Annotated in this window: 100 protein-coding genes, 3 pseudogenes and 1 riboswitch (2 of these 104 cut by a window edge); of the genes and pseudogenes, 53 read left to right on the top strand and 50 right to left on the bottom strand. The window is 44.9% G+C overall.

Annotation, left to right across the window (positions count from 1 at the left end; genetic code table 11):
• From LMH68_RS20145 to LMH68_RS20125, 5 genes and pseudogenes are all read left to right on the top strand, one after another.
• Positions 1-2842, top strand: the 3' portion of a protein-coding gene (locus LMH68_RS20145; RefSeq protein WP_229648368.1) for a response regulator. Its footprint begins 362 nt before the window's first position; only the last 2842 of its 3204 coding nucleotides appear in the window; the start codon falls outside the window, past its left edge; the stop codon is at positions 2840-2842.
• 10 nt (positions 2843-2852) lie between these two features.
• Entirely contained in the window at positions 2853-3329 is a 477-nt protein-coding gene (locus tag LMH68_RS20140; protein ID WP_017060466.1) for a hypothetical protein, read from the top strand.
• 1 nt (position 3330) lies between these two features.
• Positions 3331-4422: a sulfate ABC transporter permease gene (locus LMH68_RS20135; protein WP_229648367.1), complete on the top strand. Its 1092-nt coding sequence runs from the start codon at positions 3331-3333 to the stop codon at positions 4420-4422.
• Between the two features lie 46 nt (positions 4423-4468).
• Complete coding sequence (locus LMH68_RS20130; RefSeq protein ID WP_029222748.1) at positions 4469-4651, top strand: gamma-glutamyltransferase; 183 nt, start codon at positions 4469-4471, stop codon at positions 4649-4651.
• Positions 4641-4853 (top strand): annotated as a pseudogene (locus tag LMH68_RS20125) (gamma-glutamyltransferase); the annotation flags it as partial. The gene LMH68_RS20130 and the pseudogene LMH68_RS20125, both read left to right, overlap by 11 nt.
• A 147-nt stretch (positions 4854-5000) precedes the next feature.
• Here the strand turns inward: LMH68_RS20125 and LMH68_RS20120 are convergent.
• Both LMH68_RS20120 and LMH68_RS20115 read right to left on the bottom strand, forming a co-directional pair.
• Positions 5001-6059, bottom strand: a complete 1059-nt coding sequence (locus tag LMH68_RS20120) for a HEAT repeat domain-containing protein (RefSeq protein ID WP_229648366.1) — start codon at positions 6057-6059, stop codon at positions 5001-5003.
• A gap of 87 nt (positions 6060-6146) precedes the next feature.
• Positions 6147-7478, bottom strand: coding sequence for an anaerobic sulfatase maturase (locus LMH68_RS20115; protein ID WP_136979495.1), 1332 nt, complete (start codon positions 7476-7478; stop codon positions 6147-6149).
• A 137-nt stretch (positions 7479-7615) separates the two neighbouring features.
• On the opposite strand from LMH68_RS20115, the gene LMH68_RS20110 reads away from it, so the two are divergent.
• The 4 genes from LMH68_RS20110 (at position 7616) to LMH68_RS20095 (ending at position 13468) form a co-directional block, all read left to right on the top strand.
• Positions 7616-8404, top strand: a complete 789-nt coding sequence (locus LMH68_RS20110; RefSeq protein WP_017060470.1) for a formylglycine-generating enzyme family protein — start codon at positions 7616-7618, stop codon at positions 8402-8404.
• Between the two features lie 165 nt (positions 8405-8569).
• On the top strand, positions 8570-10252 hold the full coding sequence (locus LMH68_RS20105; protein ID WP_108099174.1) for an alkaline phosphatase family protein: 1683 nt from the start codon (positions 8570-8572) through the stop codon (positions 10250-10252).
• A gap of 195 nt (positions 10253-10447) precedes the next feature.
• Positions 10448-11710 carry an ISL3 family transposase gene (locus tag LMH68_RS20100; protein ID WP_413755809.1) on the top strand — a complete coding sequence of 421 codons (1263 nt, stop codon included), beginning with the start codon at positions 10448-10450 and terminating at the stop codon, positions 11708-11710.
• A gap of 582 nt (positions 11711-12292) precedes the next feature.
• Positions 12293-13468 carry a threonine/serine exporter family protein gene (locus tag LMH68_RS20095; protein ID WP_229648124.1) on the top strand — a complete coding sequence of 392 codons (1176 nt, stop codon included), beginning with the start codon at positions 12293-12295 and terminating at the stop codon, positions 13466-13468.
• A gap of 312 nt (positions 13469-13780) precedes the next feature.
• Here LMH68_RS20095 and LMH68_RS20090 read toward each other — a convergent pair whose 3' ends face one another.
• From LMH68_RS20090 to LMH68_RS20015, 16 genes and pseudogenes are all read right to left on the bottom strand, one after another.
• Complete coding sequence (locus tag LMH68_RS20090) at positions 13781-14764, bottom strand: CobW family GTP-binding protein (protein ID WP_108202790.1); 984 nt, start codon at positions 14762-14764, stop codon at positions 13781-13783.
• A 92-nt stretch (positions 14765-14856) separates the two neighbouring features.
• On the bottom strand, positions 14857-16533 hold the full coding sequence (locus tag LMH68_RS20085) for an amidohydrolase family protein (protein ID WP_017062008.1): 1677 nt from the start codon (positions 16531-16533) through the stop codon (positions 14857-14859).
• Positions 16534-16642: 109 nt separating this feature from the next.
• Positions 16643-16996, bottom strand: a complete 354-nt coding sequence (locus LMH68_RS20080; RefSeq protein WP_229648125.1) for a hypothetical protein — start codon at positions 16994-16996, stop codon at positions 16643-16645.
• On the bottom strand, positions 16959-17360 hold the full coding sequence (locus tag LMH68_RS20075; RefSeq protein ID WP_229648126.1) for a carboxylesterase family protein: 402 nt from the start codon (positions 17358-17360) through the stop codon (positions 16959-16961). The genes LMH68_RS20080 and LMH68_RS20075 overlap by 38 nt, the downstream gene beginning before the upstream one ends.
• A 44-nt stretch (positions 17361-17404) precedes the next feature.
• Positions 17405-17689, bottom strand: a complete 285-nt coding sequence (locus tag LMH68_RS20070) for a hypothetical protein (RefSeq protein ID WP_017062010.1) — start codon at positions 17687-17689, stop codon at positions 17405-17407.
• Between the two features lie 377 nt (positions 17690-18066).
• Positions 18067-19026 (bottom strand): annotated as a pseudogene (gene tnpC, locus LMH68_RS20065) (IS66 family transposase); the annotation flags it as partial.
• A complete protein-coding gene (gene yegS, locus LMH68_RS20060; protein WP_108111935.1) occupies positions 18927-19667 on the bottom strand; it encodes a lipid kinase YegS in 741 nt (246 codons plus the stop codon). The gene yegS and the pseudogene tnpC, both read right to left, overlap by 100 nt.
• A 19-nt stretch (positions 19668-19686) precedes the next feature.
• On the bottom strand, positions 19687-20592 hold the full coding sequence (locus LMH68_RS20055; protein WP_017059228.1) for a LysR family transcriptional regulator: 906 nt from the start codon (positions 20590-20592) through the stop codon (positions 19687-19689).
• A 78-nt stretch (positions 20593-20670) separates the two neighbouring features.
• Positions 20671-22065 carry a BatD family protein gene (locus tag LMH68_RS20050; protein ID WP_229648127.1) on the bottom strand — a complete coding sequence of 465 codons (1395 nt, stop codon included), beginning with the start codon at positions 22063-22065 and terminating at the stop codon, positions 20671-20673.
• On the bottom strand, positions 22062-23786 hold the full coding sequence (locus LMH68_RS20045; protein ID WP_229648128.1) for a VWA domain-containing protein: 1725 nt from the start codon (positions 23784-23786) through the stop codon (positions 22062-22064). Before LMH68_RS20045 ends, LMH68_RS20050 begins: the two co-directional genes overlap by 4 nt.
• Complete coding sequence (locus LMH68_RS20040; protein ID WP_229648129.1) at positions 23779-24858, bottom strand: vWA domain-containing protein; 1080 nt, start codon at positions 24856-24858, stop codon at positions 23779-23781. The genes LMH68_RS20045 and LMH68_RS20040 overlap by 8 nt, the downstream gene beginning before the upstream one ends.
• Positions 24851-25393 (bottom strand): DUF4381 domain-containing protein, encoded by a 543-nt coding sequence (locus LMH68_RS20035; RefSeq protein ID WP_229648130.1) that lies wholly within the window; start codon positions 25391-25393, stop codon positions 24851-24853. The genes LMH68_RS20040 and LMH68_RS20035 overlap by 8 nt, the downstream gene beginning before the upstream one ends.
• Positions 25394-26356 (bottom strand): DUF58 domain-containing protein, encoded by a 963-nt coding sequence (locus tag LMH68_RS20030; protein WP_017066900.1) that lies wholly within the window; start codon positions 26354-26356, stop codon positions 25394-25396.
• A 12-nt stretch (positions 26357-26368) separates the two neighbouring features.
• Positions 26369-27352, bottom strand: coding sequence for an AAA family ATPase (locus LMH68_RS20025; RefSeq protein WP_017060007.1), 984 nt, complete (start codon positions 27350-27352; stop codon positions 26369-26371).
• A gap of 130 nt (positions 27353-27482) precedes the next feature.
• Entirely contained in the window at positions 27483-29891 is a 2409-nt protein-coding gene (locus LMH68_RS20020; RefSeq protein WP_065584632.1) for a tetratricopeptide repeat protein, read from the bottom strand.
• 192 nt (positions 29892-30083) lie between these two features.
• Positions 30084-31631: an arylsulfatase gene (locus LMH68_RS20015; protein WP_017060009.1), complete on the bottom strand. Its 1548-nt coding sequence runs from the start codon at positions 31629-31631 to the stop codon at positions 30084-30086.
• Positions 31632-31977: 346 nt separating this feature from the next.
• Here LMH68_RS20015 and LMH68_RS20010 point away from each other — a divergent pair, with 346 nt between their 5' ends.
• From LMH68_RS20010 to LMH68_RS19990, 5 genes and pseudogenes are all read left to right on the top strand, one after another.
• Positions 31978-33540 (top strand): arylsulfatase, encoded by a 1563-nt coding sequence (locus LMH68_RS20010; RefSeq protein WP_017064704.1) that lies wholly within the window; start codon positions 31978-31980, stop codon positions 33538-33540.
• 361 nt (positions 33541-33901) lie between these two features.
• Positions 33902-34996, top strand: coding sequence for a cytochrome-c peroxidase (locus tag LMH68_RS20005; RefSeq protein WP_102332867.1), 1095 nt, complete (start codon positions 33902-33904; stop codon positions 34994-34996).
• Positions 34989-37375, top strand: a pseudogene (locus LMH68_RS20000) (ATP-binding protein). Before LMH68_RS20005 ends, LMH68_RS20000 begins: the two are co-directional and overlap by 8 nt.
• A gap of 13 nt (positions 37376-37388) precedes the next feature.
• The gene (locus tag LMH68_RS19995; protein ID WP_102332869.1) at positions 37389-37817 is read left to right on the top strand and encodes a hypothetical protein; all 429 of its coding nucleotides are present in this window, start codon (positions 37389-37391) and stop codon (positions 37815-37817) included.
• A 106-nt stretch (positions 37818-37923) separates the two neighbouring features.
• Positions 37924-38589 (top strand): DUF2057 family protein, encoded by a 666-nt coding sequence (locus LMH68_RS19990; RefSeq protein WP_102332870.1) that lies wholly within the window; start codon positions 37924-37926, stop codon positions 38587-38589.
• Positions 38590-38768: 179 nt separating this feature from the next.
• Here LMH68_RS19990 and LMH68_RS19985 read toward each other — a convergent pair whose 3' ends face one another.
• The 3 genes from LMH68_RS19985 to LMH68_RS19975 all read right to left on the bottom strand — a co-directional run bounded on the left by LMH68_RS19985 (position 38769) and on the right by LMH68_RS19975 (position 41701).
• Entirely contained in the window at positions 38769-39791 is a 1023-nt protein-coding gene (locus tag LMH68_RS19985) for an adenosine deaminase (RefSeq protein WP_136979512.1), read from the bottom strand.
• Between the two features lie 90 nt (positions 39792-39881).
• Positions 39882-39981: riboswitch (purine riboswitch) on the bottom strand.
• A gap of 75 nt (positions 39982-40056) precedes the next feature.
• Positions 40057-40551, bottom strand: coding sequence for a GNAT family N-acetyltransferase (locus LMH68_RS19980; RefSeq protein WP_017066469.1), 495 nt, complete (start codon positions 40549-40551; stop codon positions 40057-40059).
• Between the two features lie 166 nt (positions 40552-40717).
• Positions 40718-41701, bottom strand: a complete 984-nt coding sequence (locus LMH68_RS19975) for a DUF2860 family protein (protein WP_102332872.1) — start codon at positions 41699-41701, stop codon at positions 40718-40720.
• Between the two features lie 255 nt (positions 41702-41956).
• Between LMH68_RS19975 and LMH68_RS19970 the strand changes: the two genes are divergently transcribed.
• Positions 41957-42454: a fasciclin domain-containing protein gene (locus tag LMH68_RS19970; RefSeq protein WP_017064709.1), complete on the top strand. Its 498-nt coding sequence runs from the start codon at positions 41957-41959 to the stop codon at positions 42452-42454.
• 127 nt (positions 42455-42581) lie between these two features.
• Here LMH68_RS19970 and LMH68_RS19965 read toward each other — a convergent pair whose 3' ends face one another.
• From LMH68_RS19965 to LMH68_RS19940, 6 genes are all read right to left on the bottom strand, one after another.
• The gene (locus tag LMH68_RS19965; RefSeq protein WP_017060019.1) at positions 42582-42878 is read right to left on the bottom strand and encodes a hypothetical protein; all 297 of its coding nucleotides are present in this window, start codon (positions 42876-42878) and stop codon (positions 42582-42584) included.
• Positions 42879-43009: 131 nt separating this feature from the next.
• Complete coding sequence (locus LMH68_RS19960) at positions 43010-43267, bottom strand: hypothetical protein (RefSeq protein ID WP_017060020.1); 258 nt, start codon at positions 43265-43267, stop codon at positions 43010-43012.
• Positions 43268-43432: 165 nt separating this feature from the next.
• On the bottom strand, positions 43433-43915 hold the full coding sequence (locus tag LMH68_RS19955) for a GNAT family N-acetyltransferase (RefSeq protein WP_229648131.1): 483 nt from the start codon (positions 43913-43915) through the stop codon (positions 43433-43435).
• A 98-nt stretch (positions 43916-44013) separates the two neighbouring features.
• Entirely contained in the window at positions 44014-44328 is a 315-nt protein-coding gene (locus LMH68_RS19950) for a cupin domain-containing protein (protein WP_102332873.1), read from the bottom strand.
• Between the two features lie 60 nt (positions 44329-44388).
• A complete protein-coding gene (locus LMH68_RS19945; protein ID WP_017060023.1) occupies positions 44389-44892 on the bottom strand; it encodes a YgjV family protein in 504 nt (167 codons plus the stop codon).
• A 123-nt stretch (positions 44893-45015) separates the two neighbouring features.
• Positions 45016-45816: a PhzF family phenazine biosynthesis protein gene (locus LMH68_RS19940; RefSeq protein WP_065584627.1), complete on the bottom strand. Its 801-nt coding sequence runs from the start codon at positions 45814-45816 to the stop codon at positions 45016-45018.
• A 575-nt stretch (positions 45817-46391) separates the two neighbouring features.
• Here LMH68_RS19940 and LMH68_RS19935 point away from each other — a divergent pair.
• Positions 46392-47423, top strand: a complete 1032-nt coding sequence (locus LMH68_RS19935; protein WP_017060025.1) for an ABC transporter substrate-binding protein — start codon at positions 46392-46394, stop codon at positions 47421-47423.
• 3 nt (positions 47424-47426) lie between these two features.
• Positions 47427-49859, top strand: a complete 2433-nt coding sequence (locus LMH68_RS19930) for a putative bifunctional diguanylate cyclase/phosphodiesterase (protein ID WP_229648132.1) — start codon at positions 47427-47429, stop codon at positions 49857-49859.
• A gap of 224 nt (positions 49860-50083) precedes the next feature.
• On the opposite strand, the gene LMH68_RS19925 is transcribed toward LMH68_RS19930, so the two are convergent.
• Positions 50084-51109 carry a GGDEF domain-containing protein gene (locus LMH68_RS19925; protein WP_017060027.1) on the bottom strand — a complete coding sequence of 342 codons (1026 nt, stop codon included), beginning with the start codon at positions 51107-51109 and terminating at the stop codon, positions 50084-50086.
• Positions 51110-51118: 9 nt separating this feature from the next.
• Positions 51119-51574: a hypothetical protein gene (locus LMH68_RS19920; RefSeq protein WP_229648133.1), complete on the bottom strand. Its 456-nt coding sequence runs from the start codon at positions 51572-51574 to the stop codon at positions 51119-51121.
• A gap of 461 nt (positions 51575-52035) precedes the next feature.
• On the opposite strand from LMH68_RS19920, the gene LMH68_RS19915 reads away from it, so the two are divergent.
• The 6 genes from LMH68_RS19915 (at position 52036) to LMH68_RS19890 (ending at position 57600) form a co-directional block, all read left to right on the top strand.
• Positions 52036-52410 (top strand): c-type cytochrome, encoded by a 375-nt coding sequence (locus tag LMH68_RS19915; protein WP_029235248.1) that lies wholly within the window; start codon positions 52036-52038, stop codon positions 52408-52410.
• A 37-nt stretch (positions 52411-52447) separates the two neighbouring features.
• Positions 52448-53872, top strand: coding sequence for a cytochrome-c oxidase, cbb3-type subunit I (gene ccoN, locus LMH68_RS19910; protein WP_065584625.1), 1425 nt, complete (start codon positions 52448-52450; stop codon positions 53870-53872).
• Complete coding sequence (locus LMH68_RS19905) at positions 53873-54487, top strand: cbb3-type cytochrome c oxidase subunit II (protein ID WP_017064719.1); 615 nt, start codon at positions 53873-53875, stop codon at positions 54485-54487.
• Positions 54484-56640 carry a cytochrome c gene (locus tag LMH68_RS19900; protein ID WP_229648134.1) on the top strand — a complete coding sequence of 719 codons (2157 nt, stop codon included), beginning with the start codon at positions 54484-54486 and terminating at the stop codon, positions 56638-56640. Before LMH68_RS19905 ends, LMH68_RS19900 begins: the two co-directional genes overlap by 4 nt.
• 267 nt (positions 56641-56907) lie before the next feature.
• A complete protein-coding gene (locus LMH68_RS19895) occupies positions 56908-57135 on the top strand; it encodes a PAS factor family protein (protein ID WP_004730426.1) in 228 nt (75 codons plus the stop codon).
• A 282-nt stretch (positions 57136-57417) separates the two neighbouring features.
• On the top strand, positions 57418-57600 hold the full coding sequence (locus tag LMH68_RS19890; RefSeq protein ID WP_004730424.1) for a hypothetical protein: 183 nt from the start codon (positions 57418-57420) through the stop codon (positions 57598-57600).
• A 168-nt stretch (positions 57601-57768) separates the two neighbouring features.
• On the opposite strand, the gene LMH68_RS19885 is transcribed toward LMH68_RS19890, so the two are convergent.
• The 7 genes from LMH68_RS19885 to LMH68_RS19855 form a co-directional block, all read right to left on the bottom strand.
• Positions 57769-59061 (bottom strand): alpha/beta fold hydrolase, encoded by a 1293-nt coding sequence (locus LMH68_RS19885; protein ID WP_102332879.1) that lies wholly within the window; start codon positions 59059-59061, stop codon positions 57769-57771.
• 396 nt (positions 59062-59457) lie between these two features.
• On the bottom strand, positions 59458-60195 hold the full coding sequence (locus LMH68_RS19880; RefSeq protein ID WP_017064722.1) for a DUF3726 domain-containing protein: 738 nt from the start codon (positions 60193-60195) through the stop codon (positions 59458-59460).
• A complete protein-coding gene (locus tag LMH68_RS19875; RefSeq protein ID WP_229648135.1) occupies positions 60192-62003 on the bottom strand; it encodes a hypothetical protein in 1812 nt (603 codons plus the stop codon). The genes LMH68_RS19880 and LMH68_RS19875 overlap by 4 nt, the downstream gene beginning before the upstream one ends.
• A gap of 263 nt (positions 62004-62266) precedes the next feature.
• Positions 62267-63874 carry a BCCT family transporter gene (locus LMH68_RS19870; RefSeq protein WP_017066850.1) on the bottom strand — a complete coding sequence of 536 codons (1608 nt, stop codon included), beginning with the start codon at positions 63872-63874 and terminating at the stop codon, positions 62267-62269.
• A gap of 230 nt (positions 63875-64104) precedes the next feature.
• The gene (locus tag LMH68_RS19865) at positions 64105-65100 is read right to left on the bottom strand and encodes a membrane dipeptidase (protein ID WP_017060833.1); all 996 of its coding nucleotides are present in this window, start codon (positions 65098-65100) and stop codon (positions 64105-64107) included.
• Between the two features lie 206 nt (positions 65101-65306).
• Positions 65307-66767, bottom strand: coding sequence for an aldehyde dehydrogenase family protein (locus tag LMH68_RS19860; protein WP_017064725.1), 1461 nt, complete (start codon positions 66765-66767; stop codon positions 65307-65309).
• A gap of 187 nt (positions 66768-66954) precedes the next feature.
• Positions 66955-67353, bottom strand: a complete 399-nt coding sequence (locus LMH68_RS19855; protein ID WP_017060835.1) for a RidA family protein — start codon at positions 67351-67353, stop codon at positions 66955-66957.
• 157 nt (positions 67354-67510) lie between these two features.
• On the opposite strand from LMH68_RS19855, the gene LMH68_RS19850 reads away from it, so the two are divergent.
• From LMH68_RS19850 to LMH68_RS19805, 10 genes are all read left to right on the top strand, one after another.
• A complete protein-coding gene (locus LMH68_RS19850; protein WP_017060836.1) occupies positions 67511-68395 on the top strand; it encodes a LysR family transcriptional regulator in 885 nt (294 codons plus the stop codon).
• Positions 68396-69112: 717 nt separating this feature from the next.
• Positions 69113-69514 carry a hypothetical protein gene (locus tag LMH68_RS19845; protein ID WP_017060837.1) on the top strand — a complete coding sequence of 134 codons (402 nt, stop codon included), beginning with the start codon at positions 69113-69115 and terminating at the stop codon, positions 69512-69514.
• Between the two features lies 1 nt (position 69515).
• Complete coding sequence (atpB, locus tag LMH68_RS19840) at positions 69516-70286, top strand: F0F1 ATP synthase subunit A (protein WP_017060838.1); 771 nt, start codon at positions 69516-69518, stop codon at positions 70284-70286.
• Between the two features lie 47 nt (positions 70287-70333).
• Complete coding sequence (gene atpE / locus LMH68_RS19835; RefSeq protein WP_004730405.1) at positions 70334-70570, top strand: F0F1 ATP synthase subunit C; 237 nt, start codon at positions 70334-70336, stop codon at positions 70568-70570.
• Positions 70571-70624: 54 nt separating this feature from the next.
• On the top strand, positions 70625-71095 hold the full coding sequence (locus tag LMH68_RS19830; RefSeq protein ID WP_017060839.1) for a F0F1 ATP synthase subunit B: 471 nt from the start codon (positions 70625-70627) through the stop codon (positions 71093-71095).
• An 11-nt stretch (positions 71096-71106) separates the two neighbouring features.
• Complete coding sequence (locus tag LMH68_RS19825; RefSeq protein ID WP_017060840.1) at positions 71107-71658, top strand: F0F1 ATP synthase subunit delta; 552 nt, start codon at positions 71107-71109, stop codon at positions 71656-71658.
• 9 nt (positions 71659-71667) lie between these two features.
• Positions 71668-73209, top strand: coding sequence for a F0F1 ATP synthase subunit alpha (gene atpA / locus LMH68_RS19820; protein ID WP_229648136.1), 1542 nt, complete (start codon positions 71668-71670; stop codon positions 73207-73209).
• 46 nt (positions 73210-73255) lie between these two features.
• A complete protein-coding gene (atpG, locus tag LMH68_RS19815) occupies positions 73256-74125 on the top strand; it encodes a F0F1 ATP synthase subunit gamma (protein WP_229648137.1) in 870 nt (289 codons plus the stop codon).
• 44 nt (positions 74126-74169) lie between these two features.
• The gene (gene atpD, locus LMH68_RS19810; RefSeq protein ID WP_229648138.1) at positions 74170-75555 is read left to right on the top strand and encodes a F0F1 ATP synthase subunit beta; all 1386 of its coding nucleotides are present in this window, start codon (positions 74170-74172) and stop codon (positions 75553-75555) included.
• A 14-nt stretch (positions 75556-75569) separates the two neighbouring features.
• Positions 75570-76013: a F0F1 ATP synthase subunit epsilon gene (locus tag LMH68_RS19805; protein ID WP_004730391.1), complete on the top strand. Its 444-nt coding sequence runs from the start codon at positions 75570-75572 to the stop codon at positions 76011-76013.
• A gap of 184 nt (positions 76014-76197) precedes the next feature.
• Here LMH68_RS19805 and LMH68_RS19800 read toward each other — a convergent pair whose 3' ends face one another.
• From LMH68_RS19800 to LMH68_RS19780, 5 genes are all read right to left on the bottom strand, one after another.
• Positions 76198-76746 carry an RNA-binding S4 domain-containing protein gene (locus LMH68_RS19800; protein WP_102315037.1) on the bottom strand — a complete coding sequence of 183 codons (549 nt, stop codon included), beginning with the start codon at positions 76744-76746 and terminating at the stop codon, positions 76198-76200.
• Between the two features lie 116 nt (positions 76747-76862).
• The gene (yejF, locus tag LMH68_RS19795; RefSeq protein ID WP_229648139.1) at positions 76863-78485 is read right to left on the bottom strand and encodes a microcin C ABC transporter ATP-binding protein YejF; all 1623 of its coding nucleotides are present in this window, start codon (positions 78483-78485) and stop codon (positions 76863-76865) included.
• Positions 78486-78494: 9 nt separating this feature from the next.
• Positions 78495-79517, bottom strand: a complete 1023-nt coding sequence (locus tag LMH68_RS19790) for an ABC transporter permease (RefSeq protein ID WP_017060847.1) — start codon at positions 79515-79517, stop codon at positions 78495-78497.
• A 31-nt stretch (positions 79518-79548) separates the two neighbouring features.
• On the bottom strand, positions 79549-80637 hold the full coding sequence (locus LMH68_RS19785; protein WP_004730359.1) for a microcin C ABC transporter permease YejB: 1089 nt from the start codon (positions 80635-80637) through the stop codon (positions 79549-79551).
• 12 nt (positions 80638-80649) lie between these two features.
• The gene (locus LMH68_RS19780) at positions 80650-82545 is read right to left on the bottom strand and encodes an extracellular solute-binding protein (protein ID WP_017068488.1); all 1896 of its coding nucleotides are present in this window, start codon (positions 82543-82545) and stop codon (positions 80650-80652) included.
• Between the two features lie 336 nt (positions 82546-82881).
• Here LMH68_RS19780 and LMH68_RS19775 point away from each other — a divergent pair, with 336 nt between their 5' ends.
• Positions 82882-83925, top strand: coding sequence for an endonuclease/exonuclease/phosphatase family protein (locus LMH68_RS19775; protein WP_102320980.1), 1044 nt, complete (start codon positions 82882-82884; stop codon positions 83923-83925).
• Between the two features lie 115 nt (positions 83926-84040).
• Here the strand turns inward: LMH68_RS19775 and LMH68_RS19770 are convergent, their stop codons facing one another.
• A complete protein-coding gene (locus tag LMH68_RS19770; RefSeq protein ID WP_017071351.1) occupies positions 84041-84553 on the bottom strand; it encodes an outer membrane beta-barrel protein in 513 nt (170 codons plus the stop codon).
• Positions 84554-84638: 85 nt separating this feature from the next.
• Here LMH68_RS19770 and LMH68_RS19765 point away from each other — a divergent pair, with 85 nt between their 5' ends.
• From LMH68_RS19765 to LMH68_RS19735, 7 genes are all read left to right on the top strand, one after another.
• Positions 84639-84953 (top strand): winged helix-turn-helix domain-containing protein, encoded by a 315-nt coding sequence (locus LMH68_RS19765; protein ID WP_017060852.1) that lies wholly within the window; start codon positions 84639-84641, stop codon positions 84951-84953.
• A gap of 200 nt (positions 84954-85153) precedes the next feature.
• Positions 85154-85573, top strand: a complete 420-nt coding sequence (gene rbsD, locus LMH68_RS19760) for a D-ribose pyranase (protein WP_017060853.1) — start codon at positions 85154-85156, stop codon at positions 85571-85573.
• Between the two features lie 100 nt (positions 85574-85673).
• Positions 85674-87179, top strand: coding sequence for a ribose ABC transporter ATP-binding protein RbsA (rbsA, locus tag LMH68_RS19755; protein ID WP_017068491.1), 1506 nt, complete (start codon positions 85674-85676; stop codon positions 87177-87179).
• Positions 87176-88162 (top strand): ribose ABC transporter permease, encoded by a 987-nt coding sequence (rbsC, locus tag LMH68_RS19750; protein ID WP_229648140.1) that lies wholly within the window; start codon positions 87176-87178, stop codon positions 88160-88162. Before rbsA ends, rbsC begins: the two co-directional genes overlap by 4 nt.
• 127 nt (positions 88163-88289) lie before the next feature.
• Positions 88290-89168 carry a ribose ABC transporter substrate-binding protein RbsB gene (gene rbsB / locus LMH68_RS19745; protein WP_017060856.1) on the top strand — a complete coding sequence of 293 codons (879 nt, stop codon included), beginning with the start codon at positions 88290-88292 and terminating at the stop codon, positions 89166-89168.
• A gap of 191 nt (positions 89169-89359) precedes the next feature.
• Positions 89360-90304, top strand: a complete 945-nt coding sequence (rbsK, locus tag LMH68_RS19740) for a ribokinase (protein WP_017064747.1) — start codon at positions 89360-89362, stop codon at positions 90302-90304.
• 152 nt (positions 90305-90456) lie between these two features.
• Positions 90457-91458, top strand: coding sequence for a substrate-binding domain-containing protein (locus LMH68_RS19735; protein WP_017067711.1), 1002 nt, complete (start codon positions 90457-90459; stop codon positions 91456-91458).
• Between the two features lie 84 nt (positions 91459-91542).
• Here LMH68_RS19735 and LMH68_RS19730 read toward each other — a convergent pair whose 3' ends face one another.
• Positions 91543-92334 carry a carbon-nitrogen hydrolase family protein gene (locus LMH68_RS19730; protein WP_229648141.1) on the bottom strand — a complete coding sequence of 264 codons (792 nt, stop codon included), beginning with the start codon at positions 92332-92334 and terminating at the stop codon, positions 91543-91545.
• A gap of 167 nt (positions 92335-92501) precedes the next feature.
• Positions 92502-92912 (bottom strand): lysozyme inhibitor LprI family protein, encoded by a 411-nt coding sequence (locus LMH68_RS19725; RefSeq protein WP_229648142.1) that lies wholly within the window; start codon positions 92910-92912, stop codon positions 92502-92504.
• 363 nt (positions 92913-93275) lie between these two features.
• On the opposite strand from LMH68_RS19725, the gene LMH68_RS19720 reads away from it, so the two are divergent.
• Together LMH68_RS19720 and LMH68_RS19715 are read left to right on the top strand one after the other, a co-directional pair.
• Complete coding sequence (locus tag LMH68_RS19720; RefSeq protein WP_229648143.1) at positions 93276-94847, top strand: EAL domain-containing protein; 1572 nt, start codon at positions 93276-93278, stop codon at positions 94845-94847.
• A gap of 96 nt (positions 94848-94943) precedes the next feature.
• Positions 94944-95342: a hypothetical protein gene (locus LMH68_RS19715; protein WP_102332896.1), complete on the top strand. Its 399-nt coding sequence runs from the start codon at positions 94944-94946 to the stop codon at positions 95340-95342.
• A 61-nt stretch (positions 95343-95403) separates the two neighbouring features.
• On the opposite strand, the gene LMH68_RS19710 is transcribed toward LMH68_RS19715, so the two are convergent.
• Positions 95404-95904, bottom strand: a complete 501-nt coding sequence (locus LMH68_RS19710) for a hypothetical protein (protein WP_104216111.1) — start codon at positions 95902-95904, stop codon at positions 95404-95406.
• 204 nt (positions 95905-96108) lie between these two features.
• Between LMH68_RS19710 and LMH68_RS19705 the strand changes: the two genes are divergently transcribed.
• From LMH68_RS19705 to LMH68_RS19695, 3 genes are all read left to right on the top strand, one after another.
• Positions 96109-96357 (top strand): type II toxin-antitoxin system Phd/YefM family antitoxin, encoded by a 249-nt coding sequence (locus LMH68_RS19705; RefSeq protein WP_229648144.1) that lies wholly within the window; start codon positions 96109-96111, stop codon positions 96355-96357.
• Complete coding sequence (locus LMH68_RS19700) at positions 96347-96637, top strand: type II toxin-antitoxin system RelE family toxin (protein WP_005377002.1); 291 nt, start codon at positions 96347-96349, stop codon at positions 96635-96637. Before LMH68_RS19705 ends, LMH68_RS19700 begins: the two co-directional genes overlap by 11 nt.
• A gap of 82 nt (positions 96638-96719) precedes the next feature.
• Entirely contained in the window at positions 96720-97745 is a 1026-nt protein-coding gene (locus tag LMH68_RS19695; protein ID WP_372172344.1) for an IS110-like element ISVisp6 family transposase, read from the top strand.
• A gap of 361 nt (positions 97746-98106) precedes the next feature.
• Here LMH68_RS19695 and LMH68_RS19690 read toward each other — a convergent pair whose 3' ends face one another.
• Together LMH68_RS19690 and LMH68_RS19685 are read right to left on the bottom strand one after the other, a co-directional pair.
• Positions 98107-98610: a hypothetical protein gene (locus LMH68_RS19690; RefSeq protein ID WP_017064753.1), complete on the bottom strand. Its 504-nt coding sequence runs from the start codon at positions 98608-98610 to the stop codon at positions 98107-98109.
• Between the two features lie 408 nt (positions 98611-99018).
• Positions 99019-101616, bottom strand: a complete 2598-nt coding sequence (locus LMH68_RS19685; protein ID WP_229647766.1) for a molybdopterin oxidoreductase family protein — start codon at positions 101614-101616, stop codon at positions 99019-99021.
• A 472-nt stretch (positions 101617-102088) separates the two neighbouring features.
• On the opposite strand from LMH68_RS19685, the gene nirB reads away from it, so the two are divergent.
• From nirB to LMH68_RS19665, 4 genes are all read left to right on the top strand, one after another.
• Positions 102089-104671: a nitrite reductase large subunit NirB gene (nirB, locus tag LMH68_RS19680; protein ID WP_229647765.1), complete on the top strand. Its 2583-nt coding sequence runs from the start codon at positions 102089-102091 to the stop codon at positions 104669-104671.
• A gap of 58 nt (positions 104672-104729) precedes the next feature.
• Positions 104730-105074, top strand: coding sequence for a nitrite reductase small subunit NirD (nirD, locus tag LMH68_RS19675; protein WP_012600889.1), 345 nt, complete (start codon positions 104730-104732; stop codon positions 105072-105074).
• Positions 105075-105217: 143 nt separating this feature from the next.
• The gene (locus tag LMH68_RS19670; RefSeq protein WP_229647764.1) at positions 105218-106687 is read left to right on the top strand and encodes a NarK family nitrate/nitrite MFS transporter; all 1470 of its coding nucleotides are present in this window, start codon (positions 105218-105220) and stop codon (positions 106685-106687) included.
• A 168-nt stretch (positions 106688-106855) separates the two neighbouring features.
• Positions 106856-108646, top strand: a complete 1791-nt coding sequence (locus LMH68_RS19665) for a bifunctional protein-serine/threonine kinase/phosphatase (protein ID WP_229647763.1) — start codon at positions 106856-106858, stop codon at positions 108644-108646.
• A 33-nt stretch (positions 108647-108679) separates the two neighbouring features.
• Here LMH68_RS19665 and cra read toward each other — a convergent pair whose 3' ends face one another.
• Positions 108680-109684, bottom strand: a complete 1005-nt coding sequence (gene cra / locus LMH68_RS19660; protein ID WP_229647762.1) for a catabolite repressor/activator — start codon at positions 109682-109684, stop codon at positions 108680-108682.
• A 384-nt stretch (positions 109685-110068) separates the two neighbouring features.
• On the opposite strand from cra, the gene fruB reads away from it, so the two are divergent.
• From fruB to fruA, 3 genes are read left to right on the top strand one after another with little or no spacing between them, the layout of a single operon-like run.
• Entirely contained in the window at positions 110069-111202 is a 1134-nt protein-coding gene (gene fruB, locus LMH68_RS19655) for a fused PTS fructose transporter subunit IIA/HPr protein (protein ID WP_171733640.1), read from the top strand.
• Between the two features lie 9 nt (positions 111203-111211).
• Positions 111212-112189, top strand: coding sequence for a 1-phosphofructokinase (gene pfkB / locus LMH68_RS19650; protein ID WP_017090852.1), 978 nt, complete (start codon positions 111212-111214; stop codon positions 112187-112189).
• Positions 112190-112204: 15 nt separating this feature from the next.
• Positions 112205-113947, top strand: a complete 1743-nt coding sequence (gene fruA / locus LMH68_RS19645; RefSeq protein WP_229647761.1) for a PTS fructose transporter subunit IIBC — start codon at positions 112205-112207, stop codon at positions 113945-113947.
• Positions 113948-114112: 165 nt separating this feature from the next.
• Here fruA and LMH68_RS19640 read toward each other — a convergent pair whose 3' ends face one another.
• Together LMH68_RS19640 and LMH68_RS19635 are read right to left on the bottom strand one after the other, a co-directional pair.
• Positions 114113-114436: a DOPA 4,5-dioxygenase family protein gene (locus tag LMH68_RS19640; RefSeq protein WP_017060873.1), complete on the bottom strand. Its 324-nt coding sequence runs from the start codon at positions 114434-114436 to the stop codon at positions 114113-114115.
• A 204-nt stretch (positions 114437-114640) separates the two neighbouring features.
• A protein-coding gene (locus LMH68_RS19635) for an SslE/AcfD family lipoprotein zinc metalloprotease (protein ID WP_229647760.1) crosses the window boundary here: on the bottom strand, positions 114641-115343 show its 3' end. It continues 3785 nt past the right edge of the window; the window shows 703 of its 4488 coding nt (coding positions 3786-4488); its start codon lies beyond the right edge, outside the window; its stop codon occupies positions 114641-114643.

Below are 115343 nucleotides of genomic sequence, written 5' to 3'. Positions count from 1 at the left end.
ATTGGATGCCCTCGAATGGCAGAGCGATTTATACAAGCAACTGTTACTTGAAGTAGAGAAAGTCCCTTTTGAAAACACTAAACGTGAAATTCAACAGCACCTCACTGCCCTTCAACAACTTGAGTGGTTGATGTTTTGGTCGAACGAAGAGTTCAAGCTTGGTAGTTCACTGATTGAGATCTTCCAAATCAGCCAAGAGTACGACCCAGAACTCGCCGAACAGATCAAAACCTTGAGTGAAAGACAGCAATTGTTCTTAGAGCGCTTTGTTTCATTGAACGCCAACGAACATCAAGTTTCTTTGATGGTTGAAGTGTTTCGAAATGATGTGTTTGCTCAAAGCCAAGAGATAAGAAGCGCGCTACTCGACCTAAATACAATCAGCCAACTGACGCCACAAGAAGTGTCTGTCGGCTTAGAAGCGATGAGCGCACGGCTCAACTTATTACAAAGCCTTGGCGGCGTAATCAAGCAAGAGTTTCAACAAGAAGTTGAGCAAGCCATCTATGACGCGCAAATACAACGAACCCTGTTTATTTCAATCGTCGCTTTGCTGGCAGCGATTGTTATGGGTTTAACTCTTAGCTTGGCGAGACAAGTCACTAACAACCTTAATTTGGTGTTAGCTTTCTTAAAAAGCGAAAATGATGACACGCGCCCTTCTTTAGATAAATTAATCCAAGGTAAAGATGAACTCAGTCTGTTTGCTCAGCAAGTTGAACGATTGACCATCGAACGAGAGCTCGCGAAAGAGAGATTGACGGTAGCAAAAGAAGACGCAGAGAGAGCCAAAGAGGATGCCGAACACGCGAAAGACAACGCAATACAAGCCAGCAAAGCAAAAAGTAGCTTCTTGGCCAACATGTCTCATGAAATTCGCACCCCGCTCAATGGTGTTATTGGTATTTCGGAAATCCTCGCAGATACGCCGCTTACACCGACACAACGTGACTATGTTGATACGATCGAAACTTCATCCCAACTGCTCCTTAGCTTAATCAACGATATCTTAGACTTCTCTAAAATTGAGTCTGGCATGCTATTAATCAGCCCGCATTCTGCATCGATTAGAGAGTCGATATACGACATCGCCTCTATTGTGGCACCAAAAGCGAAAGAACAAAGAATATCGATTAACGTTGATATCAGCCCAGATACACCAGCACGCGTGATGATAGACGATCACCGTTTAAGACAGATCTTGATGAACTTTATGTCGAATGCGGTGAAGTTTACGGCTGAAGGTGGCGTCACATTATCAATTCAAACGCTCAACAAAGCAGATAACAATGCCACCATTCGATTTGCTGTACGAGATACGGGTATTGGTATCGATTCACTGCAACAAAAACAGATATTTGAACCGTTCGCTCAAGAAGACGATTCAACCACACGTCAATTTGGTGGTACTGGTCTTGGTCTAGCCATCAGTACACAGTTGGTAGAGCTGATGGGTGGTCAAATTCAACTCGACTCCGTCAAAGGTGAAGGAAGCTGTTTCTACTTCGACTTGGTATTGCCTGTTGACTTGATACTGCCAAAACCAAGTACAGCAACGGCTGATATTTATGTGCTGGGTAACGAAAACATGCTCTCCGAGCGAATCGAGTCCGACCTTAACCTTTATGGTTTGAAGGTTACCGATAAAACGAATGATATAACGGCAATTACAGAGCAGCTCTCCACTCAAAAACACACTAAACCTATTACTGTTGTTTTCGCCGAAGATGACGCATTCCTAGCTAATACCCACGCAGATAACTTAGAAAAGCTGCACCAAAACGGCATCACTATCTGTTTGATACGTTCCTTCTTAAGTGAGCCAGCGAATCTTGGTGACAGCGTTACTGCACAAGTCGCACAGCCCCTACTCGGCTTGCGTTTAATTAAAGCTATTGAGCTTTGTGATACACGAGGTTTGGCGGAACTATCAGAAGCAAGCCAGACATCAGTCGAGATCCAACACAAAATCCTCATCGTTGAAGACAACAAGATCAACCAAAAAATTGCTGGTCTTCATGTCGGTAAAAGTGGTTTTGAATTCGAGTTCGCTAATAATGGTCAAGAAGCTGTGGACATGTTCACCGCTAATCCTCATTACGCGGTGATACTCATGGACTGCATGATGCCGGTTATGGATGGCTTTGATGCAACAAGCAACATCCGAAGAATTGAAAAAGAAACAGAAGCGACGCGACGCATCCCTATCATTGCATTGACCGCCAGTGTCATCGATGACGATATTCAGAGGTGTTTCGACGTTGGTATGGATGACTATGTACCAAAACCATTCAAGTTCGAAATGCTTAAAGAGAAAGTACTCACCGCGGTAGAAGCTATGCCACTACCAGCTTCCTATAAAGCTCAACCTAAGAAACAACCTGCAACTGTCACTCCAATTATCAACGGGGCTGCGACCAAACGTACTTTGCCTGAAGAAGCGGAACAAAACGCAATTCCGAGCAAATCAGAGAGAATCTTGCTAGTCGAAGACAACCGCGTCAATCAAAAAGTAGCTTCTATCATGCTGAAGAAGGCCGGATATGCCTTTGAAATTGCAGACAACGGACAAATTGCCGTTGATATGTACCAGAACGACAGTAGCTTCGACATTATTTTGATGGATTGCATGATGCCTGTTATGGACGGTTTCACGGCAACTAAGGAGATTCGAGAACACGAGAAAAACCAAGGCTTAAGCAAAACTCCTATTATCGCGTTAACCGCTAGTGTTATCGATGATGATATTCAAAAGTGCTTTGATTCCGGAATGGATGGATACGTAGCGAAGCCCGTAAGAAAAGAAAAGCTATTCCATCAAATAGAAAGTGCGACTTGTTAGGAGATACCTCATGGATTGGATTAGAACAATAAAAACACTTCCCCGCAGAGTCATGTTGCCAGTCGCGGTAGGGCTATTAGGAAGCTTGCTTTTTCTAAGCCCTGCTCACGCCGCTGAAGATTATGCCATATTTTCTTTAGACTCCGGATTTGAAGAGATATCAATAAACAAAGCGCGAAAGCTCTATAGAGGGAAAACTAAGCATCTCAATGGCAAACGTGTTGAACTGTCTGATTGGCCTGAGAACAGTGCCGAAAGAGAGGACTTTTATCAGCTTTTGCTTGGAAAAAATGCCGCTCAAATGAATGCACACTGGGCTGGTTTATCTTTTTCAGGAAAAGCGCGTTATCCAAGAGAAATCAAAACGGCGTCAACCGACAGCTTAGTCGACTGGCTTGATGACAAACCAAACCGTATTGGTTACTCCCCACTCTCTTCGGTTCCTCAAAATGCCAACGTTCTCTACGTTATAAGTTCGGAGAAATAATATGAAAAGAATAATTACGTCAGTGTTATGTGCCTCAATGGCCTCTCCGGCTTTTGCGAATATCGAACTTACCGATAATTTATCCTTGAGTGGCTTTGGCTCAACGTCTTGGGCAACATCGGATAACGATAATCCATTAATCATCAACCGCGGTTTTACTGATGAGAGCTGTTACGACTGTGATACCACATTTGGTGTTCAACTCGATTACTTCTACAACTCATTCAAAGCTTCCGTGCAAGTTGTCAAGCCACCCCAATATGATTGGAGTGAGCCGCAGCTAGAGTGGGCTTACTTAGGTTATGAATTTAATGACTTTGATGTCAGCATTGGTCGATTACGACTGCCACTGTTCCTTGCCTCTGAGTACTACTATGTAGGCCAAGCCTATATGACCGCGAGGCCACCTACAGAGGTGTATAACAGCGTTCTCGGAATCACAGCTTTCAATGGCATAAAAGTGAGCTGGACTCACGATGTCAGTGACGAAGCTACTCTTTTACTTACTCCGTTTATCGGCATAAAAGATAAAAATGACGTAGATTTCAACTCGACTACAAAACTGGAATTTGAAACCAACCGAATGTTCGGTGCCAATCTTCAATTGAGCGGTGAAAACTATCGTTGGAACTTGTCATTCCTCGACTCCAATTTTGATCAAACCGTTTCTGGCACGATTACAATCCCTGGGACTTCGATAACAGCTCCATTCAGTAGCAAACAAGGCAACCAACACATTCAACTTTGGTCGTTAGGTGTTGAGTATGAATTAGGTCAAGCGGTGCTTGCAAGTGAAGGACAAATCAGTAACATCTCGTCCTCGATGTACGCTAGTTTGGGCTACAGACTAGATTTATTCACTCCATACGTCGTTTACGGAGCAGAGTTTGATTCTCACGAACACCTAACAGGAAACAGCTACCTAATTGGTGTGGATTACGATGTGTTACCTAACGTCTCCATCAATGGCGAAGTGCAATATTTTGAGGCTCGTAAAGCAAACGGTGCCTTTGTTGAGAATTTCAACGCACTTACTGGTTTTGATGACAAAGATGCCGTCCTTTATACCATCATGTTGAGTTTCGTCTTCTAACCCAAATCCTTTTCCAATTACGCCAGACGAAACTGGCGAAGAGTTTATGGTAAGTGCAACGAATCCATATGTAAGCAGCACTGGGTATTCGGTACTCAAGCAAGGAGGTAATGCAGTCGATGCAATGGTGGCGATGCAGATGACAATGTCGGTGGTTGAACCGGATATGACTGGGATTGGCGGCGGTACTTTTGCGCTGTTTTACCAAAAAGACAAAGACCAAGATTGATCGCACCAAACCTTACGACCCAACGGGTTTGCTCGTCGAAAAGAAAACCTACGCCGAAATGTTAGTACCAGAGTTCATGCAGCTCGGTTATCCGGTGCATGTCATTCCAGTCGTCAGTGGCTTGAATGCCATTGAAGTCAAAGATGGCAAGATCTATGGCGCGACCGACAGACGCCGTGCATCAAGCTCTATGGGTGAATAATAAAACGAAATGGGCAAGTAACAGGCTTGCCCTTATTTTGTCTTTAGTTGCTTGAACCTCGTCTAAGCAGTTCATGGATGCGAAAAAGCCAGTCGAACGTGTCGACTGGCTTTTCATTATAGGCTTCGCTAATTACTCATTAGGATATTATGAGCTTGGCGCTACTCGTTTATCTTTCAACTGATCAATAACATAGTCAGTAGCTACTTTACCTAGCTCACCTAAGCAATCATCGGTCTTTTCATTTCCGTAGCGCACATAGATATCGCATACCGCGTATAGCTGCTCTGGAGAACCAGAGATCAAATATGCTTTCTCGAACGATTTCGTCGACTTGTCGATATCCAACTCTTCTTGTAATACCCCATTTAGGTACCAGTAGTAGCTGTTATCTTTCGCTAGCTTCGCAGCCACTTCAATCTCTTTGGCTGCCGCAGTTTTGTCTTCAAGGCGAACCAGAGTCAACGATTTCGAATAATGCAGAGCGGCGTTGTTTGGCACGCTCTCCAAACCACGATCTAATACTTCGACTGCTTGCTTATCTTTGTTCTGAGCTCGAAAATTATCTGCGTAGCTCAACCAAACTTGCGCTTCTTTTGGATGCGTATTGATCAGCTCTAGATAAACCGTTTCCGCCTTATCCCAGTCATTGTGCCAACGAAGCACATCAGCAAACAGTAATTGGTACTTTTCAGATTCTTGCGTTTCCAAGAAGCTAATAAGCTCTATGACTGGTGGTTCAATTTGTGCTTTCTGCTCGTCATCCAATGCATTGAAGTCACGGACTAGGTTTGACGTTGCCGTATGGCGAACCATGGTATCGCTGTCTTTTAGCAAGGGTGAAACTAACGCCCAGCGATGTTCAAGTTGGTAAGGTTCAGAACCGATAACCGCCGCTTCACGAACTTCAGGGTTTTGATCTTTTAAGCCTCTTGCCACCGCCACCAGCGCATTTTGGCTTGGATATGAAGCAAGCTCTTGCAGTGCACCAGTACGATTTTCAACAGATTGATTCTGATCTTGTGCCATGTAAGACAACTGTTGAATGCGGGTTTGAGTGTCCGTCATTTCAAGCACTTGATTGATATTTTGTGCTGGCGCGTCAACCGTTTGTTGAACGCTATTCGCAGCCATCGCAGACGTTGAAATTAATGCGGACGTTGAAATCAATAAAGCAACAGCCGTCGCTAAACTCTTCTTCATCATAGTATTACCTTAAACTGGAGAACTTAGCCTGTCCTTAGACTCGTATCTGATTAAATTTTTCTTGGACCTGTTGATCCAAAGAACGAGTTAAAACTTGGTCTCGAACGTAGCTTGTTGCGCCTGTTTTGCTCGATGCGCCATCAATACTGAGTCGCTGAATTTACCATGAGCAACCGGATGCCCCATCGCGCGAGCGATGTACGCCATCGACTTATCGACATGAGAAAAGAACTTATGCCAACCAGCACATAAGTAGTTCAAACCCGGTTCACCTACACGAGTTTTGATAAAGCGGTTCTTAGGGCACTCACCATGACAAGCGAACTTGTAATCACACTGCTGACATTGACTGGTCAGTGTACGGGATTTAGCAAAACCAAACTTTTGCTGTGGTGCGCTGTACGCCAAATCATCAAGTTTCTCGTGATGAATATTGCCAATCTTGTATTCAGGGTAAACATAATGGTCGCATGAAAATACGTCGCCATTTGGCTCCATTGCCAAGCCCTTTCCGCATATCTCATTCAAGGTACACAGTGGGTTCGGACGCCCAATCCATGTTTCTACGCTCGCTTCAAAATACTGAACAAACACCTTGCCGATGTCGTTCTTGGCCCACTCGTCAAACACAGAAATCAAGAAGTTACCCCAAGCCAAGTCCGACACACACCACGATTCCATGATTGAATCTTTATGGCCGGGGATCAGGCGTTTGTCGCCTTGTTTAAGCTGCTCGCTTACTTGGGATGTTTGTGGTGCAACCGTTCTAAAGGTTTTTTGCTCAACGATAGGGATAAACTGCATTTGTGGCGACTTCACCACATCACGTAAGAATCGGTACACTTCTAGTGCATTTTGACTGGTCAGGTTGTTCACGCAGGTTAACGTCGCGAATTTCACTTGGTGCTTGTGCAACAGCTCAACAGCCGCCATCACTTGTTTGAACGTACCACGACCGGCTCGGTTAGTACGGTAGGCGTTATGCAGCATCTCTGGGCCATCAATACTTAAGCCGACCAAGAAGTTATTCTTTGCTAAGAACTGTCCCCAATCGTCATTCAGTAACGTGCCATTGGTTTGTAAGTCGTTTGAAATCAATACACCTTCAGGTTGGTACTTCTTCTGTAGTTCAACCACACGTTCAAAATAGGCCAAACCAAGCATGGTAGGTTCACCACCCTGCCATGAGAAGATAATTTCTGGCGTGTTTTGACCTTCGATGTATTGTCGGATGTAGGTTTCTAACGTCTCATCATCCATTCTTGGAGAACTGCCTTTCTTGTACTCCAACAAATCTTGCTTACTTAGGTAGTAACAATATTTACAGTCAATGTTGCATGCTGCGCCAATCGGCTTAGCCATGACATGCAAGCGCTTAGACGCTTTACCGTTATATTGTGGACCTTGAGTAATATGCATGATTTACCTACCTATTTTAGTATTCTGGACCCATCATAATTCCTATTCGATCAGGTGACATGTTATACCCTTTATAACCAATAGGAATGACCTTAAACGTTAGAATTAGACCCTATTTCGAACATCTGAGGCACGTGATGAAATTTCTTAATTACAAACAGTTAGCAACAATTAGCAGCGTCACCATGACTATCCTTCTGAGTGGCTGTGCAAGCGTGCCTACACACCCCATCGCCCAACAAATTGACCAAGAGATGGTGTTGGTTGAAGGCGGCACATTCACCATGGGGTCGAACGGTCCAGAAGCGACCAAAGCAGAGCGTCCTGCACGTAATGTAACTGTAGATAGTTTCTATATTGCGAAGTTTGAGGTGACTCAAGAATTGTTCGAATCGGTGATGGGTTCATCTCTCAGTTATTTCCAAAACCCACAAGTTCCGGTCAATAACCTTAGTTGGCAGCAAGCAAACTATTTTGTTGAGCAGTTGAATGAATTAACGGGTGAAGAATACCGTCTGCCTACTGAAGCTGAATGGGAATTTGCAGCCAAAGGTGGCAATAAAAGTAAAGGCTATACTTATAGTGGTTCCAATAACTTAGATGATGTTGCGTGGTACTCAGCAAATTCTAAAAATAGCGCACATCCAGTCGGGCTAAAGAAACCAAATGAACTAGGCTTATATGACATGACAGGAAACGTGGGCGAGTTTGTTATCGATGCCTTCGATGACACCTTCTACCGATTCGGTCCAACAGACAACCCTAACAACGCAAAACACAGCGACGTCGGTTTATCACACAAATCGGTTCGCGGTGGCAGCTTTGCTTATGACGAAAATGAATCTGAAAGTTACCGTCGTGACTTCGCAAGCCAATCGATCACTATGTCAGATATGGGGCTGCGTTTAGTTAAGGATGTGAACTAGCTAACGAAGCGAACTAACTAAAGATGCCGAAGGTTATGGTTCACTAATCGTCACCAACAATACTAAAAATACGATTCGCACTGCACACACGTTACAAATCTGGCCAAACGTTGGAAACCTGACCAAACATTAGAACTCAGCGGCAACAGTGAATAAGGAAACTCTATGCAATACACCAAGCTTTCAGGACTAACCCTCGCGTTACTCTGCGCTCTCCCAGCTTCAGCTGAGGAAAAGCCAAATCTAGTCCTTCAAATCACGGTAGATGGCCTGCGCGCAGATCTAATCGAACGATATAAGCACAACTTCGGTGAAGGCGGTTTCCGGTACTTAATGGATGATGGTACCTACTACACCAACGCAAACTACCAACATGGCAACACGGAAACGATCGTGGGCCATGTGTCGCTTGCAACAGGTGCTCCACCGAGCGTACACGGCATGGTAGGTAATGTTTGGTATGACCGTAGCGAAGAACGTTTGGTGTATAACGTAGAAGACGGTAACTACCAAATGCTGACCTCTGGTGCAGGTGTCGATAAAGCAACAGAGATCGACCCAACGCAGAAGACAGCACAAGGCGATGGCCGCTCTCCAGAGCCAATACTCTCCACCACGTTTGGTGACGAACTGACGATTTCCAATAGTGGCAAATCAAAAGTATTCGGTTTATCAGTGAAAGACCGCGGCGCAATCTCATTGGCAGGACACAGTGGTAAAGCCTTCTGGTTCTCCAAAGCACAATCGGAGTTTGTCACCAGTAACTATTACTATGACGAGTATCCAGATTGGGTATCACGCTGGAACGAGAAAGCGATTGCTGCTCAGTATTCCAAACAGAAATGGGAGCTCTCATTACCGCGTGATAAGTACACGTTGCAAGAACACGATACCGAACACAAAGTGAAACTCGGTGACTTCCAACGCACCTTCCCTCATCCTTATGGCCCGGCAAGTTACAAGTACTACAGCACAACGCTAACCGTCAGCCCTGCTGGTGACGAAATCACGGAAAACTTCGCTAGCACCTTGTTGATGCAAGAGAAGCTTGGCCAAGGCGACGTGACCGATTATCTGTCAGTGAGTTTCTCATCAAATGACTACGTGGTGCACCTTTACGGCCCTGAAAGCCTAGAAACAGAAGACAACCTTATCCGACTTGATAAGACTCTCGCTAAGCTTTTCAAAACCGTGGATAACCAAGTCGGGCTAGAAAACACATTGATTGTGCTGTCTGCCGACCACGGTGTACCTGAATCTTCACCTGCGGCAAATGCGCTTGGTTTCAATCAAGCTCAATACTTCAATAAAGACACACTACTCTCGAGTGGTGTTGAGAAACGATTGAAGGATGAATTTGGTTTAACCAAAGACGCGATTCGCTTGTACGCACAACCTTACATCTATCTGAATCATGATCTGATCGCTGAGAAGAAGCTTGATCTGGCTAAGGTCCAAGAAGCTATTGCGGATGAAATTGCAAAAGTGAAAGGTGTTGCGTTTGCTGTATCAAGTAGTGACATTGCGGCTAACCGAGTACCGGATACGCATGTGATGCAGCTAATTAAAAACAACTACCACCCTGCTCGTTCTGGCGACGTGTACGTAGTATTTGCACCGCGCAGCTACATTAACGACATGGAAGGCCTCCAAATTGCCTCTACACATGGTTCTCCGTGGAAATACGACACTCATGTGCCTGTGATCTTTGCAGGCTACGACGTTGAAGCTAAGAAGGTATCGCGAGCAGTGACGCCATATGACATTGCGCCAACGCTTTCGAACAAACTGGGTATCACCCAACCAAGCGGGTCAATCGGAGAAGTGCTGCAAGAGATCACTGAGTAGACTCAATCTCTAAGGTTTCGTGAGCTAGATTTCGAATCCAGCACCCACTCAATAAAAGAGCCGTTTATCTGTTTCTGACTCACTAGGTCGAAACAAATAAGGTTCATCGCGCATTAGCGGGAACTAAAAACAAAAACGGTAGTAAGTGACATGGTTTAGTCGCCAAACAAAAATCATACACAAACTACCGTTTTCATGCCGAATCATACTTTCCTATCTTCATTCTGGGAAGGCTTTCAAATAGTAAAGTCTCACCAGACAGCATCACTTATTACCCTGACTCTTAAACCTAACTCTGAGGCTAAGTGCCTTTGTGGTCTCGAGGCCGAGGCTATTCATGAGTATCAATGGCGTCATGTAAAAGAGGCCATGTTGCTCGGTGTTCCTGTTGAACTTTCCGTTCAAACACGAAGAATCAAGTGTCGTGACTGCGGCATAAAAACAGAGTCTCTATCTTGGTTAGAGCCTTATGCTCGTATAACGAAGCGCTTAAAAAGTTATATAGAACAACTGCTGCCTCTTCTTCCCATTAAGCATATCTCCCAGTTAACAAGCGTACATTGGCACACCATTAAAGAGATAGATAAACGCCGACTTCGCCAAGTGGTACCGTCAGTGAAATGGGAGGGGCTAAGGCAACTCGTCATGGATGAGTTCGCTATCTTTAAAGGACATCGGTATGCCACGGTCATTGCTGACGCTAAGACTCACCAAGTCATTTGGATAGGGTTAGGCCGTAGCCGCAAGGACATACGACCGTTCTTCGAGCTGTTAGGCAAGCATGGCAATAATATCGAAGCGGTCGCGATGGACATGAATACGGCTTTTGACCTTGAAGTTCAAGCGCACTGCCCGAACGCAAAAATCGTTTACGACTTATTCCATGTTGTTGCTAAGTTCGGTCGTGAGGTAATGGATAGAGTCAGAGTCGACCAAGCCAACAAACTCAAGCAAGATAAAAAAGCGAGGCAATGGGTCAAGCCCTCACGCTGGGTGTTGTTGAAAAATAGAGGCAACTTAAATCCACGGCAAGACAGCTATCTTACAGAAATATTGAATATCAATAAGGACTTAATGACCACTTATATACTCGGGGCACAACTCAAAGAGCTTTGGTATTGTGAATCAGAAGCACATGCTAAAGGGCTCTGGGAGGCGTGGTGGGCACAAGTACAAGAGAGTGGAATTAAGCCATTGAAAGAGTTCGCACGAAAACTGAGTCCTTATCTTCACGGTATTATCGCATCGGCAAGTTATCCGCTAAACACCTGCACCCTAGAAGGGATAAACAACAAGATAAAACTAATCAAGCGAATGGGGTATGGGTATCGAGATACCGACTACTTCTTGGAAAGCCGCGATGAACCACAAATAAGCGGCTCTTTTTTAGCCCAACTTTCTGCTCTTAAACCTTATCGACTGTATCCGCCCCATGAACCCACGGGACGATATTGTTAATACGTGAGCGCCGCAATCACACTGTTAGCGCTAAGGAACCTTTGAAACCGTCATCAAAGCTCACTCATAATAAGCTATTATTTACAGTAGATTTCGGTTAATTTTCCAAAGGCCATTATGAAAAACAAACTGAGTTTAGCAATTCAAGCATACTGCAACTGGATTGATTCAAACATTATTGAAATTGCTTATGTCGGTTCCATTCTAGTTGTGATTCTAACGCTCATCATCAATCTTATTTAGGCTTCCATTTCCTAAATATTAGTTTCCTTTACTCATTACCGAGCTTTTCTAAAAGCCTCAGAGTTAAATCAATCACCTCATGGATTTGGAGTTTTACGCCTTCAAATAGCTGCGTGAGCGGATCTATTTTTGAGGTTGCAGCTTCAACAATGACTGATTTACCTCAACGATAAACTGATAACCTCTCATTCAATGAATCCTATCTTTTTAACCATTGCCTTGTTCGTTTGTAGGGGCCCGTCCTCTATACACGACTATTGGTTACGCTTGAATGAGGATACTATTGAATTAGAATGCCCCTCAAACATATATCGCCTTGGTGATTGAGAAACAAACAGAATGAAACAAACAAATCATATCGAACAATGCCAGCAAGAAATTTTGAGCTTTTCGGACCGATTACATCAATCTGGTTGTGCGCCTTACTCGGTAGCTCAATACACTCAAGCTTATGCAAAACGCCAGAACATTGATGTCTCTATTGATGTGACCCCGACAAAAGTCATCACTATTTTTGAGCAACCCACGCAAAAAGTCGTGATGGAAAACAAAAAACCACCCTCGGTTAACTTACGTGATTTAGTCGCAACGCTTAAAGGGTTTTCGACTCATTCCCATTACGAAGGTTCAGAAACCTACTCGAATCGTACCTTGTGCTTTGCCAATTTATTGCTTCCGCCATGTTATTTAATGTTAGTTGGCAGTACTTATCTGGCGGTCGGTTTATCCATTATTCTGGGCGCTATAGCCTGGCTAGCACAAATTTTCCTGACTGGGCCAAGAAGCATTCTTGTCGAGTTCTTTGTCGCCTTAGTAGCCAGTTTTTTAACCGGTATGATAGCGGCACAGATTCCCGGCTTACCAACATTGGCACTGTGCATTTCTTCCATTGTCCTTTTTATTCCTGGGTTAACCGTCACCAACGGTTTAGCCAGTCTTGCTCTCAATGACTTTCGGTCAGGTATCGAACTGCTTGCACAAAGCGCACTCATAGTAATGAAAATATTCATCGGCATTGTTATGGGGTTAGGCTTAGCCAACATAATCAATCAACCATTATCGGTACCGGTATTTATTGATGAAATCCCATTCGTTCTTCATGTCACCGCACTGATCGGGATTTCTGTCGCTATTGGCCTTATTTTCAACGCAAGTATGACAGAAATTCTCTTAGGCCTTCCTGTCGCGGCAATTGGCATGTGGGGGCCACATTGGTTTACTTCCGATTGGGTTGTAGGTACATGGGTAAGCACAATACTCATTACGCTTTACGGGTTGGGGATGGGAAAATTGCGTCACGTTCCACCACTCATATACATTATTCAAGGGATCATCATTCTTGTCCCCGGTAGTCGAATCATTGTCGGAGCAAGTGAGTCCTTCTTTGCGACCTCCATTTTACCCATTCCGAATATTGGTCTGTCCGCCTTGCTGATGTTTGGCGCGATTATGGCGGGACAAATCATGGTTTATTCTATATTTAGTCGTCATTTTGATTCCATCATTGAGGACTAACCATCGAGCTAACAATCGCTGATCAACACGCCCCAATAACCCACGATTGAGTCTTTATCTGCTTTTTGACGTTAACCGATTCTGAGAAGGTACTGATGAACAGAGTCTCGAAAATCGATAAGACTATTTTGTTTCAGATGGCGAGGGGAATGAGCAATATGGATTTGGAAAAACCGAATAGAATCGAAAGTAGCCAATAATTCAATAAGATAAGGATGCTTAGGATGAGTCAATGCAAAGTAGGCAGAGGTAAGCTAGGTATAGGCAAGCGCTAGGTTGATAGGCTTGCCATCTACTCCATTTCCGTTCTAACTACGCCACCAGTGCGTTCAGTTTTTTACGCATACTCTCTTTATCAAGGCCACCTTTAGGTCCAATGAAGACTAACCGTGACGAACGAGATTCATCATCTTCCCATGCATCTCCAACCGTCACATTGGCTCGCTGGCCCGTGCACTGAAATACACAGCGATGATCAGGACGATCGGTTAAATTTAAAATACCTTTCATGCGATAAGCATCAATTGAAAACTGTTGCAGTAGAGGATACAAACTTTGTAGATTAAGCGGTTGATCAGTTTCAAAGCTGAATGTTTCGAAATCATGGTTCACGTGATGACAGTGCTCATCATGACAATCATGGTGCTGGCATTCCCTTTGATCACCCGCTATTTTGTTAGTGACAAAGCGCGTACTTTCAGGGGCATCAAATAAGATAGGTAAATCCACTTCGCCGAATGAAATATCAATCAATTTAGCAAACGGAGCTTGTACTCGGCACCATGCTTTGACTTGCTCTAGTTTATCAGCATCGACTAGGTCAACTTTATTAACCAGAACAATGTCAGCCACTTGAATTTGCTGCTTCGACAACGTCTCCATTGGGCCTTCTAGCCCTAAAATGTTTTCCGCATCGATCGTCGTCACGATTGCATTTAAAGGTGCGTGTGCTTGCAGTTCCGGATCTTCAAATTGAAGTGCCACTTCTTTGGGTTCTGCGATACCTGAAGTTTCAACAATAATATGGTCTGGGCGTTCCTCTAATGCGAGTAAACGCATTACCGAAACGACTAGTCCTTCTGCAAGGTTACAACAGATACAGCCATTCTCTAGGCTGATCATATTTTCACTTTCAGATTTAACTAACTCCGCATCAACATTGATTGATCCAAAATCATTGACGATCACAGCCATGCGCATTCCATTTGCATTGGTTAATATATGGTTTAGTAGGGTCGTTTTCCCTGCTCCTAAAAATCCGGCTAAAATTGTTACTGGAATAGGCTTCTTGCTCATAGCATGCTCTCTTTCGATTTTCGTTGTCTATATTTACTCGGTAAGCAATAAAAAAGGTTGAGCTAATGCCCAACCTTTTAAGTCAGGATAACTTAGCCAGTAACTTTGTTGCGAACCGCTTCACCTGGGTTTGAATCTAACAACATTTCACCAGCTTCAATGATAGGTGTCCCGTTTACAAGTACGTATTTCATGCCTGTAGAAAGGGCATTTGGTTTATCAAATGTTGCAACGGCTTTTACTTCATCAAGTTTGAAAATAGCTAAATCAGCATCTTTACCTACTTGAATACGACCTTTATTTGCCATTTGTGGCACAGCATCCTCAAGAATACGACATGCGTTTAAGCTAGTTCTTTCCATCGCTTCTACTAGTGTTACCGCTTTGTATTCCTCGACATATTTTTCAATAAAACGAGAGAAACAAGCAAGTGAGCGAGGGTGAGCTATTGCGTTGCTTGGAAGTGGCCATACATCACCTTCAATTAATACGCCTTTATCATCCATCCAAGGCATTGCATCTGAAGCGATAGCTGCACCTGGGAACAATACTGAACGGTCCATTTTAGCGCGATCTTCTTTGTTCTCATCGGGTTTTAAGAAGTGCATGACAACCACGGTACCGGGCGCTGATGCTTGTAGTTCAGTGACTTTTTCTTGGTTTAGTGCTTTACCATTCGCTTCCATGTAGCTAGCGCTTGGTACACCCCAACGTTGTAACCAATCGTCACCACGGAAAACTTCTGCGCCAATAACGGAAGAGCCAGCACCATAAGGATAAGCTTCAGTAGTAACGGCTAAACCTTGATCAATGGCGGATTGAACTAAATCGGCACAATCTTCGATATCTTGTACTGACGTGCTGTTGAGGTGACAAATGTGCATGTGTGCACCCGTTGTCGCCGACAGGCTAATGAGTTCTTGGTATGCTTCAAAGCTTGATTGTGGCTCTGCGCTGTTTAGGTAACGAACGTGAGTGTAGGTTGGTACTTCATAGCGTTTTGCTAGTTTAGCAAGATCATAGTACTCTTTGTGGCCATAACCTGGTGCGTAACCCGCGTTAATACCAATGCCTAAGCCCCCCTCTTTAAGACCTTGCTCAACCGAGCCCAGAATTTGTTTTAATTCATCTGGGGTTGCTAGGGTATTTTGCCAATTGTTTTTAGAAAAAGCTTTCTGGAACCAAACAATCGTACCATCAGGAGCAGGCATCGTAGGTTCTTTTGCTTGAATACGAGCGTAAGTCCATGCTACAGAAGCGCCGTAATTTATCGGGCGACCTTCAGCAGCAGTAATATCGTAGTACGTTCCGATTGGGAATAGACCAGATTCCATCTCAAGAGCGGTGGTTACGCCATCGAATGCTTGAGCACGGGCAGCAGGAAGTTGTTGTCCGTGAGCGTGCATATCGATAAAGCCAGGTGCAACCACGAGACCTTCAGCATCGATGATTGTTTTGCCTTGCAGCTTTTTGTCTGAGATTGCAGCAATACGCTTACCTTTAATACCGACGTGACGAATTGCGTCGAGTCCAGTTTCAGGATCAACAACACGGCCATTTTCGATAACGATATCAAATGGCCCTTTCTCGTTAGGCATCAGTTTGATGTTTTGGCCAACCAGTTTTTCAGGGGCTGCATGTAAAACAGAGGCAAAAGGCAGTGCCGCAGCCCCAACCGCTAACTTAGTCAAAGTCGAACGTTTATCTGTATCGACACCATCAAGTAATACTTGCGTAGCGTCCAATTCATTTGGGTCGTAATTTTTCATATTGATACCTGTTATGTTTGTTGTAAAAAAATACTAGTTCATGATTGCTATGAAAACTATGCTGCATGTAGAAAAATCAATCGATTGACTAACACCCACCTTTCCATCATTAGAATCCACTGCCAACCGTTATATAAAACGCGCTGTCAACGTCACTAAAAGCGAGGTCTACCCCCATGTGTAACCCATATCGGCAAGCTATCTGATAGCGAAATCCAGCACCATACGCATCGACACTTTCATCGTCTGACAGACTGCCCTCTACTGTCGCTTTACCCAGGCCATAAAACGCAGAAACGGTCCAACGATTATCAATCGCATTATCGTATTCCGCGACAACACCCAGCCCAGAGGTCACCGAGCTTTCGCCCATAAAATATTGAATAACGCCATTGATAGCGTTATTCACATCTTCATTACTGGTCTCAAACTCTACCGAGCTCTGGCCAATAATCTGTTTCACACCCAGCATCAATGGTGTGTTTGCCACTCGAAACTGGAGCTGCTGAAGCGCAGCGACTCCCGAGTTTTTTGTGCCGAATTGAATCGTTTTGTTGTACGACGCACCTATACTGAACTCTTTGAAAATATCGAGGTTCGCCTTTCCAGCGCCAACGCCACCCGTATATCGAATGGTATCTTTTATCTACGACGGTATCACCGTTAATGTCGGTATCAGAACCTGCGCCATATTCAAAGTCCCCACCATGAATAAAGACATACACGGGTAATGACTCTGAACCATTGATCTCCGAAGGACGCCAAATATTAAGATTCAAGCAATCTTCAGATTGCTCTTGCTGGGTTATTTTAAGCTGTGGGCACACGACGCCAAATTGTGTCGCATCTATAGCGCTATCAGCATTGTCTTCTAATTGACGGAGTGACTGTGCTGAAAACGTTGTTGATCGGCGTAAGTGATTCCTTTAAACGCTTCAATGGATACGCGTTGCTCGTCACCTGCTAAGGTATTGATCACAACAGACTCTCTATTTGCGAAAAGAGTCGCGTCCCCGATGGATACTGAAACCTGCTCTGTTGGTAATGTCTGAAGCGGTTCTGGCTTAATAGGACGTGAGCTGGTTTCATCACTACCCCACGCAGAAAGAGCAACAGTGATAGCGATAACCATGAGTGAGCGATGCGTTAAATTCATGGTTGTACCCATAAATGTGTTCGGCCATCTGACCTGATATTGGTATCATCAAACCTGAGAATCCCTATGCTCAGCCATGCTCATTTCTGGAGTATTTGAAGTATTTTTTCTTTATGGTGCGATATTAATTCACTCTTTAAATTTGAATAAATCGCTTATGCAGGACGTGACCCTACATATATTCACTACCGTGAGTGGATGTCGCTTTTTATTTATCACAAAGACTTCTTGTTGTACCTTATTTGGCTGACTATCTAGGGTTGATTAAATTTCAACGGGTTCTTGAAACAGCTCTATAGGGGGTTGCTGTGACTCTCCTTCTGAAGCTTCAAACTCATCAAAGAACCCAAATATGTTATTAGAGTCTGATGGCATAGCTAGCACCAAACGTAAGTTTCGAGGCCAAAGCCAATATTGTTGAGGTCTGTTTTGACTTGACCCGAAGAGGTCCAAGGTAGAAGTGCGTCGATATCAGGCTCTGCTTTCGCCAGCTCTTTCATGCACTTGACCATGTAGTCTTAGAGGATAAGACCGTTGGCTTTCGCGGTCTCGATGATGCTGTAAAGCATCGCGCTCGCCTCAGCACCGTTTGGTGTGTTGGAGAATAGCCAATTTTTCCTGCCAATAACCAGCGGCTTAATTGCGCGTTCAGCGCGATTATTATCGATAGATAAGTGACCATCGTCGATATAACGAATGAGTTTAGGCCATTGCCCGAGCTAGTACTTTATTGCTTTGCCTAGTGGGCTAGAGCCTATCACCTTCTGGGTTGTCATCCATTGGTAAAGCTCATCCAGTATCGGCTTGGCATACGCTTAACGCTCTGCTTTGCGTTCTTCGGCAGGCGCACCTTTTAAGCGTGATTCTATCCCGTAGAGCTTTTGGGGTTTAGCCAGCACTTTATCAGCCTTGCCCGATTTACCTTCCCCTTGAAGCTTCTTCGCGTCCATGAACTTGCGTTAAGCACCCCACATTAGTGACGTGATGCAGACCATGATAAGCCGTGTAGCCATCGGTTTGTAGATAACCGTTGTAGTCACCTAAAAAGTCCACGGGGCACACCCTCGCGCGACTGTTTTGATAGTCGTACAAGGCGATTTTTTCACATTCGGCAGTGCCGCTTCGGGCGAGTCAGCGCCTGAGCAGTAAAGCCACATATAACACTGCTTCTCTTCTTTGAGCACATTGAGCGGCGTTTCATCCGCCTGAACCACCACTTGTTGAAGTAGGTTCTCCTTCAAGGCCACATACAGCGGGGCGAACTTCTCACTGACTTGGATAACCCACCTTGCCATGGTGGCGCGTGATAGCTCGATACCCGACTGGGTAAACAGCGATCATCAATCAATGCATTGGGTGCTAACTCTTGTCCTCCACCCGCTAAGCGACCATTACAAAAAGCACCAACAAGGATCTCGCCGGTAAAGCTGCCTTTGTCTATGGGCAACGTGCCACTGTAGGGCTTAAAGCCAAGTGCTTTCACCACACCTGTTAGTGTATACGCACCGCCACCGAGAAAATCTTTAAGCTCGACTGGCGTTTCAGCTGTGACTTCAGCACCAAAACCCGCCGCAGCGACATTCATAAAATAGCGGTCATTCGCACGCGCGCTATCCACCGCAAACGCCTTGCCTTCCAGCGCTAGTTCAAAAGCACCCGAAATATCGTTAGGTATTCCCGTTGCGGTAGCAAAATCATTCGCAGTGCCCATTGGGATAAGCGCCAGTTGTGGTCTTTCACTGGCACGGAACTGGTTGAGCGCGTTAACGGCTTCATTCACCGTTCCATCGCCACCGACAACAATCAGACGCTTAACACCATCGCATATTGCCTCGCTTACCAAACGAAACATGTCCGACGATTCCCAAGTCACTCTAACTTGCAGGTCAATATCATTGTCCCTCGCCGCAAAGATGGCTTGCCTTAATTCCGGGATATTGGCTTTCTTTCCGTTTAAAATCACGCGAATGCTGTCCATGGCTATGTCCTTGTATAGGCTAACTTGATAACTCTTTTGCTGCCGCTTTGATCTTAGCTCGTAACCACTTATGGCTTGGTTCATTAGTACGGCTTGGATGCCAAATCATACACATATCGAGGTCTTCCAACTCGAAGGGCAATGGCAGTGTTTTTACCGCGTACTTTTCAGCAAAACAATGCACTGATGAAATAGGCATTACTCCGATGTACTCAGAGCCTTCGATAACAGGAAGCATCTCTACAACGCCCGCTGCGCGATACACGATTCTACGTTTCTCAAGGTCACTATAGTGCTCAGAGCTTAATAAGCTTTTGCGCGCATGCCACCTAGAGACCACCACATGCTCGAGTGCTAAGAACTGTTCCATATCGATGGTATCGCCAACCGTAGGATGATCACTACTACACACCACCACCAGCTCTTCTGTAGAAATCACCTCGTGCTTAAGCATGGTTCTTCCTTTAGGCGTCATATCAACAATCACGTCGTGTCTTTGCAGCCTTAAATCAGACTCATAGTCTTCGGTAAACAGAGGATGAACCTCTAACGCGATACCTGGTGCGACTTGGCTGATTAACCGCATGACTTTTGGCATCATTTCGTAGCTCGCCGCCGAGACGCAGGCAATGGAAAACACGCGGCCTGAGGTTTTAGGATCGAAGTCTCTTGATGCGGATAAGGTAGAAGTAAAGTTTTTAAGTGCAGCGGCCATTGCAGGATAGATATCAATAGCGAATGTGGTTGGCTCTACGCCTGATGTGGTGCGATGAAACAGTGGCTCATCATAGATATCTCTCAACCTTGCAAGTGCTTTACTCACTGCTGGTTGGCTTATATCCATGCGATTAGCAGCTCTAGATAAGTTCTGCTCTTCATAGATAGCAACAAATATAGGAATTAGATTTAGTTCGGTACTTTTCATACAGTTCCATATTAAAGAAGCAGGTTCCCCATAGTAGAGAACCTGCCGATTATGTTCGATGCGAATAACTAAAGTTTGCTACTTAGTTCTATCTTTTAAGTTTGGCAAGGCTTTAGGGATTTTCAAGCGAGCGGCAATTGAACGAGAATTGCTTGAGTTTGATGTGTCACTGGGCAAGTTACGTAACCCTTTCCATAAACGAGTGAATACGTTTTTATCTTCACATCCTTGTTGAAGGGCTTCGCTATCTTCTAGCCAACGCTTTTGTCCATTTGATTTACCATGTTGCGCTTTATCCAGTTGCACTTTATTCAGTTCTAACTGAGAGGTTTGGTTTCGCAATTGACGGTAGATAAAGGTTCTTAATGCAGCCCAATTACCTTGCTTAACTAAACGACGTAGTACCAGCCAACTCAGTGTTGGGCGGTTTGCGTAGTAACGCTTAACCGAAACAATAAACGCAATGCAGACTAACAACACCAAACCAACACTAATAAACACCGACATGTAGGCCTTGATGAAAGATTGGACTGTGTGTTTGGCTTCAAACACTTCGCCTTTTATCACCACGTTTTCAAGGCGTTGATTTTTGCTGTCCCACCACTGAAATGAAAACTCTGGCAGCGTAAACTCACCACCCTGCTGAATCACATATACAGTCTGTTCAACTCGGCTTGAGCGATAATCGCCACGTTCTTGAGTGTCATCCAAACGATTGGGCTGTGGGTAAGCTTGGAACTGCTTAGTGGACTTATTGGTTAGCACATCTGGCAGCAACACAGAAAAGCTGTCTTTTGCCTTAATCGTGATAGTTCGAGTAATAGCATCGCCAACTTTTAGCTCTTCACTTGAGCGTTGCCATTGCTGCTCTATATCTACCTCTGTCGCAGAAAACCAAGGCGTTTCATTATCGAGTAAACCTGAAGGCAACGAAGCTTCAAACTTAATCGGCTGCGTGTAAAGCGTACCGCCCACGTTTGAACCATCAGGAGCAGAAACTTGGATACGAACCGGTACGGTTGGAATAACAAACTCACCGGAAGTCATCGGATAAAGCGTCACTTCCCAACGCTGACGTGACCATGTAGTACCACCGACTCTTTCTGTGTAGTTCGTCGCGAGTTGGTTACGCTGCTTAGCGATAACGTTAGGGATTTCGATACTGCCGATTCGAGTGCCGCCCGTTAACCAGCGCGGTGTCGCCACCTCAATGTTCAGAATGACCTGCTCATTTACGCTCACTTTAGTCGGCGTTATCTTATCGCCTGACTTTGGCTTTTCCCCTACCCAAGCGATAAGCTCAACGTCACCACTTTTTTGGAGATCGAAGATATCTGCAGCAGAAACAAAAGTAGGGAAAACAGTGCTAATCAATAGAACCATCGACACAAGCAAGGTCTTGGTTGGTTTAAAGGACTCTGAGCGCCCTACCTTTACTTGAATCGATTCAAGAGCTAAATCATATCGACTCATTGCGTTTGCTCCTGTTTTGATGCCTGTTCCTGTTTTGGTGTCTGTTCGATAGAAGGCGCAGGATCTCTTAACTGAATTTGGAATTTGGATTTCAAGAAGAACTTAGGATCGGCTTCTACTCGCTTTAACCACTTGTCGGCAAGCTCTTGGCTGCCCAAGATTTCATTGGCGTTAAGTGTTTCCTTAAGCATCAATTCCGCTACCGTTTCTTCTTCAGCGCCATCACCCGTTCGCGGCTGATCGTCTTCGAGTTCTAAAGATTCTTCAGGGCCATCTGTGGTTCCAGACTGGCTTTCACTGGTTCGGTTTACCTCTTCGACAATTCCACTAAGCACAGCAAGATTGTTCTCCACATCCGTTCTTAGTTCTGGTGACAGATCCTCTTTCTCGCTTAATGATTTCAAAAGGTCTCGTGCGGCAAGGTATTCACGCTGCCTGGCTAACGCGCTCGCCGCGTTGTATAAACCAAGATCAGTTTTGGTTTGCAGGAATGCGCTGTGAGCGAGCTTAAAATCACGAGCATAGTAGTAAGCCGCGCCCTTTCTCATTGGGTCAGTAAAATGTTTTGCCGCTTCAAGGTATTCTTTCTGATTCAACAGGCGTTGACCTTGCTGGTCGGGCGTTAACCATAAGTCCCACCACCATTGAGCTGTTTTGTCCCAAGCCGTAACCGACTCCACCACAACGGGTTTCTCAGCCGTTAAGTTGACTGTTTTCGCCAAAATGCTTGGTGAATACATGCTGCTTGTGATCATCAAACCAACGACACACCACTGCACCAGCCAGCCTTTTCTGAACCATAGCAACATAATGAAAGCCATTGGAATAAGCAGTCCATAGCCCATGTCTTTCCAAGGCATTGAAGATTCGCCGTTGAGCTGCATGTTTCTTTCAACCGCTCTGTTCAGTTGTTGGATATCCGAATCATCAACGGTCACCTCAACCACTCGTCCGCCCGTCTTGCTCGCTAAGCTACGCAATGAATCGAGATCGACTGGATTATCACTCACCACATTGCTATTTCCTGCGGCTAGAATGAGCAACTGATACGGATTGTCGTTAAAGAAACTCTCGTACGCCCTAATGGTGCTTGGGTTTACACCATCTGATACCAACAGTACAGAAGAGCCTAACTCACCAGACAGTTGCTGATTAATCAATGGCAGTGCTTCTTCTGCTGACTTACCTGATACCGGCATGATATCGGGTGTGATAGCCGCTAGAAACGGTTCGAATACCTTGCTGTCTTGAGTGACGGGCATCGCGACGTGTGCGCTGCCTGCATAAACCACTAAGCCCGTATTACCGCCTTTCCGAGCTGCCAATAAGTCTCTAATTTTCTGCTTAGATCGTTCCAAGCGACTCGGTGGTAAGTCTTTAGCGAGCATGGATTCACTGTTATCAAGCACAACCAACATCGACGCTTTGTCTTCACCAAAAGGCGAAGCCTCACGCTGCCATGTTGGGCCAGAACAGATAATGATGGCGATAGTTACAATCACCACCAATAGCTTCAATGGCAGCTGCTTACGCCAGCCTGTTTCGCCAATGGTCAATGCATCACGTAAGTGTGCAGGTAGAATGTCTTTCCACGTTGGTTTGGTCTCTTCTCTCCAACGAACCCATAGCAGGAAGAACATCGGAATAAAGGCCAACAACCACAAAGGTCGGATAAAATGAAACTGGGTAAAGACCTGTTGCAGAGTGAGAGAATCAGGCATCATCCTCTCCTTTCAATTTTTTAGTTTTAGAAGCCAAAAGCGATCTTCTACGTAAAGTCGCCAGACTAAAGGCAGTCAGATACATCACAACAACAATCGCCATTAAGTAATGGTGCAGCCCCTGTTTAGGACGATAAGTGGTACTTTCATATAACTGAGGTTCTAATTCACCGATCTGAGCATAAGCTTTGGTCAGTTCGTCGCGGTTAAGCGCCTCAAAAGCTTCGCCACCAGACTCTTGAGCCACACGCTTGATGGTTTCCATATCCAGAGCAACCTCTCCAACGGTTTGCGGATCGCCCATCGCAATAACATGAATACGAACGCCTTTCGCCTTCGCCACTTTGGCGGCATCAATCGGTTCAGCAAAGCTTCCCGTATCATTACCGTCGGTTAATACGATCACGACCTTCTCTTTTTCGTTGGCATCAACACTTGAATCTTGAACGGCAGCACTCTGCTTTTCGCTTTGTTCAAACACCTTAATCGCCAAGCCAATTGCATCACCTAAGTGCGTGCTTTGCCCTGCCATCGCGACATCGGTTTGATTAAGCAGTTCAAGCCACACATCTTGGTCAGCTGTAAACGGTGTTTGTACAAACGCTGCATCACCAAAAAGAATCAAACCGAGTCGATCCCCTTTTCGGGTAGTCGCAAAATCAGCCAGCACTTCTTTGGTCGCGTCCAAACGAGATATTTTATCCCCTTGTTGAGAAGTAAAATCTTGTTCAGCCATTGAGCCAGACAAATCGACCACTACCATCACGTCACGACCTAATTGTTCGCGAACTTGCGGCTCACCAAGAATGGTTGGTTTAGCGAGCGCGCACACCACTAATACCCAAGTAATAATGAGCGTGGTTCGTTGCCACCAGCTTGGTGTTAGCTGGCTTGCCCCTTCAGACGGCGCTTCACCAATAGCTTCAACCAATTCACTGAAAAATGGCACCTTGATAGCCATTTGCTTGGTTCGATAAGCTGGCACTGCAAAGTAGACCAACAAAGGCAGAGGTAACGCGATAAACCACAGCGGATACGCAAATTCAAAGCTGGAAGATAAAACATCAAACATTGTCTTGCCCCTCAACCGTTACCTGTACATTCGGCTTATGAAGTTTTAGCCACATCATCGCGGTTTGAATCACCTCTAAACGCTGTTCAAAGCTCAAACGCACATTAGGGTCAATTAGGCTTTGCATCCATAATTTCGAAACTTCATCGGCAAAGGACGCATTGCTGTTTTCACTTGTGTTTGCGCTACCAGGCAGATAAGCGTTTAGACGGTTTACATAGGCTTGTCCAAACAGCTTTGCATTACTGCTGTCTAGGTAACGAAGCACCACTTTGAGGACTTTAAAGGTTCGCTCGGTTGAGTTCTTGTCTCGTGCATCCAATAGCACGAGCTCTTGAAGCGCTTCTTTACGATAACGGTTATTCCACCATTTCTGCGCCAAACGATAAGCCAGATAGATAGCGACCAATAACAGAATAACGCCAAGGATCTTCCAGCCGATCGTTTGAGGAGCCCAGCTCACACTGTCAGGAATCGCTACATCGTGCAGTTCGCGGAGGATATAGGTACTTGGAGGAGTATGTTCAACAGCCATTTAGCGCCCTCCCACTAGTTTCTGCAGCTGTGATATGTGATTGCCCGACGTGTCTAATTCTATATAAGGGAGGTTTTTCATCGCCATCAATTTAGCAAGGGACAGTTTCTGAAGTGCCGCTTTTTGGGCAAGGCTTTCACTTGCGAGGTTAACCTTAGATTGGCTATCCAGATTAAGTTGAAAGCGACCATCACCCACCACCCAGTTTGCGCTTGCAAGATCTTGAGGCAATGACTGTTCTAATGAATCGGTGACCATAATGGCCAAGATATCGTTGTGTTGCTGTAACTGCTTTAGTCGATCGAGATGTTGTTCTCGGCAGTCTCGCCAGTCACTAATGAATATCAAGGTTGATTGCTTGAGTCTCATTCGTTTGATCAGTTCAATCCACTGGCTAAAACCAACATTATCGCCATCACTTACATTGACGCCTAAGCTTTGATTGGCTTTGGTAAGATGTTTTAGCTGAGCCAACAAATCAGATTGAGAACGTTGAGCTTTGGTATGAAACAGTTTTTGGTGCGACGCCAAAACGAAGCCGACACGATCACCATCTTTCAGCACTCGCCATCCACACAATGCCGCCACTTCGGCAGCCACAACAGATTTCATGGTGTTTTGAGACGCAAAGAACATCGAACTGCGCTGATCGACACAGATCATCACATTACGGTCTTTCTCTTCGGTATAGCTACGAACATGAGGCTTACCCGTTCGCATCGTAACTTTCCAATCGAGATTACGGATATCATCACCCAATTGGTAATGACGTAATTCTTCGAAGTTCAAACCACGACCACGGAACAAAGAGTTATGTCTGCCCGAAAGTACGCTGCCCGCTTTTAAATGAGGTAACAGTGAAAACGACTCAGCTTGAGCCTGAATTCGCACTAACCTTGAATAATCACAATACAGTCGTGGATCAAGGCCTTGCGATTTGGGAGCTTGTGTTGGCTTCGCCATGACGCCCCCTAGTTATCCAATCTCAACATTATCGAGCAGTTCTTCAACCACTCTTTGATGGTCAACACCATCGGCCAATGCGTCGTAAGACAACGAGAATCGGTGACCTAATACGGTTGGTAACATGGCACGCACATCGTCCAACGTGACATGGTCACGTCCTTGCAACCATGCATAAGCGCGAGCACATTTATCCAACGCGATCGAAGCACGCGGACTTGAACCAATCTCAATCCATTTAGACAAGTTTGATTCTGGGTAACGCTCTGGCTTACGAGTTGCCATCACCAAGGCCACAATGTAGTTCTCAACTAAATCAGAAACGGCAATGTCTGGAAGTTGGCGCCGAGCTTCAAGTACCAACTCAGGTTCAATATGTTGTGGCGTGACTAATTCTGAACTGGTCTCGCTACCGAGTTCCTCACTGCGCACAAGTCGAATGATGTCGCGTTCAGCTTCATCTTCTGGATAGTCGACTGTCACTTTCATAATGAAACGGTCCATTTGTGCTTCAGGCAGTGGATACGTACCTTCTTGCTCAACTGGGTTTTGTGTGGCTAGCACCATGAACAAATCTGGCAGGATGTGAGTTTGACCACCCACCGTAATCGTCCCTTCCGCCATCGCTTCAAGCAGAGCAGCCTGTACTTTTGCAGGCGCACGGTTCACTTCATCGGCTAATACAATGCTGTTGAAAATAGGACCCGGTTGGAAATGCAACTGAGGCTTTCCATCAAGCTCTTGATACACCTCCGTGCCCGTCACATCAGATGGCAGCAGGTCTGGCGTAAATTGAATTCGACCAAAACTGGTGTTCAGTAGATTCGCCAGCGATTTTACTGAGCGAGTTTTCGCTGTACCGGGAAGTCCCTCTAAAAGCACATGACCATTAGTCAATAACCCTATCACCAGAGCCCGAACGACGTGGCTCTGACCGATAACACTTTTCTCTGTTTGTTCAATCAGTTGGTTTATTGCTTGTTGCGCATGGTTCATAGGTCTTCCCTTAATTCAATCTGGCTGCGTACATCCTACTCACAAGCCCCATAACTATTAGTTATAAACGCGATAATTGGTTACAAGCGGAATAAGCAGCAAGCTCGATAGCCAAGCTCACCTCATCGCTTTATTTAAACCTAGCTTTCAATTGGTTAATGGCTTCCGGCGGTGCCACTTTGCTCAATGATGAAATACATTGCTCAAACGCCTTTGGTACGCCCGGTATATGACTGTTTCGCGCCAACACTTCACACTGGGCATACAGGTGCTGTGGGTTGCGGCTAAATTGGTAAGCCTTATGCAGTGATTGACTTGCCGCAAGCACATCCGATTTTTCCAAAGCCAATCCGTACACATACCAATATTGAGGGTCGGTTTGCGCAGTTTCAGCGGCTTGTTTAAGGTAGTCCGTTGCTTGTTCGTAATCTTTCACACGAAGCAGAGACAATCCTGTGCTGTATGGCAAAACACTCGATTTAGGCTGAGCTTCAATACCTTGCTTCAAGGTCGACAACGCTTTTGCCTCGTTACCTTGCGCTCGATACAAATCCGCTAAATTGGCGTAGCTGTTTTCGAAATAAGGCTCAATCTCGATAGCGCCTAGATAAAACTCAATCGCTTTGTCGTGCTGGCCTAAATCTCGGTAAACGTTGCCTAGGTTAGTACGTCCAAATCCTCTGTCGGCATTAAATTGCTGTATTTCAATGTACTCTTCTAATGCAGGCTTGATTTGGTCTTTCTGCAGAGGGTTCATTTCTCCCCAATAACGCACTAATGCGCCTGCGGTTTCTGAACGAATCGACAATACAGGGTCTTTCAGTAGCGGCTCTAGAATTTGCCAACGGTCAGTGAATGGGAAACCAGACGAGCCTTGTACCACACCCAAACGGATCATTTCATCATCATGTTTCACCGCTCTTGCCAGCGAAATAAGCGTATTCTTACCCGTATTACCGCCCAAACGTTCTAAGCTCGATGCACGAATGATATTGCTTAAGCTAGAGTCCTGAGCCGAGTATGCCAACGCATCCTCTGCACCTCTGTGCCCTATCGAGTCAGCATAAAAGGCAACGGCAAAGTGCTGCTGATTACGATACTTAGAATCTGGGAACCACTCACCGATTTGCTTATCTGCCCACTGGTCGGTTTGATCTGCATGACAGCTAGTGCACACGTTCGGCGTTTTAATGTGTTGGCTAATATCAGGACGTGGGATATGCCAACTGTGGTCACGCCTTGGGTCGACCTCCATGTAAGTCGTCTCTGGCATGTGACAAGTCGTGCATTGTGAAGCTTCAGTATTCGCTTCGTGGAATGTGTGCTTTTCAGGCGTGTATTCTGATGCAATATGACATTGGCTACACACGGCTTCTTCCGCAATTTTTAGTTCAGCGGTATGAGGATCGTGGCAGTTAGTACATGTGACGCCTTTTTCAGCCATCACGGATTGAAGGAAAGATCCGTAAACGTAATCTTCATCGTAGATTTGACCATCGTTGTGGTAAAGCTCTGGGGTAATCAAGCTCAAGCGATACTTATCAAAGAAAGACCCGTTAACGTGATCACCCGTTTCATTTAACTGAGTACGACGGCTGTGGCATTGAGCACAGGTTTGAACTTGATTGGTATGGATGATGTCTTTTGGTTGCAGGGTTGAATTACCCTCTTGATAGATCCACTCTTTGACCGACTTCGACAAGTCGCGGTCAAAACCATAATGCGCCGAGACTGGAGCATCCTTTCCACCGTTAGCTTTTGCTAGCTGAGCCTTTTCAACGTGCTCACTCGCAGGGCCATGACACGCTTCACAACCGACATTAATCTCAGACCAAGTAGTGTTGTAGGTATTACTCGCGCTGTCGTAGTTTTTCTCTAGGTTCGTTGAATGGCAATCAGCACACATGAAGTTCCAGTTTTGACCGCTATTGGTCCAGTAGAATTCATCGGTGTTGGTGGTATCAGGATAGAGGTGAAACCAGCGTTGACCGCCTTCGCCCTCAGTGCGAGAATCCCAAGCGAAAGGAATCAACTGTACACGGCCGTCTTCAAATTCAACCATGTATTGTTGTAGTGGTTCAAAGGCAAAGGTATAGCTGATTTTGTAATCTTTAAAGTGGCCGTCTTGCCCTTCAATATTGACCCAGAACTCTTCGCCCTTGCGGAAAAATCGGTTGGGTTTACCGTCATGAGTGAATGTTTGATCGTTGAAATCGCCTAATACAGATTCGTCTGTAGCGTGCTTCATCGCCATATCATGATGAGAGCCCTCCCACGCTGCGACTTCTTCACTATGACAATCAACACATGCTTCCGAACCGACATAGCTGGCTTTAGAACCGATAGGTAAAGCGTCAGAGCTAACGGGTGACGCTACAGAGTTGGCCTTTGAAATATCAGAGTTGATATTAGGATCTTGCTCGTTGGCATAGGCGTTCAGACTGAACAGCGACAACATCAGTGAAGACAAGATTGCGGATAATACTGCGACTCGCTGGTGTTTCAATCCGTTTACCAGTGAGCACAACCATGCAGACATAACATTCCTTGTTTTTATACATCCTTATGCTTAATAAGGTAGACGTAAAAACAACGAATTTACAATTATTTAGTGGCAATGAGCTAGATTGTTGTGATTCGTATTCACGACCGGGATTTACTCATCGATATGCGCATAAAAAAAGAGCTCCTAAGAGCTCTTCAATCTGTTCAGTTTCACTCAAACAATCACTTACTTGTTATGAGATTCCTGCAGTTTTTCCATTACCTGATCCAAGCTAAAGCTCGCAGCTTTTTGACGTGGCGGATATTCAGCAAAGGTTTCTAGGAACTTGCCCACATACGCTTGTGCTGGAACGAACATATAAGCATGGTCTAACAACCAGTCGTAATATGTGTTCGATGTAATGTCTGCGTTTTCGTATGGGTCCATACGCAGGTTAAACAGCTTAGGAAGACGTAACGTCACGAACGGTTCAGCCCAAATTTGCATGGTACCCGTTGCACGCTGCTCCATGAACACCGCTTTCCATTGGTTGTAACGAAGCGCCGCTAAATCACCATCATCGGTAAAGTAGAAGATCTCCGAACGACGGCCTTTCTCTTCTTCACCCGTTAGGTAAGGAAGGAAGTTGTAACCATCTAAGTGAACCTTAAACGTTTTATCACCGGCAGTATGACCTTTGAGTAGTTTCTCTTTGATTTGGTCATCACCAGCGGCGGCAACGAAGGTTGGCATCCAGTCCATATGGTGCATGATTTCGTTAGATACGGTTCCTGGTTCAATCTTACCAGGCCAACGAACCATTGCTGGTACACGGTATGCGCCTTCCCAGTTGGTGTTTTTCTCACCACGGAACGGGGTTGTACCCGCATCAGGCCAAGAGTTCATGTGAGGGCCGTTATCCGTTGAGTAGAAAACAATCGTGTTGTCTTTGATACCCAACTCATCCACTTGCTTCAATAGTTGCCCAACGTGTCGATCGTGCTCAACCATACCATCAGCGTAGTTACCGACACCGGTTACGCCTTTACTGTCGGCTTTCACGTGCGTTCTAAAGTGCATACGTGTCGCGTTCCACCACACGAAGAATGGTTTGTCCGCTTTCACTGCGCGATCCATAAAATCAAGTGCCGCGTCTAGTGTTTCTTCATCAACCGTTTCCATACGCTTACGCGTCAGTGGACCGGTATCTTCAATCTTGCCATCAGCGAATGACTTAATGACACCACGAGGGCCAAATTTCTTACGAAACTCAGGATCGGTTGGGTAATCTTCATTCTCTGGTTCTTCTTCAGCATTTAGGTGGTAAAGGTTGCCAAAAAATTCGTCAAACCCGTGTGCTGTTGGAAGGAATTCATCTTTATCGCCAAGGTGGTTTTTACCAAATTGACCTGTCATGTAACCCATAGGTTTCAGCATTTCTGCGATTGTCGCGTCTTCTGCTTGTAAGCCAATGTCTGCGCCCGGCAAACCTACTTTACTCAAACCCGTTCGTAATACACTTTGTCCCGTGATAAAGGTAGAGCGACCCGCAGTACAAGATTGCTCTGCGTAATAGTCCGTAAACATCATCCCTTCTTTCGCGATGCTATCAATATTCGGGGTTTTGTAACCCATGAGACCGAAGGTGTATGCACTCACATTGGATTGACCAATATCGTCCCCCCAAATAACCAATATATTTGGCTTTTCAGCCGCAAAAGTGGCGCTGGACGCGGCCATCATCGCTGTACCCAAAATCGCTAATCGACGTTTAGCGCCATATTTCGCTGTCATAGAAACCTCTTCGTAAGTTATTTGCATCCTGCCCTACAACGTATAGTCCATTTTTTACACATGCGCGAGATACCCTAAGCTATTAATCTTTTTGTCATTTTTATTGAGATACGGATACAGAAATCATCGATAAGGTTTACGCCAACAAACATGATAAGGATCACACATACAAACTAAGGCTTTATTCTACGTACCCACTGGAGCTGATATTAATCAATAGGTTACCTAAGCATCATAACGATTGGTTATAAGCACTATAAAAGGACGTAACGGAATTTTGAGAATAACATTTGCTCATCGATGCGTTGTTCTAACGCATTAATCTTAAAAGTGAATCGGAGTCCTTATGGGTACTAAAATTAATAAACTAGCATTAGGTGTTGGCTTATTAGCAGCTTCTTCAGCGGCAACAGCAGCGGAAAAACCGAATATTCTTGCTATCTGGGGTGATGACATTGGTGTTTTCAACATCAGTGCATACAACAACGGTATGATGGGTTACGAAACGCCAAACATTGACCGTATTGCGAATGAAGGCGCACTATTTACTGACCACTACGGTCAACAATCGTGTACTGCTGGTCGTGCTGCATTCCTAACCGGTCAAGAACCTTTCCGTACTGGTCTATTGACTATCGGTATGCCAGGTTCGGACCACGGTATCCCTGATTGGGCTCCAACGATCGCAGACCTTCTTAAAGAACAAGGCTACATGACAGCTCAGTTCGGTAAGAACCACATGGGTGACCAAGACAAACACCTTCCAACGAACCACGGTTTTGACCAGTTCTTCGGTAACCTGTACCACCTAAACGCCGAAGAAGAGCCAGAAACATATTACTACCCTAAAGACCCAGAGTTCCGTAAGAACTACGGCCCTCGTGGTGTAATCAAGTCTACTGCTGACGGTAAGATTGAAGATACTGGCCCAATGACGCGTAAGCGTATGGAGCATGCGGATGAAGAGTTCCTAGAAGAATCTCTAGCATTCATGGAAAAAGCGGTAAAAGCTGACAAACCATTCTTCATCTGGCACAACACCACTCGTATGCACGTGTGGACTCGCCTACAAGAGAAATACCAAGGTAAGTCAGGTATCAGTATTTATGCTGATGGTATGTTAGAGCATGATGACCATGTTGGTGTGCTTCTAGACAAGCTGGATGAACTAAAAATCGCTGACAACACTATCGTAATTTACTCTACCGATAACGGTGCTGAAACGGTTTCTTGGCCTGATGGCGGCGCAACTTACTTCCACGGTGAGAAAGGTACAACTTACGAAGGTGGTATGCGTGTGCCTCAGCTAGTTCGCTGGCCTGGGACTATCAAACCTGGAACTAAAATCAACGATATCATGGGCCACCAAGACTGGATTCCTACTCTACTAGCAGCCGCTGGTGATGATAAAGTGGTTGAGAAGCTAGCATCTGACAAAGGTGCAACTTACAACGGTAAAAACTGGCGCGTACACCTAGATGGTTACAACTTCCTGCCTTACTTCCAAGGTAAAGAAGAGAAAGGCCCTCGTGACAGCATGCTTTACTTCTCTGCTAACGCTGAGCTAAACGCAGTACGTTGGAATGACTTCAAGATTTCGTTTGCTGTGATGGATGGTAACATTGTGGATGCAGTTCGTTTCCAACCAAACTGGCCTCAAGTTGTTCACCTACGTGCTGACCCATTCGAGAAAGCACCGCACGAGTCTGGTATGTACCTACGCTGGATGGCAGACAACATGTGGTTATTCGTTCCAGTAGGAAATCAGGTTCAAGAGTTTATGACGACGCTACCAGATTACCCTATGCAGAATAGCCAAGTACTGAACCCTGGTAACTTCAACCAGAATGCATACATGCTTCAAGGTAAACTTAAGCAATTAGAAGCGGCAGCAGCGCAAGCTAAATAAGCTTAGATAGGCGGTGTAGATTGTTCAAACTGTATAGATGTGTATTGCACTAAGATTGATAGTAAATACATAATCTAGTACGAAAGCCGTGATAACTCACTTGAGTTACCACGGCTTTTTTCGTTTAACGCCATTCGGCTTAAATTCAATTGAAAGAGCTTCATTCAATTCTGACTAAGATCTCCCGATCAATCCCCGCTAGACAACTACCTAAGCGATTTAATTTCCTACCACTTGTCTTGCAACATCAAGTATGCGCAACTAGGTTTATAAATAACACCTATCATTGGAAAGTGAAATGAAGGTGATATCAGAAGGATTCTGAATTGCCATAATTGTCAAAACTAGATGGACTAATGTTATGAAAACGCCATGTTTAGCAGGAATAAGCATCACTGTCATTGTCGTTTCAGTCGCTATGCTAGTTTATGACGCGGCCTCTTCAAAAATGCACACCTCGTTCGAACACCAAGAAGATCACGCCCATGAAAGCGATCATGATGACTCTCACTCTTCAGGGCACTCCGCACATTCCGAAGAAAAGCACGCACATAAAACCGTCGCTTCAAGCCAACCCATATCCCCGATTCCAAACTCTCCCGAGATAAATCATGAACTGGCCAAAATTGGTTGGGTGCTATTTAAAGACCCGAACCTTTCTTCTAACCGCAGTGTGAGCTGTGAAAGTTGTCATAGCCTGCAAACCAACGGCGCAGAGGTGATTCCAGTTTCGATTGGCGTAAACGGCGCAGGGATGAGAAATTCACTCACCGTTTTTAACGCGGTCTTTAACTATCGGTTCTTCTGGGATGGTCGGGTGAATAATCTCGGCGATCAAATTGATGGCCCAGTGCACAACGTCGATGAAATGGATTCAAACTGGCAACATATTACGGATTATGTGTCTCAATCGAAAACTTACATCGACTTATTCCAAGAACAATCAACGCCCATTGACGAAGCTTCAATTAAGGCTGCTCTTATTGAATTTATGCAGGGTTTGACCACACCAAATGCCCCTTTCGACCTGTATTTACAAGGTGACAACGCAGCACTTTCTGAAACCGCCAAACGAGGTTGGGAAACCTTTCAAGAAGAAGGCTGTATTCGTTGCCACCAAGGTACCAACATTGGTGGAGGCATGGTGATGCGATTTGGTTACTTCGGGTTATCGAAAACAGGAACCGAACGAAGTGAAGACCAAGGTCGCTTTATGTTTACCGCGCAACCACAAGATAAGCATCTATTTCGTGTTGCTAGCTTAAGAAACGTGGCGATCACTGCACCCTATTTTCATGACGGCCAAACAGCCACACTCGAAGAAGCGATCAAAATCATGGGTGAAAGCCAACTCGGTAAAACGTTTGAGAAACAGACCATCAACGATATCAAGGTCTTCCTCGAATCCCTTACCGGTAACCGTCCTCAAATGTTAATGGAGTTTGAAAATGAATAAGATCAGACTCATATTTCTACTGTTTGTATCGCTTTTCATCGGCTTAATTAGCTTCATTATGCTGACCTACTCCGAGCATGAAAAGGTCACCGAATATGGAGTGCCTATTCGGGAGTTAGGCCATGAAGTATTAGAAATGCGTGATCACATCACCAATGCAGCGCTTGCGGGTATTTCCAACCCTTATCAAATGTCTGCAGATTTGGTGGCTTTAGAAAGAGAGTTACAACTGCTCAGAGAAAGTTATCAAAGCGAGAATATCCACTCTACGTTCTTTAAACACTTACCAACAGCGCAATTATTGGAGCGCTTCTACGATGCTTCAATGTCGAACTTAGATACGCTAGACAACCTAGTAGGACTTAGTGTGGCTCGTCAGTTTATTTTGCAATCTTTAACTCTACAACTCACAGAGAGCAGCTCAACTGATGCTGAGATAAACAATGCAAATATCGACATTCAAAGCGCGCTTCTTGCGAGTGTGTTGGTTGGGGGAATCGAAATTAACCATTCTGGTGTCAACTCCGAGCTGGCGAACCTTTATAAAACGTTTACCGAACTCAACCAGCAACAAAGTCAGCTGTTATCTCAAGTACTTTCAGCACACAGCATGGAGTACATTGAACATATTGAGCATGAGTTTACCGATCTGCAAGACCAACTTAAAAGTATCATCGTTAAGCTTATTATCGTTTTGGCGTTGCTGACTTTAGCGTTCTCATTCACCATGTTTTTCTTCCGAGTCTTCGAACTCAAAAGAAACAACCTCTCCTATCAAGAAGCCGCAGACAAAGCAGAAAAAGCCAGCGAAGCAAAATCTCTCTTTCTAGCGACCATGAGCCACGAGTTACGAACCCCAATGAATGGTGTGTTAGGTATCGCTCAAATCATAAAGGAAGACTCGCAAAGTTTAGATACTCGCAAACAGGCCCAAATCATCATTGATTCAGGACAACACCTTGTCACCATATTAAATGACATTCTTGACTTTTCTAAGGTGGAACAAGGCAAGATGGAGTTGGAATATAGCCCGTTCTCTGTCACCGACGTCGTGACACACCTTGATAAAACATTGACACCTCTTGCAGAAGACAAAGGCCTAGCTTTTATCATTAAAGATAACATTCCTACCAATATTCAGTTGATTGGTGACTCTGCACGTACACGTCAGATCTTATTTAATTTAGCAGGCAACGCAGTCAAGTTTACTGAGTCAGGAAAGGTTGAAGTGGAATTCTTGATTGCACCGACTACCCCACCAAGCGTGAATATATTAGTGACTGACACAGGTATTGGCATTGCAGAAGACAAAATCGACCATATATTTACCGCCTTTGAACAAGCCGAGCTCTCAACAACCCGTAAGTTGTTGGCACAGGGTTAGGGCTTTCCATTGTTCAGCAGTTAGTCGAACTGATGGGCGGAACAATTAAGGTTTCCAGCCAGCTTGGTTTGGGCACTCAATTTAAGATCTCTTTGCCGTTGGAGATGCATGAGCTTGAAGAACAAGTCATCGACCAAACGCCAACCAAAACCAATGAGACTCTCGATGACTTCTCAGTATTGTTAGTCGAAGACAACAAGATCAACGCAATGGTGATTAGGAAGTTCTGTGAGTCGATAAACTTAACGGTTGAGAATGCCTACGACGGTTTACAGGCCTTAGATAAGTTGGCGTCAAACCAATATGACCTGATCATAATGGACAACCATATGCCCAACATGAGCGGTATTGAAGCGATTCAAAAAATCCGTGGCGAACTCAAGCTGACTACGGTTGTTTTTGCATGTACCGCCGATGTATTCAAAGAGGCCCACGATGAATTCATCGAATCAGGCGCAGACTTTGTACTCACCAAACCGTTACAGAAAAACAGCTTACAAAACGCCATCAACGAGTTTCACCAACAGTTTGAGGTCAACCGCCATCACTCCGTTAACGCACACAATCTTCCAAACAAGGAAAAAAGTAACATCACGATGTTAACGCGTCACCCTAAGAACAAATTGCCACTCACAGAGGAAGAACTGTCGCGTAGCCAATTTTTAGCTAATGATGAGCTTAAAACAGACGAGAAACTCAAATGCTTAACTTCTCTCGTTGATGAGCTAGAAAACGAAATCGATGAGTTAATAGAGCTATTTTCGGACGCCAAGCAGGATGACCTCTCCAGAACATTGAAGGCGGTTAAAGAGATTGCAGCAAGATATGAAATGAACGAAGTGCTTGAACTCGCGAGCTCAGCCGAACAGATAGCCGATCAACACATCATGCCCGAAGCAGAATTGCTTCAACAACTGATCAATCGATTGATGGTCAATAGTCATCAAGCCACTCGATTGATACACAAACTCCACCAGCAACGCAAAATGGGGTAAAGGAAGGTATCACATGCTATGGAATTTGAACTTACCTAGCACCGGCCCACACTTGTTCTTGGCTCTTGGTGCAACCATCATTTTTGTGGTCGACTATCATGTACCTTTGGGCATTGCTATGGCCGTTCCCTACGTTACGATCGTATTGCTTGCGGCAACAACGAAAGATCCAACCTCCACTGTGATGTGGGCTATCACCTGCACCTTGCTAACGCTCATTGGCTACTACACATCTAGTACGGGCAGTGAAACCTGGTTCGTCGCCTTCAATCGCGTAATTACCATCTATGCTATTTGGATTTCGGCAATCGTTCCTATTTATGTCTCTTTAAAACCACATCAAGCGCCAACGAACGTCGATGAAGATGCTTTAACAGAAAATAAGGCAAGTCCACGCTCTCACCTGACTAGAAACCGCACAATAAACACGTTCAAAAACTAGGCTTAGGTTAAGTTTCGGTGAATTTTACCAAATCGAGACAAGGCAACTTGAAATACTTCTTTATGCATGCGAGTGTAGAACTACTCACCTAAATAACTGTATGACTATGAAAACATTACAATCCATTGCGCTGCTTTCGACAATTATCGCAGCGCCACAAGTGTTAGCTGACGTAACAATTGAAGTTCCTTCTAGCGCAGATGCTTTAGTCGAAGTCTTAGCTGTTAATGAGGCTAAACCTGATCTCGACGGTGGTTTCTTCTCTTCGAGCAAAACGATCACCGTTCCAGATGGCGTAAACCAAATCGTTTTCAAATATCAACTGGCTTTCAGCCAAGGTAACGACCGAGAGTTTGTCGATAGCGATACCATTATTGCTACTTTTGATGCGACAGACACAGCATTGACGTTTGACATGCCTAAGTTCCGTAACACCAACGAAGCGAAAAAAGGCCTTCAAAACTTAGATTGGAAACTGGTTGATGAAAACCAAAATGCAATCAGTGTTAAGCAAGACAAACTTATCAAAGATGGCATGCAGATTGGTCGTAAGTACCCGCAAGAAGCGAAGGAGTACAACCAGAAAGGCGGCATCGCTGCACTTACAGTAGGTTCTAGCGCGGGCGTAGCAGCTGCTGTCGCACAACCGGTAACGCTTCCAACAAAGATTGACGGAAATGCAGCAAATACAGCTGAAGAGATGCTCTATTTCTGGTACGAAAAAGCGGATGCTGAAACCAAGCAGAAATTCAAAGACTACGTGAACAAGTAGCTCAATGAGCTTAATTTAGAAATGAAAGAAGCTGGCAAACTGCCAGCTTCTTTTTTGTCTTCATCTAGATGATTTAGGCTTATAGAGATTAAGCAGACTCAGTCGATAACACTTTACCATCCACTTTAGTTGGCCATCCTAGCGCTTTATACTCAGCTGCTAGTAAATGGGCACTGCGGCTAGAAATTCTGGTCAAAATCAGCTTTAGCTAAGTAACCTTGAACAAGCTCTCGATATTGCTGCTTCAATGGCGCTTCAATAAAGCTCGCGTCTATCGCATTCAAACTAAACAGCGCTAACTCCTGATGCGTCATCTCATGAGCTTTGCTCACCGCATTAAAGTTATCCGACATGTAACCACCAAAATAAGCAGGGTCATCCGAGTTAATCGTTACAGCCACACCCTTTCTGAGCAGTTCGACAATGTTGTGGTCTTCCATCACATCGAATACACGCAATTTAATATTCGACAGTGGGCACACCGTCAGTGGCATTTTGGTTTCAATCAGCTCTTCGATTAGAGCTTCGTCTGTCATGCACTGGACACCATGATCCACTCGACTCACGCTGAGCATTTCAATCGCATCGACAATGTTTTGAGCCGGCCCTTCTTCTCCTGCATGCGCCACCGTCAAGAAGCCCGCTTGTTTTGCTTGTTGGAATACACGCTTGAACTTCTCTGGTGGGTGTCCTAATTCAGAAGAGTCCAGTCCAACCCCGACGATCTTATCTTGATGCTTCAATACCTCTGCGAACGTTTGAATGGCGCTCTCTTCAGATAAATGGCGCAGAAAACATGCGATGATTTGAGAGGTAATGCCCAACTCTTTATGACCCTGTTCAAGCGCACGATGAATGCCGTTAATAGCGGTGTCGAATGCAATGCCACGATCGGTATGTGTCTGAGGATCAAAGAAAATCTCAGTATGGATAACATTGTCGGCTTTACAGCGTTCTAGATAAGCCCATGTTAAGTCGTAGAAATCCTGTTCTGTGCGCAGTGCATCAGCACCTTGATAATAGATATCCAGAAATGACTGTAAATCATCAAATTCGTATGCGCGTCTTAGTTGCTCTGGGGATGAATAAGGCAGCTCAATGCCATTGCGTTGAGCAAGCTGGAAAAGTAACTCAGGTTCGAGCGAACCTTCAATGTGTAAATGCAACTCTACTTTTGGGAGCCCTTGAATAAATGCGTTCATATTTCACCTACTATGGATTTTAGGTGTGCACTTACTCTGAATAATAGACAGGAGGTTTTCTTGAACGCCATTACAAAGAGTAAGAACACAATTGTGATCTAAACCCTTCGTAATCAGCACTTTGCGGGAGCTGGTAGAGACCCCCAAACCATATCATTGGGGTTATACGAAGCAAACGGTTGCTACTATACAGAGTTTAATGGGAATTTCACTAATCAATTGCTCATTAACCGATTTCTAAAGCAGGAACCTGTTTGGTTCGATCTCAACGGTAATCTGGTCGTATTCTCGACATCAGCAACATATCGATGTACTTACCCGCTTTGAACGTACTGAGTCTTTTTGTGCCTTCTAACTGAAAGCCTACACGTTCATACAAAGCAATAGCGGCGTGGTTATCGGCATGAACCTCTAACTCAAGACGCACGAGATTAAGCCAGTTATCCGCCTGATTGATCGCTTCTTGCATTAACGCCTTACCGACCCCTTTACCATGCATATCTGGGTGAATAGCAATACCAAGACCAGCGCAGTGCCTGTCTCTTACCTTGGTGGTCATGAATAAAGTAATGTGACCCACTACTTTGCCGGAGACTTCCGCAACCAGAGTGAAATGGTCTGAATGACCAAACAGTCGCTCCACTTGTTCAGAACTAAGATAAGGCTTTTGTGAGGTGTTTTCTGAAACTGAAGGGCGGCGATAAATATCGAAAACATCTTGGCTATCCGTTGCTTCTAAATGTCTAATTTGTATTTCCAAAGCGCTTCCTTATCCTATTATTTCTATCCATAAGCTAATTTTCATATTACGGATAGCAACGGGAACCTACAACCTTTAAAGGTGTAAGTGCCCGAAATAATTAAACAAATAGTAAGACTGAACTTAAACTTCTGCTTTGATGAGTATTTTTAAAATAGTGTGAATATCAGAATTTATAATCCACACCCACACTCGCTAATACTTGCTCGGAGTTATAGAAATCGATATTAGAATCTATGCTTCTTAAACCCAGTAAAGTAATGAACGCCCAATCTTTATAGCCCATCAAACCACCAAACTCATAAGCTAAGAATGCACCGAATTCATTCTCTTCACGTACTTGCCCGTAAATTGGATTCGACTCATCATATTCACGATCACTTGCATCTAGGGTGACAACAAAACCATGACGACCGATTCTCTTCGCGTAGTTTAATTCAATACCATAACTATCGAAGCTGAGTGCTCCTCCTTCTGCGTCTGAGTGGAAATACACCATTGAAGGAACAAATAGACCTGCGTGGTTTGGTAAGATAAAGCGGTATCCTGCTTTGGCGTACACATAGGTTCTTTCCCTATCCAGCAGCACAGTATCTTCCGGAGATAAGCCTTGGCTACCAGATAGCTCTTCATCAACATCAGATTGCCCAAATGCGAGATCCGTTCGAAAACCAGTTCCACCGATATTAGTGAGCTGCAGTCGTCCTACATTACCTTTCACATCCGTTTCATTTCGATTAACGCCAACAGCATACGGATCCGTCCAAGCCTTACCCGAGATAAGCGTAGGAATAACAGAAAAATCCAATATGGTGCCACCAGAAAGTTGATATCGATAACCGATCTCAAACGCAATGGTACCTGTTGCAATATCCTCTCGTGTCGTACCCGCATACACTTGGTGAGTCAGCGATTCGCCAAAAGTATATTGAACAGTACCCAAAAAGCCGAGTAGCCCTTGGTTTTCACTCTCCCCTTCCTGGGTGTTGGTGGCTTGATTCGAATCTTGTTCAGTACTCAAATTACTACTGTCAGAGTAGAAACCGGCCAATACACTGAAGTTACCGCTGAAGCCTTCACTTGGAGCAAGGCCACTGTATGCAGGCATTGAAGCCAATGCAGAAAAGACTACTGGTAAAACAAACCTCATATTCACATCCATTACTTGAATAATCACCAAATAACTATAAGCATCAAATAACTATAAGCATCAAATAACTATAAGCATCAAATAACTATAAGCATCAAAATGGAATTATAACAAGCATTTGACAACATAAATTTATTCGCTTGACGCTGTCGATATCGCTAACCATTCACTCAAAGACACAACAAATTGATCTATCACGATTGGGCTTTCGTAATACCTCTCGAAAATAACGGACAAAACTCAAAGGAAGACAATATGTTTAATAAATTAATCAAAACCATGTCAGTGCTAGTTGCGACGCTTCTTTTTACGGCTTTTGCTCACGCTGATCACCACGGAATGAAGAAAGATATCGTTGACGTGGCGGCTGAAAACGGCTCTTTCAACACCTTGGTAGCAGCGGTAAAAGCGGCAGGCTTAGTTGAAACATTGAAAGGTGACGGTCCCTTCACAGTGTTTGCGCCAACGGATGAAGCGTTCGCTGCGCTACCAGAAGGAACGGTTGATATGCTGTTGAAGCCAGAAAACAAAGACAAGCTGATTGCAGTACTGACCTATCATGTGGTGCCAGGGAAAATAATGGCGTCTGAAGTGATGAAACTTGATAGTGCCGTAACAGTGCAAGGCGAAGCGGTAATGGTAGGAATTGATCACGGCAACGTGATGGTCAACAAAGCGCAGGTCGTGATGGCAGATGTTGAAGCAAGCAATGGTGTTATCCATGTGATTGATGCTGTATTACTGCCTAAATAATAAAGATGAACACAAATCAAAGGTTCTTAGAGGGTGTGACAGGCTCACACCCTTTTGACGTTTAAATACCAAGTTAAGATCGGTATCAAACTAGCCGAACCTGCCTTTATATAAGCAAGAACCCGGATTACATAAACAAGCGCCCGAATATCAGAAAGGCCGCCATCGATACCACCTTCGTGAAGACCACTACCCAGATGCAGTCACCAATACTAGAGTGCGTCGCTTTCCCGAGTAAGAACACAAACAGAATCAACCCTAACACCCAGCCTACTGTTGGAATCAATGACACTAGAGCAACGATAACAGCAATAGTAAGAAGGGATTTAAAATCTGCGACCACGAAAGACATTTTAGAGGCGATGTACATACAACATGCGGTGATTAATGCGTCCATCACAAACACTAAAGCTTCAATTCCCACGTTACTTCCTTCACTCAAATTAGTTGCAGTGAATATTATCGCTAAAGTGATGATTTTTCTTGAATAAGAGAACAAAAAGCAGGTGAAAACTGTGTCAAAAATGAGATTACCGTTCGTCTGAAGGCATAGGTTTATTTGTTCGAGTCTTCTAAGCCTTTGACCAGTGCTCGCGACCGAGTCTGATTTGCTTTTTGATAGGCATCAAAGCCATCTTCGCGTTTACCTCCGAACAAACAAAGAAACGAGTTGATGACAAATGAAAAGAATGAGATGACGACAACAAAGAGAGGAAATAGCCCCGACACCCCAGCATCTAAGGCAAGAACGCCAACAGCGAAGGACAACATCGACACCAATGTATATAGTTTAGATCTACTCACATGACTCATGAACAACACTCCTTGTATTCATTCAATGTTTAGATTAGACAAATTATCTTGCACACAATTTGAACTCATCGACAATATCAATAGATCAGGAAAAGTTATCCTTAAAAAGGTTTTTTAATATTTCAAACTCGGTTTCTGTATCCCTAAGAACACGAGTCCGCCTATTCAGCTGCCTTGTCCATCTTCAACTATCTTTTCCATCACGTAATTGGTCAGCTTTACGCCACGCATTTCGACTTCCTGTTCATTTACTACCTTAAAGCCAAGGTGCTCATAAAAAGGCCTTGCGGTAATACTTACTTCAGAGAAATATCTCGATACGCCACGAACTCGACCCACAGTGAAAACATGTTCCATCAACGCTTTCCCTACCCCCTTCCCTTGATATTCGTGGTGACAGAAAAAGTGATCAATCAAGCCACTTGGTTGCAGGTCAGTATAGCCAACTACGCAACCATCGAGTTCAGCCACAAAGGGTTGTAACCCATTCATACGCTTTTGCCATAACGCAAAGTCAAAGCTACTGGGTGCCCAAGCTTCGACTTGCTGTTGAGAATAATCTCGAACATTCACGTTACGTACCGTATGAAAGAAGATCTCCCACAGTGCTTTGTCATCATTCGCTTGATAGTTTCGAATTCTAATCACAACATACTCCTTTTTGTCTTAAGTCCTTTCTGAGGTGAAAATAAACAGCTGAATCAGCAAGCTTTATAACCTAACAGCCTCAGCTTTAGAGCAAGATATCAACGATAAAACACAGCGAGCCAGATCGTCACCGCATCTTTATCCGTCCTCAGCACCTTGTGTTTTTCACCTGCGGAAATATTGAGATAATCCCCTTTAGACAAGGTAACAATGCGACCATCTTCAAACTCGATGACGCCTTGACCTTCTATCACCATCACCCATTCATTCTCATCTTGATCATACCAACCCTCTTCCGGGGAGCTGTGTCCATGCGACAATATTCTTTCAATTCGAACACTGTCGTTGGCAATCAGGTCATTGAATATTTCATTGGGTATTGATGAAGGAACATCATTGTAAATGTTTGGCATCAAGCTCTCCTAGCTAGCATTGAATTGATTAACAACTTGGGCCTTAGCTGTACTGTAAACCTAAGCAGCGGCACTCTTTTTGAAGTAAAAACGGTAATAGCCCACCAAGTTACTGCAGATAAACAGCGCCTCCATAACAACCGCTGTTGGCGAACCAACTAAATAATTGTGAACCAACCAAAAGCTGGTTCCGATGATCATCAATTCTCTTAATCGACGGTCATCTTTATTGAAGGCTGCAAAGGTCTGAAATACGGAGGCAAAGCAACTCAATATGCTGGTCAGCCCTGAGTAAGTCACTGCGGTTGCGACCACCGACATCGAAGAAAACAAATATTTAAACTTAGACGAGGTAGAAAATACGCTCGTCAAATAGCGAATCGTGGCAATCGTCATTAAGCTCGCCGCTGTCCATTGTTCAAGAAGGATAAAGTGACTCGAAATAAGAACGCCAGCAAAGAACAGACAAGTGACGATTTTCTTCCTTTCCTTGAATTGGAATGACAGAAGATCAAAACAAATGGCTATCGCGACTAATACTTGGGAAAGATAAAAGGCAGACACGGTGATTCCTTCAATAATAACATTCCGCCCTAGCCGCTTCTTTCACGGTGAATAATCGAATAAAACATACTAGGCGGTTACAACAAAACAGAGCAAACAGCGCTCTAAAGCTTCTATAAAAATCTAAAGCTTCAACACACCACTAATCACAGTGGTCGCAGAGCCGATTAACTTTATTCGCCCATTAGCCAATAATTCAGTCGACATATAGCCACCACGACGAGACGCCTGATAAGCACTGAAACTGCTTTTGTTGAGCTTTTCTGCCCAGTGTTGCGTCAATGCGCAATGTGCCGAGCCAGTCACAGGATCTTCATTAACCCCAACCCAAGGTGCAAAGTAGCGAGAAACAAAATCAAGTTCCGTATTTGCTGCCAATGCTGTCACCACTACACCTCGCCCTTGAATACCTTTTAACGCATCAAAGTTTGGTGAAAGCTCCAATAACACTTGTTCGTTGGAAACTTCGATTAACTGCTTAGAGTCAAATTCTCTGAATGAAACTACTTGATGCGGATCTAAACCTAGGTGTTCAAGCAGCGTGAGGTTGGGTTCAGAACGCAATGATAGCTGTGTACTAGGAAAATCAAGCTCGATAGACGATTCACAAACGGCGGCAGATAATTCCCCAGATAAGGTGTTAAACACGACCTTATCACCTGTCTCAAGCAGTCCTTGTTCTTTCATCACATGAACCGTTGCCAGTGTGCCATGTCCACACAGCTTCACTTCGACTTCGGGAGTGAACCATTTAAGCGTCATAGTGTTAAGCGCGAGAAAAGCCGTTTCAGATACCGCCATCTCTTCAGCGATTGAAAACATTAACGACTCATCCAACGGCTCTTTGGAGATACAGACCCCGGCAGGGTTCCCTTTAAACGCTTGAGTTGTAAACGAATCTACTTGATATATCTCTAAATCCACAATGGCTCCTAAATGCACAACATTTCCCAAACCGGCAATCATGGCTCGTTGGGACATAACCTAGATATTGCTGCCCACAATAAGCACAATCACCTTGTGCTACAAGTCTTTAGCAACAACTTTATCGATACTTATTGAGAAACGAAACAAATGATAAACAAAACGTTATAGAAGTGTTTTTAGGGATAAAAGAACATTGAACATAAGAGTAAATCGCGATGGCAAAACAAAGGAATAACGACGATTAATGCGAGCGAAAACCCAAAAAAGGTAATCACCGCATCATTATTTAATGCTTAATATTTGCATAATAACTTGTAAGAATGGATATTATGATGAATATTAATTTAAATAATCCATTCACGGACAATAAACTGGAATACGTACTTGTGTTGAATACGATACGACGGAGTCATCCTTGCCTCACACGATAAAGGTTCGGTATCAAGTAGGAGTAGCAAGTTGCTATTTGCATGAAATGCATGAAGTTGAAGTTAAATTAAGTGCCTAAATTTGAATCATGTTGCAAATTTTGGGCTACGATTTAGTTATCACGTACGAAAGGGAATCCGTCAGTGAAAGCGTTTTGCGTATCAATACTTGCGTCAACATCCTTTTTGGCTAGCCCTGTATTTGGCCAGCAGCATGATATTTATCTCTACAATTGGGATGAATTTTTATCTGACAGCGTCGTTACCCAGTTGAGTGATACCTACGGCATCTCACTAAAGCAGCAATATTTTTCTGACGAGTCCATTCGTGATGAAGTGCTATTGAGTGAACGACGAGGTGCGTTTGAATTGGTTGTCATTGAAAGTATGAAACTGAAAGCGCTGGCTAAACAGAACTTATTCCACAACCTGAGCGACTTGCAGCAATCCCTTTCAAGCAACTTTGACTCAAGATGGGTGGATGGGTGTGGCGAATATGGAATCCCCTACGCTTGGGGGACATCCGGCATCTTATACCGAAGCGGAAAAGTTGAGACTCCCAAGTCTTGGGGCGCTCTTCTAGACCCTGAAACCAAAACCAGCGGCCGAATCAGCATGTATTATGAGCCTACGGATTTGGTGAGTGCTGCGCTTCTGATGAATCAATTTGAGCCGTTTACCAACAACGAACAAGAACTTCGAGTCGCTTACAAAACGCTACAAGCACAGAAGCCTCACCTTGAAAGTAATGAATACGTTGTCGATTATATTCGTCATCCCGAACACTTAGCCAACATCGACCTCGCCTACGGATACTCAGGTGACAGCTATGTGCTTAATGATGCCGAACCTGAGGCATCTTGGGCCTACACAGTACCTCTAGAAGGAACAACCTTATGGTTAGAGTGTATGGCTGCAATTAACAACGGAGAGCGATCTCCACAGGCAACCACGATTCTCTCCTTCTTATCGCAACCCGAAATCGCCGCTCAAAACGCAATGGATTCATGGTTTGCAACGCCAAGTTCAAAAGCAAAAGCACTCACTTCTCAGGAGTATCAAAACGATCCCGAGCTTTTCCCGAATAAAGAAGTATTAGATCGCAGCTACCTTTATCAGCCGTTAGAACCGAGTAGCATTCAAATTCGCAATCGTATTGTCGACAGTTTGAGATAACTCATGCCAGTATTGAAGAAGCTCTATTTTGTACTTTTACCAACGCTGACATTTGTGCTCCTGATAGCAGGAATCGTGATGTACAACTTCGCATCAAATCATGCTAAGCACATGTATTTGGACAAGGTGCAATCTGATGTGAACACCGCTTTAGTCGCGGCGGAATACGAGCAGCTCGGCTTGTCCTTACTAGTTAAAGATATCGGTTCTTCGTTGCAGTTCCTCCGCTACATTCAAAATCCTGGCGACTACACGACTCTATCGCTATTGGAAAAACGAGTACTCCGAGTATTAAGCCAGAATCACGTCAATCAATTTGGGCAACGCAATGTTTATATCGTGGACCCTAAGTTCAAATTAACGCTTTCGACTCTCAGAGCCGATCCTTTCGAGGGGCTAAAGATCCCTGACAAGATTTACGAAAGAGTCTTCGATATATACACCTCGTTAATAAGCAAAAATGAACTCTCCTACGAAGGCTTCTCTTATATCTCGATCAGTGGAGAGCTCAGATACTCGTATGTTGCAGCAATTGACCCTTACCTCCTTCCTCAAGACAAACGTGCAAGTAACAGTTTAAATCGCTACATCTTGATTGCTGACGGGCCTCTGATGCAACTCTCTAGCCTGCTAATCAAATACAATGACGATGACAATATTCAGTTCTTAATCGAGCCATCCTCAGACGCTGCCAACATTGAAAATACCCAATTCGTTATCAAATCAATTGAGCAAACCCAAGATAATATCAATGTGCAGATGACCAGCCGACATCTCATCGCGCAAGTAAATATTCGAGAACAAAAGTTCAACCATGAGAAAGCCATCATCGCTAAACAAACCTTGTTAGGTGGCTTTGGTACTCTCTTTACGATCATGTTGATCGTACATTTAGTGGTACGTTACCAACTCGTGCGACCGCTTAAAGACTTACTTCAAGAGATATCGATCGGCGGGCTCAAACTTAGATACTTCAAACGCTCATCAGGGCAAAGTGAAATTGATGGTTTAAAGAACGCGTACATAGACTCATTAACAGAGTTGAAGTTCGAAGCCGAATTCGACCAACTCACCAAGCTAGCTAACCGACGCTCTTTCATCAGACACCTTGATGTACGACTAAAAAGCTCGATGAGCCCACACTGCTATGTGGTTTGTTGGGACATCATCGATTTTCGTAAAATTAACGATCTCTACGGGGCAAAAGTTGGTGATAATGTACTGATAAGCTTAGCTAAAGCACTGAAAGAGACACTACAAAACCAACAAGCCTCTTTGGGCTTTAATTGCAGTGATTACTCTTTAGCCAGACTGGGAGGGAATCAGTTTATCGCGATCTTGGAGATGGGTAAGAACCAAGTGATAAACGAAGAAATTGAGAACATCAACAATACGCTGACTGGCACCACCTTCCTTGACTACTATGGGTTTCGATTATCACTCGCAACAGGTGTTTTACCGCTCGACACGCCAAAGTTCGATGAGATTTGGCACCGATGCATCGATGAAATGTTAGCTAATGCGAAGTCTCATAGTGATGGCGAAAGTCGTATTGTTTATGGCGAAGAGTTGTTACATACCTTGGAACGCCATGACGTTGTAGAGAAAAGACTCTTAGAGTGCTGCGAAAGTGACAACTTTGAACTTCGCTTTATGCCTATTTTTAACGCCAAGACACTTCAGATAGATGGCGCGGAGTGCCTGATTCGTTGCCCAGCCTTATTCGATATCGATGCGGGGCCAGAAGAATTTATCCCAGTTGCAGAAAAGAGTAACCTTATTGCCAGGCTCGACATGTGGGTCATTGGCACCGCGATCAAAAGCTATAAAGAGCTTTCAGAACTTCATAAATACAAGGGCACTCTGTCAATTAATATCTCGGCGATGGAGCTCTACAACCGTAATTTTGCCGACAACATCCGTAAAGTACTCGAACGTTATCAAGTGCCACCTGGCAACATTATTATAGAGATTACCGAGACCAGTTACGTGAAAAGTACCAAGCTTACGGTGCAGACTATCGAGAGCCTCAGAAGCTTAGGTTTAAAGGTCTCCCTTGACGATTTTGGTACGGGCTACACAGCGTTTAACCAACTTCTCCACTACCCTGTGGATGAGCTCAAAATTGATAAGAGCTTTATCGATAACATGGTAGACGACAAGGCCGCCCGCAAGATGGTCGAATCTATGGTTAACTTAGGCCACTCTTGTGACACGCTAGTCGTCGGAGAAGGTGTTGAGTCGATAGAACAGTATCATTACCTCAGAAAAGCCAACTGTGACCTAATACAAGGCTACTTCTTCAGTCAGCCACTCACTTACCTGGAATTCATCGAGTTTGTTCGAAACCATAACCCGCAAGCAATTTTAAACCCGCAGTCTGTTAGCAGTTCGAGATCTAACGAGCGAATCGTTGCACTCACTCAAAAGCAGTAACCTTAAACCTAAACCTCAAAGCCTCTCTTCCTATTCAAGCGCGGAAAGCCACTATAGCTATAACTAGTAGTAGAACTATCTTCATCAGAGCAGGAGCTCTCTATTGGCTGCACATTGAATGAGGAGGCAAATAAAGAATGGCAAAAGCCATGATAGTGAAGCGGGAGAATGGTGAGCGTACAGTCAACAAAACCTAATGATCTAACTTATCGCTGATGCGGGGATTAACTCTGCATTGTCGTTAGTAGCTCCATCATATCTTTAGAGCTGATGTTCTTCTTATGCCTGACTACAGCGTCAATCATCAATTCTAAATTCCCCGCAGAGATATAATCCTTGAGCACGTCATTGAATTTTTCCTGTATCTCATCACTTGTGTACAATTGCTCAGGAATGAAGAATAGAAACTGACTGCCACTACTACGAAACGAGATAGTACTTTCCGGTACCTTTGCCGTCAGGGACTTAGCAGCTGAACTCACCACCAAGTCTCCATATTCAAGTCCATACTTTTGGTTTATCTCACTAAGGTTTCTGATTCTTACAAAGTAAAGGTCGAAATTACCGTTTGTTGGATAGCTGTTCTTAACAAACTGCATGAGCGAGACTCGATTGCGAAAGCCAGTAATGAAGTCGGTAGAATGAAGTTTTCGTTTGATTGCAAAGTCGACGTAAAAAATCGCTCCTGTCACAAGCAGTAGCAACACCAGAAATACGCTGCTTATCTGATGCATCATCACCAACTTGTCGACCATTGTGGTGTTTTCTTCAATAACCGGGCTTTGAAGTCGAAACTTTTCGTTAATAAATTCGACCAGCGTGTTGTAACAAATATCAATTTTCTTCTGCAGTGATTCCTTAGGCAAAGCGCCTTGATTCACCAACTTAATTGAGGATTCTAGCGACTTAAATTTCTCAAACTCTCCGGTGAAATAAGGTTTGAAGTTGGCAGATTTAATGAAGTTAGAAGATTCGGTACTGTTGATCAGAATATCAAAGCGGCTCCACGTAATATCATAGGCTAACCACAAATCGTCGTAATTGAGATTATCCGAACGGCTCACCATCAAGAAATTCGCGTATTCCTTTACCAATTGGAAAACAAACCATGTTGCCTCATTTTGGCGATTAGAAAAGCTCTTGTTGATGTCATTAATTCGAGTAACGCTGTAGATATTGACGGATAGAACAACCACGGCCAAAGACAAAACAACGACTTTGATTGCGGCCATAGACAACAGCTTCTTCATAATTAGCCTCTACAGGTGAATATCACGAATCTGCCAAATCATCTTGGCATGGAAATCAGGGGTATTAGTCTCAGGATTCGCAGAGAGTGGGTAAATCAACCAAAACGGGCCTTTCTCTCTCACAGACATAAACTCCCCATTCTTTTTAATCGCAATGATGGGTTCATAGGTATCAAAATCTTCTTTGGGCACGGCAATTTTATAGTCATTCAATGCCACAAAAGTAACTTGTGATGATATCGGTAAATCCATATTTCCAAGCACCGTTTGTAACGTCACACCACTATAAACGGTCAGACCCTCGACCCAAGGCAAGGTGGTAGTAATTTCTGTCTGAGGAAGTGACAGGAGTTGCTCTCTACTAAAACCATGCTTTTGCCCAGAGTGGTCGAAAACCGTTAACTCTGAGGCTGCAAAAATCGAAAACGAGCAAAGCCAAAGCATCAACAAGAATACAGTTCTCATTCTAAACTCCATTTAAAAGGTCACTAAATTGAGTCTAGTATAAATTGACCATTTAACTTGTACCGATACCACTCAGATTGATTGGTATCACTTTATTCCGAATGCTCCTACACCTCGCTGTTTTTCAATAACTTCGCCGTTTCTCTGTCTCTTCCATCACCGCTCTCGTTCAGCGCTCCCTACCCGCTTGACGTATTTCTTCTCGACTGGTTAGTAAGAAAAACTCGTATTTTACTCTGCGTAAGTAAACCAATCAGCCTTATGAATACGTATCAAACAACAAAATTAACAATAAATATGAGTAAGTCAGTGGCGAGAATGCTGGTTGCTGCATAACCTTTAATCGAACGTAAGCAGCTTTAAGAGACTTAATAACGAGTTCCAGTCGTTTCTACTTCACCAGTTGATCTCGTGTATTGATCTTAGAAAGCTTACTCATTTCATAATCAAGGGAATCGAGAATGAGTTTGAATATAAAAAAATTTAACCCCATGGCGACACTTTCTACCCTAGTAATGACGCTGGTCATGTTTCCTGTTTCTGCTGAAGTTAATCAAGAACAATTCGAATTAGGTAAACAAAAAGCTAAAGTGTGTATGACCTGTCATGGCGCTGATGGCATCTCAACACAAGATCCCTACCCGAACCTTCGCGGTCAAAAAGTGGGTTATCTCATCTCTTCATTGAAAGATTACCAGACTCGAGAAAGAACCAGTGGCTTAGCGATTCTCATGCAACAACAAGCCGACACGCTCTCAGACCAAGACATCCGTGACATTTCCTATTTCTATTCTGTGCTCGGCAACGAAGCAGGCTCGCTCAGCGATTCAAATTAAGTCAGCGATTCAAAACCTCTAGGCAAGGAGCCTTGTTATGGAACAAGTGACAACGCAATACAGCATTAAGGTCGTGAAGTACTTCATCATTGCATCCTTAGTGTGGGCGATTGTAGGTATGATCATCGGCGTGATTCTCGCCGCGCAATTATATTGGCCAGTCTTAAACTTTGATTCTCAGTATTTCCAATTTGGTCGACTGCGTCCGCTACATACCTCTGGAGTAATTTACGGCTTCGTCGTGAATATCTTGATGGGGACGTCTTTGTACATTGCCCAGCGAACAGGCCATTGTGACTTGTTCAACAAAAGCCTTTCATGGATGGTATTTTGGGGCTGGCAATTCATCCTGTTACTTGCGGTCATTTCCTTACCCGCAGGCCACACTACCTCAAAAGAGTATGCGGAGCTTGAATGGCCAATCGACTTGATGATTGTGTTGGTTTGGGTGCTGTACGCGGTGTTGTTCTTTGGCACCCTTGCTAAACGAAAGGTCAGCCATATCTTTGTGGCTAACTGGTTCTTTGCTGCATTCATTATCGTCGTTGCAATGATTTTCATCGTGAACAACCTCGCGATGCCTGTGTTGGCGATGAAGTCCTACTCTGTGTTTGCAGGCGCTCAAGATGCGATTGTTCAATGGTGGTGGGGACATAATGCCGTCGGTTTCTTGCTGACCGCTGGTGTGATTGGCATGAACTACTATTTCATACCCAAAGCGGCGGATCGACCTATCTACTCGTACCGTTTGTCTGTGATCCATTTCTGGGGCTTGGTCGGCTTTTACACGTGGGCCGGAACGCACCATTTGGTTTATTCTTCTGTTCCCATCTGGATTCAGAACATCGGCATCGTTATGTCTTTGATCCTGTGGCTCCCTTCTTGGGCAGGCGCGTTCAATAGCGCAATGACCCTCCTACAAAATAAAGAAAAGCTGAAGTCCGACTACATTCTTTTATTCTTTTTCTCAGCGATTCTTTACTACTGCTTGGCAACATTCGAAGGTCCGCTACTCGCTATTCGCTGGTTCAACATGGTGGCACACAACACCGAATGGATCATCGGGCACGTACATTCCGCGGCTCTCGGATGGGTTGGGATGTCAGGGATAGCGGTTTTTTACTACTTCATTCCACGCTTATGGGGCCAAACCGATCTATGGTCACGACGACTGATTAAATGGCACTTTTGGCTTGCTCATGCTGGCGTCGCCGTCTATGCAATAGCACTTTGGATCGCAGGCATCGGCGAGGGATATATGTGGCTCGCTCAAAATGAAAATGGCGAACTGATTTACAGTTTTGTAGAAGCTATGGACTTTAAAGCACCTTGGCTATTCATGCGTTTCTTTGGTGGCGCGCTGTTTGTACTTGGATTGTTCTTAATGGCTTTCAACTTGTACAAAACGGTTCGTATGCCCGTAACAAATGATGCTAAACACACTGTTAATGAAGGAGCTTAAATGATGAGTAAAGACTTTACACATTCAATCGTCATTTTAATTTTGACCACTGTTGTCGTGGCCTCCTTCTCTTTATTGGTCTGGGTAGTGCCAAGCATTGTCCGTGGCGATGATATTGCCAAAGGCAGCTTAGCGATGCCTCTCACACCGATTGAGTTAGCAGGCCGAGACATATACATCAGTGAAGGCTGCCATGTTTGTCACACACAAATGGTTCGCCCTCTAGAGCCAGAAGTGAAGCGTAATGGTCGCCCGAACCAAGAAGCAGACGATATCTATGAGTTTCCTAACTTGTGGGGCTCTAAACGTACTGGTCCTGACCTCACTAACTTAGGTAGAAAGTATTCTGACCAATGGCATGCTATTCACTTAATTGACCCTCGAAAAGTCGTACCGACCTCGATCATGCCCTCTTACCCGTGGCTATTTGAGCAGACTCTGACTGGCGATGATATTAGCGCCAAAATGGAAGTGTTACGTACCTTAGGTGTGCCTTATACCGATCAAGAAATTGGTGATGCCCGTTTGCAAGTAAGAGGCAAAACCAAAGGTGAAGCTCTGATTCGCTATTTACAAAGCCTGGGTAAAGATACGTCACAGGAGGTATCACAATGAGCACATTCTGGAATCTATGGGCGGTACTCTTAACCTTAATATTCTTTGTTCTGATGGTGTCTGTTGTCGTTAAATACTGGCGTAGCAATCACAAGGCCGATCACGACCACACCATTGGCACCTTTGATGGTATTGAAGAGAAAGATGCGCCTCCACCTAAGCTATTATTTGTCAGTTATGCAGTGGCATTTCTTTTGTCTGTTGGTTATTTGGTGCTCTACCCCGGGCTCGGCGAATGGGAAGGGTTAGTCGATTGGGAACAAAGCGACGATAAGCTCAGTTCACCATCCACCACTCTCAATGAGCAATTTGCACAAACCAGTGAAACCACGTTAGAAGGACTAGCTGCCGTCCCAGAGATCGTGAACAGCGGTAGGATTCTATTCCAAACTCACTGCGCCGCTTGTCACCGAGATAACGCTCAGGGACAAAAGCACTTTCCTAATCTGATAGACCAAGAGTGGCTTTATGGTGGCAGTGATGAAGCTGTGATTCATTCAATCGCCAAAGGCCGGAACGGTGCTATGCCGGGTTGGAGTGAAATCATGCGCCCAGATGAGGTGGCAAAAGTCTCTTACTATCTAGCGTCTCTCAACCAACGTCATACCGATGTGCCGGAGATTAAAGTCGAGCTCGGTAAAACCTTGTTCGTCCAATACTGTTCGTCTTGTCATGCCGATGGTGCTGTCGCTAACCCAGCGATTGGTGTACCTGATCTTTCCGATGACATCTGGCTTCACGGCGGCAGTATTGAAGAGATTCAGCACACCATCAATTACGGTTTGAACAACCTAATGCCTGCGTTTGATGAGCAGCTCACCGAGAACGAAATACTCGCGCTTGGGGCTTATATCCGACACGCTGGTGAAGTGGAGCAACAAAGGCTCGCGAGTTTGAAAGCGTCATCTGTTGAGCGCGGAGAATATCTCGCTTATGCCGGTGACTGTGTGGCTTGTCATAGTGCAGAAGGTGGCGAACCCTTTGCTGGCGGCCTACCCTTTGTCACCCCCTTCGGCACCGTGTATTCAACCAACATAACGCCACACACTACCGAAGGTATTGGGACTTATGACTTCGATGATTTCCGAGCGGCGTTAGTCGCAGGTAAAGGCAAGAATGGTTACCTGTACCCTGCAATGCCTTACACCTCCTATCAATACCTCACCGACCAAGACATGGTGGATTTATGGGAATACATGCAGTCAATCACCGCCGTGCCGCGACGCAATGATGACAACAGCATGATGTTTCCATCCAATATTCGCTTAGGTTTGCTTGGCTGGAACATCGTATTCATGGATACCGACCCTATTGATTATGAAGTGCCAGAGGAACTCAAAGGAGAAATTGAGAATGTCGATAAGTGGCAACAAGGCAAATATTGGGTCGCAGGACTTGGTCACTGTTCGGAGTGCCATACACCTCGAAATATTGCCCAAGCACTGATACCAGAACGTATTTTCCAAGGTAACTTGATCGACGGTTGGAACGCGCCTGATATTACAGCCAATGAGCTCTATATCGATGGTTGGGATGAAGCAACACTCACAGACTTTTTACACACAGGACATTCAGACAAAGGCACCGCTTTTGCGGGTATGGCTGATGTAGTGAAAAACAGCCTAAGCTTGATGACGCGTGAAGATATTGAGTCGATGTCCTATTACCTACTCAGTGGGGACATCAACAACACCATTGCCAGTGATGCCGTTCAGTTACAGCCTAAGGGGTTTGATGAAGCTGCGTATGCCAGTGAAATCTACACCACGTATCGTCAAACTTGTGGGGCCTGTCATGGTGACGATGGTAAAGGTCGCGACCCAATCGCCCCTACTCTGTTGAATAATGGCATTATCATGCACAGCGACCCATTCAACACCATTGCGGTAACCGTTCGCGGCTTGCAACCCACCTATCTCGACAAAGACAGAAATTTCATGCCAATGGCAAGTTTTGAGGATGTACTGTCGGATCAACGCTTAGCTGAGTTAATCACGTTTGTGCGTTTAAACCTTGGCGACAGAAATGAACCGGTCACGGCTGAGCATGTTCGAGAGGTAAGAGAAACACTTGAAGCAGCAGGCTATGCAGGTGGATTACACACCACACCTGAAATGTACGAAAATCGAGATAAGAACATTAACATACGATAGGCGCTGTAGCTGTGCGTAGCCGATTGGCCCAACAAGCAGCGAACAGCACGTAACTTTTATGTTTGCCTAACAAGCCAAAAGGAGACCACTGTGTCTCCTTTTCTTTTGCCCAAACCCAAGTTTTCGATACTTTGCCGTACAACACAATTGTAACTAACTGATTACACAATTAAGCAGAGCTGCACATAATGCGATCAATCTCGCAGAACAAAGATGACACCAAGTGCATAATATGCAAAATTTTCTAAAGATGTACTAAGGACAGTTATGGATACAACTACACTCATCTACGATACGTTGGAAGGCCTGTCGAGCGCAAAGCCTCAGCAACACGCTCAAATCCGCCAAAATCTATATAACCAATTAGATTTATCATTTGAGAAGCAGTTGGCTTTGTATTCATCAGTTCTTGGTCCAGCAAGTGCTGGTAGATTGACCGATTTGGATAGTGCAGTGATGTCTGCACGCAAGATTGTTGGCTTAGAAAACAGCTAAGCAATCTTCAACCTATCTCAACTTTAACGCTGCCATTGTGCAGCGTTTTTTTATGGACGCTATTTACGATAAGTAAGGTTGGTTACGATAAATGCTGTTAGTTGCGATAAATACGGTTAGTTGCGATAAACGCGGTTAAGAAGATAAGTGCAGTTGGGTCTGTTTTTCAAGTTACACGCATTCTCATTTGGTTAATCTTATGTTCCATTTTTAACAGGTGTGTAACCACAATAATGGCGCTAATGTTAGTAGCACGTTAACCACACATCGGATGGAAGAATCATGAGAGTACTTATTGAATATACACAGACAGGCAAATACCGTGATCATGCGTGGGAAGCATTAACGATTCGTTCAAAAGGCGAAATTCAAGCTGTGACTCCCTCTTATGCGGCTCAGCTTATCGAACAAAACCGCGCCAGCTTATCGACCACTGAAAATCAAGATATCGTCATCCAACCTTAATGGCTTTAAGGGCTACCCCTCCTAGTTCCTTAAATCGAATAGTTCGATGACATAAAAAAACGCTGCACGGATGCAGCGTTTTCTTGTTTCTGGCGTGCCTTGTCTCTAACGTAAAGAGCTTCTAACTTAGATAGCTTCTAACCTAGATAACCTACACAGAGAATTGGATTATTTTGGCAAGTTTTCTAATGCATCAACCATCGTCATTAGCTTATCGACGATTCGCTCACCATCCACTCTCAAACCGTTGTGCTCATACTCGTTGGTAATCCACGCTTTCGAGTTTGGAATATTAGCCAGTGTTTCGCGGCTGTAATCCAGTTCTACGTACATGTCGTCTGCGTAAACGGCACACGCCATCGGAACCGTATTCTTGCTCAACTGCTCTGCATTGTACAAAGTACCCCAATCCGATTTCTCAGCTAATAGATTGGCGGCTTCACGCAATGGCTTCAACGTTTCTAGTTGGTCGAACATCCATGGGTAGACCATTTCTCCGGTAAACCAGAACTCACTACCCGATTGGTAGTTGAAGTGTGGGTACTGCTCACGAACACGATGTGCAGACCAGTTAGACGCTGTACCTTGACAGTAAATCGATTCATGCAAGATTGCGTAAATTGGGTTAGTTAAGTAACCCTGCTCTTGCTGCATTTGATTTAGGAAGCTGTAGCTCAGCTGTCTGTTACCGTTCACTTCAACAAACGCACTCTCCAGTGTGAAATACATTGGAAGGTTTGCTTCGCCGCCACCAAGATTAATACCTATTAGCTGGAACTGTTCAACTGTGAACACCTGACCGTTTGGCAGTCTCACATCGTTGTTGAGCAGGTAATCAGAGATCTCGCGACACATAGCTTGTGCTTGTGGGAACTGAGCAAAGAAAGCTCTGTTTTTGTCTTCTACACGCTTGTAAGTCGCACGATAAACATCGTCAGCTTCTCGTTCAATAGAAGGAATGCCGCCCGTCACATAACAACGCTGCAAGCTCTGTGGGAACAGTGACAAATAGCTCAGTGTACAGAAGCCACCAAAGCTTTGACCAATCGTCGACCATTGCTTAATACCAAACTGTTCACGAATCGCTTCAGCGTCACGAACGATGTTATCCGCTCTGAAATGCGTTAAGTATTCGACTTGTTGTTCTGGAGACAAATGCGCCAAAGTTTCATGGCTGATAACCGTGCTGTTGCCAGTACCACGTTGGTCTAGAAGCAGAACACGGTAGTTTTGTAATGCACGCTTTAGCCAACCCGATTGACCACTCACCCGTGGAGAAGGAAAACCTGGGCCGCCTTGAAAGTAGATCAACCACGGCAGCTCTTGCTCATCTTTAGCGAGATCAACCAGCTCACGTGCGAAGACTTGGATCTGTTGTCCATCTTTGGCTTGATAATCAAGTGGCAACTCGAAAGAGTGCTGACGGTACAGGGTGGTTCCATCAATAAAGTTAGCTTGCACGCTTCATTCCTTTTTATCTGATTCTAAAGTCATTGGTACGAATAAAAATGGCACCCTTTGGCACCGTAGTTAGCAAGATACGCATACTAGCTTGTAAATGAAACCGTTTGTTGAACCTGAATGTGAAGGTACTTCATTAAATCGCCAAATTAGCTTTATACGCGTAACAACTTGTGTCAAAACAGAGAGTTTAAGATGTGATCTATTGAGAAGAAGAACAAAAGTGGGACACAAATAAGAAGAGCTTAACGAGGTGAGGATACGTTAAGCTCTTTGGTTTTATCTGTTGTAAATGAGGTTTTTAGGTTGAACAAGCTCAGGCTTTATAGGTTTAGTTTCTATAAGCCAAAGATCTATAAACTGAGCTTCTGTAACTTATAGCTCTATAAAACAAAGCTAAGAAGCCTCGAGCTCACCTGCACCTTGAATTGAACGTTGGCTGTTTTCAACAAGGATAGCCGTCGCCGTTTCTTTCAACGCGCCCCACTCTCCATCGTCAACTTCAATGCCCTCGTTCCACGCCTTCTCTTGAGTTTTAAAAAGCGCTTCCGATTCAATGTGTGTTTGGTAGCCATCTGACAAACGTTCGATATCGAAATCCTGGACGGAAAGCTCGATGGTCATATTGTGGATATGATCGTCCGATGCCAGAGGCAAATCTGATAAAAACAGTTCTGGTGCAACGCAACCACGGTTAAGCACATACAAGGTGCTCTTAGGATTTGAGCCATTATCCCAACGTGCGGTACATGCGATGCCTTTCGCTGCCAGTTTTACAAGCTCACTGTACGCTAACCAACGGTTATGGCAGTTGTTTAGCTCGATTTTCAGCGTCTTTTTACCGACCATTTTTTCAATGGCGTAATCCATCACCACAGGAAGATGACACGCTAAGCTCGCCTTGTGCAGGTCCACTTCAACTGTGTTGTCGCTTGTCACTTGGATGTCTACAGGGCAATCGTCTTCTAGCCCCATAAAGTTGCTCGCATTGTTAAAATGACGAACACCATCCAAGCCAACCATTTGTAAATCTGCCACCATGTTCGCTATCACATCGGCTTCACCACATGTACGACGCATACCCAGAAAGGCTTTATTAACGGCCGCGACCAATTCATTGTGAGAAACGATCATAGCGATTTACCTCCATGTTGAGCATTGATATGTGTAGGAACGTTATGAGAGCCAGCAAGCTCCGCTTCACTTGGTAAGACTGGGAACACCCACTCGTCTTGATGAATTTCGTCAAGCAGCGGTGCGCCTTGGAAGAAGGTCACGCGAACCCAACGATCTGAGCGAGGATCAAACTTAGTAGCACCAAACATAGCTAGCTTGCAACGTAACAGATGCATCGGCAGCGACTCTTTATGAAGCACGTTCATTTGAATGTCGCCCATCGCTTTGTTGCCAAGCGTCCATACACGACGTGCTATCGCACGATGTTGCGGTTGTTTTACCAAGAACTCTGCTAGAGAAAGCTCTGGTGTGAACTGTAATAAGGAGTGGTACAGACGGTAAGCTTGACGACCAATATCTAATGGCAGCTCACGCTCTTCACCAATTTCTTCTCCTCGAACACCGAGCCTTGGCTCTTCTTTGTCCTGAGAGCGATACCAGAACCAGTAGTTGTTATCTGCTTTCGTAAAGTCGGTGGTGATTGCCCAACGGTACTTTTCTTCTAACACAACCAATAGGTCTTGGATCTTTTTGCCACTAGGAAGCGAGAGTGTTTCGCTACAATTCATATGCTCTTGATGGGCGTCCACTAATTCTGGGTACAATTCCATCAAGCATGAGATAAGGATTTCTTGGGCTTCCATACTCATGTGCTTAGATTGTTCAACTAACTGCGCCCATGTATCGCAATGGTTTACAGAAGCTTCTAGTGACTGTTCTGCGTGTTTTAACTCATCAACAGCGGTTTTGTTCAACTCTTGCTGGTTTTCATTGATGGTAACAACTTGTTCTAAATGACAAATCGCTTTTTTAACGTATCTACGTAGTGGCTCGATCAACGCCGTATCGGTCTGACTAGCCAACACGTCCGCCAATGCATGTTCACGGGTTGTCATCCATTGATCGACAATACTTGGGTGGTTAATAAGGTATGGCGCCATGCCTAAACCAGTCGCATTACCAACACCAAGGTAACGCTGTAATCCTCTATGCAAGGTAATCGCTTGTTCACCGCCTTGTTGCTCCGCTAGGTAATGAACCCAATCTAGGCTGAACTCACGCAGCATATAAACAGCACACATTTGAGCACTGAACGATTGATTAAAATCTGGATTCTTTTCCAAGATTTTAAAGTCAGCAATACCAAACTTACCATTACCATAAACCGCTGTGGTTCGTAGGATGTAGCCAACTTCCGCTAGCTCTTTTGGCGTTGGTTGAACACCTTTAGCCAAGTGACTAACAATATGTTCAAACACTCGTACACTTTTGTTGGCACGCGCTAAAACAAGCACATTGTTAGGGTTACGGCCTGCTTCTTGTAGCGGTACATTCGCACGAAGTCTCTCAAGTAGGGTGACATCAACATCACCAAGAACCAGAGCAAACGTTACGTCCCACTTTTCAGCAATTACACGGTCATTTCGTTCGTCGTCTGCAATCTCATCGCAGAAAACAACCAAATGATAAACATGGTTTGGCGTCGCAAGCTTATAGATAACATGACCAAAGCCCTGAGCGTCTAATTGCCATTCATGTTTGGTCACTTTCCATTCTTGCTGCGCCATTTTACGAATCAGAGTTCTAACGAAGCTGATACGTGTTTGGTGCATTGCACCTAGCCTTTCCGGTGCCATGACGACAGTCGCGTCACGTAGTGCTGATTCAGTGTAGGTAGAACGATGTGCATCCATTTTGCTCACCACCTTATAGTTATAGGATTTTGCTAGCCATTCAGAACCGATCGTTGCTGTCTTTTGAAGCATATATAGCGACAGTATGTTGGTTAGCTTTCACGTTTTTAATCGTTATTGATATTATCGAGGCAAGCGAACTCGCCACTTATTATTTGTCCTGACTAGATCGATTGACCTAAATACGTGCCGCCCGGTGTATCTTCACCAGTACGGTTTTTATCTTCCTTCCGGAATCTTGTATCAGCCTTCTTTCAAAGGCTCACACCTTGTTTATCTTCAGTTTTTAGAGAGCTTTATCTCTACATTTTCTTCTTTATACCGGCATTGATGTTTTATAAGCCTTGATCTTTCGCCATCTTGATTGCGATTTGAGGCGCATTCCAAAGTGATGGCAGCAAGATTAAGGACACCGGTACCGCTGTGATAACTATGAATGATTGCAGCGCTGAAATACCGCCGGAACCTAGGGAAATCAGAATCAATGCTGTTACCCCCATCATCACACCCCAGAAAGTACGAATAATTGCGTTAGGCTCTGTCTCACCGCTGACTACCACACTGATGGTGTAAGTCATTGAGTCACCTGTCGTTACGATGAAGATCGTCGTCAAGATCAAGAACAGAATAGAGATAAGCATTGGCATTGGTAGTTGCTGAGTTACTGCCAGTAGCGCGCCAGGTAAATTAAAGCCTTCGAACGCTTTACTTACGCTGCCTGGGTCTGCAATTTCAAACGCAAGGCCAGAACCGCCAACAATGGTGAACCAGAAACATGTTACGAACGGTGCAATAAGACTGATGGTTGATACCAATTGGCGAATACTACGACCGCGTGAAATACGTGCGATGAAGATTGCCATCATTGGGCCGTAACCTAAGAACCAACCCCAGAAGAATACTGTCCACCAGCTCAACCAACCTTCGTCACCACGGTATGTTGCCATTGGGATGAAGTTGTCTATCATGCTGCCTACACCTTGGATGTAGCCATTGAAAATGAAGTTTGTTGGGCCGAAGATCAGAATATAGACCATCAATGACATTGCTAAAATTACGTTGTAACGGCTTAGCATTTGCATTCCGCGGTTAAGACCACTTAATGCCGACAATGTGTATAGAACGATAGCGAACAGGATGATGATAAGCTGCGTCGTGAAGCCATCAGGAATATCAAACAGTGCGTTCAGTGCGTAGCTCACTTGCAAGCCTAAGAAGCCGATAGGACCAATGGTGCCCGCCGCTACTGCGACAATACAACATGCATCAATTAAAGCGCCGGTGTGACCTTTCAATGCTCGCTCGCCTAAAACTGGGTAAAGCAAAATACGAGGTTTAAGCGGTAAGCCTTTGTCGTAGTGAAGGTGCATCACCACAATAGACGTTAAGCTACCGACAATGGCCCATGCTAGAAAACCCCAGTGCATGAAGGATTGCGATAAAGCATTCACCGCGCCTTGCTGTGCGTTTTCTTGTGCGCCGTACAATGGTGGTGGGCTAACGTAGTGAGCGATAGGCTCTGCTGCTGCCCAAAATACACCGCCACCTGCCAGTAGCGTACAGAAGATGATCGCCATCCAACGGAAGCCGTCCATTTCAGGTTTAGCGATGCCGCCTAGGATAACCTTGCCTGTTCGCCCTGCCGCCAGGCCAAGACCAATAAGAAAAGTCAGAAGAAGAAGCATTTGCCAGTAAGGACCGAATACTTTTACAGACCATGCAAAGCCCGTATTTACTAGGCTTGATAACAGCTCGCCATCAAATAGAGCAAGTGCCACGAACAGAGCGATAAAACCGCCGCTGTACCAAAGTGCTGGGTTGGATAGGCCTAATTTGTCTGACGTAGACTCAGACTCGTTTGTGTTGCTTTTTGCATTAATTGTTGTGTGTGCTTGACCCGCATTTAAGCTTGAAGATTTCACGCTATTGGTTAAATCAGACATACTCTGACTCCAGAGGTTTCTTTGCAGCTGTCATTTGAATGATGACTACAAGGGTGTATTTAACACCTGCCCTATTGTTTTTTGTGTTGGGCAGGCTAATCCATGTTTGGGTTACCGCGTTGCGAAATAGACCGTTGTTCCTTTTGAATAGTGAAATTGGTTTAAGCAGCACTTGCTTATTGAACGTTTGTTAGAAGGCTGCTAATTCGATGATGGCTCGCGAGAAACCGTTAACCCTTGGTTTGAGGCTCTAGGCCATCTTTCAAGAAGTTAAACCAGTTTTCTCCCAAGACTTGCCCAGCTTCAGACTCGCTGAAACCATGACGCATCAATCCGTTATATATGTTTTCCATACCCGCACTACCACAGAACCAAGGCAACGCATCTGGCCAACCTGAGTTGTTCGCAGAGCCTTCGCCGTAGTCCATTGCTTTAGACCAACGACCATTTCTCATCCATTCAAGAACGGCTTGAGGTTGGTTTAAGCATAGGTCACTGCCAATACCGAGGTGCTCTACGCCGACCATGTCAGCCGTAGTCGCAACCATCTGGCAGAAATCTTCCAAGGTACATTGGCTGCCGTTTGGTAGGTGGAATGGGTACAAGCTGAATCCGATTAAGCCGCCGCGTGCGGTTAGAGCTTTAATTACATCGTTTGATTTATTTCGTAGTGCATCATGAGCAAACGTCGGGTTCGCATGGCTGATACAAATAGGACGAGAAGACAAGTCGATAGCTTCAAGTGTTGAGCGCTCTGCACTGTGAGACATATCTATGATCATGCCCACTCGGTTCATCTCTTCGATGGCTTGTTTACCAAAGCGAGTAATACCTGTGTCGTTCTTCTCGTAGCAACCCGTCGCCAATAAGCTCTGGTTGTTGTACGTCAGTTGCATGATCAAAAGACCTTGCTTACGCATCACTTCGATAAGACCGATCTCATCGTCGATTGGAGAACAGTTTTGAGCACCAAGGAAAATGCCGACTTTGCCAGTCGCTTTTGCAGTCTCGACATCAGCCATTGAGTGAATCGGCATGATAAGGTCTGCGTTCTGCTCGAATCTTAAATTCCATTCTGCAAAGCGAGATAAGGTTTCACGAGCCGTCTCGTGGTAAACCGCGGTAGCGTGAACTGCTGTAATGCCGCTCGCCTTTAGTGTTTGGAAATATTCTCTGTTCCAATTGCAGTATTGCAATCCATCTATAACAATCCGTTGCTGGTACATAACCACTCCTATTGAAAGCTCAGTGTTCTAGCTCGGTTTTGAAAACACGCTCAAATAACATGTTTTCAAAAATGGGTTAAATCACTTGTCTAAGTTCGTTTGCTGCTTTGGTTTGAATGTTGGCCTGACTCTGTGAATCAGGCCAATTCGATAGCTGGATAGCTAGGAAGTTAATTCAGCTATCCAATTCTTATTTAGAAAGTGGATTAGTAAGGACGTTGGTAAGCCGTCTTAACCACTGTGTAGAACTCTTTCGCGTATTGACCTTGCTCACGAGGACCGAAGCTAGACTCTTTACGACCACCAAACGGTACGTGGTAATCCGTGCCTGCTGTTGGTAGGTTGACCATCACACAACCGGTCTGCGCTTGTTGCTTGAACATTGCGCTCGTACGTAAGCTCTGAGTAATGATGCCGCCTGTTAGACCGAAGCGAGTGTCGTTGGTTGTCGCAATCGCTTCTTCTAGGTCAGCGACACGAATCACACTTGCCATTGGTGCGAACACTTCTTCTTGGTTCACTTCCCAATCGTTCTTAGTGTTCAAGAACAGCGTTGGAGACATGTAGAAACCTTCGTGCTTCATACTCAAGCGTTCGCCACCAAATGCCAGCTCACCGCCGCTTTGACGTGCTTTCTCAACCCAACCTAGGTTTGCTTCAAGTTGGTTGCCATCAACGACAGGGCCCATGAACACACCCTCTTCCAGTGCGTGACCCACTTTCAGCTCGCTCATACGTTTAATCAGTGCTTCAACGTATTGGTCGTGAATGCTATCCATAACCACAAGGCGAGAAGACGCGGTACATTTTTGGCCTGCGCCAGAGAAAGAACCTGCAATCGTTGCATCAACCGCAGTTTGGATATCAGCATCGTCAGCAATAACAAGTGCGTTCTTACTGCCCATTTCTAGTTGGCATCGAACGAAGTTTGGCGCTGTAGCCGCTGCCACTTTACGACCCGTATCAACAGAACCGGTAAAGCTCACACCGTTCACTTCTTTAGAGTTGATCAGTGCATCACCTACTGTTGAACCGCTACCCAGTACAAGGTTAAACGTACCTGCAGGGATACCTTGGCGGTGGATGATCTCTGTAAGCGCGACCGCACTTGCTGGTGTTAGGTTTGCTGGTTTCCAAATAACGCTGTTACCGAAAGCCAATGCTGGAGCAATTTTCCAAGCTGCTGTTGCTGTCGGGAAGTTCCAAGGAGAGATAATGCCGATAACGCCCACCGCTTCGCGAGTCACTTCAACAGAAACACCCGGGCGTACAGAATCTGCGTTGTCACCAATTTGGCGAAGCACTTCAGCCGCAAAGTATTGGAAGAACTGACCTGCACGGTAAACCTCACCGCGACCTTCAGCAAAAGGCTTACCTTCTTCACGAGATAGCAAAGTGCCCAGCTCATCACAACGGGCAATCAGCTCATCACCAATCGCTTGAAGCACCGCTTGCTTGCGTTCAATCGGCGTTTTTTCCCACTCTGGTTGAGCGTGTTTCGCCGCTGAAATCGCTTGTTGAACTTGTTCAGCACTTGCTTGTGCAAAGTTGCCAATATTTTCAGAAATATCTGATGGGTTAATGTTCGCTACGGTGCTTACACCCGCTTGCCATTCGCCGCCAATGTAAAGTGCGTTTTCTGCTTGAACATTCTGTAAGTGAGTCATCATTCTGTCCTTGTAACGTTAGGTTGCGGTTGAGTCTGGCAACCATCGGATTAATTAATAAATTGTTAATTCATATAGAGAATAAGTATTAATTTTGTATCTAGACGTAAAACTATTCGCTTGTATTAGTAAAGATCTGCGTAGACAAACAGCTTTGATTGGCAAATTGCCTCAGTTCACAGTCCATTTATTCAGGTTGAGACGCCGATGCATAAACCACGAACTCAACCAACATCTCTTCTCTAGCTAGCCCTGCAACAACGACTGCTGCACGATTTGGATAAGGTGCGTTGAAGTATTCTCCGTATACGCTGTTTACCGTTTTCAGATATTCACGGTCAGTCACGTAAATCAGAACCTGCAGCACAGAATCCATCGATTCGCCTGCACACTCCAAGGTATGAACAAGGTTGTTAAAAGTCTGACGCGTTTGCGCTTCAATACCGCCTTCTACTACTGCGCCCGTTTCATCGATTGGAATCTGCGCAGTGTATAGAGTGCCGTTATTAACGATTGCCCACTCTAGTGGTGCTTTTGAAGCAAAAAGAGAGGTTTTTACTGGGTGTTTTTTAGTTTGTGCGTTCACGATTTCATCCAACTTTGTAACAACTATGTTTCAAGATGGTTAAATACTGCACCTTGACGCCTGATAAATCTAACGGTAAATTTTGTGCATTTGATAAATAAAATCTATCACCTTGCGAAAAGTAAGGTATAGCAAGGGCTAGAGAAGGATCGGAGTCATGAGTATTAAGCTACAACAGTTAAAACATTTCGTTTTGGTGGTCGAAGAAGGTGGATTTAGAGCGGCATCTCACCGTGCAAATCGATCGCAAGCGGCACTTTCGACTTCGATAAAAGAGTTGGAAAAAATACTCGGCCAACCTCTGTTTGAAACAGGCAACAAATCGACACTGACGCCTTTTGGAGAAATATGTTTGCCCAAGATCATTCAATTTCTGAACGTTTACAAAGCATTAGACAATGACTTACGCGCAGCGGCAGCAGGACAACAAGGAAGAGTTCGAATAGCGAGCGTGCCTTCGGTGGCCGCAAAACTCATCCCTAGTGTTTTAGGGGCATTTTGTGAGCAGTACCCGAATGTAGAAGTGAGTTTGATTGATGATAATGCGGCAGGGGTAGAAGCAAGATTACTCTCTGGCGAGGTGGATGTTGCCCTCGGTAATAGCTCCCATTTAGAAGAAGAGAGCATCGACTTCACGCCTTTGCTTTCTGATCCTATCGGTGTGGTGTGCCTCAAAGATAACCCTATCGCCTCTCAACGGGAAGGAATCGAATGGCAAACCTTGTTAAAGCAGCCCTTCATTCGTAACGGGACTTGCACCCTACTGGACCCAACACCTGCGCGCATGCTCAGCGAACAAGCCCTGTACTCTGTCGAGAACATTACCTCGCTTTTTTCGGTGTTAGAACTCGGGATAGGCGTGACCACGCTACCTAAGTTGGCTTTCCCAACCAATGAAACCCGTTTGGTGTGGATCCCGCTAATTGACCCACCCTTGCAACGACAAATCGGCATTTTCAGACTGTCTGATCGTACGATCTCGCCACAAGCACAGGCTTTCCATGACTTATGTATTCAATACCTCAGTTATGAAGAGTCATAAGAGAGCCTAGATTAAGTAAATTAGGCAGCGCTCTGCTGCCATTTACTTCCTCAAAACTCGGTGTTTCTTCTCCGCACCATGCTTCTCGCACACCCAGTCCCCCATTTCACTCCTATATCATCAACATTTAGGCGCTGAATTTTCACTCTCGCGCACGCAAATAGTGACAAGCTGACGACAATATAAAAAATATTCGCTTATTGATAAGGAGCGACGTACGTTTAATTTACCAGAAAAACCAGATCTTCCATCATTGCCTCAAACAAGCTTAACCCCTACCAAAATCACACTTCACAACTCAGCTTGTAAATGAACCTAAGTGTTTGAATAGTCTTAATTGATAAGATCATAAGTTGAAAATTTAGCTCGCTACTCCCTTCTAAAAAGACCCTCTTTTTCACAAGGATAAAGCATCTTAAATATTCATGAATAAAGTGATAGAACTATTACTTTCATAAATGAAAAACATTCATTTCAAAAATGGAATTATTGATATCAATATTTGTCGTTTTGATCACATAATTTTAGGCGTAGTTTATATTTTGTCGAAACGAGAGCGAACTAGTTTATATCGTTCTATTTCGTCAGGAGATATAAAACCAGCAAGATTATCTCTTTGTTAACAAGCAAAGTTTTATTAACAAGTAAATGCGAGTAGCAAGACATATTCAAACTGTGTTTTATATGAGCTTACACTGTTAAATATAAGGTTTTATTATGAGGCTTAATGGGATAAGTGGTGACATTCTTGTTGCTGCTAAAAGAGTTGTTCTCTGCCAAGTAGTATTAGCCGTCGGTGTAGTTTTATATGAAGTGTTTTTTGGTAATAAAGTAGATATGGAATCGTCGGCTTTGGGTATCGGAATTGCGATGCTACCTCCGCTGTTTGGTTTTATATATGCAAGCCTAAAGGTGCGCAAGAATCCTAATTATAGTTTACGTGACTTAATGCAAATGAGTCGTGTCGTGAAAATAACTTATACGTTCTTAATGTTTATCTTGGCGTTCCAGTTTTTCAAATTGGATAACCCAGTAATATTGTACGCATATATTCTCACTATGGTTGGGTACTTCTTAACACCATTTATTACTGCCTCTACAAGATCGGAGTACGTGTAGTATGGATCAAGTAACTACCGCTCACGAATACATAGAGCATCACTTAACCTTCTTAACTACAGGTGATGGTTTCTGGGCGTTCAACATCGACTCGATGTTGGTATCTTGGATTACGGGTTTACTGTTTATTGGAGCTTTTCGATACGTAGTGACTAAGGGCACCAGCGGTGTTCCAGGTCGATTTCAATGTTTTATCGAACTGATATTTGATTTTGTAAACAACCTAGTAAAAGAGATTTTTCAAGCGGAGGATAAATTAATAGGGCCACTGGCATTAACCACTTTTGTTTGGGTGTTGTTAATGAACGCGGTCGATTTATTACCAATAGATTTCATACCAGCATTAAGTCGTGCAATGGGTCTAGAACACTTTAGAGATCTACCAACGGCGGACGTAAATATTCCAATGTCGATGGCACTCGGTGTATTTATCTTACTGTTGACTTATACATTTAAAAATAAAGGATTGAAAGGCTTTATCAAAGAGCTTACTACGCAGCCATTTGATAACCCTCTTTTATACCCTGTTAACTTAGTTCTTGAATTAATAACATTAATTTCAAAACCTATATCACTAGGCTTACGATTATTTGGAAACATGTATGCAGGTGAGATGATATTTATTCTGATCGCATTAATGCCATGGTGGATGCAATGGGCACTGAGTGTTCCTTGGGCACTATTCCACATATTAATCGTATTCTTGCAAGCATTTATATTTATGGTACTGACCGTTGTTTATTTAGGTATGGCAACAGAAGAACACCACTAATTAATAACTAAAAAATTTAACTAACAAATTATTTATCGGAGATACAAATGGATATCGTAAGCGCAGTTTTATATGTAGCAGGTGCATTACTGATCGGTTTAGGTGCAGCAGGTGCTGCATCTGGTATTGGTAACTTAGCAGGTAAATACCTTGAAGGTGTTGCGCGTCAACCAGACCTTACTCCAATGCTTCGTACTCAATTCTTCATCATGATGGGTCTTGTGGATGCAGTACCGATGATCGGTGTTGGTATCGGTCTATACATCATCTTCGCCGTGGCTTAATCAAACCGCTTTGAAAGATCGATTTGTAAATAATCAAGATTTAGTGAGGAAGGTATGAACTTAAATGCAAGCATGTTTGGACAAGCAATCTCATTCGTGATTTTTGTTTGGCTCTGCATGAAATATGTATGGCCCCCTCTCACCGCGATGTTAGACGAGCGCCAAAAAGAAATCGCTGATGGTTTACGCCACTCAGAGAACGCTGCGAAAGAGCTAGAACTAGCAAAATCAAATGGCGCGCAACTCATCGAAGATGCCAGAAAAGATGTGACTGAACTGGTTGAACAGGGCCGAAAACGCCGCAATGAAATCATCAGCTTAGCGCAACAAGAAGCCGAGCAAGAAAAGGCACGCATCTTAGAACAAGGTAGAGCTGAGCTAGAAGGCGAACGCCAAAAGATACGCCGTGAACTTCAGGCAGATATGGCAGACGCAGTAATTCAAAGTGCACAGAAACTGATTAGCAAAAACCTAGATTCCGCAACGAACCGAGCGCTAGTTGACCAAATGATTAGCGAACTCTAAGGAGAGGCAATATGTCAGATTACACCAATATTGCTCATCCCTACGCCAAAGCATCGTTTGAATTTGCTTTAGGTGAAAACCAGTTACAAGAGTGGCACTCAATGCTGTCCATTCTTGTGGCTGTCGCGGAAGAAGAAACGATCGCTAGTCAGATTTCTTCAGCAGAAGGTGCTTCTACACACCAAACAGAAGAGCTGGCAAACCTCATCATTCATATTTGCCAAGGACTCGTTGATGACCACGTCATTAATCTTATTCGAGTCTTGGCCGAGAACGGCCGCCTTTCTGTTGTAAGAGACCTGTTTGAATTGTACTGCGAGCTAAAGGACGAACATGAACGTGTAGTGCCTGTCACTGTCACCAGTTCAGAAATGCTGACACAAGATCAAGTTACGTCACTAACAGCTGCACTTGAGAAGAAATTAGAGCGTCAGGTTGAAATGAAGCAGGTTATTGATGACACGTTAGTAGGTGGAATGGTCATCAAGGCGGGTGAAACCGTTATCGATGGTTCTTTAAACACATCAATTGACCGATTGGCTCATCAACTTCACGCGAGATAGGTAACAATTATGCAATTAAATTCAAATGAAATCAGCGATCTAATCAAAGAACGCATCTCGAAATTTAATGTGAGCACCGAGGCTCGCAATGAAGGCACTATCGTATCGGTTCGTGATGGCATCATCACAATCAATGGCCTTGCTGATGTTATGCAAGGCGAGATGATTGAGCTACCAGGTGGCAAATACGCACTCGCACTTAACCTCGATACGCACTCAGTAGGTGCGGTGGTTATGGGCCCCTACACTGACCTATCTGAAGGTATGAAAGTGAAAGGTACAGGTCGTATCTTGGAAGTCCCCGTCGGTAACGGTCTTCTTGGCCGTGTTGTGAACACATTAGGCGAGCCAATCGATGGCAAAGGCCCAGTAAGTTATGACCGACTCGACCCTGTAGAAGTGATTGCACCCGGTGTAATCGAACGTAAGTCTGTTGATCAGCCAATTCAAACTGGCTATAAAGCGGTTGATACCATGGTGCCAATCGGTCGTGGTCAACGTGAACTTATCATCGGTGACCGTCAGACGGGTAAAACAGCGTTAGCTATCGATGCGATCATCAATCAGAAAGATTCTGGCATCAAATGTGTGTATGTGGCGATTGGCCAAAAAGCCTCCACTATCGCTAACGTGGTTCGTAAACTCGAAGACCACGATGCGCTAAAAAACACCATCGTAGTCGTGGCATCAGCATCAGAGTCTGCAGCACTTCAATACCTAGCACCTTATGCCGGTTGCACTATGGGTGAGTACTTCCGTGACCGCGGTGAAGATGCATTGATCATCTATGATGACCTATCAAAACAAGCCGTTGCTTACCGTCAAATCTCGTTGCTATTGAAACGCCCACCGGGTCGTGAAGCCTTCCCTGGCGACGTATTCTACCTTCACTCACGCCTTCTAGAACGTGCAGCACGAGTGAATGCAGAGTATGTAGAGAAGTTCACTAACGGTGAAGTGAAAGGTCAAACTGGCTCATTAACGGCGCTTCCGATCATTGAAACTCAAGCGGGTGACGTATCAGCGTTTGTACCAACCAACGTAATCTCAATCACCGATGGTCAGGTTTTCCTTCAAACCCAATTGTTTAACTCAGGCTTACGTCCTGCAGTAGACCCAGGTATCTCGGTATCTCGTGTGGGTGGTGCGGCGCAATGCAAGATCATCAAGAAACTGTCTGGTGGTATCCGTACTTCATTAGCTCAATATCGCGAGCTGGCGGCCTTTGCTCAGTTCTCTTCTGACTTAGATGAGATGACGCGCAAACAGCTAGACCATGGTGAGCGTGTTACCGAATTAATGAAGCAAAAACAATACTCTCCAATGTCAGTCGCTGAGCAAGCAACGGTTATCTACGCAGCAGAGAAAGGCTACTTGGTCGGTGTTGAGCTAAACAACATTGCCCGTTTTGAAGAAGAGCTGATTGCTTATGCCAAAGGTCAGAACCCTGCGTTGTTCGAAAAAATCAACGCGACAGGCGATTACAATGACGAAATCGACGGTGCTCTTAAAGAGATCCTAGAAGGTTTTGTTGGGATGAAAGCTTGGTAAGTGCTCCGGTTTGTTAGCTGGAAATCAAAACAAATAGGAGCAGATTATGGCAAGTACTAAAGAAATTCGCACCAAGATAGCCAGTGTTAGTAACACTCAGAAAATCACTAGCGCAATGGAAATGGTTGCAGCAAGTAAGATGCGCAAGGTTCAAGACAACATGACGCTAACTCGCCCCTACGCCGAGAACATGCGAAAAGTTATCTCTCATGTTGCATCGGGTTCCCTGGAGTACCAGCACCCTTACCTGCAACAGCGTGAACCTAAGCGTGTCGCTTACATCATTATCTCGTCCGATCGCGGCTTGTGTGGTGGCTTGAACTCAAACTTGTTCAAGAAAGTGTTAGAAGAAATGGAGCAATGCCGCACCAAGGGAGTCGAGGTAGAAACAACCTTAGTGGGATCTAAGGCTATCTCGTTCTTCCAACGCGGCGGCAACGTTATTGCACAAACGTCAGGTCTTGGCGATACACCTAAGTTAGAAGACATCTTAGGTACGGTGAATGCGATGCTCGGGCATTACGACGAAGGTAAAATCGATAGCTTGTATCTCATTTACAACCAGTTCGTCAACACCATGGTTCAAGCGCCAACGACCTTGCAGTTGCTCCCCCACCCTTCGGATTCTGAGGAAGGTGGTGAGCCTAAAAAAGCGCGTCGTTGGGACTACATCTATGAGCAAGCACCCAAAGACATACTCTCAGAACTGTTACATCGATACATCGAATCGCAAGTGTATCAAGGCATTGTTGAGAGCATTGCCTGTGAGCAAGCAGCCCGAATGGTCGCTATGAAAGCGGCGACTGATAACGCAGGCCAACTCATTGATGACTTGCAGTTGGTCTACAACAAGGCGCGTCAGGCTGCCATTACCCAAGAGCTGAGTGAAATAGTCTCAGGTGCCCAAGCTGTCTAGGGCTAGAAAAGACTGGGTCAAGAACAGAATTTGAGGATTTAAGAATGAGTGTTGGAAAAATAGTTAAAGTAATCGGCGCGGTGGTTGACGTCGAGTTCAGCGGCGGCAACAGCCCACGCGTTTATGATGCATTGAAAGTAACTAGCGACGAAGCAAGCTCGTTAGTATTGGAAGTACAACAACAACTGGGTAGCAATATCGTTCGTTGTATTGCAATGGGTACGTCAGATGGCTTACGTCGTGGCCTAACGGTTGAAAACACAGGCTCTCCAATCACGGTTCCTGTCGGCGAAGAAACGCTAGGCCGTATCATGAACGTGCTTGGTCAACCTATCGATGAGTGTGGTGAAATCGGTCAGAAAGAAAACTACGAGATTCACCGTGAAGCCCCTTCTTATGAAGAACAAGCAAACAGCACTGAGCTTCTAGAAACAGGCGTTAAGGTTATCGACCTTATCTGTCCATTCGCTAAGGGTGGTAAAATTGGTCTGTTCGGTGGTGCTGGTGTAGGTAAAACCGTCAACATGATGGAGCTTATCAACAACATCGCAAAAGCCCACTCAGGTCTCTCTGTATTTACTGGTGTTGGTGAGCGTACTCGTGAAGGTAACGACTTCTACTACGAGATGAAAGAAGCGGGTGTACTAGACAAAGTAGCCATGGTTTACGGCCAAATGAACGAGCCACCGGGAAACCGTCTACGTGTTGCACTTACAGGCCTGACTATGGCTGAGCGCTTCCGTGATGAAGGTCGTGACGTACTGTTGTTCATTGATAACATCTACCGTTACACGCTTGCGGGGACTGAGGTGTCAGCACTGTTAGGTCGTATGCCTTCAGCAGTAGGTTACCAACCAACACTGGCTGAAGAGATGGGCGTACTTCAAGAGCGTATCACGTCAACAAAACAAGGCTCTATCACGTCTATCCAAGCAGTATACGTACCTGCGGATGACTTGACCGATCCATCACCAGCAACAACCTTTGCTCACTTAGATGCGACCGTTGTACTGTCTCGTAATATCGCGGCATTGGGCCTCTACCCTGCAATCGACCCATTGGATTCAACATCTCGCCAATTGGACCCGCTTGTGGTTGGTCAAGAGCACTACGACATTGCACAAAAAGTCCAAACAACGCTGCAACGTTACAAAGAGCTAAAAGACATCATCGCGATTCTTGGTATGGATGAGCTGTCTACTGAAGACAAACAGACCGTATCTCGCGCTCGTAAGATTGAACGTTTCTTAACTCAGCCTTACCACGTAGCCGAAGTGTTTACAGGTCAGAAAGGTGTATTCGTACCGCTAAGCGAAACACTAAGAGGCTTTAAAGGCCTGTTAGGCGGCGAATATGACGATATCCCAGAGCAAGCATTCTTGTACTGTGGTTCTATCGACGAAGTGCTTAACAAAGCAAAATCACTCTAAGAGGCAGGTGCACCATGGCTATCGGAATTACAGATAATACATTTCAACTTAATATTGTAAGTGCGGAAGGTACGCTGTTTTCAGGTCCAGCGTATGCCCTAGCCGTTTCTGGCGCTGATGGTGAGCTGGGGATCCGCCCGGGTCACTCCCCGCTTCTCAGTAAAATAAAGCCAGGCGTGACTGTGTTTGTCACAGATCCTAAGTCAGAGGGACAAGTGCTCTATGTTTCTGGCGGGATGCTAGAAGTTCAGCCGGATGTGGTAACGGTGTTAGCCGATACTGCCTTGCACGGCCAAGATATTGACCGCGCTCGCGCAGAAGAAGCGAAATATGCAGCTCTAGAGAATATCAATAAGGGCAATGTAGACATCAACTTTGCACAAGCTCAGCTAGAACTCGCAAAAGCCGTTGCTCAGCTTCGCGCATCAGAACTAACATCTTCTCGCACTCGTCACTGAAAATAAGCGTTGTTGGCCGTTAGCTGTGCTAGCAAACAAATACAAAAAAGGCTCACTAACTAGTGAGCCTTTTGATATCTGCGTAACGTAAAACCTAGGTCTAACGTTGGTTGATGTTCAAACGAATAGTTTTAAAAGATTCGTTTTAGAAAAGCAGTTTAGAGCAGTCGTTTAGAACTGTAGTTTAGAAGAATTCAATCGAGTTACGGCCGCTTTTGTCGTCACGTTGTGGCTTAGGCGTATCCGCTTTCTTTTTCGGTTTGTTTTCTTTCTTCTTCTCTTTTTTCTCTTTCTTCGGTTCAGCCGTTGCGCTTAGCATTTCTGCTTTGCTTTTCTTAGATTCTTTCTTCTTAGAATCCTTTTTAGACTGACCTTTCTTCGCCTTGTTATCTTTTTTAGGCGCTTCTTTCTTTTTCGGCTTGTCTGATTCTTCTTGTACTGGCTGATCACACACCACTACATAGTACTCTTGGTTGAATTCAAAGAAGTCGCCATCGTACATTTTACGACGTTTACGAGTTTCTAATTCACCATTTACCGCTACGTAGCCTTCAGAGATGATGTGTTTAGCTTCACCGCCGCCACTCACTAGGTTAGCAATTTTAAACACTTTGTAGAGTTCGATTGGCTGAGACGATACATCAATACCAATTGCTTCAATCTCAATCTCTTCGCCTTCTTCGCCAAGCTCTTGGCCTTCGTAGTCAGCGTCTTCGTAATGTTCTTGGTCCATGGTGACCTCTACCTAAATATGTACTTCTGAAATATTGGGCGCAGTGTAATCTTAAAACAACCAAATGACCATGTTGAATTCACCGAGCACTCTTTTGTTCTCGTTACGCACCCACTTTATACCACACCACCAACATTCGAAAGGCTGACAAGCTGCTTGGTATATTCATGCTGGGGATTGCCGAATAAAGTTTCCGTATCCCCTTTCTCAATCACCTCGCCTGCTTTCATGACAATGGTGTAATGACACAGGGATTTCACAACATTCAGATCATGGCTGATAAATAGATAAGTTAGGCCATACTTTTCTTGTAATGACTTAAGTAAGTCTAGAACTTGCGCTTGGACGGTTCTGTCGAGTGATGATGTCGGTTCATCTAGCAAGATAAACTCTGGCTTAAGGATCAGAGCACGAGCAATCGCAATACGTTGCCTTTGACCGCCCGAAAACTCATTCGGGTAACGGTGACGAGTTTCAGGGTCTAGGTCGACCTCTTTCATTACATCGCAGATGCGTTGGTCGAGTTCAGTGTCGTCCAATTGTTGATGCACTAACAAACCCTCGCCAATCACCTGAGCAACCGACATTCTCGGGTTTAGCGCAGAAAACGGGTCTTGAAAGACTACTTGCATACGGCTTCTAAACGGAAGCATCTGTTTTCGATCTAAACCTTGAAGCTGTTCACTCGAGTAGGTGATTGACCCTTCACTATCTACCAGCTTAAGTATCGCCATACCGGTCGTCGATTTACCAGAACCACTTTCGCCAACCAAACCGATTGAGTGCCCTTTCTTCAAAGTGAACTCCATGTCGGTCACAGCTTTAACATGAGAAATGGTGCGCTTGAATAAACCGCCCGTGATCGGGAACCAAACACGAAGTTGATTTACATCGAGTAGCGGTTTGCTTTCGGGTGACACAGGAACGGGCAAACCTTTCGGATCAGAGTTAATAAGTTTTTGAGTGTAAGGGTGAGCAGGCGCGTTAAACAGGGTATGACAGTCGTTACTTTCGACCAAGCGACCATCTTTCATTACTGCTACTCTGTCGGCAATCTTACGAACGATACTCAAGTCATGAGTAATGAAAAGCATTGCCATACCCAGCTCTTGTTGCAGGTCTTTCAACAAATCCAAAATCTGTGCTTGTACCGAAACATCCAAAGCTGTTGTGGGTTCATCAGCAATAAGCAGCTCTGGCTCGTTAATTAGAGCCATTGCAATCATTACACGCTGACGCTCTCCACCAGACAACTCATGTGGGTAAGCTGAAATCTTTTGCTCTGGGTAGCGAATGCCCACCTTGGATAACCATTCTATCGCCAAGGCTTGCGCTTTATTGGTTCGCATACCTCGGTGAATAGAAAGAGTTTCAACCAGCTGCTTACCGACTCGATGAAGCGGATTAAGCGAAACCATAGGCTCTTGGAAGATCATACCAATGCGGCCACCACGAATCCCTCTCAATTGTCTTTCAGAACAACTCAGAATATCGGTGCCAGAGAAATTGATCTTACCGTTTAAGTAATGAGACGAGCCTTTTGGTAACAGCTTTAAAATCGAGTTAGCCGTGACCGATTTTCCGGAACCACTCTCACCCACCAGCGCTAATGTCTCACCTTTGTATATTTCTAAAGAGACATCTTGTGTCACTTGCTCTATCGAGTTTTTTCGCCCGAAACCGACAGACAGTTTATCTATGGTCAAAACCGGAGAAGCAGGCGTTGTATTTGAAGTCATAACCTATCCTTACTTCTGTTGATGCGGGTCGAAAGCATCACGCACCGCTTCACCAACGAAGACCAGTAACGTAAGCATCAGTGAAAGCACGACGAAGGCAGAAATGCCAAGCCAAGGCGCTTGTAAGTTAGCTTTACCTTGCGCCAACAACTCGCCTAACGAAGGCGAACCCGCAGGAAGACCAAAGCCCAAGAAGTCTAACGAAGTCAGTGTGGTCACCGAGCCTGAAAGAATAAACGGCATCATGGTTAACGATGCAACCATCGCGTTAGGTAACATGTGACGAAGCATAATACGTTTGTCATCAACACCCATGGCTTGCGCGGCTCGCACATAATCGAAGTTTCGGCAGCGTAAAAATTCCGCTCGCACGATGCCGACTAAACTCATCCAGCTGAACAGCACCATAATCCCCAGCAACCACCAGAAATTCGGCTCGATAAAACTCGACAAAATAATCAGCAAGAACAGGGTCGGCATACCAGACCAGACTTCAATGAAGCGTTGTCCGAATAGATCAACCCAGCCACCGTAGTAGCCTTGTGTTGCGCCAACCACGACACCAATCACGCTCGATACAATGGTCAGAATAAAACCAAATAGAACGGAAATACGGAAGCCATAAATGATACGAGCTAATACATCTCGCCCCTTATCATCAGTCCCTAACCAGTTCACCGAATCGGGCTCCGATGGCACCGCACCTGAAATATCGAAGTTTATTGTGTCGTAGCTAAACGGAATGATTGGCCACACGATGTAACCGTTGTCTTCAATGAGCTCGATAACATACGGGTCTTTGTAGTCGGCCTCGGTTTCAAACTCACCACCAAACTCCGTCTCGGCATATTCATTGATAACAGGCACAAACCACTGATTATCATAAGAAACCAAGAGTGGTTTATCATTGGCAATGATCTCAGCGAACAGGCTCAAGCCAAACAAGATGGTAAATATCCAAAGGGAGATAAAACCACGCTTGTTTGCTTTAAAACGTAACCAACGAGCTTCAGCTAAAGGGTTGTTAAACATTTATTATCAATACCTTGTTATTCGTTCGCCATTAACGCGCTTCAAAATCAATTCGAGGATCAACCCAGGTATACGTCAGGTCGGAGATAATGCTCAGCACCAAGCCAAGCAAGGTCATGATATAGAGAGAGCTGAACACCACGGGATAGTCACGTTGAATGGTTGATTCAAAGCCAAGCAGACCAATTCCTTCGAGTGAAAACATCACTTCAATCAACATAGAACCCGTGAAGAAAATACTAATAAATGCGCTTGGGAAACCCGCAATAATGATCAGCATGGCGTTACGGAAAACGTGCTTATAAAGAATACTGCTCTCGTCCAAGCCTTTCGCTCTCGCAGTCACTACATATTGCTTATTGATTTCATCAAGGAAGGAGTTTTTGGTCAGCATGCTGAGCGTGGCGAATCCACCGATAACCATGGCGAAAATGGGCAACGCCAAGTGCCAGAAGTAGTCGCCAATTTGCTGATACCAGTTGAGCTGGTCGAAGTTACTCGACACAAGCCCTCGCAATGGGAACCAACTGAAGTAGTTACCGCTTGCAAACAAGATAATCAGAATAATCGCAAACAAGAAGCCCGGCACCGCGTAGCCGACAATCACCACCGCGCTCGACCAAATATCAAAGCGAGAGCCGTGATGTATCGCCTTCATAATGCCTAAGGGTATCGAAATCACATAGATGATTAACGTACTCCACAACCCTAAGGAAATGGAGACAGGTAAACGCTCGATGATTAAATCAATCACGTTACCACCCTTAAACAGGCTTTCACCAAAGTTAAAGGTCGCGTAGTTTTTCAACATATCGAAGTAGCGAACGTGAATCGGTTTATCAAACCCAAACTGCTTTTTGATCTCTTCAACCACTTCAGGATCAAGCCCGCGTGAGCCTTTATAGCCACTGGCAGACGCTTGATCACTTTCACTTAAATCAACTTCTTGTCCACCACCAGAAAAACGCTCCATAATGCCAGAGTTATGCCCTTCTAATTGAGCAACAGCTTGCTCTACCGGGCCTCCAGGCGCTATCTGGATGATGAAAAAGTTGATGGTGATGATCGCCCACAGCGTGGGGATCACCAACAATAAACGTCGAAATATATACGCGGCCATGCTAACTAACTCCTAGCGACGTTTTTCAGGAAGCAAAGCCGCCTTCTCTTCTGAAATCCACCATGTATCGATACCTAAATCGTATTTAGGCAATACATCTGGACGCTCAAACTTGTCCCACATTGCTACGCGATACTCGCCAACGTGCCATTGCGGGATGTTGTAGAAATTCCACTGCAATACTCGGTCTAGTGAACGACCTAGTGTAAGAAGCTTTTCAGGGTGCTGTTGGTTACGCGCAATTTCTTCTGTTAACGCGTCAACCACTGGATCGATAACACCTGCAGTATTGTAAGTAGAATCAATGTAGTTAGAGTTCCAAACGATCATTAAGTTCGGGCTAGGATAAGGGTTTGCGGAAAATGACGACGAAACCATGTCGAAATCACGATCACGCAAGCGCTTGATGTATTGAGTGGTATCGATGGTACGGATCTTCATCTCAATACCCATGCGCTTAAGGTTCTTTTGAACCGGCGTTGCGATACGTTCCGTGGTTGGGCTGTAAATCAACAACTCAAATGACATCGGCTTGCCAGTCTTTTCGTTGGTCATGACTTTGTCTTTCAGCACCCAACCCGCTTCTTTCAACAATTTGAAAGCGGTACGCATTTGGCTACGAATACGACCGCTACCATCGGTGACGGGTGGTTGGAATTCTTCGGTGAAAACTCGCGGTGGAATCTGATCTTTGTATTGAGACAACAACTCGACTTCAGCTTCGCTTGGTAAGCCTTTCGCTTCGTAGTCGGTATTTTGGAAGTAGCTACGAGTACGCTTGTACTGACCATAGAACATGTTCTTGTTCATCCACTCAAAGTCCATCGCATAGGTTAACGCTTCACGCACTTTAGGATCCGAGAACACAGGTGATTGAATGTTGAAGACGAAACCTTGAGTCGTTTCAGGCTTCTCGTGGTTGATCTCTTCTTTAATGATGTAGCCTTTATCGAAGTTCGCGCCCGTATAAGAGTTAGCCCAGAACTTAGCCGAATTCTCGGTTCGAAGATCAAACTCCCCGGCTTTAAAGGCTTCCAGCATTACGGTGTCGTCACGGTAGTAATCGTATTGCACTTGCTTAAAGTTATTACGGCCAACGTTAACAGGCAGATCCGCAGCCCAGTAATTTTCATCTAAACCGTAGGTCACACTTTGACCCGATTTATAACTGATGATCTTATAAGGGCCACTGCCCACAGGCGGTTCACTTAGCGGCTCAGACAGTTTTCTGTCTTTCCAGAAATGTTTCGGCAATACACGAGTGCTTTGCGCGAAGCTAAACAGTTTTTCGCGGTTTGGACTGTTCATTTCAATACGAACAACCAAATCAGAGACCGCTTTTACTGACTTAATCTCTTTGTAATACACACGATACTGAGGCACGCCCTCGGTTGAGAACTTGTCAAAAGTAAAGGCAACATCATGCGCAGTGATAGGCTCGCCATCTTGGAATTTAGCATTTGGGTTGATGTCGATTTCCATCCAAGTGAAATCACTGGAGTAGCGAACCTTTGAAGCGATCAATGGATAGTACGCATCAATCTCATCACTCGGAGAAAACATCAAGGTATCGTAAATCTCTCCGGTATAACTTGCAGCAACGCCGCGGGAACCGAATCGATTAAAGCTATCGTACGTACCTATGCTGCCATAGGTCACTTTGCCCTGCTTTGGCGCATCAGGATTAACGTAATCGAAGTGAGTGAAATCGGCTGGATATTTTGCTTCACCAAAACCAACCAGTTGTGTGGTTTCAATAACGGTGACAGCAGGAGTTGATTGGGTTTCAGAAGCGTAAGTAACGGAGGGTTGTAAAGCAATAAGCGGCAACATGATTGCACATGACTTCAAATTAAACCTGAAAAACTGAGTGCGTTGCGAGGCTTTGCGTCGAAAAACTGTTCCCATTTGACTCTCCCTTCAAATGTCATGAATTCTATATTCAAGTTGATTTATCGGCTTTGAATGCATGCCGTTAAATCAAGTATAGGTTCAAATCTAACATCATGTAATAACTAATAAAACCATCAGCACTCTATCTCTGACGGTTTATTTACAAATTACTCGTCACCACTCGAAGTTATTGGATGCAGTGAGCTTTGATTGCTTAGCCTGAATGACACAAGCCTCCACAGCTTAGATTTCCTTTGATTCGCTTCTAATTGAAGTTTAGGTTCTAAATAATCAACAAACTATACTTTTACTGGAGTATCCTTGCAGCCTAGGTCTAAATGGAATGACACTTTGAACAAACCAAACCAAATAACATTCGCAACGTTCAACCTTCTGAACTATCTCGAGCCACCGAATGCTTATTATGATTTTGAGAACATCTACAGCTTCGAAGAATGGCAGAAGAAGCAACATTGGATGGCTGAAGCGATTCGTTCATTAGATTGCGATGTGATTGGCTTCCAAGAGATATTTAGCCCGCAGTCTTTAGAGCAATTGATGAACGACCTAGGTTATCCATACTTTGCAGTGGTCGATAGCGCACACGTTGAAGATGATTACCTATACACCTCACCTGTCGTTGGTATTGCTTCCCGTTACCCGATTGAAAACGTTCAGCCTGTTACGCCAGATTCGACGTTACTGACAGCATTCAACCTTGGCGACAAATTCTCATTCAACAGAACACCTGTTCACGCGACGATTACGTTACCCCATTTAGGTTCAACCGACTGTTATGTGGTGCACTTCAAATCACAACGTCCGACAGAACCAAAAGCAGAATCTGTCGATACGAACAACGCTCAGCAAGGTGCAAAACCACAAAGTGACACGCTCACTCGTTTTCACCAAGAACGGCTTGGCTCTTGGCTATCCAGTGCCCAACGCGGCCTAGAAGCTCAGATGCTGCATCAATACATCACCAACCAACGCTACCAAACCGATCAACCTGTTGTGTTGATGGGTGATTTTAATAAGCCTCTATTTAATGATGAGTTTAAAGGGCTGTTGAGTTACTCAATCAACCGAGACGAAAACAGCAAGCATTGGCTATCCCACTTTCGATTAAAAGACAGCTGGGATCTTTACCATCAGCTACATGAAGAAGATTTGCTTGAACAGCGTAAGCCAACCCATTACTACGGCGCATCTGGGTCTGTACTGGACTACATTTTGATGTCGAACGAGTTTGATTGTCAGAACTCGTCTAGTTTGATGGAGATCTCTAGCTACACAGTGTTAGACCATCACCTCACCAATCCAAGCTTTGAACACGACCAATTCAGTACGGACCATGCCATCGTGTCTGTTACCGCTCATATTCGTGAAGCCTAGAGTTAAACATAAAAAAGCCGCAGTCAAAAACTGCGGCCTTCCACTTTAGCCAAACGGGTTGAGCTAACCGACGCCCCATTTAGAAACCGATTTACCGTTTAGCAAAGTGTAAAACTTAGAATGTGTACATTGCGCCTAAGTAGAAAGAGTCCAGAACAACAGTATCTTCTGTCTTGTGTCCGTTTTCGTAATCTTCGATATCAAAAGCATCGGCTTCGTATGCTAAGCGAAAGCTCAACGAAGACATTGTAGGTGGCGTGTATTCAACACCAACACCCATACGGATGCCATCTCCCGAATCATCAAAACCATCTCCTGACGGGCGAGAGCCATCAGCAAGCTTCATGTCTAGATCAATAGTCGACAGACCGATAGTGCCAAATGGACGAATGCCATTATCAAACGTGTAACCGAGGTTCGCCGTTACCGAAAAGATTTGAGGTGTCCAAGTGAAAACCTTATTACCAGATTTCGTTTTCAGGGCGATATCACCAAAATCTGTGTATTGAGCTTCAACCGAAACAATGCGGTTAAATTTGTAACCAGCAATTAATCGGTAAGTATTGTCTTCGGCTTTAAAAGTAATAGGCTCACTGATCGTGTCAGTTAACCCGCCCACTTCGACCATTAGCACACTTAAATAATTACCCGCTCCAACAGCAGGCCAATTTGCTCAATCTCCACAATTTAGAATAAGACGAACAGAAAACACGATGAACCACACAATAGACTTCAACGGCTTAATCATTGATATCGACGCTCGAACGATTACCAACCAGCAAGGAAACAAAATCACTTTGCGCCCTCGCCTGTTAGCAGTGCTCTGCTTGTTATTGGAAAATGTGGGAAGACCGATTTCAAGAGAGCATATTGTTGATGTGTGTTGGGACGGACAACTCTCGTCACCACATGTTCTTGCAAACGTAGTCTATAACCTACGCAATGTGTTCGCGCGATTAAGAGCATCCAACGTCCAGATCATTACCATTAGTAAGTTCGGATATGCGCTATCGATTGAACCCACGTAAAAGGATTTATGCAATCAATGGCGGTGACTAAGATCACCAAAAAACGCCCCATCGAAACGTTTCGATGATCATTATCACACTCTAAAACAATCAAACGTGCAAATGATAAATCAGACACTATTATCACTATCGAAACGTTTCGATGGCTTTTCTTGAGTTGTTCTCAACCCATCAAGCGTTATTTTTCGATAGGTCGTGATATGAAAAAAAGTACTTTAATAAACTCTGAACTCTCTTACCTAGTGGCGACTCTTGGCCACACAGATGAAATCACGATTTGTGACGCGGGCCTGCCGATTCCAGACCACGTAACTCGTATTGATCTTGCTTTGACTCACGGTGTCCCAAGCTTTCAGCAAACGGTAAAAACCATGCTGGATGAATCTCAAATCGAAGGCGTTGTGATTGCAGAAGAGTTTGCGAAAGTAAGCCCAGAGCACCACGCAGCGCTGATTGATTTAATCAAGACAGAAGAAGCACGTTGTGGCAAATCGCTTTCTATTACTTACATCACTCATGAAGAATTCAAACAGCGAACGCATGAAAGCCGTGCAGTGATTCGCACCGGTGAATGCACACCATACGCAAATGTTATTTTCCAAGCTGGCGTAACCTTTTAGCTCAAGCAAAACGCAACGACAGCTCAGTGTCATCACTGAACCAAAAACAATACATAGACAGAATAATCAAATACAACTGGCCCCGAGTAAAGGAACCGACATGACTCAAGCCATTTTAGAACTTAGCTCAATTGAGAAAGCCTTCCCTGGTGTGAAAGCACTGGATAAGGCAAGCCTCAACGTTTATCCAGGACGCGTAATGGCGTTAATGGGTGAAAACGGTGCGGGTAAATCAACGCTTATGAAAGTGCTGACAGGCATCTACCACTTGGACGGCGGCACTATTGCCTACCAAGGAAAACCTGCTGCATTTAAAGGGCCACGTGATTCTCAACAAGCAGGCATTAGCATCATTCACCAAGAGCTGAATCTAATCCCTGAATTGACCATCGCCGAGAACATCTTCTTAGGTCGTGAAATCACGGGCACCATGGGTCGTATCTTGTGGAACGAGATGTACCAAGAAGCAGACAAGCTACTTAAACGCCTTAACGTGAAACACAGCTCGAAAACGCCTCTAGGTCAGTTGAGCCTTGGTGAGCAGCAAATGGTAGAGATTGCGAAAGCCCTATCGTTTGAATCTAAAGTCATCATCATGGATGAACCAACCGATGCGCTAACCGATACCGAAACTGAATCTCTGTTTAAGGTGATTAACGAACTGCGCGATGAAGGCTGTGGCATTGTTTACATCTCTCACCGTTTGAAAGAGATCTTCGAGATTTGTGATGACATCACAGTGCTTCGTGACGGTAAGTTCATTGGTCAGTGTGAAGTAAAAGACACCGACGAAGATGGCCTAATCGAAATGATGGTTGGTCGTAAGCTAGAGGAACAATATCCACGTATCGGCCAGAGCCACGGTGAAACTTGTCTTGAAGTGATTGGCCTGACGGGTTCTGGTGTTCACGATGTTAGCTTTACGCTAAAACGCGGTGAAATCCTGGGTGTATCTGGCCTAATGGGCGCAGGTCGTACCGAACTGATGAAAGTGATTTACGGTGCCCTTCCAAGTGAACGCGGCGTCATCAACCTAGAAAACAAAACCATCAACCCTGTAAGCCCGAAAGACGGCTTGGCCAATGGCATTGCTTACATCTCTGAAGACCGTAAGGGCGATGGCTTAGTTCTAGGGCTTTCTGTTAAAGAAAACATGTCGTTATGTTCGCTTGACCTACTGACAAAGAGCGGTCAAATCCAACATAAAGACGAAGTGATTGCAGTAGATGACTTCATCAAGCTATTCAACATCAAAACCCCGACTCGCGAACAGATTATTGGCAACCTTTCTGGTGGTAACCAACAGAAAGTGGCTATCGCTAAGGGCTTGATGACCAAACCAAAAGTACTGATTCTCGACGAGCCAACGCGCGGTGTCGATGTCGGTGCTAAGAAAGAGATTTACCAACTCATTAATAAATTTAAAGCCGACGGCATGAGCATCATTTTAGTCTCATCTGAAATGCCAGAAGTGTTAGGAATGAGTGACCGCATCATGGTGATGCATGAAGGCCGTGTAAGCGGTGAATTTGATGCTAAAGAAGCAAACCAAGAATTATTACTGGCGTGTGCGGTCGGTAAAAAGATCAACGAGGACGCAGCATGAGTACTAAAACCATGAGCAAAACAACTGAAGCTCCAAAGAAAAAACCGTTAATCAGCAAAGAGTGGCTGATTGATCAAAAGTCATTGATTGCTTTGATCTTCCTGATTGTTGTCGTTTCTTTCTTAAACCCGAACTTCTTTACTGTCGACAACATCCTAAACATTCTGCGCCAAACCTCGGTTAACGCAATTATCGCTGTAGGTATGACGCTGGTTATCTTAACCGCGGGTATCGACTTGAGTGTTGGTTCTGTACTGGCGCTTTGTGGTGCGTTCGCAGCCAGCATGATTGGCATGGAAATCCCTGTGATGATCGCAGTACCAACCGCTCTTGTAGCAGGTGCAGCATTAGGTGCGATTAGTGGTGTGATTATCGCTAAGGGTAAGGTTCAAGCCTTCATCGCAACGCTTGTCACCATGACACTACTTCGCGGCGTAACCATGGTTTACACAGATGGTCGTCCTATTTCAACAGGCTTCACAGACACAGCAGACGCATTCGCTTGGTTCGGTACTGGCTACGCAATGGGTGTACCGGTTCCAGTATGGATCATGGTCGTGGTATTCGCAGCAGTATGGTACCTACTTAACCACACACGCTTTGGTCGCTACGTTTACGCACTGGGTGGCAACGAATCAGCAACTCGCCTATCAGGCATCGACGTAGACAAAGTAAAAATCGGTGTTTACGCAATCTGTGGTCTGCTAGCTGCAGTGGCAGGCATCATCGTGGCATCGCGTTTGTCATCTGCTCAACCAACCGCAGGTATGGGTTATGAGCTAGACGCTATCGCAGCCGTAGTTCTTGGCGGGACAAGCTTAGCTGGCGGTCGTGGCCGTATCATGGGCACATTGATTGGTGCTCTGATTATCGGCTTCCTAAACAACGCCCTAAACCTACTAGACGTATCTTCTTACTACCAGATGATTGCAAAAGCAGTGGTTATTCTTCTGGCAGTATTGGTCGACAACAAAAACAAATAAAACCTATTCACACTCTAGGTTAATACAAGTAACACCCTGTTTTACCTTAAAATATTAGAATCTATAAATAATGTAACAACGAGCTAGGACTCACCTCTTAGCTCCCCCTACACAAAGGACTTACACCATGAAAAAATTAGCGACTCTTATTTCTGCTGCTCTTCTTTCTACAACAGTATCTGTGTCTGCACAGGCGCAAGATACAATGGCAATCGTTCTGTCTACATTGAACAACCCATTCTTTGTAACCATGAAAGATGGCGCAGAAGCGAAAGCTGAAGAGCTAGGCTACAAGCTTATCGTTCTGGATTCTCAAAACGACCCAAGCAAAGAGCTGTCGAACATTGAAGATCTAACCATTCGTGGTGTTAAGGCAATCCTGATCAACCCAACAGATTCAGACGCCGTGTCTAACGCAATTCGCATGGCTAACCGTTCAAACATCCCAGTACTAACACTAGACCGTGGTGCAAGCCGTGGTGACGTAGTAAGCCACATCGCTTCTGATAACGTAATCGGTGGTGAAATGGCAGGTCACTTCATCATGGAAAAAGTGGGCGAAAAAGCGAAAGTAATCCAACTTGAAGGTATTGCTGGTACTTCTGCAGCTCGTGAACGTGGTGAAGGCTTCATGAATGCAGTAAACGGCAGCGACCTTGAGCTTCTTGCAAGCCAACCTGCTGATTTCGACCGTACTAAAGGTCTGAACGTAATGGAAAACTTGCTTGCTGCTAACCCAGATGTACAAGCAGTATTTGCTCAAAACGATGAAATGGCACTAGGTGCACTTCGCGCAGTTCAAGCGTCAGGTAAAGAAGTGATGATCGTTGGCTTTGATGGCACAGACGACGGCATCGCTGCTGTTAACCGCGGCCTACTAGGCGCTACAGTTGCACAACAACCTGACCTAATCGGTTCTCTAGGTATCGAAATGGCAGACAAAGTACTGAAAGGCGAAACAGTAGACGAGTACGTACCAGTACCTCTAAAAATCATCGCTAAGTAATCGTTACTAGGTAACGCGATATAAAGCAGGGAGTTCCCTATCTCCCTGCTTTGATTGGCTCGCTGACTCAAACAAAAGCAAACCCCGACAGTGCATCGCTGTTTCTCATTCCGCTCACAAAAGAGAGCGCACTTAACACCATGAGAAAGACCCATGCATTTTCAAATACGATATATCATAAGGCTCGTATCATGACTCAACTGATTGTTTTAGGTAGCGTTAACGCTGACCACGTACTGCAAGTTCCTTCGTTCCCTCGTCCGGGTGAAACCTTGATTGGCGGTAACTATCAGGTCATCCCTGGCGGTAAAGGCGCAAACCAAGCAGTCGCTGCTGCGCGATTAAACGCAGATATCGGCTTCATCGCCTGTGTCGGTGACGACCCATTCGGCATCAACATTCGTCAAGACTTCGCTAAAGACGGCATCAACATCGACGGTGTTATCGTGGCAGACAACACGCCAACTGGCATCGCGATGATCCAAGTATCCGCAACGGGTGAAAACAGCATCTGTCTTTCTGCAGAAGCTAATGACAAGCTGACTTGCGACCAAATCGAACCACATCTAGAGAAGATTCGCGGAGCCAAATACCTGCTAACTCAACTTGAAACGCCAATTGAAGGTATTGAGTACGCTGCGAAAGTAGCAAAAGAGAGTGGCACGCAAGTCATTCTAAACCCGGCTCCTGCTCGTCCATTATCGGATTCACTGCTTGCTTGTGTTGACGTGATTACACCGAACGAAACTGAAGCAGAAGTGCTGACAGGCATTACCGTGACGGACAACGCGTCTGCTCATCAGGCTGCGTTGGCTCTGCATGCTAAAGGCATAGAAACGGTAATGATCACGCTAGGCGCGAAAGGCGTGTGGGTGAGTCATCGCGGTCAAGGCAATGAAGCCAGCGAAGGTGAATTAATCGCAGGTTTCCGTGTTGAAGCAACAGATACAACTGCCGCAGGTGACACCTTTAACGGCGCGTTGGTGACAGGCTTGCTTGAAGATATGCCACTTGAGCGTGCGATTAAATTTGCTCATGCTGCAGCTGCTATCTCTGTGACACGCTTTGGTGCTCAAACGTCGATTCCAAGCCGTGCTGAAACCGATGCGTTTTTGGCAGAGCAACTGTCTGCTTAGTTTGATACCTATTTGAAGGCCTAACTTCTGAGCTAAACCGTGGTTAACGGATGTTAGCCTTCAAATTCGGTAACAACAAATAACAAGAATAAGCCCCTGTTTTCAGGCAGAATATCGCCCAACGTGGAAGGTTATTCCCACAAGGATTTTTTATGGCAACAATGAAAGACATCGCACGGCTCGCAAAGGTTTCGACTTCTACCGTGAGCCACGTGATCAACAAATCACGCTTTGTCAGTGAAGAGATTGCTGAGCGTGTTAACAGTGCGGCTAAAGAACTCAACTATGCGCCTTCTGCATTGGCTCGCAGCTTGAAAATGAAGCAAACCAAAACCTTGGGAATGCTAGTGACCACATCCACCAACCCATTCTTTGGCGAAGTGGTAAAAGGTGTGGAACGTCGTTGCTACGAAAAAGGCTACAACCTTATCTTGTGTAACACCGAAGGCGATAGCGAACGCATGAAATCCTCTATCGATACCTTGCTGCAAAAGCGAGTCGATGGCCTGATGCTAATGTGTTCTACCCTTGAAGGCGAACATATCGATGTATTCGAGCGCTACCCAGAACTGCCTGTTGTAGTCATGGATTGGGGCCCTATGTTGTTTGCGAGCGATAAGATCCAAGACAACTCGCACCAAGGTGGCTACATGGCAACTAAGCACTTGATAGATAACGGTCATTCTCAAATTGGTTGTATCACTGGCCCACTGCACCGCAATCAAGCTTCGTCTCGTTATCAAGGCTTCAAGCAAGCAATGGAAGAAGCCAATTTAGAGATCAACCCTAAGTGGATTGTTGAATCCAACTTTGAATGTGACGGTGGTTTTGACTCTTATCAGACATTGAAAACTCGTGGCGAAATGCCGTCTGCCTTGTTCGTCAGTAACGATATGATGGCGATGGGCGTGATTCACGCTGCGGCGCAAGATGGCACATCGATTCCGAATGATCTGTCTATCATTGGCTACGATGACATCCACCTGTCGAAGTACATGACACCCGCGTTAAGCACTGTCCACCAGCCAAAACATCGTTTAGGTAAAACCGCAGTGGATACGCTTTTGAGTAGATTACAAACTCCAGATGCTTATCCGCAAGTCGTTGAACTTGAACCTACTCTTGTTGAACGAAGCAGCGTAAAAGCCATTTAAAGCGCCTTCTTAGAGATCTAAACAACAAAGGGCAAGGTTAAAAAACCTTGCCCTTTTCGCTCCTAATGCACTTCACTTATCTTCTTAGCGATTCAACACAGATGCGATTTGCTGTATTTCGTCTAACACATCGACGCCATTGTATTGCGGCGCAATCGAGAGATCTTGAATACTTACGGTTTCTACCGATTGCCTTTCGTTGAGCTGAGTCATTAACTCCCCTTTGGGTGAGTAGACTCGGCTACCACCACAGTATGTCGCGGTAAACGCATTAACCACATCTTGCCCGACGCGATTACAAGTAACCATGTGACACCCTTCCTCCAAGGCTCTCGCTTGAGCAATGGCAAAACTATGATGCCCACCGAAGTTGGCAGGGTGAAGAATAACGTCGACCGACTGATACCCTCTCATGATCTCCGGGAACCAAATATCAAAGCAAATCGCGACACCAAACTTTAAGCCTTTGTGCTCAAACGAGAGGCGTTCCTCCCCTCTCGAGAAATACTGCTTATCGAATTTGGTTTGACTGATTTTTCTATATTTGTGTCGTAAACCGGAAGCATCCACAACCACGACGCTGTTGTAATATTGGCCGCTATCTTTCTCGGCAATACCAGCAACAATCAAGGTGTGATGCTTCGCTGCAAGCTGAGTTAATGAATCAATAGTACTGCTGTCGGCGAAGTCTTCAGCCAATTCGTGAATTTCTTCAGCCTCGTTAAAAATATACCCAGTCGTGAACAGTTCAGGCAGTAAAGTAATATCACCGACTGACGGCTCCGCTTGCAAAAGATCAGAGACCGAATCTATATTCTTTTGTTTGTTTTTGTATTCAACTTCAAGCTGAATAAGCGTGATACTGACATTATTCAAAATCGAATCCTTGCTAGGTAAAACTTCAAGCTGTAATGCTTCAAGCTGGAGACTAAGAACTAAGAACGAAAGAGTAAGGCAATCCCCTATCGCTTTCTTATTCGCCCGCCAAAGGTTGAAGCAGGTGCACAGTCCTGTACGTATTTTAAACCTGCCTACGGCGCTAATTAAGGCTCTGGTAAAACGGGAGGCGTGCTGTCCATATAGGTTAAGGAATTCACCCACACCTCATGCGTGCGCTGCTTGGTTAACGTCATCTTGCAGGAAAGCGCCATAACCCCTCGAATAGAACCTTCACGCCATTGGGTGTACACAGAATCACAATGTGCTGTCATGTACGCCTGCCAGCTCTCCTGAGCCTTCTTAATTGACGCCACCAGCTCAGCATCATAAGCATTGTGCTCAAAGCTGGCTGCAAGGTATTTATCCAGTTCCGCTTGTGCAGATTCCAACTCAATTGCCGCACAGTGATTGATCTCGATGGTATTCATCGCATTCTCGCAATCAACAACACCTTCGTAGGCCAACGCAGAGAATGAGAAGCACACCGCTATGAGTGCCGATATCAGTTTTGTCATAATCATCCTTTATGCTGCCACCACCAAAACGAATCGTGTCGTGACTTTATTTATTTAAACGTGGCTCAATATTTAGCTCATTCAGCTCATTCAGCTCATTCAGCTCATTCAGCCAGAGCAAATAACAATAAAATTTATCAGGATATAAGCATTTGTTATCCGCATAAATCATCAAAAATGACGCCTCGCGAACTCAAATAAATGAGATAACGCTCAGATTTTGCTGGTAAAACTAGAAAACATATTATTTATATCAATAATTCGTGCCTGCACTCACACTATTAATTATTTATATTGCTACCTAAACGCTAACTTTATAAATTAAATCGAATGCTCACATAAATCGGTAACGCTTCTCCAACTATGGATATCAAGTACCAAAACATTGCCAAGACTTCATTTTACTTTGCCATCTCTTTCTTTTTTTCCATGGCAATGCTCATTCCTTTTACACCGTATCACTACCAAACATTAACCGAAGACACATCAAGGTTAGTCGAAACCAGGTTAGAAGGGATCCAATCAAGGTTCGACCGTTTTTTATCTGAAGTTAGACCTGAACAGTCATGCGACGCGATCGTTAGACAGCTTCGACAAAACGTTTTTGAAGCCGATTGGGTAAAAGAAGCAGCGGTATTCAATAAACAGAACCGATTTTACTGTTCAACCACCGATGGTGACGTTTCATTTCGCCTATACAGCACCATCAGGCAGCGACTCAATGACGACCCGAATTTAACAACCCTGTCGTATTCCAACTCGGCCATCACGCAAGTTCAGTCCATCATGCTCATTTTCTCGAACAAAGAAGATGCCGGAGTGAGCCTGATGATTCCGCCACACTTCATCTATGACCTTGTTGAAACAAACCTGAGCAGCCATGGAATACAGGCCAAAGTTGAAGTGATCAAAAGAGATATCCACCCTACCGATATTGACTCATCAATCGCCAAGGTGCGGATACAATCAAACACCTACCCATTGACCATCACCTCATACATTGGGTATCAGTTTTATCTTCACTTCATGTTGAGTTATTTATGGTTTGGCTTTTTGATGGCCGGAATCACCACCATTATTCTCCTTTCCATCAAGCATAAAAAGCAGAGCCAACGCAGCTTAGAATATTCGCTTTCAAGTGCGCTAAAAAACCAACACCTTCATGTTCACATGCAGCCTATCGTTAACCAAAACACCAATGAGATCGTCGGCTGTGAGTCACTATTACGATGGAACGACCCAATTGAAGGTAACGTCTCCCCGGCTATTTTCATTCCGCTTGCTGAAAGCTTAGGCTTAATTGAGGAGCTCACCTACTTCGTGCTGCGCAAAGTATTAATGACGTTGAAAAGCAATCAAGATGTGTTCGACTCAAAGTACATCAGCGTCAACATCAGCCGCAACGTAGTGTCTAACAGTAACTTCTCTAACAAAGTGATCAGCATCTTTAAAAGACACCCTGAGATCCTCAAGCAGGTGGTTTTTGAAGTAACCGAATATGGTGAATGTTCTGATGCCGACATGGTCAAAATTAGAGACAACCTAACCAAGCTATCGAACAGGGGCGTCAGAGTCGCGATTGATGATTTTGGTACAGGCTACGCAGGGTTAGATTTCGTAAGACAGTTCCCGTTCAGCATTCTCAAAATCGATCGCGTGTTTGTGAAAAACATATCCGACGAATCCAGCTTTGGTCTCCCTTTGCTAGAGTCCATGCTTCAACTATCACGCTCCTTAGGCATGCAAGTCATCGTCGAAGGTGTCGAGTATGAATCCCAAGTGAAAATCTTATCTAAGCTCGGTGTCGACTATATCCAAGGCTTCTATTTTTATAAGCCGATGCCGATAAACCTGACTGTCAGCTTACTCAAGCAACAGCATTTTGAGTCAGATAACGTTGAGGAACAAACCAACCAGACATTCCTTGTTACATAAGGCACTAAAAAACAACGAAAGAAAATGCGAAGGCTATGGGTCTCCTTTGATGAACATTTAAACCATCGCATCATTGAATGCATCACAAGGGATATCATGGAAAAGACACTTCAAACCAAACTGGCGACTAGCCTACTACTGCTGAGAATCGGCATTTTTATCGTCTTCTTGTTCTGGGGCTTAGATAAGATCCTTGTCCCTGAGCACGCGACAAAAGTACTGTCTGGCTTTTACGGCATCGACATCTCGAACAATGCGATGATGGCTCTGGGTGTCGCGCAGCTCGGATTTTTAGGCGCATTCGTTGTAGGCATGTGGAAAAAGTACACCTACGGAGCCATTTTAGTCCTTCATGCAGGCTCAACCTTTTCCTCTTTTGGAAAATACATGGACCCGTTCAACAACCTACTGTTCTTCGCCTCTTGGCCAATGCTCGCAGCCTGTATCGCAATCTTCTTACTTCGCAATTACGACACTTACAGCGTTGCCAACTAATACAAAGGGCGCCGTTATTGGCGCCCTCTTTGGTTGGGTTGATTCTTAAACGTTTGTTAGCCTAAGCAAACTGAAATTCCCCACCATGCTCTTCTATTATAAATGAAAGGTCTTGTGCGGCATTTTGGAATATTTCTTGGATGATTCCTTGAATACCATACCACTGTTGAGACAACTGATAATCAGAATGTATGGTGTCATCAGAAAAATCAACGCCGCCCAAGTGAGCAACCTTGGCTAAACCAAAGACTAAATCAAAAGTAATGGGCTCACCTAAACGATGTGCTAACCTGTTTCTGATACGATTCATTTCGATCAAAAAATCAGCCATTGATTGCCAAATTAAACCGCGATTAAGCGCTAACTTAACCTTATTAGGAAAACTCATGTTAAATGGGTTTATCTTCTCACTATCATCAAGCTTCAACTCTATTAATTGAACTAATACTGACTCAAGCAATAAATGACCTGTTAGATATGCACCCAACTCAGTGTTGTTGAACAATTCGAGAATGTGCTCAAGATTTGGTGTTTCTCTGTCTTCCCAAATGTTATCTGTCATATAGACTCACTTACTATTGGATTAGGCAAACGCCGCGTAAAGGTATAAGCAACCCAATACCTTAGCGTCCGCATAATACCTTAAACACATAAACCAACGCATAGTAAAAATGCCACGTGTTGCGAATCACTCTTAAGCAACTTGTTATACCGCTTGATTGAGGCTAAAATGACCAAAATAAAGACCACTTAAGAGACCTATTAAATGACCACTAGAATTTTAGCCGATGTTGCTGCAAGCATTACTGAGTTGAAAGCTAACCCTATGAAAGTTGCAACTAGTGCTTACGGTGAACCTGTTGCTGTACTGAACCGAAATGAGCCAGCATTTTATTGCGTACCAGCCGAAACGTACGAAATGATGATGGACAGACTCGAAGATCTTGAACTACTAACTATTGCGAAAGAGCGTGAATCTGAAGAGAGTATTTCGGTAAATATTGATGACCTATAAACTCGACTTTAAAAAGAGTGCACTCAAAGAGTGGAAAAAGCTTGGCTCAACGCTTCAACAACAATTTAAGAAAAAGCTAATCGAGCGTTTAGATAACCCGCATGTTCCGGCTTCAAAACTCTCTGGAGCTGACAACATGTATAAGATTAAGCTGCGCCAATCGGGCTACCGTCTCGTCTACAAAGTTGAAGACGATGTCATCATTGTAACCGTCTTAGCAGTCGGAAAACGCGAACGTAGCGATGTTTACCGTAAAGCTATGAAAAGGTTAGATGATTGATTGCGGTATCAACGAATGACATGGATTCCCCCTACCGAGGATCTGCCACACTTATGTGGTACTTAAATGCATCGGAGGCACCATGTCTGATTATTCTTATTTCTGCGGTATCGACCTAGCTAAAAACCACTTTAGTCTTCATGCCGTAGACCAAAATGGTAAGGTCATACTTCATAAGTCAGTAACCCGCTCTAAACTACTGACTACAATAGCAAATATGCCACTCATGCGTATAGGCGTTGAAGCGTGTGGTGGTGCACATTATTGGGCAAGAACACTCAATAAACTGGGTCATGACGTCCGTATCATGGCCGTTAAATACGTGGTTCCTTATCGAACTAAAGGGAAGAACGACCTTAATGATGCAGTAGCTATCTGCGAAGCTGTTCAGCGACCATCCACTCGCTTTGTGCCCGTAAAATCACCAGAGCAACAAGCCATCCTATCGGTACATAGAATGAGAGAGCATTGGGTTCGTGAACGCACCGCGCTTATGAATCGCATGCGCGCCCTACTTTCTGAGTTCGGGTTGATCATTCCCGTTGGTCGCTCTTCATTGATGAAACACGTTCCCTTAATGCTTGAAGATGCAGAAAATGAACTGCCACATCTCGCAAGAACGGTGATTGCCGATGCTTATCACCACCTTGGTGAATTAAATCAACGTATCGCCGATACTGAACAAGTCTTCGACTCTTTTGCTAAGGTCAGCGCTAATGTTCAACGAGTGATGAAAGTTCGAGGTATTGGGCCGCAAACCGCTACTGCGATACTTGCTTCGATAGGCAATGGTTCTCAATTTGATAAAAGCCGTGATTTCTCTGCTTGGCTAGGACTCGTACCAAAGCAATATTCCACAGGAGGAAAACCTCGCTTAGGCCGAATAACCAAACACGGTGATAAATACTTACGAACACTATTAGTTCATGGCGCAAGGACAGTCATTGCCAACCTTGGCGACAAGCAAGATAAGTTAAGTCAGTGGTGTCGCGGCGTTCTAGAACGAAGAGGAATGAACCGAGCAATAGTGGCACTGGCCGCGAAGAACGCACGAATTATATGGTCGCTTTTACACAATCAAACCGAATATGAAAACTATGCTGCTTAAGTAGAAACCTAAGCAGCATAGAGAGTTAAACCCACCGGGTCATTGCAGACGCTAATGATGGAGATAGGTTAAGACCACTTGCGGAGAGCCTGTTAATGCGGCGGACACACTAGATGTCATCTAACGAATAAGGCACCGCAGTCGCGCAAGTCATCAGGGCCACGGCGTATGCGAATCGTCGATAAGTAGGCCGAATGTAGAGCGGCAGTCCAAAACCCATCAACATAAGTTTAGCGGATGTTTGACAACCGGGGGAATCCATGTAGCCGCATTAAGGTGTGAGCAGCGCTTGGCTATACTTGAGCGAAGCGAAAGCGCCAAGCGTTGCGAATCACTCTTAAATGCTTTGTTAACTGTGCGGTCAATGTGGCTTAAAGCAGAGTTGAGAGTTAAACGACTCAACAGGGTTGTGGTCACTGGTAGTTAGCTCAACACTACACTGTGACTTACTCAAAGCTTGTAGCACACCATCAAACTTCAAAATATACGATTCATCTTCTTTTGGAACAAAATCAGAAATGACCCCACACATAAGACTTCCGGAAGTAGCTGTTACCAAAAAGTGTGATTTATTCCCGGCAACAATTGGTAATGTTTTTGACTGTTCATTACCAAACATTGAAAATCCGCCGATTTCAATTGTATGCATCAGAGTTCTGTCACCTTCAATTTCCCACATGTCACATTTGCCTGCATTCTCTACATGCCAAAACCTAATCTGTATTCCAGCTAGCGACGCTCCATCCCCTTCCGCTTGAAGACTAAGTTGGGTCAAATTACCAGTATTTGTTGGTGATACATATTTATTTGCACAACCAGTTAAAAAGGCACCCAGAATAGGCACTAATAACACACTCTTTTTCATCCTTGATCTCTTTAAACAAAACTAACACTTCACACTTTTGCATATGAAAATGGGATGATAAAGCTCATAGTATTTGTTCGTGACTCAAAGCACAGTTAACAGCTATATTAGACAGAATAATTCTGCATTTTGTCCCCGAAACAATTCTGTCTAGTTTCCAAGACACACTACACTTAGTCTAATAACTCATTTAATAACATTATCTTACCTACTTATCTTCGTATCAAACATGACGAAAAGCAGAAATTTTCCATATAGTTTCTGCAAAATGCAGAAAACTCCCCAATATGTGAGTAAACCGCAGCTCGATAATGAATAGTCATATCTTTGAATATCGTGTTTTCAAACAAAAACGCCGACGTAATTGTCGGCGCTTAACTCTTGGTATTAATAGGTTAGAGGTAGTAACTACTTCGCCATGGTACTCAAAAACTCGGCTTCGAACTCTTCATCGGCTTCTCGGGTTAGACATTCCACCAGCCAATCGATGCTTTGATGGTCAAGCTTACTGTTCACCACGAAAGCTTGCTTTACGCCAGACTGACCCAGCTTGGCAGAGCCGTAGTTCTTGAATGATTTATTGCCGTGGTAATGGAGTGATTTGATCGCTTCTGCGTTAGGTTCTGGCAAGGCATCGAGGGTATTAGCAAGCTGAATCACCAACTCCATTGGGTTCTTAGAGGAAGATATTCGATACAGAAAACCGCCCTCTACTCTTTGGCGAACCCAATAATCAAAGCCGCTGCAATCCATCACCTTGTCACTGACCAGTGCGGCTTCGCTGTGATAGCCACACGGTTCAACCATCACTGGGGTATGTTTGAATTCTGGCTGACCTGATGCGGCATCGGTATGAGGCAAGATTAGTTCGCATGGTTTGCTGTCTTTGGCGGTGGGTGCGTTCCAGTGGATAGGCATGAAGACTTGTTCACGGCGCATCTCTTTGGTCACCACTAAGCGCGCTTGGCACTCCCCTTGTGCGCTGCGCACTTTCACCACAGGGTTAATAGTCGCGTGGTTGAAAGCATCTAGCCCAAACTCATCCAAGTTCAGTTCTGAAACGGTATCTGGGTGCATCGCAACAAAAGGCTCAGGGGTATGCTCACCTAAACCTGCCGCCAAGCCTGTGCGGCTCATGGTGTGCCATTGGTCTCGGATTCGGCCTGTGTTCATGATAAGTGGGAATTCAAGGCTGGTATCGGCAATCGGTTTGTCGTGCTCAACTGCAATAAACTGCGCTTTGCCTGATTCGGTAAAGAACTCACCATTGGTGAACATGCGCTGTTCGATGATCTCAGGTTGATACTCAAGTACTGGCCATTGCTGTGGAGTGAGTTCGCCATAGCCTTTTTCATCCAGTTGCGTGAGTCCAATTAAGCACAAGTCACGCGCTTTACCTGTTTCATTGCCGAGCGCTGTCATCTCGCAATACTCTTTGAAGATCTCACCTTCATGGCGGAACTCGAATTGCTCTTTGAATCCCATTTTTTGTGCGACTTCTTTTAGAATCCACCAATCGGGTTTGGCTTCCCCTGGGCTTGGTAACACGCGGCGCTGGCGTGAAATTCGGCGTTCAGAGTTAGTCACGGTGCCCGACTTTTCGCTCCACCCTTGCGCGGGTAGCACTACATCAGCCAAGCGAGTGGTTTCCGTATCGGCAATGCAGTCAGATACCACCACAAATGGGCACTTCTCTAATGCGGCTTTAATTTTTTCGCTGTCAGGCAGGCTCACAACTGGGTTGGTTGCCATGATCCACACGGCTTTGATTTTGCCTTCATTCATGGCATCAAACAGGTCAATCGCTTTTAAACCCGCATGTGTGGCTAAGCTGTCGGTTTGCCAGAACTCGCTGACGGTCTGGTGTGATTGCGGGTCACCAAATTCAAAGTGCGCCGCTAAGGTATTGGCTAAACCGCCCACTTCTCGCCCACCCATCGCGTTCGGCTGGCCCGTTACAGAAAATGGCCCCATGCCCGGTTTACCGATTTTCCCGGTGGCTAAATGGCAGTTAATAATGGCGTTTACCTTGTCGCACCCTTGTGTGGATTGGTTCACGCCTTGGGAGTAAATGGTCAGCACCTTCTCGTTCGATGCAAACAAACTGTAGAACTGTTTTAGCTGCTGCTCTGTTAACCCTGTCAGCTCAGGAACGCTTTTGTCGCCCCAGCCTGATTCGGTATAACCTGACTCTGTATAACGGTAGTGAGTCGCAGATCGAATCGATTCAGTAAAGCCTTGGGTGTGGTTTTCTATGTAGTCTGCATCTAGCTTGTCGTTATCATCGAGGTAACCCAATAAACCATTGAACAATGCGACGTCTGATCCTGATTCCAATGCCAAGTGAATGTCTGCGATTTCACAAGTGTCGGTATAACGCGGGTCTATGACGATGACTTTCAATGCAGGGTTGGCTTGTTTCGCGGCTCTTAATCTTTGGAAAAGTACCGGGTGACACCATGCTAGGTTAGAGCCTGTAATCACGACTAGATCGGCTTGCTCAAGATCTTCGTAGCATACCGGTACGGTGTCTGCGCCAAATGCACGCTTATGCCCGACCACAGTTGAAGCCATACATAGCCTAGAGTTACTGTCGATGTTGCCACTACCAATGAAGCCTTTCATCAGTTTATTGGCAACGTAATAGTCTTCGGTAAGCAGCTGACCAGACACATAGAACGCAACCGAATCGGCCCCAAATTCTTCGATGGTTTGATTAAATTTGTCTGCGACCAACTGAGTGGCACTGTTCCAATCTAGCTCTTGTTTTTGCTCATTCTGAATATGAGCAGGCTGTGTAAGACGACCTAAAGGCGTGACGGTGTCGCCGAGCGCAATCCCTTTAGTGCATAGCTTTCCATAGTTTGATGGATGATCTTTATCACCACGCACTTCTAGTTTTCCTAACGATGTCGGTCTCGCTTCTATTCCACACCCTACACCACAATAAGCACAGGTCGATTTTATCCAGCCGCTGTTTGAATCGGTCATCCGTTTCTCACTCAATTATCCATAATTGTAATAACTAAAAATAAGCAAATAACACGCCACTTAATAGCAGCTGATGAATAGCAAATAATTTCAACTAAAAACAACAACTTAATAAAAACACAAATATCAGCAATGAACCAATTAGAACTTAACAAAGATAGAAACTTAATTTTTGCACCATCTTGCTGAAAGTTGCACCACAAACGCTCATTTATATAAATCTAACAAAAATTTTACATACCACTTTAGGGGTAATTGCGTGCTACCTCTATTTTTTAAACCACTGAAAATTATAAGTTAATTTTTATTTAAATGAACGAACCGTAATCTGGCATCCTCCTTGCTCCACTAAAAACCAAGACTTAGAAAAAACATTTTTGTTTTTCTTGATGATTATGAATTGAGTGGAATCTCAACCCGGTATTCATCTGCTAACGACTAGAAATTAGATGCTAGTGATGGTGACGCCGAGAATAAGGAATGGATTATGAGCAAGAAGAAAATCGTCGTTGTTGGTAACGGCATGGTTGGACACAAATTTATCGACAACATCCTGCAATCAGAGAGTGATGAGTTTGATGTGATTACTTTTACTGAAGAGCCAAGGCTGGCCTACGACCGTGTTCAGCTAACGGCTTACTTTAATGGTAAAAGCGCTGATGACCTGTCATTGACCAGTGAAGAGTATTACCAAAGCAACGGCGTGAACTACTTGTTGAACCAGAAGGTTGCCAAGCTAGACACCGCCAATCAACAAGTCATCACTGAAAGTGGTCACGTTGAAAGTTACGACAAGCTAATCTTGGCGACGGGCTCTTTCCCTTTTGTTCCCCCTATTCCCGGTAACGACCAAGAACACTGTCACGTTTATCGCACCATCGAAGACTTAGACGCCATCGAGCTTTCAAGCAAAGGCAGCAAATCTGGCGTGGTGATTGGTGGTGGTCTGCTTGGCTTAGAAGCCGCAAACGCCGTCAAAAACCTTGGTTTGGAAACTCATGTGGTTGAATTCGCGCCTCGCCTAATGGCCGTACAATTAGATGACGGTGGCGGTGCGCTACTGCGCAGAAAGATTGAAGACCTTGGGGTGCAGGTTCACACCGAGAAAGCGACCTCTGAAATAGTCGACGGAGAAAACGCTCGCTACCGTATGAACTTTGCAGACGGCACCCACCTTGAAACCGATATGATCGTGTTCTCTGCGGGTATTCGCCCTCAAGATGCCTTAGCTCGCAGCTCTGATATCGCCATTGGTGAACGTGGCGGCATTGTGATTAACGATCACTGCCAAACCAACATCGACAACGTGTATGCGATTGGTGAATGTGCCCTTTGGGACAACAAGATCTTCGGCTTAGTCGCCCCTGGCTATTCAATGGCGAAAATCGCGGCTGCGCATATCTTATCGGACGGAACGAGCGACGCTTCATTTACTGGTGCAGACATGAGCACCAAACTCAAATTACTGGGTGTTGATGTGGCCAGTATTGGTGAAGTACACGGCAAGACGGAAGGCGCTCAATCGTATACTTATAACGATGAAATTGAACAAGTTTATAAACGCTTGATCATCTCGGCTGACGGCACGAAAATTGTCGGTGCCGTATTGGTCGGTGATGCAGAAGCCTACGGTTCGCTACTGCAAATCAAGCAAAATGATATGCCCCTTCCTGAAAACCCATCAGTGCTAATTTTACCTAACGTGGCCGATGATTCTGGCTCTGCAATGGGTGTTGAAGCTCTGCCTGATAGCGCTGTGATCTGTTCATGTTTTGATGTGACCAAAGGCGATATTAAAGAGGCCGTTTCAGCGGGCTGCACCACGATGGCTGCATTGAAAGAAACCACGAATGCTTCAACAGGTTGTGGCGGTTGTTCTGCCCTTGCGAAACAGGTTCTCGATAGCGAGCTAAGTAACCTAGGTGTGGAAGTCTCTAACGATATCTGTGAGCACTTTGCTTATTCTCGCCAAGAGCTTACCGACATCATTCGCGTCAACAAAATCAAGACCTTCGACGAGCTGTTAGATTCTCACGGCAACGGATTGGGCTGTACTGTGTGTAAACCGGCTGTCGGTTCGATTCTGGCTTCGTACTGGAACGATTACATCCTTGAAGATCAACATATCGAGCTGCAAGACACCAATGACATCTACCTTGGCAACATGCAAAAAGACGGCACTTACTCGGTAGTTCCGCGTATTGCTGGCGGTGAAATCACTCCAGATAAATTGATTGTTTTAGGCGAAGTCGCTAAAGAGTTCGACCTGTACACCAAAATCACGGGCGGTCAGCGTGTCGACTTGTTTGGCGCACAGCTTAACGAACTGCCTATCATCTGGAAAAAGCTGATTGATGCAGGTTTTGAAACGGGCCACGCCTACGGTAAATCGGTTCGTACCGTGAAATCTTGTGTCGGTAGCACTTGGTGTCGATACGGTGTCGACGACAGTGTTGGCTTAGCGATTCGACTTGAGAACCGCTACAAAGGCCTGCGTTCACCACACAAGATCAAGTTTGCGGTTTCAGGCTGTACTCGTGAATGTGCAGAAGCCCAATCGAAAGACATTGGTGTTATCGCCACCGACAAAGGTTGGAACCTCTACATCTGTGGTAACGGCGGTATGCGTCCTCGTCATGCAGACCTATTCGCCACTGATTTAGACGAAACCACACTCCTTAAATACATCGACCGCGTTTTGATGTTCTACACACGTACCGCAGACCGCTTACAGCGTACATCGGTATGGATGGAGAACCTCGAAGGCGGCATTGAATACCTCAAGCAAGTCGTGATTGAAGACAAGCTCAACGTAGCTGAAGAACTCGAAGCGGACATCGCACTCAACATCGAGAAGTACCAGTGTGAATGGAAAACCACCATTGAAAACCCTGAGAAGATGAAGCGCTTCCAGCACTACATCAACAGTGAAGAAATGGACACTAGCCTCTCTTTCATCAAAGAGCGAGAGCAGCGTTTTCCTAAGCCGAGCTTGAGTGATGCTTCGAATTCAAAACGCGATGAAAAGCTCGCTAAAGCAGACCAAATCGAAGTGACTGAGGTTTCATAAATTTCATCAGGTTCATCAATAAAAAAATAAAAACTCAATTTTAGACTAGGAGAAAGTCATGGAAAATTGGACAACCGTATGCAGCACCAGCGATCTAACCCCAAACGGGGGAATTTGCGCCAAAGTAGACGATAACCAAGTGGCTATTTTTTACTGCAAGCGCAGCGACACGCTTTATGGGCTCTCTAATTACGACCCTATCGGCAAGGCGAATGTGATGTCACGTGGTATAATTGGTTCATTAAGCGGAGAACCTTACGTGGCCTCACCCTTATACAAGCAGCATTACCACTTAGAAACTGGCGAATGTCTTGAACAGCCTGAGCTCAAGCTCGTGAAATTTGAAGTTCGCAAACAAGGAGAACAAGTTCAAGTTCTCGCACCACTTGCTATCGCCAGTTAACTAAACCGCCGACACCATCATGCAAACGCTTATTAGCGTGCGCAATTTCGGCACAGGGTTTATGCACATTAAAAGCGTTCTAAGTTCGGAAGTAACGCAGGTGCACAAACCGGGTAATTTTCCAGATTTAAAGGATTTAAACCATGGATAACACTAAATTTTCGCTGCTTTCATTTACGGGTAAGATGAAGGTCTTACACCTAAGCTGGATGGCCTTTTTCATTACCTTTGTTGTGTGGTTCAACTTTGCCCCACTACTGCAAATGGTAAAAACTACGCTTGGTCTTTCTACTGAAGAGATCAAAACCCTCCTGATCCTCAACGTTGCATTGACCATTCCGGCACGTGTCGCAATAGGCATGCTAACCGATAGATACGGCCCAAGGTTGGTTTACTCTTCGCTACTCGCGGTCTGTTCTATCCCTTGTTTCATGTTTGCTCTGGCAGACTCTTTCATTCAAGCAGCAATCGCTCGTTTCCTACTGGGCTTCATTGGTGCAGGTTTCGTTGTCGGTATTCGTCTTGTGTCTGAATGGTTCCCACACAACGAACTGGGTACTGCAGAAGGTATTTACGGCGGCTGGGGTAACTTCGGTTCAGCAGCAGCAGCGTTCACACTTCCAACTCTCGCTCTAGCGTTTGGTGGTGAAGACGGCTGGCGTTATGCGGTTGGTATTACTGGCGTAATGAGCTTAGCGTTCTCGTTTATCTTCTACAAAAACGTGTCAGATACACCAAAAGGTTCAACTTACTTCAAGCCTGCTCAAGTAACAGCGATGGAAGTGACATCACAGGGTGACTTTTTCTTCCTACTTATTATGAAGATCCCTATGTATGCCGCTTTAGCGCTACTGACTTGGAAGCTATCACCAACCAACATCAACATGTTGTCAGACATGGCGGTTTACTCAGTGTATGCCGGTTTAGCTGCGCTTTACGTGTACGAAGTGTCGCAAGTTTGGAAAGTAAACAAGAACGTATTTAAAGAAGAAGTGCCAGAGATTCACCAGTACAAATTCAAGCAAGTTGCGGTACTTAACGTATTGTACTTCGCGACATTTGGTTCTGAACTGGCTGTGGTTTCTATGCTGCCACTGTTCTTCTCTGAAACCTTTGAATTAACACCGGTTCTTGCAGGTATGGTTGCATCGGCTTATGCCTTTATGAACCTAATGTCTCGCCCAGGTGGTGGTTGGATTTCAGATAAATTCGGTCGTAAACCAACACTGCTTATTCTAACGATTGGCCTTGCGGTGGGTTACTTCGCAATGGGTCAAGTCGACAGCACATGGCCTGTATGGCTAGCAGTTGTCGCGGCGATGGCGTGTTCTTTCTTCGTGCAAGCGGGTGAAGGTGCGGTATTCGCAACGGTTCCTCTAATCAAGCGTCGTATGACAGGTCAAATTGCTGGTATGACGGGTGCTTACGGCAACGTGGGTGCGGTAGTTTACCTAACTGTGTTGTCATTCGTGAGCTACCAAACATTCTTCTTAGTGATTGCTGCAACAGCGGTACTTGGCTTTGTGACTCTGCTGTTCATGGAAGAGCCTAACGGTCAAATCGCCGAAGTAAACGACGACGGCAGTGTCACGCTGATTAATGTTTCAAGCTAGGGTCTGTACTAAGAAGCATTGATATTATTGAATCGGGAGAGGCACCTTAGCGGATACATCAATGCTAGGTGCTTCGTTCAAAGGCTCTAAGTTCACTAGGGCTTTTGTTCTTCCTAGGATGTTCTGTCAAGGAAGCGGGAAGAAGAGCAGTTAAGAAGAAGACAAGTTATGACAATTTCATTCAGCCAAGGGCAAGTCATCACGCCAGAATCCAACAACCAGTTAACGCTTAAGTTTGGTGGTTATTCGAATCAAGGCGTACGTGATGAAAACCAAGATGCCATCATTGTAAAACACCCTAAAACTCGCGCAGAGCAAGAGTTGAAAGGCAGTGTTGCCTGCATTGCAGACGGAGCAAGTTGTAGTGAACACGGCCAGAAAGCCAGTCACACCAGCGTGATGCAGTTTATCGACGACTATTACGCAACCCCCCAAAGCTGGAGCATTCAACGTTCGGCGCAAAAGGTCTTAACGTCCCTCAATTCTTGGCTCTTCAACACGTCTGTTTCTAATATTCATCCCGCACAACAAGTGAACCACAATGCCCTCGTTTCGACGTTCAGCAGCGTGATATTAAAATCAAACACCGCACATATATTCCACGTTGGCGACAGCCGCATTTACTTACTCAGAGATAGAGAATTACGCCAACTGACCCGCGACCACACCCGTAAAAATATGGGACAGAAGCATTATCTTACACGCGCCTTAGGCATGGACAACCAACTCAACGTTGACTATCAAACCCTGCCTATCAAGAAAAACGACTGCTTTATCCTGACATCTGATGGCGTGCACGAGTTTGTATCTCCCAACACCTTCAAAGAACACATCGATAAACCCGGAGCGGATTTCGAATACGCAGCGCAAACCATCTGTAACACCGCTTTAAGCCACAATAGCTCAGACAACGTGAGCTGCTTGATTGTGCAAGTCAGCCATCTGCCTAAACCTTCGCTGATTGAATTCCATGAGAAGCTGGCTAAACGGGCAATCCCACCCGCTTTAAAGCTCGGGCAAAGTATCGACAACTTCATGGTACTTGAGGTGTTGTATGCAGGGTCAAGAAGCCATGTGTATCGTGTGATGCAGAAAGAGACACAAACCGAGTTCGTGCTGAAAGTCCCTTCCGTTCAATATCACGATAGCCCTTCGCAACTCAGAGCTTTCTTTAATGAACAATGGGCGGGGATCTTGTTAAAAAACAAGAGAGTAATGAAGGTTTACCCGACGCCAGAGAACTCGCAATTCTTATACCAAATCTGCGAATGGGTAGAAGGTATCACCCTAAGACAATGGATGTACGACAACCCAAAACCGTCACTCAATGAAGTGCGCGACATATTAGAAAAGATCACTCAAGGCATTCGAGTATTACAACGTGCAGACATGGTGCACCGAGACTTAAAGCCCGAGAACATCATGATTCAACGTGATGGTGAGGTAAAAATCATCGACCTTGGTGCGGTATTAGTGAGAGGCCTTGAAGAGGGAGAGCTCACTGACAAGGACGACACACCATTAGGCGCGGTCAATTACATTGCACCCGAGACTATCAAGCACAACAGCGCGACCACCAGCTCTGATCTGTTCTCTATCGCTGTAATCGGCTATGAGATGCTAACCGGTGAATTACCCTACTCTGAAATGACCGCACAATCGCTTAAGCAATCTCGTCACCATCAATGGGAATACCAACCCATCACACAGAAACGAGCTGACTTACCAAGCTGGGTGGATTTGGTATTACAAAAAGCCTGCGCGGAATCACCAAGCGAACGTCATCAAGTGTTGGGGGATTTTGTCGCTGACCTTTACACACCAAACCAAAGCTTGGTGAAAAGCAAAGCCAAGCAACCTTTGATAAACCGAAACCCGATCCAGTTTTGGAAAGTGTTGGCTTTGTTGCTCGGCATTGTTGCGGTCGTAGAACTGGGGTTATTGTTAAACCCAAGCTAGATACGTTTACGAATTAGCCTAATATAACCGCGTTTAGCCTCGTTTCACTAAGCTTCTTGGCACGAGTTCAATGCCAGCTTGGTAACGCTTAGCCGATGCATTCAGCGCCAAAGCAAAAGCGCTGTCGGCAATTACTTCAAACTGCTGAGGCAGTGAATGGACTTTAAAAGGCAAGAAGTCGAGCAGTCGGTTATCACCAAAGGTTGCCAGTTTTACTTGATTAATCAGCTCTGGCTTTTCAACCATCACATCCAACACACCCTCTAACAAAGTGTAAGACATAGTCACAATCGCATCAGGCACCGTGCCTTTGGCAATCCAACCCTCAAAAATCTCGCGCCCTGATTCTCTATCAAAGTGTTCTCCATAACCCACTACCATCGGCTTGTTTTCTGCTAGCCTTGTTTGTTGAGTATGTGCTTTATTCGCCGCTTCAAAACCCAGCTGACGTTCACGTGAAATGTTCAGGTCAGGTAACGCACCGATCAAGCCAACACTATGAATGCTGTCATCGAGAATCGAGTGGGTCAGTTCAAATGCAGCCTCGAAATCTTCACTGATCACGCAAGCAAAGTGCTCATCGTCTAACGGACGGTCAATCGCAATTACTGGGGTACCTGAGTTTTGCAGTTTCAAGTAGAACTCGTTGGCGTCTGGCATTGAGCTCGCCACCAGCAAAGCATCAATACGACGACTGACCAAAGCTTCAGCGACCTTTCGCTCGGTTTCGGCGTCATCATCAGAACAACCAATCAGGATTTGATAGCCCACTTTACGTGAGTTCTGCTCTATCAATTTTGCTAAACGCGCGTAACTGCTGTTTTCCAGATCAGGAATAATCAAACCAAATGAACGGCTATTACCAGCACGCAGCGATGAAGCAGCATGGTCTGGACGGTAGTTATACTCGTCGACAACCGCCATTACTTTCTGCTGAGTCTTCTCACTGATTCTGTATTTCTGCGCCTTGCCGTTAATCACATAACTGGCTGTCGTTTTCGACACACCGGCTAGTTTGGCAATCTCATCTAGTGTCATATGGGTGACCTGTATTTTGTGCGTAGGATCATATAACCAATCTTCTGATCCTTGGATTAGTTGAATTATATGCTGAATCGATTCAGTATAAAAGCTGAAAGGATTCAGCAAAATCTGAAAAGTGACTTCAATCATACTTTTGTATGGATTGAGCGTCATTTGTTGTGATTCAACTTCTCGTTATAAACGAAACTGAAATTACGACACGCAGCAAAACTATTTTGGTTATCAGAATTGGCTTTGCTGAATTTTTTTACACTGAATGCTGAACCGATTCAGCTAAGATAAAACAAAGAGCAAGCAACGAGTAAAGCTCACTAACATTTGCTCTAGACTGAATCGTAGCGATACACAAATTCTCAAGCGATACGCTAAAGAGGCACCATGCTTAAATTATCAAAATCTGACATCACTCTTGGCCAAACGGCCGATGACAAATTCAAAGCTATCCAGAACATTGCTGGCGACCTAACTGCGAAAGGCCTAGTTGACTCTGGCTACGTTGAAGGAATGCTGAACCGTGAAAACCAGAACTCTACGTTCTTAGGCAACGGCATCGCGATTCCTCACGGCACCACTGACACGCGTAGCCTAGTAAAAGAGACAGGCGTTGCAGTACACCACTTCCCTGAAGGTATTGATTGGGCAGACGGCAACCGTGTTTACGTAGCAATTGGTATTGCAGCGAAATCTGACGAGCACTTAGGCATCCTTAAGCAGCTAACCAAAGTTCTGGCAGCTGACGGTGTTGAAGAGAAATTAAAGCAAGCGAAATCAGAAGACGAAATCATCGCTCTACTTAACGGCGAAGTTCAGCTTGAAGCCGACCTAGACGCTTCTTTAGTTCAGCTACTGTTCCCTGCAAGCGACATGATTCAAATGTCTGCAGTTGCGGGCGGTCTACTTAAGAACACAGGTTGCACAGACAACGCATTCGTTGCTGACCTAGTAACGAAAACACCAACTCACCTAGGCCAAGGCCTGTGGTTGTTGGGCAGCGACAAAGGTGTAACTCGCACTGGCGTATCTTTCGTTTCAACAGCGAACCATTGTGAATACGAAGGCACACCAGTTAAAGCATTGGTAGCATTCGCCGCTTGTAACAGCGCGCACCAATCTATTCTGGCAAACCTAAGCAAGATGGTTTTTGAAGGTAAACAGCAACAACTGTTAGCCGCTGACGCAGCGCAAGTGATTGGCCTTCTGAAAGGTGAAGCGGTTTCTACAGCTTCTCAAGACGATGACAACTGCGCAGTATTCAAAATCAAAAACGCACACGGCCTGCACGCTCGTCCGGGAGCAATGCTAGTTGCTGAAGCGAAGAAGTTTGAATCAACGATCCGCGTTTCAAACCTAGATGGCGACGGAAAAGAAGTGAACGCGAAGAGCTTAATGAAAGTCATCGCGCTTGGCGTTAAACACGGCCACCAGCTTCAGTTTGTTGCTGAAGGTGAAGATGCAGCACAAGCACTTGAATCGATTGGTAAAGCTATCGCTTCAGGCCTTGGCGAAGGTTAAGGAATCGATATGTCTGATAAACAAATCAAAGCCGTTACCGTTACGCTAAACCCTGCTCTCGACCTAACAGGCGCTATCGACGCACTTAATGTGGGCTCAGTGAGCCTAGTAAACAAAGGCTCTCTGCATGCAGCGGGCAAAGGCGTAAACGTAGCGAAAGTACTTTCAGAGCTTGGCGCGAAAGTGACCGTAACAGGTTTCCTTGGTCGCAATAACGAAGAAGCGTTCTGCCAACTGTTTGAGCAGATGGGCGCAACTGACCGCTTCATCCGTGTCGACGGCGCGACTCGTATCAACGTGAAATTGGTAGAAAATTCAGGCCAAGTAAGCGATATCAACTTCCCAGGTGTTCCTGTTGATGCTGACGCGATTAAAGCGTTTGAAGAAACCTTGTTAGAGCTTGCTGAAACACACGATTACTTCGTGATTGCAGGCAGCCTGCCACAAGGCATCTCTCCTGAGCTTTGCGCTTCTTGGGTTCAACGCTTACACGATTTAGGTAAGAAGGTGCTATTTGATAGCAGCCGTGACGCACTTAAAGCCGGTATCAATGCGCAACCTTGGCTGATTAAGCCAAACGACGAAGAGCTGTCTCAGCTGTTCAATGCAGAACTAACCACACGCGACCAATGCCAACACGCAGGCCAAGCCCTAAGTGAAAAAGGTATTGAGAACATCGTGGTGTCACTTGGCGCAGAAGGCGTGATGTGGCTAAACCAAGGTGAATGGTTACATGCTCAACCGCCGCGTATGCAAGTGGTAAGCACGGTAGGCGCAGGTGACACATTGGTTGCTGGTCTATGTTGGGGTCACATGCAACAGATGCCAAAACCAGAACTTATTAAATTCGCAACCGCCCTATCTGCTCTAGCAGTTTCACAGGTAGGCGTGGGCATCACCAGCCAACAAGAGCTGGACTCAGTACTACAAAATATCCAATTACAGTCGCTTAGTGCTCCAACTAGCCAGTTAGACACAAGCAAATAGGACAAAAGGTTTATTATGAATATTACCATTATCACAGCTTGCCCTAGTGGCGTAGCAAACAGCATCATCGCCGCAGGCTTGTTAGAGCAAGCGACAAAAGCACTGGGTTGGAACGCCGCTATTGAATGTCAATCAAGCGTGCTACCTGACTCAACCGTATCGCAAGACACTATCGACAGCAGCGACGTTGTGGTTATCGCAGCCAACACAAACGTTGATAAAGCGCGCTTTGTCGGTAAGAAAGTGTACCAAGCAGCTATCTCTGAATGCACAGCAGATGCAAAAGCATTTCTTGAGAAAGCGGCAGCAGAAGCAACAGTATTAGACGCTTCTCAAGTTGAAAAAACAGTTGCGGTTACTGGCACTTCACCAGCGACGGGCAGCAAAAAGATCGTAGCGATTACCGCTTGCCCGACTGGTGTTGCACATACCTTTATGGCAGCTGAAGCACTTGAAGCAGAAGGCAAACGCCTAGGTCACCAAATCAAAGTGGAAACTCGCGGCTCTGTAGGTGCGAAAAACCAACTGACAGACCAAGAAATCGCAGACGCTGATCTTGTTATCATCGCTGCCGACATCGACGTTCCTCTTGATCGTTTTAACGGCAAAGCGCTATACAAAACGACAACGGGTCCTGCGCTTAAGAAAACAAAGCAAGAGATGGAAAAAGCATTCGCAGAAGCTAAACCATACCAACACACTGCTTCTTCAAATTCAGCACCTGCTGACGAGAAGAAAGGCGTGTACAAGCACCTAATGACAGGTGTATCGCACATGCTTCCAGTGGTAGTTGCGGGTGGTTTGATTATCGCACTCTCTTTCGTGTTCGGTATCGAAGCGTTTAAAGAAGAAGGCACACTAGCAGCAGCACTGATGACTATCGGTGGTGGTTCTGCATTCGCTCTAATGATTCCTGTTCTTGCTGGTTTCATTGCATTCTCGATTGCTGACCGTCCGGGTCTGGCTCCAGGTCTAATTGGCGGTATGCTGGCTAGCTCAACGGGCGCAGGTTTCCTAGGTGGTATCGCGGCAGGTTTCATTGCAGGTTACTCTGCAAAACTCATTGCCGACAAGGTTCAACTTCCACAGTCAATGGAAGCCCTCAAGCCAATCCTGATCATTCCGCTTATCGCGAGTTTGTTCACTGGTCTTGTGATGGTTTACATCGTAGGTGGTCCTGTTTCTGGCGTAATGAGCGCAATGACAGACTTCCTAAACAACATGGGTACGTCTAATGCGATTCTTCTAGGTGTGATTCTAGGCGCAATGATGTGTTTCGACCTTGGTGGTCCGGTAAACAAAGCCGCTTACACATTCGGTGTTGGTCTACTGGCTTCGCAAACTTACGCACCAATGGCTGCAATCATGGCAGCAGGTATGGTTCCAGCTCTAGGTATGGGCCTTGCGACTTTCCTAGTGAAAGACAAGTTTGAAGCAGGCGAGCGTGAAGCAGGTAAAGCATCATTCGTTCTTGGCCTATGTTTCATCTCTGAAGGTGCAATCCCATTCGCAGCGAAAGACCCAATGCGTGTTATCCCAGCTTGTATGGCAGGTGGTGCACTAACAGGTGCTCTATCAATGATGTTTGGTGCACAGCTAATGGCTCCACACGGCGGTCTATTCGTACTACTGATTCCTGGCGCTATCTCTCCAGTACTTATGTACCTAGTAGCGATTGCAGCAGGTACGCTAGTAACAGGCTTTGGCTACGCAGCACTTAAAAAGATGAGCGGCTCTAAAGTAACGGCAGAGGCTTAATCCCCCTACTCTGGTTAACGGTTCAGCCCGATAACCAGAGGCTCTTGATAACCGGTTTCTTGGTAAAACGGCTCCTTAAAACAAAGGCTCCTCATTTGAGGAGCCTTTTTATTGTTCATGTATTTTCCGGTCGGAATGAGTTAAGTGCAATATTGGTATATTTGATTAGCTAGTAAGCGTTTCTTCAAAGACACCCAATTCACGACCAAGCCAGATCGCTCGTACTGTGTGATCCAAAGTTTCTTCACCGCCAGTTACAGGGTGAATCAACACCGACATATCACCGCGTTCTTGCTCAAGCCATTCAACAATGCCCGACTCTTTGTTCGCAAAGTGAATCTCAAACATTGGCATCTTATGTGGACCAACCAAACGCTGTATTAATGGGAAAACCTCTAATACATCTTTACGTTCCGCTAAAATTTTCTGACGCAGTGTTTCTGCTTGCTCTGCAAATCGCAGAGGGAAATAGATATGACCGTGGTACATGGCACCATCCTTTAGAATTATGATGCGAACAGTTTAACCTGCTTTCTCTAGCAAGGACAGTCAACCAATGGCAGCCGAAGTATTAAACATCATGTAGAAGACTGATCTAGCTGAAATTTCTAGAGCATTCCAACAAAAACGCCACACGTAGTTTCAGTGTGGCGTTTGTTTTTAAGCTATAAAATGCTTTAGCAATAATTAGCGTTAGTAAATTGAATCAACATTCAAAGGACTGTTGTTTGGTTTCTCTAGTTTTAATTGTTCAACCGCACTAAGACCTTTAGAGCTAATTCCGCCACTATAAGACTTCGTGCCATCAGCATTAGTCATGGACGTTTCGCCCACGTTCCAAACTTCAAAGAAGTCACTTAAGTCATAGTTTGAAACATAAGAAGCGCACACCATCATTAGGTCTCCACCAGAAAGCCCAGTCTCGCTAGCACTACAATAGTTCGTATTCGAGTCGCCTTCTCTATCACCTCGAGCTTTACGGTGCATAAGTTTGAACATGTTCCAGCCTTCATCTTCACCATACACATCAGATTGGCTTGCGCCGCGTGTATACCAATCATCAATTGCAAAGTTCGATTTTGCCCAGATTTTTAGCTGACCAAACATAACTAATCGTAAACCTGCATCACCATGTGACCACGCATGTTCATTATTAAGCTCTAGCCATTTAGGTGCTTTCTTAATATCCGATTTAATACGATCCATTTCAGGGTTTGCATTGCGCCCCTCTAACTCCTGCATATACAACGCAAGAAGGTTATTGGTCACTTCTGTACTACCAGCCGCAAGGAAAGGAGCTGATGCTAAGTTGTGACCAACTTCATGCCACAACAACCAATCGTTCACAGGGTTGGTTGGAATGTATGTCCGATTTGCGTTAAAGCTTGAATTCATC

This window comes from Vibrio sp. F13 (genome assembly GCF_020806305.2).
In the GTDB taxonomy this organism is placed as follows: domain Bacteria; phylum Pseudomonadota; class Gammaproteobacteria; order Enterobacterales; family Vibrionaceae; genus Vibrio; species Vibrio crassostreae_C.
Note: the sequence above shows the minus strand (reverse complement) of the source record. Positions and strands in the feature narration are given on the sequence as shown.

Bases quoted from the DNA above. Each gene is read 5' to 3' on its own strand.
- atpD (WP_229648138.1), top strand. From the start codon at position 74,170: ATGAGTGTTGGAAAAATAGTTAAAGTAATCGGCGCGGTGGTTGACGTC.
- LMH68_RS20105 (WP_108099174.1), top strand. From the start codon at position 8,570: ATGCAATACACCAAGCTTTCAGGACTAACCCTCGCGTTACTCTGCGCT.
- LMH68_RS20005 (WP_102332867.1), top strand. From the start codon at position 33,902: ATGAAAACGCCATGTTTAGCAGGAATAAGCATCACTGTCATTGTCGTT.
- LMH68_RS20025 (WP_017060007.1), bottom strand. From the start codon at position 27,352: ATGAACCATGCGCAACAAGCAATAAACCAACTGATTGAACAAACAGAG.
- LMH68_RS20130 (WP_029222748.1), top strand. From the start codon at position 4,469: ATGGTAAGTGCAACGAATCCATATGTAAGCAGCACTGGGTATTCGGTA.
- LMH68_RS20040 (WP_229648129.1), bottom strand. From the start codon at position 24,858: ATGTTTGATGTTTTATCTTCCAGCTTTGAATTTGCGTATCCGCTGTGG.
- LMH68_RS19960 (WP_017060020.1), bottom strand. From the start codon at position 43,267: ATGAGTCATGTGAGTAGATCTAAACTATATACATTGGTGTCGATGTTG.
- LMH68_RS19890 (WP_004730424.1), top strand. From the start codon at position 57,418: ATGAGAGTACTTATTGAATATACACAGACAGGCAAATACCGTGATCAT.
- LMH68_RS19715 (WP_102332896.1), top strand. From the start codon at position 94,944: ATGGAAAAGACACTTCAAACCAAACTGGCGACTAGCCTACTACTGCTG.
- LMH68_RS19785 (WP_004730359.1), bottom strand. From the start codon at position 80,637: ATGGCCGCGTATATATTTCGACGTTTATTGTTGGTGATCCCCACGCTG.
- LMH68_RS20045 (WP_229648128.1), bottom strand. From the start codon at position 23,786: ATGCCTGATTCTCTCACTCTGCAACAGGTCTTTACCCAGTTTCATTTT.
- rbsA (WP_017068491.1), top strand. From the start codon at position 85,674: ATGACTCAAGCCATTTTAGAACTTAGCTCAATTGAGAAAGCCTTCCCT.
- LMH68_RS20100 (WP_413755809.1), top strand. From the start codon at position 10,448: ATGCCGAATCATACTTTCCTATCTTCATTCTGGGAAGGCTTTCAAATA.
- LMH68_RS20090 (WP_108202790.1), bottom strand. From the start codon at position 14,764: ATGAGCAAGAAGCCTATTCCAGTAACAATTTTAGCCGGATTTTTAGGA.
- LMH68_RS20120 (WP_229648366.1), bottom strand. From the start codon at position 6,059: ATGATGAAGAAGAGTTTAGCGACGGCTGTTGCTTTATTGATTTCAACG.
- LMH68_RS19915 (WP_029235248.1), top strand. From the start codon at position 52,036: ATGAGTTTGAATATAAAAAAATTTAACCCCATGGCGACACTTTCTACC.
- LMH68_RS19985 (WP_136979512.1), bottom strand. From the start codon at position 39,791: ATGAACGCATTTATTCAAGGGCTCCCAAAAGTAGAGTTGCATTTACAC.
- LMH68_RS20015 (WP_017060009.1), bottom strand. From the start codon at position 31,631: ATGACAGCGAAATATGGCGCTAAACGTCGATTAGCGATTTTGGGTACA.
- LMH68_RS19865 (WP_017060833.1), bottom strand. From the start codon at position 65,100: ATGTACCAGCAACGGATTGTTATAGATGGATTGCAATACTGCAATTGG.
- LMH68_RS20085 (WP_017062008.1), bottom strand. From the start codon at position 16,533: ATGAAAAATTACGACCCAAATGAATTGGACGCTACGCAAGTATTACTT.
- atpB (WP_017060838.1), top strand. From the start codon at position 69,516: ATGGATCAAGTAACTACCGCTCACGAATACATAGAGCATCACTTAACC.
- LMH68_RS19690 (WP_017064753.1), bottom strand. From the start codon at position 98,610: ATGAAAAAGAGTGTGTTATTAGTGCCTATTCTGGGTGCCTTTTTAACT.
- LMH68_RS19735 (WP_017067711.1), top strand. From the start codon at position 90,457: ATGGCAACAATGAAAGACATCGCACGGCTCGCAAAGGTTTCGACTTCT.
- LMH68_RS20050 (WP_229648127.1), bottom strand. From the start codon at position 22,065: ATGAGTCGATATGATTTAGCTCTTGAATCGATTCAAGTAAAGGTAGGG.
- LMH68_RS19900 (WP_229648134.1), top strand. From the start codon at position 54,484: ATGAGCACATTCTGGAATCTATGGGCGGTACTCTTAACCTTAATATTC.
- LMH68_RS19805 (WP_004730391.1), top strand. From the start codon at position 75,570: ATGGCTATCGGAATTACAGATAATACATTTCAACTTAATATTGTAAGT.
- LMH68_RS20035 (WP_229648130.1), bottom strand. From the start codon at position 25,393: ATGGCTGTTGAACATACTCCTCCAAGTACCTATATCCTCCGCGAACTG.
- LMH68_RS20020 (WP_065584632.1), bottom strand. From the start codon at position 29,891: ATGTCTGCATGGTTGTGCTCACTGGTAAACGGATTGAAACACCAGCGA.
- LMH68_RS20070 (WP_017062010.1), bottom strand. From the start codon at position 17,689: ATGAATTTAACGCATCGCTCACTCATGGTTATCGCTATCACTGTTGCT.
- LMH68_RS19770 (WP_017071351.1), bottom strand. From the start codon at position 84,553: ATGGTCGAAGTGGGCGGGTTAACTGACACGATCAGTGAGCCTATTACT.
- LMH68_RS19880 (WP_017064722.1), bottom strand. From the start codon at position 60,195: ATGATCGTTTCTCACAATGAATTGGTCGCGGCCGTTAATAAAGCCTTT.
- rbsC (WP_229648140.1), top strand. From the start codon at position 87,176: ATGAGTACTAAAACCATGAGCAAAACAACTGAAGCTCCAAAGAAAAAA.
- LMH68_RS20110 (WP_017060470.1), top strand. From the start codon at position 7,616: ATGAAATTTCTTAATTACAAACAGTTAGCAACAATTAGCAGCGTCACC.
- LMH68_RS19950 (WP_102332873.1), bottom strand. From the start codon at position 44,328: ATGCCAAACATTTACAATGATGTTCCTTCATCAATACCCAATGAAATA.
- LMH68_RS19850 (WP_017060836.1), top strand. From the start codon at position 67,511: ATGAGTATTAAGCTACAACAGTTAAAACATTTCGTTTTGGTGGTCGAA.
- LMH68_RS19870 (WP_017066850.1), bottom strand. From the start codon at position 63,874: ATGTCTGATTTAACCAATAGCGTGAAATCTTCAAGCTTAAATGCGGGT.
- LMH68_RS20140 (WP_017060466.1), top strand. From the start codon at position 2,853: ATGGATTGGATTAGAACAATAAAAACACTTCCCCGCAGAGTCATGTTG.
- atpG (WP_229648137.1), top strand. From the start codon at position 73,256: ATGGCAAGTACTAAAGAAATTCGCACCAAGATAGCCAGTGTTAGTAAC.
- LMH68_RS19710 (WP_104216111.1), bottom strand. From the start codon at position 95,904: ATGACAGATAACATTTGGGAAGACAGAGAAACACCAAATCTTGAGCAC.
- LMH68_RS19665 (WP_229647763.1), top strand. From the start codon at position 106,856: ATGACAATTTCATTCAGCCAAGGGCAAGTCATCACGCCAGAATCCAAC.
- yejF (WP_229648139.1), bottom strand. From the start codon at position 78,485: ATGACTTCAAATACAACGCCTGCTTCTCCGGTTTTGACCATAGATAAA.
- cra (WP_229647762.1), bottom strand. From the start codon at position 109,684: ATGACACTAGATGAGATTGCCAAACTAGCCGGTGTGTCGAAAACGACA.
- LMH68_RS19905 (WP_017064719.1), top strand. From the start codon at position 53,873: ATGATGAGTAAAGACTTTACACATTCAATCGTCATTTTAATTTTGACC.
- rbsD (WP_017060853.1), top strand. From the start codon at position 85,154: ATGAAAAAAAGTACTTTAATAAACTCTGAACTCTCTTACCTAGTGGCG.
- LMH68_RS19925 (WP_017060027.1), bottom strand. From the start codon at position 51,109: ATGAAGAAGCTGTTGTCTATGGCCGCAATCAAAGTCGTTGTTTTGTCT.
- LMH68_RS20030 (WP_017066900.1), bottom strand. From the start codon at position 26,356: ATGGCGAAGCCAACACAAGCTCCCAAATCGCAAGGCCTTGATCCACGA.
- LMH68_RS19845 (WP_017060837.1), top strand. From the start codon at position 69,113: ATGAGGCTTAATGGGATAAGTGGTGACATTCTTGTTGCTGCTAAAAGA.
- LMH68_RS19895 (WP_004730426.1), top strand. From the start codon at position 56,908: ATGGATACAACTACACTCATCTACGATACGTTGGAAGGCCTGTCGAGC.
- LMH68_RS19700 (WP_005377002.1), top strand. From the start codon at position 96,347: ATGACCTATAAACTCGACTTTAAAAAGAGTGCACTCAAAGAGTGGAAA.
- atpE (WP_004730405.1), top strand. From the start codon at position 70,334: ATGGATATCGTAAGCGCAGTTTTATATGTAGCAGGTGCATTACTGATC.
- LMH68_RS19930 (WP_229648132.1), top strand. From the start codon at position 47,427: ATGCCAGTATTGAAGAAGCTCTATTTTGTACTTTTACCAACGCTGACA.
- LMH68_RS19990 (WP_102332870.1), top strand. From the start codon at position 37,924: ATGAAAACATTACAATCCATTGCGCTGCTTTCGACAATTATCGCAGCG.
- LMH68_RS20095 (WP_229648124.1), top strand. From the start codon at position 12,293: ATGAAACAAACAAATCATATCGAACAATGCCAGCAAGAAATTTTGAGC.
- fruA (WP_229647761.1), top strand. From the start codon at position 112,205: ATGAATATTACCATTATCACAGCTTGCCCTAGTGGCGTAGCAAACAGC.
- atpA (WP_229648136.1), top strand. From the start codon at position 71,668: ATGCAATTAAATTCAAATGAAATCAGCGATCTAATCAAAGAACGCATC.
- LMH68_RS20055 (WP_017059228.1), bottom strand. From the start codon at position 20,592: ATGAAAAGTACCGAACTAAATCTAATTCCTATATTTGTTGCTATCTAT.
- LMH68_RS19725 (WP_229648142.1), bottom strand. From the start codon at position 92,912: ATGACAAAACTGATATCGGCACTCATAGCGGTGTGCTTCTCATTCTCT.
- LMH68_RS20135 (WP_229648367.1), top strand. From the start codon at position 3,331: ATGAAAAGAATAATTACGTCAGTGTTATGTGCCTCAATGGCCTCTCCG.
- LMH68_RS20115 (WP_136979495.1), bottom strand. From the start codon at position 7,478: ATGCATATTACTCAAGGTCCACAATATAACGGTAAAGCGTCTAAGCGC.
- rbsB (WP_017060856.1), top strand. From the start codon at position 88,290: ATGAAAAAATTAGCGACTCTTATTTCTGCTGCTCTTCTTTCTACAACA.
- LMH68_RS19975 (WP_102332872.1), bottom strand. From the start codon at position 41,701: ATGAGGTTTGTTTTACCAGTAGTCTTTTCTGCATTGGCTTCAATGCCT.
- nirD (WP_012600889.1), top strand. From the start codon at position 104,730: ATGGAAAATTGGACAACCGTATGCAGCACCAGCGATCTAACCCCAAAC.
- LMH68_RS19825 (WP_017060840.1), top strand. From the start codon at position 71,107: ATGTCAGATTACACCAATATTGCTCATCCCTACGCCAAAGCATCGTTT.
- LMH68_RS19970 (WP_017064709.1), top strand. From the start codon at position 41,957: ATGTTTAATAAATTAATCAAAACCATGTCAGTGCTAGTTGCGACGCTT.
- LMH68_RS19800 (WP_102315037.1), bottom strand. From the start codon at position 76,746: ATGGACCAAGAACATTACGAAGACGCTGACTACGAAGGCCAAGAGCTT.
- LMH68_RS19640 (WP_017060873.1), bottom strand. From the start codon at position 114,436: ATGTACCACGGTCATATCTATTTCCCTCTGCGATTTGCAGAGCAAGCA.
- LMH68_RS20010 (WP_017064704.1), top strand. From the start codon at position 31,978: ATGGGTACTAAAATTAATAAACTAGCATTAGGTGTTGGCTTATTAGCA.
- LMH68_RS19695 (WP_372172344.1), top strand. From the start codon at position 96,720: ATGTCTGATTATTCTTATTTCTGCGGTATCGACCTAGCTAAAAACCAC.
- LMH68_RS19705 (WP_229648144.1), top strand. From the start codon at position 96,109: ATGACCACTAGAATTTTAGCCGATGTTGCTGCAAGCATTACTGAGTTG.
- LMH68_RS19995 (WP_102332869.1), top strand. From the start codon at position 37,389: ATGCTATGGAATTTGAACTTACCTAGCACCGGCCCACACTTGTTCTTG.
- LMH68_RS19765 (WP_017060852.1), top strand. From the start codon at position 84,639: ATGAACCACACAATAGACTTCAACGGCTTAATCATTGATATCGACGCT.
- LMH68_RS19875 (WP_229648135.1), bottom strand. From the start codon at position 62,003: ATGCTTCAAAAGACAGCAACGATCGGTTCTGAATGGCTAGCAAAATCC.
- pfkB (WP_017090852.1), top strand. From the start codon at position 111,212: ATGTCTGATAAACAAATCAAAGCCGTTACCGTTACGCTAAACCCTGCT.
- LMH68_RS19780 (WP_017068488.1), bottom strand. From the start codon at position 82,545: ATGGGAACAGTTTTTCGACGCAAAGCCTCGCAACGCACTCAGTTTTTC.
- ccoN (WP_065584625.1), top strand. From the start codon at position 52,448: ATGGAACAAGTGACAACGCAATACAGCATTAAGGTCGTGAAGTACTTC.
- rbsK (WP_017064747.1), top strand. From the start codon at position 89,360: ATGACTCAACTGATTGTTTTAGGTAGCGTTAACGCTGACCACGTACTG.
- LMH68_RS19720 (WP_229648143.1), top strand. From the start codon at position 93,276: ATGGATATCAAGTACCAAAACATTGCCAAGACTTCATTTTACTTTGCC.
- LMH68_RS19790 (WP_017060847.1), bottom strand. From the start codon at position 79,517: ATGTTTAACAACCCTTTAGCTGAAGCTCGTTGGTTACGTTTTAAAGCA.
- LMH68_RS19860 (WP_017064725.1), bottom strand. From the start codon at position 66,767: ATGACTCACTTACAGAATGTTCAAGCAGAAAACGCACTTTACATTGGC.
- LMH68_RS19830 (WP_017060839.1), top strand. From the start codon at position 70,625: ATGAACTTAAATGCAAGCATGTTTGGACAAGCAATCTCATTCGTGATT.
- LMH68_RS19670 (WP_229647764.1), top strand. From the start codon at position 105,218: ATGGATAACACTAAATTTTCGCTGCTTTCATTTACGGGTAAGATGAAG.
- fruB (WP_171733640.1), top strand. From the start codon at position 110,069: ATGCTTAAATTATCAAAATCTGACATCACTCTTGGCCAAACGGCCGAT.
- nirB (WP_229647765.1), top strand. From the start codon at position 102,089: ATGAGCAAGAAGAAAATCGTCGTTGTTGGTAACGGCATGGTTGGACAC.
- LMH68_RS19920 (WP_229648133.1), bottom strand. From the start codon at position 51,574: ATGAGAACTGTATTCTTGTTGATGCTTTGGCTTTGCTCGTTTTCGATT.
- yegS (WP_108111935.1), bottom strand. From the start codon at position 19,667: ATGGACAGCATTCGCGTGATTTTAAACGGAAAGAAAGCCAATATCCCG.